The organism is Brevibacillus sp. BC25, from assembly GCF_000282075.1.
Classification (GTDB): domain Bacteria; phylum Bacillota; class Bacilli; order Brevibacillales; family Brevibacillaceae; genus Brevibacillus.
Window position 1 is genome coordinate 1 of sequence record NZ_AKIX01000049.1, and the last position, 84,134, is coordinate 84,134.

The window sequence follows — 84,134 nt, forward strand, 5'->3', positions numbered from 1 at the left end:
CGCAGCCGTTACCGTATATTTCATGTCTGGCGGGCGAAAAGGTTCGCCAGTGCGTGTGGCATTGTCCGGGATGATTGTCACCTTGGTGTACTCCTCCTTGACGAGTGCCATCATCTTGTTTAACGAAGAAACGACAAATGGCATTTTCCTCTGGGGCTCAGGCTCCTTGAAGCAAAATGACTGGTCGGGTGTAGAATTCAGTTGGCCTTGGATTGTAGTTGGGATTTTGGTCAGCTTTTTCATGGCCAGGCAGCTGGATGTACTTAGCTTTAATGAAGAAACGGCGAAATCATTGGGGCAAAAGGTGGCAAAAACACGGCTTTTCACCATGTTTATTGCGATCTTGATTACGTGCGTCAGTGTCAGTGTGGTCGGGCCAATCGGTTTCATCGGACTCGTGGCTCCGCATCTGGTGCGATTGTCCGGCATCACGCAGCATAGATGGCTGTTACCGCTCTGTGCCATCTGGGGGGCAGCGCTGCTTGTAGCTTCCGATACGATTGCACGTATGTTCATCAATCATTATGGTGAACTTCCGGCAGGAGCCATCACGGCAGCTATTGGCGGACCATGGTTGATTTGGCTGGCTTTGCGTGTCTCGCGCAGTATGAGTGCTGGGACTGGCGGCTCGATGAGCGTCGGAGGAGCACAACGTAAAGTTTCGTATCCGCTGATAGTGTGTACGCTTGCTGTGCTGCTCGTGGTCGTTTGGATGCTCAGCTTGTCTAGCGGAAACTTGTACTTGCCGTGGACAGAGATCATCGCCATTTTTATGGGACAAGGAAACGAGATGTACAGTCAATTGGTGTTTGAGCTTCGAATGCCGCGACTGTTAACAGCGATGTTGGCAGGTGTGGCACTCGCGATCAGCGGGAGTCTCATGCAGAGTGCAGTACGTAATCCGCTGGCTGATCCGCAGATTGTCGGTGTCACGAGCGGTGCGGGTGTAGGGGCGATTATCGTGCTCCTTGTGTTTCCTCAACTCTCGGCTTGGATGCCGCTTGGGGCCGTTGTAGGGGGCATCATCTCTGCTGCGATTGTGTACGCGGTCTCTTGGAGAAGAGGACTCAATCCAATCATCTTGACGCTAGTAGGTATTGCGGTTTCTGCCGCAGGTGCCGCCTTTATCAATATTTTGATCGTACATTCCATGATCTTGGCAGCCCCTGCACTCACTTGGCTAGCAGGAAGTACATACGGGCGGGGATGGATGGAAGTAGGTCGCCTGTTGCCTGCGATCCTCGTCTTAGCACCGATCGCGTGGTGGTTAGGACGTCGGGTGGACCTCTTGTCATTTAACGACGAGAGCTCGACGGGATTGGGGTTAAAGGTGCGGATAACGAGGTTGTCTGTGGCAGTCATTGCAGTGCTGCTCGCTTCAGCGGCAGTTGCCAGTGTCGGAGCCGTAGGATTTATCGGTCTTCTCGCTCCGCATGCGGCACGTATGCTGGTCGGACCTCATCATCGCCGTGCAGTTGTCGTCTCAGCCATGCTTGGAGCTGTATTGCTGGTTGCTTCTGATTTGCTGGGAAGGATCGTCATGATCCCGAAAGATATTCCGGCGGGGGTCGTGGTGGCGTTGCTAGGCGCGCCATATCTGTTCTTGCTGATGTTCCGTTCGACTCGTTCCTCACAATAGACAGGCAAGTACTTGCCAAATAGAAAGATCTCCAACATGATGAAAGTAGAACAGGCTGATTCTGGTAATCAGCTTGTCTACTTTTTCTTGCTATTTCCGGTGATAGAAGGATGTGAATCTGTTGACGATTAATCAAGATTATCCTGGCTTTTTGATGACCGCCTTTCGCAAACAGCGATTGAAAAATTTTCACCTGCGTCAGGTGGAGGTAAACACCCATGTCCTTTGCTATGTGGCAGAAGGAAGTGCAGAGATTACAGTTGATGGTCAAAAGCAGCTGCTCGACGCCGGAAAGCTCTTGTTGTTGCGCCAGACGACGAAGATAGAAGAATTGCGGTGCCAATCAGGACCGTTGCACATATACAGGCTACATTACGTGGAAGCGAGACACGATCAGCAAGAGAGCGCTCCCGAGAGGAAAGAAGTCAAGGTTTTGGCTGTCTCTACTCCCGCCTCATTTCTGACGGTATTGGATGAGCTCTCGCAATTGACACGGAAGCGGGACTACTCTTCTTTTTTGCAGAGCCAAGCGCTACTCTACGAGCTGCTTGGTGTTGTTCATGATGAACAGAAAAAGAAAGAGGAAAAGGGCATTGGATCGATTGAGGAGACTATCACCTACATGCAAAAACACTACCGCGAGTCACTGGAATTGGGAAGCTTGCCAAAACTGGCGGGGTTGACCCCCAGCTCATATTGCCGTGCTTTCAAACGTGCGACGGGAATGACACCCGGGGAGTATTTGACTGGGTTGCGGATGGAGCATGCCAAGGAGCTGCTTGCCCATTCTGGAGGAAGTGTGAAGGATGTGGCTCGTAACGTAGGGTATGCCGATGAGCTGTATTTTAGTAGGCTCTTTAAAAAACGAGAAGGATTGTCGCCGCAAATTTATATGAAGCAAAGTGAACAGCGGGTAGTCGTGGTCAGCAAGCTGTTTTTGCAGGATCATTTTCTTGCGATGGGAATTCAGCCGATTGCTGCCCCCTCCTTCCCGAACTACTTTGAAACGAGGACGGGCTTTCCTTCTTATTTGCAGCAAAAGCTGCGCGGGACAAAAGCACTGAATGCAGAACAGTTGATCGATCCGAAAGAGATTTTGACCTTGTCGCCTGATGTGATCGTCAGGATGAATTTTTTCCACAATCGGGAGGCAGGAGACTGGGAGAAAATAAAAGGAACGGTCACCTTTGACGGCTATCCGAACTGGATTGACTACCAAACCAAATTGGCGACGCTCTTCCAGAAAGAGAGTCAGGCAGAGAAAATTATCAAGCACATCGACAAAGTGGAAAAACAGGCAAGAGATGCACTATTGCCGGTTACACGCACGGGTGAATGGACGATGATTCGTGTGCTAAAGGATGAGGTGCGTTTGTACGGCGTAGAGGGGCACGCCCTCGCTGACTTGTTTTATCACAAGCTTGGATTTGCGCCTGACCCGAATGTGACACACGCAGCCTATAAACCGAATGCGCTCAACGATCTGATCGAATTGAACCCGGAGCGAATCATCGTGTTCTGGAGTGAACGGGAGCACGTGGCAGTATTGTGGAACAACCCAATGTGGAGAGACTTGCGCGCGGTACGGGAAAACAAAGTGTACCATCCCGCCAATCATGAATGGGACCCATGGGGACCGTTTGGCAGAGAGCATACGATTCAAAGGAGCACAGCGTACTTTCTCCAGGTCGGACAGGGGTAATCTGGTCCATGTCAATTAGACAATCATGTCCATAGAAAAGTAAGAGGAGTCTCTATATACTATCAATTGATAATTGTTATCACTAAGTTGATAAGCAGAAGTGGGGGCATTCTCGATATGAAAAGTAAGACCAGTTTACGTACCATGCGCCACATCATGACCAGCTTCTTCGCGCTGTGCTTGCTGGTTGTCCTTGCCGGTTGCGGAGGCAATGCCAATCAAGCTCAACAAGCGCCAGTTGCATCGGGCACGCCGACTGAGGCTACTCCAGCACCAGCCGATTCCAATGAAGTACGTGAAGTGAAACACGCAATGGGTACCACTCCGATTAAGGGAACACCAGAACGCGTGGTTATTTTAACAAATGAAGGTACCGAAGCCTTGCTTGCACTTGGCGTTAAGCCAATCGCTGCTGTACAGTCCTGGGATGAAGATCCTTGGTATCCTCACATCAAGGATGAGATGACAGGCGTAGAAGTGTTGGGCTTTGAAGACCAGCCGAATCTAGAAGCGATTGTAAGCCTGAGCCCTGATTTGATCATCGGAAACAAAGTACGTCATGAAAAGATTTACGATCAACTGTCCAAAATCGCTCCAACCGTATTCTCTGAAGAGCTGTCCGGTAGATGGAAAAGCAACTTCACGCTCTATGCAGAAGCACTGAACAAGAAGGCAGAAGGCGAGCAAGTCCTGAAAGAATTCGATGACCGTGTAGCTGCTGCGAAAGCAAAGCTGGGTCCAAAAGCTTCTACTAAAGTATCCGTAGCGAAGTTCTCCAAAAAAGGCGTACAAATCTATCAAAAAGATACCTTTAGCGGTGTGCTGCTCGATCAGCTCGGACTAGCACGTCCAGCTTCCCAGGACGTAAACAACTTTGCAGAAATGATCAGCGAAGAAGGTATGTCCGCTATGGACGGGGACATCCTGTTCTACTGGGTAACCGAGCCAACGAAAGAATCTAAAGACATTGAGAACAACGCGAAAAAATGGATGGAAAGCCCAGTCTTCAAATCTCTGAATGTGGCGAAGACCAATCAAGTTTACCAAGTAGACGAAACGGTTTGGAACAAAGCAGGCGGCATCAAGGCAGCGAATTTGCTGCTCGATGACATCGTGAAGCGCCTCGATGTGAAGTAAATCAAAAAGCGTCAAAGCGAGAGACCTCATCCGAAGCAAGGATGGGGTCTCTTCGCACTCCTGCGGGTCTGTGAAAATCAACGAGACTACCCTTGAAGAGATCATAGAAGCTTTTCAAGATTTCCAAACGGGGAAAATGGGAATACTAATTTTTAAGGAGCGGAGTTCAGCAATCCTTTATGCGCTGGATTCTTCCTTTTTGCTGTAGTTTACTCCCCCGTTAATTTTCCAGATATATATTCAACCATGACATTTGTCATGTCCACGACTTGACGTTTATGACTACAGCGGTTAGACGCTATTTCCTACAATGAAGATAGAATATTGCGTCCGGCGAATTCACATGTCCCTGTGCGCATCAATCGAGGAGGAAACAATTGATGCATCAAGCCAACATTGCCCAATTGAAAAAGAATGTTGCCCCCTTTGAAAAAGCAGACTTGAAAAAGAGTATCCGACAGCTAATCAATACGTTAGTTCCGCTGATTCTACTCTGGTACGGTGCTTATCTCAGTCTGTCTGTGTCCTATTGGCTCACGCTGCCTATCGTCATCGTCGCAGCCGGCTTTGTCATCCGTACATTCATCATTTGCCACGATTGCTGCCACCAATCCTTTTTCAAAAATCGTCTGGCGAATGACATCGTTGGTACGATTACCGGTGTGCTGACCCTCGTCCCTTATGAACAATGGAAAAACAGTCACAATATTCACCATGCAACGAGCAGCAACCTCGACAAACGAGGCGTAGGCGATTTGTGGATGATGACTGTCAATGAATATCTCGAAGCTTCTACTTGGCATAAAATCGCTTATCGGCTGTATCGCAATCCGATCGTGATGTTTGGTTTGGGACCTATTTTTGTCTTTTTGATTCAGTATCGTTTTAATGTGAAGCGAGCTCGCCGTAAAGAACGGTTGAATACGTATTTGACGAATGTGCTGTTGGTCGGTCTTTATGCGCTTTTGATCTGGGCGGTTGGCTGGCAAGCATTCCTGCTGATTCAAGGTCCGATCTTTTTCGTCTCTGGCTTGTTTGGGATTTGGCTGTTTTATGTGCAGCATACGTATGAGGATTCGTACTTTGAGAACGATGAAGAGTGGAGCTACGTGAAAGCGGCAGTAGAAGGAAGCTCCTACTACAAGCTACCGAAGGTTTTGCAATGGATCACAGGAAATATTGGCTTTCACCATGTCCATCACTTAAGCCCGCGCGTACCGAACTACAACCTGGAAAAAGCACATAACGACACACCGCCGCTTCAGATGGCGACGACGATTACACTGGCGTCCAGCGTGCAGTGCCTTCGTTTTCATTTGTGGGATGAGAGCAACAAGCGGTTTGTGAGCTTCAAAGGCTTCAAGCGTTTGGCTGCTGCTCAATCGGAAGCAATCATAGATGCACTCCAAGGCTCCAAACCGAGTTTGGAAGGAAAATAAGCCTGCCATAAACCTTTGAATTCCGATACACTTGAGAGAGTGGCGAAGAAAAGGTGGGCAAGCATGCAAAAGCAGAAGTGGTATCACATTCTACAAAAAAATACGGGCTTGAGCCCTTATGTGTGGGTTGTCTTCTACATCCTGCCATTCTATTTCATCTTCCGGTCCTCTTCGACGTACGAAGCGGTGATCGGAATCATCATGATCATTCTGTTTTTCATCTGCTATGTATTCTCCTTCCTGTCAAAGGGTTGGCTGATTTACTTTTGGACGAGTGTGCAGATTATCATATCCGTCGCCATGACCTTGATGTTCGGCTATGTGTATTTCTCGCTCTTCCTGGCGTTTTTTATCGGGAATATCGAGAACAAGATCGGTTTTGTTACGCTGTACACGGTTCATTTGATTAGCACCACCATATCGGTCAATATCGGCTTTTTCACCAAAAACGTGCAATTGATTGGCCAGCTTCCGTTTGTTTTGGTTAGCATGATAGCGGTCATTCTCTTGCCCGTGACCACGTACAACTGGAATAAGCGAGAGAAGCTGCAGGGAGAGCTGGAGCATGCGAACAAGCGAATATCGGAGCTGGTCAAGCTCGAGGAACGTCAACGCATTGCCCGCGACTTGCACGATACGTTGGGGCAGAAGCTCTCCTTGATTGGGTTGAAAAGTGATTTGGCGAACAAGCTGATTAACAAAAATCCTGCTTTGGCAAGAACAGAGCTGGAAGAAATCAGGCAAACGGCGCGAATCGCATTGAAAGAAGTACGGGAAATGGTCACGCAAATGCGTGGGACGCGGCTAGAAGATGAGACGTTTCGGATCAAGCAAATTTTCAAGGCGGCGGAAATTGAATTCGTGCTGGAAGGCGACACGAATCTAACCAATACTTCGCTGATGACAGAAAACGTGTTGTGCATGTGCCTGAAAGAAGCGGTCAACAATATTGTGAAACATAGCAATGCCAGCGCCTGCTCCATCGTCATCGAACCCACTCGTACCGATCTTGTCGTAAGCGTTACGGACAATGGGATTGGAATGGCGGAGGAATTGGTCTACCGAGGAAACGGTTTGCGTGGGATGAAGGAACGGCTGGAATTTGTCAACGGAAGTATGGAAATCCAGTCCTCGGTGTCTGGAACACAGCTAGTGATTCGGGTACCCAACGTCTTCAAACAACCGGAACAGGAGGCGGGAGGATGATTCGCATTGTCATTGCAGAGGATCAGCGGATGCTCTTGGGAGCCCTTGCTTCCCTGCTCGATTTGGAAGAGGATATGAAGGTCGTCGGAAGAGCAAGTAATGGTGAGGATGCCGTCAAGCTCGTGCATCAGCATCAACCCGACATTTGCATCATGGATATCGAAATGCCGGTCAAAAGCGGATTAGACGCTGCTGAGGAATTGAAAGGTAGCGGCTGCAAGGTGATGATTCTCACGACCTTTGCCCGCCCAGGCTACTTCGAACGAGCACTGAAGGCAGGTGCAAACGGCTACTTGCTCAAGGACAGCCCGAGCGAAGAACTGGCTAGTTCGATTCGCAGCATTATGGCAGGGCGGCGGATCTATGCTCCTGAGTTGGTCGATGAGGCATACGGGCAGGAGAATCCGCTGACGGAGCGGGAAAAGGAAGTTCTGGTCTTGATCGCTGACGGGAAGAACACCAAGGAGATTGCCAGCCAGCTGTACATTACGACAGGGACTGTGCGGAATTACATCTCCGTCATTCTCGACAAGCTCGGTGTGAGCAATCGGATCGAGGCGATTATGCATTCCAAGGAAAAAGGCTGGTTTAAGTAGCAGACCAGTTGGAGGAGACCCTTTCTGTTTTGGCAGGAAGGGTTTCTTTTTTATGTGGTATATTTAGTATGATTTCATCCACTATCGTATATGAAATGCTAATCGCCTATTTTTTATAGTTTCCATCGATATGGCAAAGGGAGGCTTAAAGTGAATCTAGAAACCGATGATCCCAAACAAGTTGTTTTACAGGTTGGAGGGGTATTAAAAAAAATTCGTAAAGAGAAACATTTGAGCCTTGAAGATTTATCAGAATTATCGGGTGTGAGCAAGCTGACACTTGGAAATATTGAACGTGGAGAAACTAACCCAACAATCGGGGTGTTGTGGAAAATTTCGAAATGCTTATCTATACCACTCTTGGCTTTATTCTCAACCGAAGACAGTGTGAATCTGTCCAGAGCTGGGCAGGGACTCAGAATTGCTGGGGATAATAAAGATTGGGTAATTGAGCCAATCTTTCAGAACGTAAGTAATGAAATGGAAACGTATAGAGCTTATTTACAACCGAATAGCTCATACTATCCAGAGAAGCATCACCACAATACAACGGAAATTGCGACGGTAATGTCAGGAACCCTTTCCATCAATGTAAATAATGAGTCATACACCTTGAATCAATATGATTCGATCAGTTTTTGTGCAGATGGTACGCATTCATATATAAATCAATCCGACGATCTTGTTGTGATCCATATTATATTGAAATACGGGGTCTAAAAATCGATTCCCTGTATTCTCATAGACTACGACGACTATGACCCTTTATCGACCGTATGGTTGCTAGAGGGTTATATTTTGTTGTGATTGATTAGAAATGATAGATATTGGACAATTTCTATCCGTTATATTATAGTGTGTTTTGTGGATTAAAAAGTATATTATAATATGCCGTTTTACTCCGGTTACGAATTAACTCCTGTATCCACTCTAATAGACTAGGAGGGAAAATGATGAGCACGGAAGATATAAAATCAAATCCAAGTGTTACTAGATCAGCGGTTTGGGTAGTTATTGTAGGGATAATATTTATTGCAGCTAATTTACGGGCTCCTTTAACCTCGGTGGGGCCTCTAGTTGGTCTTATTAGGGACGATGTTCATATTTCGAATACGCTGGCAGGTATGATTACCACGTTGCCCCTACTAGCTTTTGCACTTTTTTCTCCTTTTGTTCCTAAATTAGGGCGAAAGTTTGGAGTAGAAGTCATGATTCTAATTTCCATCATCCTTCTTACTTTTGGGGTTATTTTGCGTTCCCTCTCAGGAATCGCTACTTTATATATCGGTACTGCTGTTCTTGGATTGGCCATTTCCGTTTCTAATGTATTGTTGCCTAGCCTTATAAAGCGGGAGTTTCCTGGACGCATTGGTTTAATGACTGGTGTATATTCCGTTTCTATGAATTTATTGGGAGCAATAGCATCTGGTATTAGTGTTCCCATTGCAGTTGGAATAGGAATTGGATGGCAAGGGGCATTGGGTATATGGGGCATTCTTAGTATGGCTTCCGTATTATTTTGGTTACCTCAAATGAAACGCAGCAATAGGGAAACAGCCACCTTTAAAAATCAATCGGCTGATAGCAGTGTGAATTTATGGCGTTCCGCACTAGCGTGGCAAGTAACCTTGTTTATGGGACTCCAATCTACGTTTTTCTATGTACTGATCACATGGCTACCTGAAATCTTAAAACAGCAAGGATTAAGTTCAGATCAATCTGGTTGGTTACTTTCTATTATGCAGTTAGCCTTGCTGCCATTTACTTTTGTCGTTCCGATTATCGCAGGGCGTATGTCCAGTCAACGTTCATTAGTTACGATTACGACAATTTTGCTTTTAATGGGAACGCTTGGATTACTTTACGGAAGCGCGAATTTTATTGTTTGGTGGATCATCATGCTAGGAATTGGTGGAGGTTTTGCATTTAGTTTATCGATGATGTTTTTTGGTTTACGTACAGAGAATGCTCAACAGGCTGCAGAGCTGTCCGGTATGGCTCAATCAGTTGGATACCTACTTGCTGCAATAGGCCCGACACTTTTCGGATATCTACATGATGTAACGGATAGCTGGACTGTTCCACTTCTGCTTTTGGTTTGTGCGTCAATCTTACTCTTTATATTTGGTCTAGGTGCAGCTAGAAATCGTTCTATTGGTTCAAAGGCATCGATTCCACCGAGTACAATACCGCCAAAAGCGATGTAAGCAAACTCGGGAGTCCATCTTAGATCCGCTTACTTCTCCAACGAATAAAAGCAGTCATTCACTATCTTACCTGCAATTTCAGTGCTTTCGGGCACGATTTTATCCAGCTTCATTCCAGCCTTCTCCAAAACGCGTCGTGAAGCCACATGCTCTTCGGAACAAACAGCCGTAAATTTTTTGAATCCAAAAGTATCCACAGCAAAATCAAATACGCGTCTGATTGCTTCCGTTGCATAGCCCTTGCCCTTGAATCCGTCCAGTATGATGAAGCCTACTTCCGCAGTGAGAGTTTCTCGGTTACGGGTGCAGAAGCTAATCAAGCCAACGTCGTTACCTGAGTCGGTTTCACGTATGATCCAGGTTAGCCAGTGGGTCGATTCGAGGCTCCACGGAGCGAGTTCTTTCTCAAAGTTACGGCGGATATCTTCATCGCTCATGGTAGCTCCGATATGCTCCATCAGTGTCGGGTTGGAATAGATGGAGCGGATCAGATCCCAATCGGGTAATGCCACTTTGGTGAGAGTCAGGCGCGCACTGAGAATTTGATTGTTCATAGGGATTCTCCTTTAGGAATTGTAAGGAATATTTATAATAGTATGCGCAGATGAGTGAGAAGGAAAGGAGTCTATCACCAAGAGTGGGGCTGTTCATCAAAAAAGGCCGTCGACTTTCTCGACAGCCAAAAGAGGTCCTTGCATTGTCTTTTGTGTAGGCAATCAATGAGTTATCGACTATAGATGTTTCGAAGCTCATTGATGTCGTTTTGGGTAGGGGCAGTGATTCTCGTTAACCAAGAGTTATTCATGATCGAGTGATCCGATCTATGATTTAGTCGTAGTACATGTCCAATCTCATGAGTAGCCAAGGCTTCTAAATAAGCGGCGTTTCTGTTGCTCACTCTGTTCCATTGGATGACTGTGCCACCGGTTACTCTGGAACCATTCGATTGCCACCAACCAAATCCATCATACCCCCTCGCATAGCCTTCCCCCAAGGTAATGGGAGCATTTTGTGTTGGTGTTAATGAAACAATGCCTGTGTTGTTCCAATTTCGTATGGCATTTTCATAGGCTTGTCTGAGAGCAGGGATATTTGTCGTAATCGTTACCTGATACGAAACTAAGACCTTGTCTTGATCGGTTGCAGGTGGGTTTCCATTAATAAAAGCAGAAGCAACATAGTACTTCACGCCGTTTTTCTCGTAGAAGAACCATCTATTATCAGGGGCATTTGTCCAAAAGTCATTGAGCGAGGTACCTCGGGTCCAACCTGAAAATTGTACGCGGGTATTTGGTTGAAGCTTGTCGATGATAGTAGCAGAAGTAGTCGGTCCGGTACGGATATTGACAGGGATCGAGGCGGATACACCGCTAAAATCCACGCGATATTCGGATTGATCCTGTGCGTTTGTCGGCGTAACAAAATATCCATTTACAAGAGTGACAAGAGTAATAGTGAACAATAAAAGTTTACCCAAAATTCTTTCTAACATCATAAGGCTCCTTCCCAAGCAAGAGTTTTCGTGGTTCCCAGTACAGTTCTCTGCGGACCTCCTTTTCATATGTTTTTGATTACAAAAACAATTTCATTCCTACTAGTCCATCTCTTTTAAGTAGTTTGAAATTGTTTTTCTAATGGTAAAGTACATATCCAGTATTTTCAAGTTAAGCGCAAAGAATTTACAATATTGTCGTTTTTTACCGAATTTTTGATGAACGGTAGGAGTTGGAGTCCTCAGCCTGTGGCCAAAGAGAAAAGGAAACAAGCTGATGTCGATTGATTGTCGACATCAGCTTGTTGATGAGATGCATGCTATGTGCCTGCTATTGGGGGGGCGGTTATTTAATTATTCTGATTAGTCTATAGGCGCTTGATCAGGTTCATATTCCCCGAACTTCTGATCACAATCCAACCGTCAGGAATAGGCGAGCCTAGCATCACCCATACCTCCTGACCAGAAGAAACGTTGTTCAGATTTTTAATCAGGTTCATAGTCCCAGTACTTCTGATCACAACCCATCCGTCAGGCATAGGGGAGCCGAGCATGACCCAAACTTCCTGATTAGAAGAGGCGCTGTTCAGATTTTTAATCAGGTTCATAGTCCCAGTACTTCTGATCACAACCCATCCGTCAGGCATAGGGGAGCCGAGCATGACCCAAACTTCGTAACCAGCAGGAGCATTGTTGATATCCTTAATCAGGTTCATATTGCCAGAAGATCTGATTACGACCCAACCGTTTGGAATAGGGGAGCCGAGCATGACCCAGACTTCCTGACCAAATGCGGCATTTTTGATTATTGTTTTTGCGGAGGCTGGTGCCTTTTCCTGTAGAGGTAGAGATGCCCCTTGGGCTTGTGCGGCTACACTTGGTACAGCGACAACTGAGCTTAATGTCAGGATGATCAAGGCTTTTTTAAACATGAACATCAACCTTTCATGATAGTGGTAATGTAGCTCTGAAACGATCATCGAGTAGATGCCAGATGTTGCGGTACTCTATACAGAATAATGAGATGGATATCATCGCCCCTCCCTAAAAACACCTATATATACCATTTTATAGGATGTTTGTTCCTTTTACTTTAGGAGATATTGTCGAATGGTAGATAAAGTAGTAAAGATATTGGTTCACATAACCTTTTAAAAAGAAAAAGAAAGCACCCAAAGAGGGTGCTTTCACTTCACGGAAGATTTAACGCGGTCTGGATATTTTGCTGATCGAATTGAATCTGCTCGGTAACATTCCATGGATGGTACCAGCCACGCTCAATCATGTACAGGCTGATCTTTTCGTGCAAATCGATTGCTTCTTCCAATTGCTTGGTGAGTGTTGCCTTAATTTCTGGGGTGCCTGTTTCTGTCAGTGCCATCGCATAGTTTCGCACACCGCTCTTTGCGGAGATGAGAAAGTCCATGGCGATTACTTGATCGGTCAGGCCACCCATACCAGCTAAGCTTTGAAGAATGCCAGTCATGCGTTGTCCCCCTATGAATTTGCTTTTGCCAGTAGAGAGCTCAGCTCTTGAAGCTGTCTGGTGGATGCGAGAACATCGTCTGCCAAAATCTGTCTCAACGTCTCATCGGAAACCAGGGCTTGCATCGTCTTGGACTTGGTCATGCAAATGGTTTTAAAAGAAGCAATTTCATGCAGTTCAAGCTGTTCGTGCAATCCGTAATTCATCGTACCAGCATCCTCCTTCCCGTTATCTCATCAAGGCTTTAAAATGACTTTGATGCAATTGTCTGTTTTGGTATCAAATACTTCGTATCCACGCTTTGCTTCACTTAAGGGAATGACGTGTGTGATGATGTCGCCTGGATCGACTTTTCCGGTGGTAATGAGCTCATACATATATGGCATGTAGTGGATTACAGGTGCTTGTCCGGAACGTATGTTGACATTCCGTTGCATGATGTCTCCAAGAGGGAAGGCATTATAGCGTCCGCCATAAACACCAGTGATTTGGATCGTGCCGCCTTTACGGACTGCTTGAGAAGCGATGACGATTGCCCCCATGGCGCCTCCTTGCAGCTTCAATCCACTCGCCAGAAACTCCAGAGCGGACATTTTTCCATCCATACCAACAGCATCGATGACAACGTCAGCACCACCCTTCGTGATTTCTTTCAGGTAGTTGCCGATATTCTCCTTTTGCTCAAAGTTTACGATTTCAACGTTGTTCGTACGCTTTGCATGTTGTAGGCGGTAATCGATATAATCAACCGCAATCACACGTTTTGCACCCTTCAGCCAACAAAACTTTTGGGCAAGGAGGCCTACTGGTCCGCAGCCTAGAACGATCACGGTATCTCCGTTCTTCACACCTGCGTTATCAACGCTCCAGTATGCGGTTGGCATCGCATCGGCGATCAGGCATAGCTTCTCGTCTTCTACCTCGCAGTCTTCGGGAAGCTTGAAATGGGTAAAGTTCGCAAAGGGCACCCGCAAATACTCCGCCTGTCCTCCAGGATAACCACCCGTTGTACCGGAATATCCGAAAAAACCACCCATCTCGCCATTCTCGTTTGAATTGTCACATTGGCTCTCTAAATGGTTTTTGCAATAAAAGCATTCGCCGCAAGCAATCGTAAAAGGAATGATGACGCGGTCGCCCCTTTTCAGCTTGGTTACACCGGGGCCAACCTCTTCGACAATTCCCATTGGTTCGTGACCGATAATATAATCCTCTTGCAAATTGGGGATCATGCCATGAAGTAAATGGAGATCAGATCCGCATATGGCGGTGCTGGTCAATTTCACGATCATATCATCGGGCTTTTCAATCTTCGGATCGGGTACCTCTTTAACCACGACGTTTTTAATGCCTTGATATGTAACAGCTTTCATCAATAAGTTCCCCCATCACTGGTGTTCATCTGGTGTCCGATCGAACATGCCTTTTCGCGAGGTATCCTCAGGGAAGAAGTTCATTTGTCCGATTTGAATCGTTTCCAAGGCGGAGAGGTGGTCTAGTTGATACTGTTCATGGAGTTCGTAGGGATGGAACCATTTTTTACTGAGCATCAGCTCCGCGATTTCTTGATGGAGGGCAATTCCTTGGTGGAGTTGTTTCCGTAGTACGGCTCTTGCTTCGGGAGTAACTGTTTCAGTCAGAGCGATTGCCGTGTTTCGGACGCCTTCTTTGGCACGGATGAGAAAGTCCATGGCAAAAGTCATATCCGCTTTCTCCGGCATGTTTAGCGCATTAATGGGATCTTGATAATCGTTGTTCATCAGATTTTCACCTTCAGTTTATGATGGGGGTCGGACGAGTTTGCGGTATCGGTGCCTGGAAGGGTGCGTGCTTGTAAATAGCCTGAAGCTCCGCGATTGCTTGCAAGGTTTGCTCTACATCTTTTTGCATCAACGCTCGTAAATCCTGATCAAATACGATGCCTTGCATCAGCTTGGATTTGGAGAGGCAGAGTGTTTTGAAGTTAAGTACTTCATGAATATCCAGTGATTCATGGGCAGCCAGCGTCTGTTTATTCATAGTACAATTCTCCTTTTGGACGTTTTAACAGTTCTATTCTGTCCTATGTACTACTTGGTATTCGAAAGAACTCTGCCGATGAAATTAATTTTTCGAATAATCTGGACGAAAGGAGAGGGGTGTGCTACAAATAAAGCTAAGTTGAATTTATAAAGCCATTGGAGAAACTAATATCGAGTTTACGGTAAATAAAGGAGAGACGAGCATGGCAAAAGATGAATATGCGATTGGGCTGGACCTGGGTGGGACCAAAATCTTGGCTGGTTTGGTTGATCACGCAGGCAGGATAATCGCACAAAAGCAGCTGCCGACCTTAGCAGAGGAGGGAGAAAAAGCAGTGATCGAAAGGGTGCTGTCTGCTACTGATGATGTCCTATCAGAAAGCAGCATCGATCCCCAAAAAGTACGCGGCGTAGGAATTGCTTCCGCAGGAGTTATTAACAGCGCGAACGGTGAAGTAGTATTTGCGAGCAATCTAGGCTGGAGAAATGTACCGATTGGCACCCTGATCCAGCAGAGGTTCGGACTGCCCGTCCGGCTGTTCAATGATGCGAATGCAGCGGCAATCGCGGAGTGGCTATGGGGCGCAGGAGCTGGCACCCAAAATATGATCTATGTCACCGTCAGCACAGGTGTAGGGGCAGGAGTGATCAGCGACGGTCGATTGGTTTCAGGGCGGGATGGGAGTGCGGGTGAGTTCGGCCATATCTCGATCGATTGGAACGGACCGCCATGCCGCTGCGGCAATCGAGGCTGCCTGGAAAACTTCGCATCGGGTACTGCCATTGAAAACGCCGCTCGCCACAAGCTGGCAACCACAAATGAGCCAGTCACGGCCAAAGCGATCAGTGAGGCTGCGCTAGCAGGAGATCCTTTTTCCAAGCAACTCATCAAGCAAGCAGGGTTTTACTTAGGAGCCGGAGCAGCCAATCTGATCTATTTGTTTAACCCGGAGGTAATCGTCTTCGGAGGTGGAGTTATGAACGCTTCTACCATACTCATGCCGGAAATTGAGAAGAGCATGAGGGAGAGATGCATCCCTGGACTGGCGCAGGAGGTACGTGTCGTCCTTAGCCAGATCGGGGTAGAAGCTGGAGTGATGGGAGCGGCAGGGGGAGTTTTTGCGCTAGATCAACAAGGAGAGAAAACACCAAATTTTTAATCGAAAACTGTATTGCAAAAATTAAAACAATTATGTATCATCTTATTAATTACTCCACTGAAAAAACTAATTAACAGATGAGAAGCAAGGAGGAAGACAACATCATGGCAAAAGTGAGAATTGCGGTGATTGGTGCAGGATCAATTTCAGACATGCACTTGCAATCGTACCAGCAAAACGAGCGTACAGAAATTCGGGCCGTCGTCGACTTCAACGAGGAGCGCGCTCGGGAAAAAGCACAGAAGTACGGGGCCGAAACTTACTACAGCAAGCTTGAGGATGTTTTCTCAGATGAACAGGTAGACGCTGTGAGTATTTGTACGTGGAACAACACACACGCAGATATTGCCATCGCTGCCCTTGGAGCGGGTAAGCACGTGCTTTTGGAAAAGCCTTTAAGTACAACAGTTGAAAGCGCTCTCCTGATAGAGGAGGCCGTAAAAGAGAGTGGCAAGATGCTCCAAGTAGGTTTTGTGAGAAGGTACGATACGAATGCGCAATTGCTCAAGCAGTTCATCGATGCGGGCGAGCTGGGGGAGATTTATTACGCGAAGGCATCCTGTCTGCGCCGTTTGGGCAATCCGGGAGGCTGGTTCGCTGATAAGGACAGATCTGGCGGAGGTCCACTCATCGATCTTGGGGTGCATGTCATTGATCTGTGCTGGTACTTGATGGGCTGCCCAAAAGTAACGACAGTCAGCGGCAATACATACAACAAGCTGGGCAATCGCGCCAACGTCAAAAATCTCTCTTTTTACAAAGCAGCTGATTACGATCCTTCCCAAAACACTGTCGAGGATATGGCCAATGCACTCATTCGCTTTGAAAACGGAGCGTCCCTTTTCGTGGATGTGAGCTATACACTGCATGCGAAAAAAGACGAGTTGGCCGTCAAACTGTACGGAGACAAGGGAGGCGCAGAGGTGGAGCCAGAGCTGTCCATCATTGCAGAGAAGCATGACACGATCCTGAATGTCAGCCCGCAGATGGATAAATTATCATTTGATTTCAAGCGAGGCTTCCAAAATGAGATCGATCACTTCATCGCATGCATTTTGGGTGAAAAAGAAACACTTAGCCCAGTACAGGACGGCGTGGAGATGATGAAGATTCTGTGCGGCATATACGAATCAGCTGCGACCGGAAGAGAAATCGTATTTACCCGATAACCGGTAGGCTAGACCTATCCATGGACATCCAGATATCACCCATAGAGTAGATGAAGACAAGGGGGAAAAGAAATGAAAAAAGCTTCGTTTTTGCGAACCGCATCTGTCTTACTTTTTTCAGTGGCTTTACTTTTCGGATGTTCCAGTGGCAGTGGCAGTGGCGGTGGTAGCGGTAGTGGAACTCCGGCAGCTTCCAATGGGGGGACAACGACGGGAGCGCCGCAAAAGGATCAGATGGTCATCGCCGTAAACGAAAACTTTATCACGATGGACCCGCAAAATACAGGGGATGCACTTTCATCAGGTGTCCAAAGCGCGATGTTTGAAGGGCTTCTGATTTATGACAAGGATTTGAAGCTCATGCCGGGTCTGTCGACTGAATATTCCGTGAATGAAGACGCGACAGAGTACACCTTCAAGCTCCGGCAAAACGTGAAGTTCCATGATGGCACACCATTCAATGCCGAAGCGGTCAAAATCAATTTCGACCGGATGAGCAACAAAGACAACAACTTGAGAGCTTATCGAAACTACAAATACATCAAGTCCACAGAGGTTGTCGACGAGCACACAGTGAAAGTGACGCTGAACCAGCCGTTTTCCGCGATGATCAACAAGTTCACGACCGGAATCATCAGCCCGGCGGCTCTGGAAAAGTACGGCAAAGACATTACCAAAAATCCAGTCGGTACAGGTCCATATAAATTCGTGGAATGGGTACAGGGTGACCATTTGACGGTAGAGCTGAATCCAGATCACTGGAACAAGGGAGCAGCCAAGGTCGGTAAAATCGTCTACAAGCCCGTTCCTGAAAATGGCTCCCGCGTAGCCATGCTGAAGACGGGTGAAGCCGATGTCATCTATCCGTTACCTGAGCAGCAAGTAGAGACACTGAACGGAGCAGAGGGAGTAAAGGTAGAGCGCACACCTTCCACTATCACCCGCTATGTCTCGATCAATATGCTGAAAAAGCCGTTTGACGATCCGCGCGTTCGCCAAGCCATCAACCATGCAGTAGACAAGGACGCGTTCATTAAAGTCGTGAAGTCCGGGTATGGCGCACACCTGGAATCCGTGATGTCCCCAACGATTGCCCACTATGCGAAGCAAGGCGCCTATGAATACAACATCGAAAAAGCGAAGCAGCTTTTGAAAGAAGCAGGCTACGAAAATGGCTTCACAACGGACATCTGGGGCAATACGAACTCAGATACGATGAAGGGCATGCAATTCATTCAGCAGCAATTGCAAAAGGTCGGCATCACCGTTGAAGTGAAATCGATGGAAGAAGCGACGCTGTCCGATGAAATCTACGGCATCAAGTCTCCAGAAGAAGCAAAAATGAACATGTGGTACGTAAGCTGGTCCTCTGCTGATCCAGACAATGCGATGCGTTCGTTGTTTAGCAGCGAGAACTTCCCGCCAGCGGGAGCGAACACGGCTTTCTACAAAAATGACCTTGTCGACCAAAGCATCAAGGAAGCAACACAATCATCAGACCAAGATAAGCAAAAGCAGCTGTATGGCTTCGTGCAAGAAAATGTGTTTAAAGATGCACCATGGATTTTCCTCGCAGTCGATGAAATCTTGTACGGAAAACGCGCGAACGTGAACGGTGTTTATATCACACCAAGTGGCGGCATCTATGTAAGAGAAGCGACGTTCCAATAATACTTGAAGCAGCGTTCGGGCATTGTCTGCCGCTGGGCGCTGCTTTTCTTTTAGGAGGAACCGTACCATGTTCCGTTATATCGTGAAGAGACTCATCGAGATCATCCCGATTATTGTTGTCGTGTCGTTGCTCATTTTCTTCTTTATCCATCTGGTTCCGGGTGATCCTGTTCGCTTGGCGGCGGGAAAAGAAGCGACCTTGGAAGAGATCGAGCGGGTGCGTCAGGAGCTGGGCTTGGATAAGCCATTGCTTACCCAGTACGTCAACTACATGCAAAACCTGCTGACAGGAAATTTGGGACACTCCCTGAAGACGGGGCTTCCCATTAGCGATATGTTTGAAAACCGTTTTTCTATAACGATGACGTTGACATTTATGAGCCTGGGCTGGGCCTTGGTGCTCGGACTGCTGATTGGGACGATCTCTGCTGTTTTCCGCAATAAATGGCCGGATTACGTAGGGATGCTGACGGCGATTTCTGGTATTTCCTTACCTGGATTTTGGCTGGGGCTCATTCTCATACAGGTTTTTTCTGTCACGTTGGGCTGGTTTCCCACAGGTGGGGTCGAGAGCTGGAAAAGCTACGTGCTCCCCTCGTTAACCTTGGGAGCAGGAATCATGTCGATGCTGGCCCGATTTACACGGTCCTCCCTGCTCGAAACATTAAAGGAAGATTTCATCCGAACAGGTCGGGCAAAAGGGTTGAAGGAATCTGTAGTCGTTCGCAAGCACGCCTTGAAAAATTCGATGATTCCGGTCGTGACCATCGCCGGATTGCAATTCGGCTTTCTGTTGGGCGGATCGGTTGTCGTGGAGACGGTGTTTAGCATTCCGGGTATGGGGCGTCTGTTGATCGATTCCATTGCTTTTCGCGATTATCCGGTCGTACAGGCAGTCATCCTGTTGTTTTCACTGGAGTTCATTCTCGTGAATCTGCTGGTAGACATCTTGTACAAGGCACTGAATCCGAAAATCCGTTATGACAGCTAATGGCAAGGAGGTGACGTAAATGGAGGTAGTAAAAGAAATCGGGCATAACGTTGTAGTTCCCAAGGAAAAGAAATCCAGGGCCCGCGAATTTTGGAAGAAGTGGAAAAAGCAAAAGACAGCTTTCTGGGCTGGGTTTTTTATCTTGTTTTTGTTTGTGATAGCTCTGTTTGGCCCGTGGATCGCGCCGTATGATCCGTACGAGCCGAACTATGATGTGACGTTGCAGACTCCTTCCATGGAGCATTGGGCAGGGACAGATGAATACGGAAGAGATATTTTGAGCCGTATCATTGTAGGAACGGGTATCTCTCTTGGCGTCAGCTTTTCTTCTGTGGTAGTCGGTGCAGTGGTTGGAACGGTATTAGGTTTGATTAGCGGATATTACGGCGGGTGGCTGGATCGCCTCATCATGCGGTGGAGTGACGTCATGTTTGCTTTTCCCGATTTGCTGCTCGCAATCGCCATTGTTGCGATCCTCGGCCCGGGATTAACGAATGTCGTCGTAGCGGTCGCGGTGTTCAGTATCCCATCGTTTGCTCGTTTGATTCGCGGCAATACATTGGCTGCCAAGGAAGCGGTGTTTGTAGAAGCGGCGCGGTCCATGGGTGCCAAAAGCAGCCGAATTATTTTTCGACACATCTTTCCAGAGACCGTCTCCAGTATGATCGTCTTTTTTTCCATGCGGATCGGTACCTCGATCTTGGCAGCATCCAGTCTCAGCTTTCTCGGTCTAGGGGCAAAGCCGGAGAGTCCCGACTGGGGGGCGATGCTCAGTATGGGGCGTGATTATCTCGCCACTTCTCCTCATGTGGTCATCATTCCCGGGATTGCGATCTTTTTGACCGTGCTGGCGTTCAACCTGGTTGGGGATGGCTTGCGCGATATTTTGGACCCGAAAACGAAGAACTAAACGAGGGAGATGGGGCAGATGAGTGAGAACATCATTGAAGTAAAGCATCTGCAGACACAATTTACGAGAGACAACCAGAAGACAGTCGTCCTCGATCATGTGAGCTTTCATATAAAAAAAGGCGAGGTGCTTGGACTGGTTGGCGAATCGGGCTGTGGCAAGAGTGTGACCTCCTTGTCGATCATGCGCCTGTTCAAGGACACGACTGGTGAGATTACCAATGGCGAGATTGTTTACAACGGTACGAATTTGCTCTCGATTTCGGAGAGTGATATGCGCCGTATTCGCGGAAAAGAAATCTCGATGATTTTTCAGGAGCCGATGACCTCGCTCAACCCGGTGATGAAAATCGGAGAGCAATTGATGGAAGCCATTCGTTTGCATCTCGGCTACTCCGATCAAAAGGCGCGAGAACAAGCAGTGAACATGCTGACAAAGGTGGGCATTCCGCGACCAAGCGAAATTATGGGGGAGTATCCGCATCAGCTCTCTGGCGGTATGCGACAGCGCATCATGATTGCGATGGCGATGTCCTGCAATCCCAACCTGTTGATCGCCGATGAGCCAACGACTGCACTCGATGTCACGATTCAAGCACAAATCCTCGACGTCATGAAGCAGCTTCAGGCTGATGAGCATATGTCGATGTTGTTGATCACGCATGATCTCGGCGTCGTGGCAGAAATGTGCAACCGTGTCGTGGTCATGTACGCAGGGCGTGTCGTGGAGGAAGCATCTGTTTACGACTTGTTCGACGAACCCAAGCATCCATATACCAAAGGCTTGATCGGCTCTGTCCCCAAAATCGGGCAGAAGCGCGCGCGGCTGGATTCGGTTCCGGGGAACGTACCGACACCAAACAATATGCCGAAGGGCTGCAAATTCGCTCCGCGCTGCAAGGACGTCATGCCTGTTTGTTGGGAAAAGGAGCCTGCCATTACGATGGTGGGAGAGGAACGTTCTTGCCGCTGCTGGCTCTATCAAGAGGAAGGTAGGGATGTTCATGTCTAAATCACTGGTCGTGGTAGACGGTATCAAAAAAACGTTCCCGATTGATAGCGGTCTATTAAGCAGCAAAAAAAGCGTAAAAGCCGTAAATCACGTTTCGTTCGAGATCAAGGAAGGTGAGACGTTCAGTTTGGTCGGAGAGAGTGGCTGCGGCAAGTCGACGACAGGGCGCTTGGTCACAAGGCTTTTGATGCCAGATGAGGGTAAGATTTGGATCAATGGAGAAGAAATCTCCAAGATGAACGAAACGAAGCTGCGGGAAGTGCGCAAGCAGGTACAGATGGTTTTTCAGGACCCGTACGCCTCACTGAATCCGCGGATGAAAATTCGCGATGTGGTTGCAGAGCCTCTTCTCATTCATACGAAGCTGTCTACCCAAGAGCGGGATCGGATTGTCGCCGAAATGCTTGAGGTCGTCGGACTCTCCAGCTATCATGCGGAGAAATTCGCCCATGAATTCAGCGGAGGGCAACGGCAGCGCATCGGAATCGCTCGCGCCTTGATTTTGAAGCCGAAGCTGATCGTCGCGGATGAGCCAGTCTCTGCTCTCGATGTGTCGATTCAATCGCAAATCTTGAATTTGCTAAAAGATTTGCAGGAAGAATTTCATTTGACCTATTTGTTTATTTCTCACGATTTGAGCGTGGTCGAGCATATTAGCGACAAGATCGGCGTGATGTATTTGGGGAGTCTCGTAGAATCCGGCCCGAAGGAAACGATTTTTGCCAATCCCCGGCATCCGTATACAAAAGCGCTGCTCTCTTCAGTTCCGATCCCTGATCCACGGGCGAAGCGGGATCGGATCATTTTGCAGGGAGATGTGCCGAGCCCAGTGAATCCGCCGTCAGGCTGTCTGTTTCATACGCGCTGTCCGTTCGTGATGGACATATGCAAGACGACACCACCTGCATTGCGGGAAGCGGCAGACCGAGATCATTTTGTCGCCTGCCATTTGTGATTTGAATAAAAGGGATGGTTACATGCGTAGGACGGGTGATTTAAAGCTGATCCAAGAACTGAATCGTTCCATCATATTAGATACGATCCGTCATTACGGCCCCATTTCCCGGAGTGAAATAGCGAAGCGGAACAAACTGAGTCCTACTACCGTGACCTCGGCTGTCAGTGAGCTGATTCGTGACTCGTTCGTATGCGAGGTGGGAACAGGAGAGTCAAATGGCGGACGAAAACCGATATTGGTCCAGTTTTCTCCTGATAGTCGCTTTCTGATCGGCATTTCGATCTCTGGCTCGAAGATTACCATTGCCGAGATGAATCTGGAAGCTGTGGTCAAACGAAAGGAAGTTCACTCGATCAAGCCATACCAAGGGGAGAGCGTCCTCGCTTATTTGATGGACATCATTGAGCAATTTTTGCGTGGAGCCGCGAGTCTGGAGACATGCATGGGAATCTCGATTGTCACACAAGGCATCGTGGACTCGGTCCATGGGGTGATTCGCTACAATCCAAAGCTCCGCTTGCAGAACGCCGCTGTTAAAGAAATGATCGAGCAGCGTTTCCAGATGAAAACCTGGCTGGATAACGACACGAATGCGTATTTGCTCGCCGAGAAGACTATCGGGGATTTCAGTCATTATCAAAACATGCTGTACGTCACGATTGGGGATGGATTGGGAGCCAGTATTTTGATGAACGGTGCCATCTATAGGGGCTTTAAAGGCGGGGCCGGTGAGTTCGGTCATACCACGATTGATCGGGCAGGTGTGCGGTGCGATTGCGGAAATGTTGGCTGTCTGGAAAATTACGTGAGCTGGCCAACGATTTACTCCAAGCTGGTCTCCTCGCTTGCGAAAGGAAAGACGAGCCGCATCTCGGATTTGGTGGAGCAGGATGTTGGCCGGATTACTCCTGCGGTGTTTCGTCAGGCTTTGGCAGAGCAGGACTCGCTTGCGGTCAGCATTTTGGAGGAAACCGCTTCTTATTTGGCTTCAGGGCTGGTCAATCTGATTCATTTGTTCAATCCGGAGGTCATTATTCTGGGCGGCGAGATTGCCTTCGAAAATGAGCTGTTGATCGCTAAAGTAAAAGACTACGTAGGGGAATACGCGCATGGAATCCTGACGGAGGAACTGGAGATTCGACCGAATTCGTTGGGGGAAAATGTAGAGGTCGCAGGAGCTGCCGCTGTTTTATTGCAGGATACGTTTCAGTTTTCGCTATAAGAGGGGTGTGTCGAGCAGTCCACAAAGCTCGAGGAGAGGGGGAGAGGGATCATGGTAAAAGTTGTGGTCGCAGGGGAAGCGGGAACAAGCGTCAAAGAGTCGCAAGCTTGGTTTCGGATCACGGAGGCAGAGATTGTAGGTGTGGCGGACAGCTTGTCTTCTTTGCGCGAAATCTTGCAGGGAACAGAAGTGGATATCGTGGATATTGGCTCGCTTACGGACAGCGCTGATCCGTGGGTGACGCTTGCTACCCAGGCGGGAAAGCATATTTTATGCGCAGAAGGTTCTGTTTTAGGGCGTGAAGGAATCAGTTTGTGCGACCAGCATGATATCATGCTGCAATTCACAAATACGCTGCGTTTTGCTCCAGAATACGAGCAAGCGCACGAGCAAATAAAGAATGGGGCCATCGGAAAAGCAGGTGTCATTCGTATAAGAAGGGGAGCTCCAGCATCGTCTCAGAATGCCGACAAATGCATTTTTCAAGTGCTTGGAATGCGTGAATTCGATTGGCTACGCTGGACGTTCGGCGAGGTTGAGCGAGTGATGGCGCGAGAGGTCAAGCACACGAATGAGCCAGGAAAGATCGTCCATTATGCGTTGGTCATGCTCCGAATGGCAAACGGGGCAATTGCTCATGTAGAGCTATCTTGGGCGGAGGGGACAGAACATACTTCCTTTGAGCTTACTGGTGATCAAGGAATGATTGCGCATGATAGCCGGGAAAGCACCCCTATTCGCTGGAGTCGGGGAGAGCAGTTTCTTTCGACAACATTCCAAGGGATGGACCTGATGCAGCGACAGCGGGAGCATTTCATTCGCTGTGTACAGAAACAGGAAGGGTCACGTCTGCATTCTCGTGATCTGCTCGCTGCTCTCGATATCGCTTCGGCGGCGAGAGAATCGGTCAGGACGGGACAACCTGTGAAGCTCATGCACGGAGGTGACGAGGGATGAAGGTAGGAATCATCAGCTTCGCTCATATGCATGCGCATAGCTACGCTACTTATTTGCAAAAGCACCCCGATGCGCAGCTGATAGCAGTCTGGGATGATGACTCGCGCCGTGGAGAGGAAATGGCGACTGCCTACCAGCTCGATTTTTACGAAGATCTGCAAGCCTTTTTGCAATCCGGTATCGACGCGGTCATTATTTGCTCGGAAAATGCCAAGCACAAGAATCACGTGATTGCGGCAGCGCGAGCGAAAAAGCACATTCTGTGCGAGAAACCAATTGCCACCGAGATTGCGGATGCACGCGAAATGATTCAGGTTTGCAAAGAGGAAGGTGTCATGCTTCAGGTTGCCTACCCTGTCCGTTTTGCACCGGTGATGGAAAGTGTCAAACAGATCGTTCAGTCAGGTGCTCTCGGAGACATTCTCGCCATCGATGGCACGAACCACGGACAAATGCCAGGTGGCTGGTTCATTGAAAAAGAGCTGTCTGGCGGTGGGGCAGCGACGGATCACATCGTCCATCTGATGGACCTCGTACGCTGGATGCTCCAAGACGAAGTAAAAAGCGTCTACGCTGAGCTGGACACACGCTTTTACGAGATTGAGGTAGAGGATTGTGGCATAGTTTCTGTGGAAATGGAGTCTGGCGTGGTCGTCGGAATCGATCCGAGCTGGTCGCGGCCGAAGACGTTCCCGACGTGGGGAGATGTGACAATGCGGATTGTCGGCACCAAAGGCACGTTGGACATCGATGTGTTCAAGCAACACGCGCTCTATTACAATGACCGCGATTCGAAGCTGCAAAATTTACCTTGGGCTGTGGATATGGATGAGCGGCTTATCGCCGACTTTGTGCAAAATGTCATGGAAGGCCGGCCTCCGTCTATTACTGGAGAGGATGGACTGCGGACACTCGAAGTGGTGGAGGCAGCCTATGAATCCCATCGTCTCAAGCAAGTCGTGACTATCAACAAGGTGCATTTCTCATCATGATGAGCAGTAGCCTTTCTATACAATAAATCTAATGAGGTGGAACTAATGAAAATTGGATTGAGCACTTACAGTCTGCTAACAGCAATACGAGCTGGGGAAATGGATGTACTGGATGTCGTGCAATGGATCGCGGATAACGGCGGCGAGCACATGGAAATCGTGCCGTACGGTTTTACGCTGGTCGATAACTACGAATTGGCAGACTCTGTTCGGGATAAGGCAAAAGCGCTAGGGATTGAGCTGTCCAACTACTCGATGCCGACTAACTTTATTCAACCAGACGAAGAAGCCTTCGAAGCTGAAGTCGCACGTGTGAAAACACATGTCGATCTGCTGCACCGCATGGGTATCAAGCATATGCGCCACGATGTGTCCGCCTTTACTGTTCCCGTAGAGGAGACGACGATCGAGTACTTCGAAAAGCATTTGGCTGAGATGGTCGAGGGAAGCCGCCGAATCGCTGATTATGCCGCGCAATTCGGAATAACGACGACAATCGAGAATCACGGTTGGCTGGTCCAGGCAAGTGATCGCGTGCAGCGTGTCTTGCATGAGGTCAACTGCCCGAATTTCAAAACGACGCTGGATATCGGAAACTTCATGTGTGTAGACGAGGCTTCGTTGGTCGGTGTGCAAAAAAATCTGCCTTACGCTTCGCTCGTGCATTTCAAAGATTTCTACTTCCGTCCATCCTACCATGATCCAGGCGCAGGCAAATGGTTCAAGACCGTCAATGGCAACTTCCTGCGTGGAGCGATAGTTGGACAAGGCGACATCAACATTCGTGAGGTCGTCAAGTTGGTTAAGCAGTCCGGCTATGATGGCTATATCACGGTCGAGTTCGAAGGCATGGAGGATTGTCGAGAAGGTTCCAAGATTGGGATGGACAACCTGCGACGTTTTTGGGACGAGGCGTAAAACGGTAATGGATCAAACGGCATTTGGGGAGTCCCGAACTGCCGTTTTTTCTTTGGACCAAAAATAAAAAACCTCTCCCTTTGGGGAGAGGCGATGGAGACATTAGAAGGATTGCGAAGTTTTTGGATTCGCACCGTATTTGTTGTCTCCTTGGCTGTCTTGGCACAAGAATACGAGCAAGATAATTGCACCGATTAAAGGAATAAACGTGAGAAGGATCCACCAACCGCTTCTTCCAGTATCGTGCAATCGGCGTGCAGTTACGCTCAAACTAGGCAGTAAAACAGCTAATGAATAGATCATGCCCAAAATTGATCCTGTACCAATTAAATAATCTACGAGAGCAATTACCATAGATACGATGATGTTGAACAAAGTGAACATCCAATATTCTTGACGTCTAGCTCTTCCTTCAAATGCGACGTATTTCTTCAATACGCTTGTATACCAATGCATGATAATTTCCCCCTTTCTTCTAAAATTTGACACACTTCGATATTTTATCACTAAACCAAGGGGATTAGAACCATATTCTGTCAAGTTTCCCTAATGCTATTGAATCATTTTTAGGTAGGACAAAAGTAATGGGTATTTATGAACGAGGTGGAGGAAAAAGTAAGAGCAAACGAGTTTTGGATGCTATCACAGGGGGAAATGACGCTTGGAACAAAAAACAGAACAGAACGTTACGCTGCATGGCTTCAACAATTTGACCAAGTCACTCAGCTTCAACATGTACGACATCTGCTATACGAAAACAAAAGCGGAGCGGGAAGCGTATATCGAATACATAGATGAACAATACAATGCAGAGCGATTGACGAATATCCTGAAAAACGTGTCGGATATTATCGGCGCACATGTACTAAATGTCGCTCAACAAGATTATGTACCACAAGGTGCGAGCGTCACTTTTCTTGTATCCGAGGGACCAGTCGTAGAAGTCCCTACTGAATCTTATGAGGAATCCCCCGGACCTTTGCCTGAAAATGTGGTGCTACAATTGGACAAGAGCCATATTACGGTGCATACGTACCCAGAGTACCATCCAACGGAGGGCATCAGTACATTCCGGGCCGATATTGACGTGTCGACTTGTGGCGAAATTTCTCCGCTCAAAGCACTCAATTATTTAATTCGTTCGTTTGATACAGACTTGATGACAATTGATTACAAGGTGCGTGGTTTTACCCGGGATATCCATGGATACAAGCTGTTTATCGATCACGACATCAGTTCGATCCAAAATTATATTCCCGAGGAAATTAAGGAATTGTTCCACATGATTGATGTGAATGTGTACCAAGATAATATTTTCCATACAAAATGCAAACGCAGGCAATTTGATCTGAACAATTATTTGTTTGGATATACGAAGGATAAGCTGACACCGGAGGAGCAGGAGGATATTACGAAGCAATTGCAAATAGAGATGGACGAGATTTACTATGGGAAAAATTTTGTGAATTAGTAGCTGTAGTGGGGGAAAGAAGCGCATTTCCAGTCTACGCTTCGGAATGAATGGCGGGAGCGCTTCAAACGTAGACAGTTTCGAGGAAGTATCGCATAAGTGAAGCTGAAATTCCCCGCCATTCATTTCGAAGCTGGGTTGGGCTCCAGAGGCGCTTGGACTGGAAATGCGCTTCTTTCTACGTAGATTTTTGTGCTTCTAGAACACTGATCCAAGTTGTCTTTAAGCGAAATACTCCATGCAGATTACACAAGAAGATGAAATGAAGACCATCTCCCTCAAAAGACCTCTAGACATAACTGACAAAAAGGTCTAACTCCCCGAAATAATCCTATGCTGTTCGAAAGTCATGTCACATGTTTGGAAGGAGACCGCCCGAACGAAGAGAGGATATAGGCGACTGGAAAACATGTGGCATGGCTTTTCCCGACCTCAACAGTTGGAGGTGAACCTTTCATTTGCAGTAGGGTTAAGGTAGAATGCCCGAATCTCCTCCAGCGTTTTTCTAGCAGGCTGCACGAATTCGCGGTCCCAATCTTCCGGAGGAGAATCCAGCGAGATGCCCTTTTCCTGCAAGGTTCGAAACAGCTCCTTATCCGCTTGCGTAGGTATCCACCACGTGTAGACGGGATTCGTTTTGCCATTTAGAAACGATTCGAACATAAATTTCACATAGGTAGCTGTAGAGAGTTCGCCGTAATTGACATCGAATTCAGGCTCGGGTGCCGGATAATCCTCTGGATAGCGGAACGGGCCAAAGTGAATGGAAATACCCAGAAAGCCGACAGGTGGAATGTTGTTTCCATACCCCGGAAGAGAGAAAGGTAGATCGGCTGCGAAGTGCAGGCGAATCATGACAGAATTGATGAATTGCCGTTCGAAGAAACTTTCTTTTTGCCAAATGCCGAGTTCTCGTGAAAGAGTATCCCAGTGAATGATGGACGTATTGTGCGCGAGCCAGAAGGAGGACGACATCTGTTCAAACGTTTTGTAAAATTCCTCATCGTAATCATGGAACGGATCGAGCATGTCGAACAGGCTGAAGCACCCATGTTTTCTCCTCCATTTTTGCGCGATGATCAGAAAATCAATCAATCGTTGGATTCGTAGCTCCGGGCTGCTCTCATTATTGGCAAACAGATACGTAGCTTCTATCAAATCGGCAGTGAAGTTGCCGTTAACAAAATCCCAGTAATTGATTTCACCAGCTTCTACGCGTTCTTCATTAATCCGCTTCGTATCCGTTTCCCATCGCGCAAAGGTGGTGACATCAATGCCGAAATAAAGCTCAGGCAAGAGGTCGCCAAAAATATGGAAGCGATAAGGGCTGGACTGCTGGAACCAAGATTTGATGAAGTCCAGGCGAGAAGAGGGAGACACGACTGCGGCCCGCTCCACATAGTTCGTTTTGGCAACGGTTGACTCGAATTCTTCAACGGATGAGGCGATCGCTACGAAAGGGGCTGCTGATGTCAGGAAGTCCACGCCATCTTCGTCGTTGTCGTATTGGACAATGATGTGCTGGAAGGTTGCCTCAGCCAAGGGAGATAACACGAGCTGATTCCAACGGTGTGCGGTTGCATCGTCAATGGCGCCGATGACGACGATGGGTTTGTCTGATTCTCCGCGAAAAGAAATAGAGGCACCGTTTTGGACGACGATCTTGTTTTGGCAGCGTACGTTGATGGATGTGCCTGCTTCAAAGCTGATTGAAGTCCCAGCAGCTAAGATGACATCCTCTGGTCCGATCATGTACGGACCATTTTCTGCGGGAAATTCCTCCGATTGATTGATGATCCCCGATAGGCGCTTGTACTTATCCACGTGCAGTTGATAGGTGTGCTGCGGGTCTGGATCAGGCCCAATCGTCAGTTGCACGTAGTAAAGACCATCTTCCTCCGGAAAAAAGGGAAGGATGATGGGGGCGTTCGGACTATATTCAGCTTCTGCGAGTTTTGTTCGATGGATGTCATAGATTCTGATGGTAGTCAAAGGATGCGTCAGGTTATTCATGTGAATTTCAATAGCGTCTGTAGAAGCAAGAAAGAGCTTGTACATCTCCACCTTGGGTTCGAGGTTAGGAGAAGCTTTTCGGATTCGTTTGTCCGTTTCCAGAATAGATGTATACGAGCTGACCGTCATGTAAAACAGGCTCCTATCAAAATGGTGTAGGTATATTGGGATAGTCCATTAGTGATAGACGCCTGAATATAGAAAAAGTTTTGAGTTTTGCGGGGTCTTTTGATCTAGAAAATAAGAAAAAGGATAGGGGTCAGATGAGTTCTGACGATCCTATCCTTTGCTTCTTCAATTAGGTAGCTCAAACTTATTTACCGCCAGCCTGCGTGAGCATTTCAATCATTTCTTTGTAGCCATGTTTCTTCGCATGCCCGAGAGGCGTCACACCATCGTGATCAGCGAGATTGACATTGGCATTGTGCTCGATCAGGAGCTTCACGATTTCCTGATGCTTCTTGCCACCATCGCCCAAAATTACTGCTTCTAAGAGAGCGGTCCAGCCCAATCGGTTGACGTGATCAATATTGACATCAGAGCTGGTGAGCAGTTCCTTGACGATCTCGACATGTCCACGATCAGCCGCAGGAATCAAGGCCGTTCCGCCAAAACGGTTCGTAATGGTAGTGTCGGCACCTGCTGCTATCGAAGCTTTTACGAATGCGAGCTGGCCTGCTGCGCTTGCGAAGAGCAGGGGATTGTCTAAGTTGTTGTCTCGGATGTTGATGTTGGCTCCGCGTTCAACCAACAAGTTGAAAATGTCGAGTTGAGCAGAGTGGACCGCGATCATCGCAGAAGTGCGGCCTCTACTATCGGTAGCGTCAATATCCGCGCCTTCTGCAAGCAGCCTCTCAATCGCTGCTTTGTCTCCTTGACTGGTTGCTGTCAATAAGGCTTGATTCAGCTTATCCATTTCAACTTTTACCGCCTGGGTTGCTTGCTGCTCGCCACTCGTCAAGAGGGTATTCCAATTCATCTCACACCCAGTCAGAACGATGGCGATCGTCATAAGACCAATACGCAGTATAGCGAGCCCACACCTTTCTTTTGATTTGGATACCTGCATCACACAAAAGAGGTAGTTCATAAAGTCATCTTTTGATCACGAAGTAGTTTTGAGAGCAAACTCGGCATCGAAAGTAACGCTCACCTTCGAAGTCCGGTGCTCATGTAGGTTCCCTACACTCCGCTCCTCCTTCTACAGGTTCTCGTTACTTTCTCGGTGCTGAAAAGCCGACTTTTTGAACACTCATACAAAGACTACTCGACTGTCAGCTCGGCAGAAGATTTGCCAGCCCAATCGCCGACAGGTGTTACCGTGTATGTGGTACCTGCTTTCAGTTTACCATCTTGCTGGATGTCAAACACGCCTGTGGTACCTTTGCGGCTGGAATATTTGTACGTCGCCAGCAGCTTTTCTCCGTCTGCACTAGTAAGTTCTACGCTACGTCCGGAGAACAGCTCGTCTCCCGGGTCTTCTGTTAGAGTAACGGTGATAGAGGTTTCACTAGCTGCTTTGGCTTCGCTGATTTCGAGCGGAGCGATTTCTTTTGCGACGAAGGTAGGATTCGCGATATTCGCCCAGTCGGACGTAATGGTGTACGTAACGCCCGGAGTCAGGACTTGGCCTTCTGGGAGACGGAATTTAATTTCTTGCTTGCCGTCTGTTGATTGTGTGAAAGGCACGTATTTCGCTACGATTGGTTGTCCGCCTTCCGGTGTAATGGTCACTTGTCTTGCTTGCATGGAAGAAATGATTTGATACGTTTTGCCGTCTGCACTGTTGTTTTGATCCAGCACCAATGCATTTGCACCGCGCCCTCCGCTGTAGGCAGAGATGATATATCCGTAATCGATGACACCATTTGCTCGCAGGGACTCGACTTCAAACGTGTCGTTTGTTACTTGGCGCACTTCTGTCATGTTGATCTTGGTTGCATTGCCTGCGAATGTGCCTGCCTTTTTCCCTTTGTATGTCAGGGTGTAGGTGGTTCCTGGCTTTTGAACCGAGGTCGGTACGATGTAGGTATTGGTAGAACCTGTTTTCAGGCGTGGCATGTTGGTCAGTGTCAGTCCATCGCTAAAGACAAAGTCTTCTTTTGCTTTGGCAAATGCTTCGTTTTCTGCTGTCAATGGAGCGTCGAACGTCACAATCAATGTGATTTCGTTCAAGGATTGTACGTTCATGATGGTCGCTTTATCAGAAGGGATTGCCTGGCGAGCCACATTCAACAGATAAGCGGCTTCACCGCGAGTAACGTTGCTGTCTGCGGAGAAGAAGCGTTCCGCCCAGTAGTTAACCGACTTCACATCACGCTTGAGCGCTTTTGCGACGATTTGTGCGAATTCAGCATCTGTCACGGTTCCACGTGGATCAAATTGGCCATCCTTTGCTTGCATGATATCGAGGGATACCAGATCAACCGCGTATTTATAGAACCAGTCATTTGCTTTCACATCCGTAAACGTTACGGATTTATCTGTTTTGCCACCTTGTAGGCCAAAAGTATGTGCAACCATTTTTGCTAGCTCGGCACGCGTAACTTGATTGTGAATGTTACTGCCTTGCATGACTTTCAGCTTGGAGAGTTCAGTAACGGCTTGTTGAATTTCTTGAGCACTCAGAGGAGTGGAAGCTGCTTGCACGTTCAGTGTAGCGTAAGGAAGGGATGCTGTGCCCATAACAGTTGCAAGCATCATGATCGCGATTTTATTGGAAAACTTTTTCATCAGTTGGTCCTCCTTTAGATCAGTTGAGTGGGTGTTGCTTGACTACCTGTAGAATAGTCGAGAGACCTAAACTGCCAAGAAACAAGGGATTAATAGAATCTAAAAAAGTTCTTAAAAAAATATTAAAAAACCTCCAGCTTTGACGTGGAGCGGAAAATCCGTCCTCGTTCTCGCTGAAGGCTTTGTGATGGTCATGGTATTCACGCTTAGACAGTAAATCGGTAACCGGCACCCCAGACCGTCTCGATATACTGCGGATTGGAAGGATCGACTTCGATCTTTTCACGCAGCTTGCGAATGTGCACCGTAACGGTCGCGATATCTCCGCTGGAATCCATGCCCCAGATTCGTTCGAACAGCTCGTTTTTGTTAAAAACCCGATTCGGGTGAGTTGCTAAAAATTCAAGCAGATTGAATTCTCTTGTGGTGAAAATGACTTCCTGATTGCGTACGTAGACTCTTCGAGATACTTTGTCGATGACGAGACCGCGGATGTGAATCTCTGCGTTCGTTGGTTGAGGTTGTCGGGCTGTCAAACGCTCGTACCTTGTCAGATGGGCTTTGGCTCTGGCTACTAATTCGCTTGGGCTAAACGGCTTTGTAATATAGTCATCGGCACCGAGATTAAAGGCGCGAATTTTATCGATCTCTTCTTTTTTTGCGGAGACGATCAGGATTGGCACTTCTTTGGCTTGTCTGATCTGGCTGCACAATTCGAAGCCGTCCATGCCCGGAAGCTGCAAATCAACGATGATCAAACTGTAGTCGCCATTGATGGCAAGCGGCAAGCCTTCGCTGCCAGAGTGGCATAAATCGACCTGAAAGCCGTTCAGTTCAAAATAATCCCGCTCCAGCTGAGCGATGGTCGTCTCATCTTCAATGATGAGGATGCGTGAAGACATGGGAATGTGCACCTCCTATTGTTTGTGGGTACGTTTTAACGTAAAGAACAGACTCGTGCCTACGCCTTGCTTGCTCTCCACCCAGATTCTGCCGCCGTGACCCTCGACGATCTGGCGCGCGATGGACAGTCCCAGACCGCTACCGCCCGTGGAAGAATTACGGGATTGCTCCACCCGATAAAAGCGTTCGAACAGGTGAGGTATGGCTTCTTGAGGGATACCAATGCCGTTGTCTTTTATTTCAATGGTGGCCCAATGAGCGTCCGCTTGAACCGAGACGCAGATGATTTTCTCAGGTTTATCCATGTATTTTTGCGAGTTGCCGATGATGTTTAAGACGGTGCGCTTGATTTTTTCCAGATCGGCGATAACCAGGGTGCCTTCTGCTGTGCGCTGGTTCCACTGAATTGTGATGCCCTTCTTTTCCAGATCGTAGTGCAGCTCATCGATGCAGTCATCCAAAAACTGCACGATATCTACATGTTCAAACGTAAAGGGCACTTGCTTCAGATCGAGCTTGGAGTAGAGAAACAGCTCATCGACGAGCAAGTCGAGGTCTACTGCTTTGGAGTAAATGATGTTCACGTACTTGTCCATTTTCTCCGGGGTATCAGCTACGCCATCGCGGATTCCCTCGATGTATCCTTTGATATTGGTAATCGGTGTACGCAAATCATGCGAGATGTTGGAGATCAACTCTTTGCGACTTTCTTCGTCCTCAAGGCGAAGCCGCACTGATTCCTGCAATCGTTTGCGCATGTTTTCGAACGCTTCGTTCAGTTGTCCAATCTCGTCCTTTGTGTACAGATGGAGCTCAAAGTCCAAATTGCCTTCCTTGATGTTCTCAGCTGAATTGCGCAGTAAATCGAGCGGCTTGACGACGCTGCGAGTAATCCAGCGGTACAACAAGACGTTTGCGATGACAATGACGCCGAGGAGGAGGAACACGAGCATCGGCAGCAGTTTGCGGATAACCTCACCAAATGGACTGCGCTCGCGGATCACAAAGACACTGCCTTTTGCCCCATCTGAAAACTTGAAGTCAAACTTTGCATACGCATAAAATCTTTCGCCGATGTTGAACGTGTTGCGAATCTGGTTGTTGTTCAAGTCATAGGGCGGCAAGCTGTTTTCCAGCTCGGGCTGATTGATGGTTGGGGAGGTAAAGACTTGATTGCTCTCTCTGCGGACATACAGGCCGGCTCGTACCGTTTTGAGCTTGAAATCGTAATCGGCAAGCAGCTCCTGGTTTTGCAGTTGATCCGGCTCATTCTTGGCGAGATATTTCAATTCAAGGAAAATATTCTCTTCTTGTTCAGTCAGCGGATTGAGCTGATAATGCACTTTATAAAAGTCGCGAAAGCTGTTGAAATCGCCTGTCGCCGCAATCGTAAATAGACTGGCGGCTACGAAAAACGTCAGCAAGCTGATTACTAGCATCCCTGTGTAAGAGAGCAGCAGCTTAATACGGATGGACATGGACTCACCTACTTTCGATAGGGTGAAAATTTATATGCAAGATGACAAGTCCATTATATACAAGACGTCCAGCTGGTAAAGCATAATTACTTGGAACTCGGTCAAAATCAGTTATACTAGCAAGTAAGAAACCGAGAGCTTTGTATGAATGGGAAGGACGGGGATATTCATGAAAGTAGCCATTGCACAACTTACAGCGACGATGGATAAGACGCAAAATTTGCAAAAAGCAGCCGATTACATCGCAAAAGCAAAGGCAGCAGGGGCAGATTTTGTAATCTTGCCTGAAATGTACAGTGCACCTGCCACGCCAAAGTCGGGAGTAACGCCAGCAGAGGTAGCGGAAAAGCTGGATGGTCCATTTGTTTCCGGCTTGGCAGAGCTTGCTCGGGAGCATGGGGTTTATGTGGTTTGCGGTGTGTTTGAATCCATCGAGGGTGATGAAAACCGCGCATACAATACGACAGTTTTTCTAGGCCGTGAAGGACAGCTGCTGCATGCGTACCGCAAGACACATTTGTACGATGCCTTTTCCTACACAGAATCGGATTTCATCGCGCCTGGGGATAATCCGTATCAAGTGGTGGAAACGGAATTCGGCAAAATCGGGCTAATGGTTTGCTACGAGGTGCGCTTCCCGGAAATCGCGAGACAGTTTGCGCTCCAGGGTGCCGATATTTTGTTTGTCCCAGCAGGCTGGGTAGCCGGAGCGATGAAAGAGGATCACTGGGAGACACTGGTTCGTGCGCGTGCCATTGAAAACACCATGTTTGTATGTGCGGCTGATCAGGTCGGAAATATTTTTGCCGGACGCAGCATGTTCGTCGATCCGATGGGTGTCGTGATTGCAAGTGCAGGGGAAGAAGAAACGTTATTGATCACCGAACTGGATCTAAGTCGGATTGAACGAGTACGGGGCAAATTGCCAAGCGTAGCAAACCGCCGAGCAGAACTGTATACCAATTAAATGCCTATGCACACTTTCTCTTTTGTTCAATATGATGGTAACAGATTACCAGTCATTATTTTGGCCCTTATGTAAGCGTCGCCATCATGAGAGAGGGAGTGTGTACGAATGTTCTGGTTCGTATGGGCTGTCGTCGGTGTGGTCGTTTGGTGGGCAATGAGCTTGATCTGTACAGGAAAAGCGGCAGGATCAGGCTGGTGGGCTTCGCTCATTGCTGCTCTTTTGGGTAGCTGGCTGGGCGATTTGGTACTGGGTGATTGGCTGTGGATGTGGGCCGGCTTCAACGTCATTGCCGGAGCCATTGGTGCGGTCGTCCTCACCTGGCTGTGGTGTTTGGTGGTGAAGCAATTAAAATAAGCGAAATAATTTGTATTACAAACAAACCAGGGATCGTCCAAATGACGGTTCCTGGTTTTCTTATGTTGAGCTGTAGTGGAGAGAAGAATATTTCCAGTCTAGGCTCCAGGCTCCGTCCTGCTGAGGGTTAAAACTGCCCGCTCCGAAGGGATTCGCGGGGAAACGCAAAAGTGGTAGCCGCTTCGTAGCACGGGCACGGTTGCGTTTCTGTTGCCCGCGAATCCCTTCTCCGCTAGGTAGGACTCCACAAGTCGCTACGTCTGGAAATATTCTTCTCTGGCGTAACTGATTGCGTTCTTCATTAATTAAAAATCTTTAGGAATCGGATAACACGAAAAGCTCGTAGAGGAAACAGGAGAAAAAAGCGAAGATCTTAGGGACCGACCGAGACGCAATGCAAAAAGAGAAACATGCACTTAAGCGTCCACCTCTGAAACACATCCTGAAGAGACCACTTTGGACGCGGTTTCGCTTTTTGCATGGAGTCGTGCAGTCAATCCCGCAGGGGGTGGCCCTAGAAGCTGAGCGTTTTCTCCTGTTTCCTCCACACCGCAACAGCAACGTACAAGTCATTTTTTATTAGAAGTAATTGCAACTTAGTGAGGAGAGAAAAAAGATGAGTGATTGTCTGGTAGTGGGTGGAGGAATTATCGGATTGAGCTTGGCATATGAGCTGTCACGGCGCGGGGTGAGCGTTACTTTGGTCGAGCAGGGCGAATGGGGAGGTCAGGCATCTTCTGCTGCGGCCGGAATGCTTGCTCCTTTGAAGGAATTCACGGCACCTGGACCGATGCTCGATCTGGGTATGGAGTCACTTGCGCTATACCCGGAATGGGCAGCAGAGCTGGAGGAATTGACTGGGGGAGACGTACAGCTAAGCTTGGATGGTTTGCTGACCGTCGCGTTAAATGAGGAGGAAGTCCAACAGCTCGCGGACAAGTACCGTTGGCAAAAAGAAACGGGACATGCTGTACACTGGCTCTCGAATACAGCGCAAGTGAAAGCGGTAGAGCCGCTTCTGACCGATCAAGTGCAAGCGGCCATCTATTCGCCGTACGAGGGACACATCAACAATCGAATGCTTCTTCGCGCCTTGGCTACTGCTTGCCAATTGCAAGGAGTCAAGATGTTATCAGGCTGCGTGGTGAGCGGTATTGCGGTAAAAGGAGGAAAAGTGATCGGGATCGAGACCTCTGCAGGGTCACTGCGTGCCACACAGACGGTGATTTCCTCAGGAGCGTGGGTTGGAATGATGCTGGAGATGCTTGGTGTCACCGTGCCGATTCGCCCTGTACGCGGACAGATTGCGGCCGTCTCGTCCGTGGGCATTCCATTGCGAACAGTGATTTTCGGAACGACAGGCTACATCACTCCGAAAAAGGATGGAAAAATTGTCATTGGCGCGACTGAGGATGAGAGTGGCTTCCAGCGTGACGTTACCATGGCGGGATTAGCCAGTATCCTGCAAGGGACCATGCCGTATGTTCCTGCGCTACACTCCGCTACCTTTCTGGAGGCTTGGGGTGGACTTCGACCTGCGACCCAAGATGGCAAGCCGCTCTTGGGCCCCGTTCCTGGCTGGGAAGGTCTGTCGATCGCAGGTGGACACTTTCGCAATGGTATCCTGCTTTCCCCCGTCACGGCTAAATCGATGGCGGACTTTGTGGAAAAAGGGGAGACGGAGCGCCTTTTGCCATTTTTACCTGCCCGCTTTCTGTAAATTGGGCTAGTCTCGCCTAGATTCCGGTAACCTCCCCATGGGCACTTGTATATGGTAATAAAGAAACACCAGAAGGGGAGGAGTTTCCATGCAGTCTGATTCTGAAAAAAACCTGTATCAGGCTGACATTCAGTTTGTCAGCCTGTTAAAGGATATGCGAGAAAATGTGCACAACATCTGCAAGGAGCACGTGGAGAAAAAAGTGCGCATCGAAGCACTTGACGGGCAAGTGTTTGAAGGCGTCATTGTCGATTATGATGATCAAAACGTATACGTAGAAGTTGTAGACCAGGATGCTGAGGAAGAAGAAGTTTTCGAAGAGTATGATTATGAGAACTATGAGAACTATGAGGACTACAATCCTTATCAAGTAATGGAAGTGGCCAATCGGCAGCCGTATGGAGGATGGGGGCAATATCCTGATTATTACTTTCAGTATGTGAGCTATAATCCGTATGCAGGTTATCCTCCCTATGGCGATCTCAGTCCTTATGGAGGTAATCCATACTATCCGCAGGTAAGTCCTTACGGCGATGAGTTCAATCCATACAGTCAGGTCAGTCCTTTCGGCAGTTCCAACAACTCACGGGTCAGCCCATTTAGCAGCAGCAATCGTCCCGCCCAAGTCAGCCCGTATAGCAGCAGTAACCGTCCCGCTCCCCAAGTCAGTCCGTATAGCGAGCAGAAGCCGCAGGTAAGCCCTTGGGAGCAAAATCTATCGCCATTTCCACCATTCCCGCCGTATCCGCCATTTTTTTGTCCGCCGCCACCACCCCCACCGCCATATGTTTTGCCAAAAGTTCAAGGAAGAAGACGTAAAAGATGCCGGAACGGACGTAAAATCATTCCATTGGCGCTCTTTACGCTCCTGACAATTGTCTTGATTTAATGGTGGGGAATTTACAAGCCTCTCAAGGCCATCACGGCTTAGGAGGCTTGCTGCTTTTTGTAGATGTGAGAGTACAACCTCGCCTTTTGTCATACACTACGAACAAAACGGTGGACGTTTCTCATAGAATAAATAAAGGCAGGGATGGACGATGAAACAAATAAACAGCAGCTTGCCAGGCACGCGGGCGACATTTGGCTATTTTCGTGAGGCGCTTCAGCCGCATTTTACATTATCCAACTGGGATTATGAGCAAGGGTATTTCGACCGGGCGCTGGATGACAAAAACACAGTCTTTTTGCGCTTGCCTGTAAAAGTATTGCAAGGCGAGCTCGATAGCCCGGATGCATGGCTGGAACTCGGGCGGCCGTTTGTGCTCCGGCATGTGTACCAGACTGGGGTAGAAGAAGATATCGGCTATACGGAGGCGCTTGCTTCGGGTTTGATGAATCAGTTTCAAGAGCCGGTAGACAAGGACGCACAGATTGATTCGAGATGGATTCGAAAAGCAGAGGCGGTTGTCAAAGAGCTGGAGAATCGCCTCGCGTGAGACAGGCCGCCGATAGGCCTGTTTTTTCTTGTTTATGGCAGGGAAAATATAGGTGGCTAAAGAATGGTAGCACATGGAAAAAGTGAGGTGGAAATATGGCCTGGTACCATGCAGTGGCGAAATGGTATTGGAAAATCCGCAAGCCTCTCACCTTGGGTGTCCGTGTCATTGTAACGGATGAAGAAAAGGGAGTCTTGTTAATTCGGCATACGTATGTTCATGGCTGGTATTTGCCGGGAGGAGGGGTAGAGCGAGGAGAGTCGTTTGGGGATGCTGCTTGCAGGGAATTGTGGGAGGAGTGCGGAATACGAGCGGACGGACTTACCCTCTGCCATCTGTTTTACAGTGAGCGGGAAGGGAAACGAGACCACATTGCCTTGTATCATGTCGACCTCACACCTGGCCAAGAGTTGCATAAGGATGACAAAGAAGTAGCGGAAATGCGCTTTTTTGCTTGGGATGAGCTTCCTGAGGAAATATCACCAGCTACAGAGAGGCGTTTATCTCAATTTCGCAAGCAGTCTTTTAAGAGTGACCGCTGGTGACAAGTGGGATTTTATGCAAGTCGATTTTTCCTATGGTATAGTGAAGACAAACAACAGAGCGTACATGACCGCTTGTAAGGATAAAAGTGAGGGCAGACCAGCATGAAGATTGCGACTGTACTGCGAAATGACGATTATACACGAGAAGTGGAACAAGCATTAAAAGAAAAGCTGCATGCAGCCAATAGCTCGTTTACCTTTGTAAAGGGACCAAGTGAGCAACCGGATATGGTGTTGTCCATCGGGGGAGACGGGACACTTTTGGAGGCCGTCCATCAATACGGGATTGAGCCGTCTTATGTGGGGATTCATACGGGACATCTTGGCTTCTATGCGGACTGGCGTCCCGAGGAGTTGGACGAATTCGTTGAGCGTCTGATGAACGATGAGCCTCTGATTGCGGAATACCCGACGGTCCAATGCAGGATTAGCACCAGAGATGGAAAGCAGTACGAAAAGTGGGCGTTGAATGAAATGGTTTTGCGTAACGCGAATCTGTCTACCTTGGTGTCATGCGTCTATATAAATGGCGAAGAGCTGGAGACGTTTCGCGGTGACGGCTTGATCGTTTCATCACCGTCAGGAAGTACAGCCTACAACAAGGCGGTGGATGGAGCGATTGTTCATCCGTCCATTGAGGCAATTCAGTTGTCCGAGATTGCTTCGATCAATAACCAAGCGTATCGGACGATCAACAGCTCGCTCGTATTGCCGAAGCATCATGAAGTAGAGCTGATCGTCATGAATCCTGAGATTATGATCGGCTTGGACCGTGAGCAGGCAGTATGGAAAGATGTGTGTTCCATTCGTTGCCGAGTGGGACCTGACAAAGTGAAATTCGCCCGCTACAAGCGACTGACGTTTTGGGGGCGGGTTCGCAATTCGTTTATATCCGGATAGAGAAAGCTGTTGGGGGAGGGGAACCAAATGAAAAAAGTAGGAACACTGCAGACCATTTTCCGTCATCCTGTCAAAGGAATGCGAGGGGAAGAGCTATCATCAAGTACGGTCGATGAATTTGGCTTGTATGGAGACCGTGCCTATTATTTTTGGGATAATGCCCGTCAAGGTAAGTATCTCAGTGCGGATGTTGTGCCCGCTCTTATCGGGTATCATGCCAGCATGAGCGAAGGGACAGGAAAAGAAGCGTACCCGCCGATTCGGATTGAAGCCCGAGATGGCAGTGTACATACTTGGGATGATGCTTTATTTGCTCATGTCGCGGAGACGGCGAAGCGCTCCATTACGCCTATGATTAGTAGTCCGCAAGACGGCGGCGTGAACTGGGAAGACCATATTCTGCTGGTCACGGATGCATCTCTTAGAGAGATCGCGCGGCAGATTGACGCAGAACAGGTAGATCCACGACGCTTTCGCGGGAATTTGGTGGTTGTCCTGGAGGATGATGAGCCGTTCGCGGAAGACAAATGGCTGGGCAAACAAATCAAAATCAATGATGTGACCTTGCAAGTCAACAAACACTGCGAGCGCTGTGTATATGTCAATATCGATCCGGATACCTTGGCGATGACTCCTGCCGTATTGAAGGCATGCGTCAAGCGTCACAACAATCACTTCGGCGTTTATGCTTCGGTCGTCACGACAGGCAGTGTGTCGCAAGGCGATGACGTTTTTTTAGTGGAGATTGGGAGTGACGGGGAATGATCGCAAGCCCGTTGGAAAAGGTTCGCAGCTTCGTACAACGCTATGACTCGAGCATCGAGCCGATTTTGTTTGAACAGCCGTTACCTACGTCCGAAGTGGCTGCACAGGCATTAGGTGTCGAGATCGGCCAAATCGCAAAGTCGATCTTGTTTCGGGTAGATGAGCAGTTCGCCTTGTTTGTGGCAGCAGGCGATGTACGTGTCCATCCCAAGCAAGTGAAGGCAGCTTTTGGACAAGGAAAGCCGAAGATGGCTTCGCCGGAAGAGGTAGAAAAAATGACAGGCTTCCGTGTTGGAGCTGTTTGTCCATTTGCATTGCAGGAAGAAGTGCCTGTATTTGTGGATCGCTCCTTGCAGCGATTCCCGGTGGTTTATACGGCTGCTGGTATAGCAGAATCACTTTTACCCGTCTCTTATGAAGCCTTGTTGGAGATGACAGGGGCGAAAGAAATCGATGCCGCTTCGACAGAAGGGAACCCATTATGAAAAAATACGTAGTCTCCGTCTTCGTACTAGCTTTAGTCGCGGGTCTTGCCATGCTCGGAATGTCTAACCAAACGACTGCAATTGAAAACAGCATCTCTCATTCTGCTTCCTCATTTAAACAGATGACAACAGACACGTACCTGAGTCATTACAACAAAATCAAAGAAGATTTAGCTGTGAAAGGAATTCATACCCTGCCTTTTCAGCTTGAGCTAGACAAGCAAACGAATTACTACCGCTTTTATTATCCAAAACAAGAAAATGCGGCAAACGAAAAAGCGATATGGGTTAGCGTTATGCTGAGCGGTGATCAAAAAACAATAGACGGAATCATGTATGAAGGGGTTCCTGACGTTCATACAGTGAAGGCGATGATCCAAGCTACTGGACTTACCTGGACTCCGGAGCTGGATCAGTTCATTGCGGTTACCAACGTTGCAAAAACGCCAAAAGAATTGGTTGTTTCCGATGTGAAAGTAACGATCGAAGGAACGCCATCACAAATAAAAGTAATGGTTGACCCCGTGAAATTAGAGGCTCCGAAAAAATTATAATGCTGAAAATGAAAAAGTGGTTGGCAGGAGGTTATCGCTGCGCAACCACTTTTTGTTTTCTGTTGTAGTTTAGCTGTAAGGAGTGGACTCGCGTTTCTGAACGATTTGGAATAGCTTCACATAAAGAACGGCACTCAACAGAGAGCAGAACAAGATAAATCCAAAAACGCCAATCGGCATGACCCACTCCGAAAGAATGACGGTCACGGGAGCGAGGAAGCGACCGAGCGAGTACTGCAGGTTAGCGGCACCCATGTACTGTCCTCGTGCATGTACTGGTGCGTATTTGCTGACGAAGCTCTGCTCGACCGGAGTTCGCATCACTTCCCCTACTGTAAAAATGACCACGCATCCGAACAACAGCCATGCATTCGTCGTGAATCCCACCAAAAACATGCCCACACCAAACAGCAAGGAGGACAAGAGGAAGACATTCCGGTCGCTCCAGTTCTCAAACCATTTGGTAACAGGCAGGGCGCACAGAACAAACAGAAGGCCGCTTATGCCCAGCATCCATCCGAAAATCTCCGTACTGCTAAGCGAGAGTGACCAGGCATTCCACGAGAGCAGCGTCTGGGCTGGGACGAATTCTTTTACATAGACTGCCAAAAATAAATCGAGCTGCACGATTGCGATTGTAATCAGCATGCCTGCGAAAATATAGATAGCAAAAGCTTTGTCGCGTAGAATGACCGTGTAGCTCTGCCATTGCTCCTTCATAACGGTAGGGAAATGGATAGAGGCGACAGAGCTTTTTACGGATTGTGGCAGTGTCTCTCGCACATTGATCCAGATCGCAATCGAATACAAAAAAGTGACAAGCGCACAAGTCCACAGCAGCCCACTGCGGTATTGAAAGAAAAAGATGGCCCCCAGAGCGGGTCCCAATACGGCGCCTATGTTCATGGCTGTAACGAAGGTAGCGAAGACTCTGCGTCTGTCTTTGTCTGAGGTGAGATCAGCGACCATCGCAGAACTCGCCGGGCTGTATACTGCTTTGCCTAGCCCGATTCCAATAAACGCAAGATAATCGATCCAAGAAGAGAGGGAGAAGGCAAACAGGACAAACATGCCTGCCTGCAAAAACGCTCCTGACAGCATGACATATCGACGACCAAATCGATCAGCCAGATAGCCGCCAAAAAGATTGCCGATCATACTCATAATCGGTGGCACTGTCATGAGTAACCCGGCAACATTTTTGCCAAAGGTATCACTAAAGTGGAGAGTAAGAAAGGGAAAGTACATCCAAAACAATAGGTTGAAAAGCGTCTCGCCGATCAATCTGGTCTTCAGGTTCAGATCCCATGACAGCCATTGCACAGCAGGCTTACCTCCTGTTTTTGATTCCCTGGCCAGGTATACCTACTTTAGTGCAAATTTTCAAAAAGATATAGACTTATAATCATCCGTCGGTTACACTAATATCATAAGGGCTAAGGGATTAGACCCTGGCTTAAGATGTGCCACTTTTAGGTATTCGCTTCCTACATAACTAATAAGCCGACACTTCCTTGTGGAAAGGGGTGTCGGCTTTTCGCATGCTGTTACTTAACCATCCACTGATAAAAATGAACGTCGTGCCACTCTTCGAATTTGAAACCCACCTCTTGAAACTTCCCTGCCAATGTAAAACCGAACTTCTCGTGCAGCTTCACGCTGGCGTCATTGCCCCCTACGATTCCGCTCACGATCGTGTGGTATTCGAGTTGTCTGGCACGCTCCAGAATCGCATTCATTAAGGTAGTGCCAACACCTTTCCCACTTTGATCAGGGGCGATATAAATAGACAGTTCCGTAGACTTTTGATAGGCGGGCTTCTCACGGAAAACGGACAGGCTGCAATATCCGATCACTTTCCCTTCGTATTCGGCGACGATGATCGGATGTCTGTCACCGTGCTTGTGAAACCACACTTCGCGCTGGGCAAGCGTCTGTGGCTCCAAGTCAAATGTCGCAACCAGATTTTCTACCGCGTAGTTGTAAATAGCGAGCATAGCGGGCAGGTCGCCCAGAACTGCGTCTCTGATCTGTAGCATGATATTTTCTCCCCTATGTTGGTTGGTAGGACTTGTTGAACAATTCGAATTAATTCTAGCGTACGGCCTCGTAAACCTGCCGCAGGTTTGTAAAGCCTTGGGATTGTGCTTTCACCAAATACTTCGCCCAGAGCGTACCAGCGGCAACAGCGTCACAGTAAGCGTGATGCCTGCGTGAGATCGGGATGTCGTGTGCCGCACAGAGGGCGTCCAGCGAGCCGTTGCCAATCGGATTGCTCAACAATCGGATGAGCAGCATCGTATCCAGCATGCGATGGGTAAACGGACGCCGACTTGTTTTCCAAAGACCAGATCGTAAAAATTCACGCTCATGTCGAGAGTGATGGGCAACGAGCGGACGATCTCCAACGAATTGAAAAAAACGGGACAAAGCCTCTAATAGCGGAGGGGCATCGGCAACCATATCATCGGTAATCCCGGTGAGAGAGCGGATGTGTGAAGGAATCGCCCGACCGGGATTGACCAGCGTATAAAAAGAATCGCCGAGGAGGAGGTGCTCTCCTCTCATGGCGACTGCTCCCATCGATATAATCGCGTCTCCGTGATCGGGATAAAAACCGGTCGTTTCCAGATCGACGACGACAACTTCCAGATCGTGTAGAGGAATATCGGCACTGGAATCGACTGGTTTATTCGTTTTGGAGATGGAGCGCAAATAGGCGATGTGGTGCTTGTCATCTGCTATATCAGGCATAGCCCGGTTCATATGCCAAATGCGACCGAATAAGTCCCATTTTGCCACGCAATCTCCTCCTATCCCCCAAAAACGGACGGGAGCTTTTCTGTCATTTTTTGCAGGCGGATCGCCAGCTTCATCGACTGTCGTACCAATACTTGGGTGTCAGGAGATAGTTCCCCTAGTTTGATATAGCTATTGCTCGTGTATTGCCCATCTTCCCAATGGAGGGGAGCGATCAGTCGTAGACCTTGAATTTGCCGGAAGTATGCGGCTACCTCATCACAAAAGCTTTTGCTCCAGACTCCTTTTTCACCGAGTAGATCCAATCGTTCCAAGGTAGAGCTGGCAAAGATGCCATGTGCCAAGGCGAAATGCCGTACGCAATTCACCAGTGGCAAATAAATACCATACTTCACATTGATGGCGCCGCGGAAGCGTCCATGGACCTCAGGTAAAACTCTACCGAAGATTCCGAGCGGCACCCGATAATGCAACGTATTGCTCACCAGTCGATTCAGCAAGAAGACATTCCCTGCAAGCAGTTGACGGAAGCGGTCATGGACGGGGGTAAAAATGGCCGATTCGCCCCATAAGACACGCACATCACTTGTGAGCAGTAAATAACGAGCGTTCTCCCAGATGGGGTGAGAGACCCATCTGTCTATTTGGTCCAGCCATTGCTCGGTGCTGCCTCGCCATTTTGGGGAGAGGCAAGTGACATTCCCTTGGCAGGGAGGATAGCCGGCTACCTCTAGACCAGCAACAATCGTCGCCCCCAGCAACTGAAAGTAGCCATGTATCTTTTCTGTGTCCTGTTCGCCCAGATGATCTGGGAGTTGATAGACGAGGCCGTTATCCTGATCGCTGATGAGTGCTTGCTCTGACCGGCCGCCACTTCCGAATTGCAAAAAGGCAAAGGGGACGGGAGGGGTGCCCAAGCCCCTTTTGGCAAGGTCATTCACTGCGAGGAGCACCCCTTGTCGGATCAGATTGTCGTGAATCAGATTGACGACGATGGAAAAGGGGGCCAATTCCCCTGCGCGATTCAATGGACGTAACGGAGAAGGGTCCAACAATTCTTTACGCAATAAGGCCAGCTCGCCAAAGGAGTCAACATTCCGTATTTTTTCCACTTGTTCAGGTGAGAGAGTGAGAAGTGCTGCTTTGGTTAGATGCAGCCGGTCGTACGCGTTCAGGCTGGAGTAGTTCGGGATAGCCGTATCCCCCGTGTTCGCTAAGGTCAAGACCAACCACCTCTTCCTCTTCAGTGACTCGCAGGCCAATGGTTACTTTTAACACATACAAAATGATGAAGGCTACTACGAAAACGTAGAGCGCAGAGCCAGCCAAGCCCAACGCCTGAACCCCTAACTGATGCAGGCCACCGCCATAAAACAGCCCAGGACCGCCTACGCCGACCTTTTCGGCCAGCTCCGGGGTAGCGAATAAACCCGTGGACAACGTTCCCCAAATACCAGCCACCCCATGCACGGAAAAAGCGAAGACAGGATCATCAATCCCCATGCGATCAAACCAAATGGATGTATAAAATGTAAGAATACCTGACACTGCACCAATCACGACAGCTGCCCACGGATCGACGAAGGCGCATGCTGCTGTAATTGCGACGAGAGCAGCGAGGACGCCGTTGAGCATGCTTGGGATATCTGCTTTTCCCATGACGATCCAGGAGATAGTAAGAGCGGCGACAGCGCCTGCTGCAGTAGCGAGATTGGTAGTAACGGCGATATAGCCGAAAAATCCAGATGTACTGCCGAGTGTGGAGCCAGCGTTAAAGCCGAACCAGCCGATCCAAAGAAACAGGACACCTAAGACAGAGTAGACCTGGTTGTGACCAGGAATCAGATTGGAGCTGCCATCGCGATTGTATTTTCCGATGCGAGGCTTCAAAAGGATAGTGGCGACGAGTGCGACGATGGCGCCTTGGAGATGGACAACCGTAGAACCAGCGAAGTCTTGCATTCCGAGCTGTGCCAACCAACCGCCGCCCCATACCCAGTGACCGACGACAGGATAGATGAGGACAGTAAACAGTACGCTGAAAATAAAATAAATGGACAGCTTGGCACGTTCAGCAAAACCGCCCCAGGCGATCGCGAGTGAAACGGCTGCAAAAGCGAGCTGAAAGAGGAAGAGAATCGAGATAGGAACAGTTGTAGCGGAAAAAGCGGAGAAAGCGTCTTTTTGCATGCCGTCAAAAAAGAATCCGGAAAGTCCGATGAAAGAGTTGCCGTCTCCAAACGTCAGACCAAAGCCAAACGCCCAAAAGGCAATCGAGCAGATGCCGAAGGTAAGGACCGTTTTGCCTGCGACGTGACCGGCGTTTTTCATGCGAGTAGAACCAGCTTCCAGCAGGGCGAATCCAACCTGCATGAGAATGACCAGAATCGCTGAGACCATGACCCATGTGGCGTCAATGGCAGACGAGAGACTTGCGACAGTAGGTTCCATCCATCCACCTCTTTTCTGTGTCATATAACCTGACACCGATTTATTTATGTCAGATTATATGACATGAAAATTCCGGTTGCAATTGTTTTTTTGCAAATAATGAGAAAACACCGATTGAAGGCATCGGGAGGACTTCGATACGGAATGATATAATTGCCTCTGATACCATCACAGAAGGCAAGGGAGAAATATGTACACAATCAGCAGATTTTCTCAGCTTTGCAAAATGAGTCCGCGCATGTTGCGACATTATGACAAGGAAGAACTTTTGAAGCCCGTACATGTAGATACAACAAATGGGTACAGATATTATGAAAAGAGTCAATTAGAAACAGCTTTATTGATCAAGAAGCTGAAAGAATACAAATTTTCCCTGCCAGAAATTAAAGCGATCCTTCAGACATCAGATAGGAAATTATTTATTGGATTGATCCACTCGAAAATAAATGAATTATCCAATGAGATGAATCGATATAGACAAATCATTACAGAAATGCAAGAGATGATTGAAAAAAAAGCAGATATCATTCGTGGGGAAAGAAGATCGTACGATATTTTGCTGGGAATGAGAAACGAAGTAAGTGTCATCAGTCAAAGATTACAGATTCGTATTGCGGATATGGACAAGTACATTGATTCTATGTACGCAAAGGCGGAAGAAAATCAAGTTCAGTTACTGGGTGCTCCGTCTGTTGTGTTTTTCGATGAAGAATTCGCCCCTGACCACAGCGATATGGAGTTGATGATCCCGATCATGAATGGGAACAAGGTTGATTCATCAAGCGAATGGCAAATCAAACAACTCCCCGAACAGTTTGTTGCGACTACTTTGCATTTCGGAAGTTATGACGATATCGGATACGCCCATATGGCACTTGAAGAGTGGACAGATAGCAACGGCTACTGCTTGGAAGGTCCGCCTTACGAAACCTACTTGAAAGGCACAGAATGTGACTGTCCTGTCGAAGAATATGTGACGCAAATCTCCTTTCCGGTCATGAAAAAAGCCAAATAGTAACAGCTTGACCTTGACACTATGTCAAAGCTTATTCTACTTCTGCAAGATAGCTTTCAGGACATGAGGGGATGATGAAATGAATAAGGTAATGGTACTGTGCTCAGGGGTTGTATTAACGGCTGGGATTTTAATAGGGTGTATGCCAAGTAAAGCGGAGGAGAGTCAAGGTGTGGAAAAACAATTCGTAGGCAAGTACACCATGCCTGATGAAAAAAGCAAGCATGAAGGTACGTGGTTACTATGGCCGCATAACTTTACGTATGGGAAAGGTTATCAAGAAGAGGTTGAGTCCATTTGGATCGAGATGACAGATGCCTTAAGTGAAGGGGAAAATGTCCATATTGTCGCCTATGATCAATACGAAAAGGACTATATTTATGACCTTCTGTACGAGGAAGGTATCCATATGGATAACATTGACTTCTATATTGCTCCTACGGACGATGTTTGGGCAAGAGATACTGCCCCCATCTTTGTATACGACAAGGATAAGAACTTGAAAATGATGGACTGGGGATTTAATGGATGGGGGAAGAAAACGCCGTATAAAAAAGATGCATTACTTTCAAGCAAGCTAAGCAAGCAATCAGGAATGGAAAGAATTGATTTGAATGATCTTGTACTTGAAGGTGGAGCATTTGAACTGGATGGGAATGGTACATTTTTATCGACACGCAGTGCTGTCACGAATAAGAATAGAAATCCCCAATTTTCAGAGGCAGAAGTTGAGGAATATATAAAAGAGTATCTTGGTGCTACGAACTTTATTTGGTTAGATGGTGTGCCTGGTCAGGACATTACAGATTTTCACATTGATGGTATTGCAAAATTTTATGATAAGTCAACCATCATTACGATGAATGAACATGATTTGGAAGAATGGGGTGTCCCGAATAAGGATAGAAAAACATTACTGCATGCAAAGAATGCCTTTGGAAAGGCGTATCAGTATGAGTATTTACCAATAACGAAACACAATGTCGTTTTAGAGAATGGAAAGGACCTGGGATACAAAGGTTCCTATATCAATTTTTATATTGGGAATACCGTTGTATTAGTTCCGAATTATGATGATCCGAATGACAAAGTCGCAAACGATATCATCCAAAAACTATACCCTGACCGTAAAGTGATTGGCATTGATGTAAGAGAGCTTTATAAATATGGCGGGATGATTCATTGTGTGACACAACAACAGCCAGTTGAAATACCTTAAATCCGTACTGAAAAAGCCGGTGATTCCTAAGGAGGAAAAACCGGCTTTTTTGGCAGTAAAAAGTTACTTAAACAGAGGAGGATTGATGTTGTGCGGTTGTTTTTCGTTTTTCTATCAGGAAGCCTGCGAAGCTCATGGCAGCGAGGAATAATCCACTGACGAGGAAAAGCTGCTCGACAGGCCATTTGCCCATCCAGATTGCACCGAGGCTGCTGGACAATGTGCAAAAGAAGGTGAACATGAGCATATTGATCGCAAAAATTTTGCCTGTACTGTTGCTGGACGCTTTAATTTGAATGGCAGTCACGGTCGGGATACCAATGAGCGGCCCGCCGATCCCTGCCACGGCTGCTCCGAGGAAGGCAATCCAGTGAGCGGTACCTCCTGCCGTAAGCAACAGGAATCCGACTGCCTGAAAAGCCCATCCAACCATAATCACAAACAAATAGCGAGTGTAGAACGATCGAGCCATGTACAGGCTTCCTAGCAAGTTCCCGATCCCGTAAAAGCCCAACAAGACAGCTAATGTACTTCCGTTTCCTTGCTGCATGCGTTCGGCTATAAACGGGAAGCCGACTGTGTAAGTGACCTGCCAAACGAGAAAGCCCATATTGCTAAAGAGAAGAATCAAGAACAAAGCACGATTTTGTTTTAGCTCCTGTAAACCTGAGGTAATATCCCGGGCGTACTGGCTGGGTGTCATTTTCGTAGTAGATACGCGTTGTTGATCGGTCAACGAAATACGAATGGCATAAAGAAACAAGACGGAAATGAAATAGCTGCCTGCGTTCACAAAAAACAAAGTAGACAGAGGTATGATGGAAGCGACCAGTCCAATTGACATTGGCGCAATAATCCGAATCGTTCGGAAAGTTGTGTCCAAGATGGCATTTGCTCGCGCTAGTTGCTCTTGGGGGACCACTGATTTGAGTGCAACGGTTCGCGCTGGCTGAAATAGACTGGAGAACAACCCCAACAAGAATTGGGCTGCCAGAAAAAAAGCAAACTCTTCCACGCCCATATAGACCAGGATGCCAACCATGATTGCGACAAGAATTCGTGCAACATCCGCTCCCACCATGAGCATTCGTGGGCTGTACCGGTCAGCCATGACTCCGCCGACGAGGTAAAACATGAGACCCGCCACCATTTCCGGGATTGCGAGCAGGCTGAGCGCCGTACCCGATTTGGTTGCTTGCAGCAAATACCAGAGTAATGCGAAGCTGTAGCATTGATCACCGATGCTTGCCGTCATTTGCGCAAGCCAAAGTTTGAGGAACGAACTGTTTTTCCATAAAGATGGGGATGAATCCACGTTGACCCTCTCCGTCCTGCTGACTGCGATAAAATGAATTTGACCATAGCGTAGCAAGGCGAAGAGGGAAAGTAAAGATGACAATCGGTTGCCTTACTGCTGGTTGCGCATGTCTTGATTATTTTGGTGTTGCTGCTGGGATGAACCTTGGTTGTTTTCGGTATGTGTATCATCCGCAACCGTACTGCTGGTAAGCCCTGCAACAGCCAAGCCTTTTTGATTCAAGTTTTTGGCGCTTTTGAATTTGGACATGGTACGACCCCCTGTTTGTGATGGATGCTTCCTTAAGATGTCTTGTTTCGATTGGGAGTAGTCATCCTCATTTTCCTAGCTGGATGTTGAGGTATACTATAAAAAACACGCGTGCGTCAGAGAGGGTGGGAGCGGATGGCAGGGTGTGTCATGATCGTGGAGGGAAAGACAGACAAAGAACGCTTGCTTCGTGTGCTGGCTGAGCCTGTCACCATTCTTTGTACATACGGTTCCTACAGCTTGGAAAAAGGGGAGAAGTTGCTCGCCCAAACGGAAGATGCAGATGAGGTATACCTATTTACCGATGAAGATGACAGCGGGAAAAAATTGCGAACGCATCTAAGTGAAGACTTTCCTGATGCGATCCATCTGCATACGCCGAAAATGTACAGAGAGGTTGCCGACACGCCTCTTTCAGTACTGGCAGAAATTTTGGAGCGAGCAGGCTTTGCGGTTATTGTGCCTCATCCTGATCTTGGAGAGCGGTAAGGGGATAAAACACCGTTTCATCGGCTATAACAGTAGTAAATGGAATGGTGGAGGTGCGAGGCAATTGCGTAGTTTGATGACGTTTTTTAATCGAATGAACATTATGGTGTGGCTGGTAGGTATCTTTGTAGCTCATGCTGCGCTCTATCTGGTGCTGGGGACGGCAACATGGCTAGCTACCTCGCTTTTGGCAACAGCGTTCTACGGCATTATTTTATTGGTAGGCAAATTAATTGCCAGCCGTTATCCAGACAAGGAAGAAAGCAGATGAAAGCCGGCGAGCAAGCAGCCGGCTTTTTTCGCATTACCAACCCAAGAGTTGCATGAGTAATATTAACCCACCCAATACCCAGACGTAGATGGCGAAGCCCTTCATCGAGCCTGTACTGATGATTGTAAGCATCCAGCGAATGGCTACATATCCAGCTAGCCCGGCAAACATAGTGCCCACGAACATTGGGATTAATAAAGCTGTTTCAAGCGGTGTTTCTACGAGCTTGGCTGTTTGCAAGACACAAGCACCGAGAATTGCGGGCAAGGATATTAAAAACGAAAAGCGCGCAGCATCAGCACGGTCTATTCCACGCATGAGAGCGCCAGCAATCGTCAGTCCTGAGCGGGAAATAGCAGGCAGGATCGCAGCACCTTGCAGTGTCCCGATGATGAGGGCGTCCGTGTAGTTGATTTCTTCGAATCTCCGATTTCCACGGCGCATGGACTCCACGGCCCAGAGGATTGCTCCTGTCGCAAGAAATTCCCACCCGATTGTAATGCCTGTCTGCGAGATTTCTTCAAAATAATCTTCAAAGGCGAGTCCGATCACTGCTGTAGGGATCGTACCTACGACTAACAGTTTTGTCAGCTTGCTCATTGGATTCATGATGATATAACGAACCTGTGGCCAAAAGACGATAACGACAGCGATCAGCGTACCGAAATGAAGCATCGTGTCAAATAAAAGCCCGACCTCCTGCATACCAAACATTTTGCGAAACAGGACGAGATGACCCGTGCTTGATATCGGTAAAAATTCAGTCAAGCCTTGTACAATGCCGAGAAAAATATGTTCAAGCAACAACAGCATAGGCAAGAGTCACTCCAGTCTTGAAAAGGTAGGGCCAAGCCAGTCTTACTGTCATATGTATGTCGGTGAAAGGAAGACTTTCCTATTTCGTTGCGCATCGTTATTTTGTTAGAAAAAAGTTGTGGTATTTTCTTGCGGGGGATGGGTATAGTTAGTGTGCACAATGGTAGAGAGCGAGGAAAAAATACATATGTACAAAAAACAAATGCGTGAAAAGCGTGAGCCCCAAATCATTCAGAACAGCAATTTGGCGGCAGGTATGACGCTTACCATGACGGTAGCGCGAAAAACGGAAATCGGCTATTTTTTGAGCGATGGCAAAGATGAAGTGTTTCTTCATGCCAATGAAGCGCACGAACGTTTACATATCGATGATGAGGTCGAAGTATTTTTGTACCATGATCACGAGAACCGACTGGCTGCGACCATGGACATGCCTCATGTCGGCATGGGTGAGTACGGCTGGCTGGAAGTAGTGGACATTTCTCCGCGCATGGGTGTATTCCTGGACAACGGTATTAACAAGGATCTGCTCTTGTTCATCGATGACCTGCCCAAGCATAGCGATGAATGGCCGCGTCCCAAGGATCAAATGCTAGTAGCGCTGAAACAAGACAAGCTCGGCAGACTCTTGGCCAAGCCGGTCACTGAAAACGAAATCGTCAAGATCGCAGCTATGGCAGATGAGAGTATGAAAAACAAATCTGTCGAGGGTACGGTCTACAAAGTGATTCAAGCAGGTGCATTCCTGTTGACGGAGGACGAGCATATCCTTTTCATTCATCGTGATGAAATGGTGGGGCGTCTGCGCCTCGGACAAACGGTGCGCTGCCGCATTAGCTTTGTACGTGAGGATGGTCGTCTGAACGGTTCCATGAAAGAGCGCAAGGAAGTACAGTATGGCGAAGATGCGGACAAGCTGTTGCGCTATTTGATCAATCGTGACGGGGCTATGCCTTATACCGATTCGACGGAAGCGGATGTCATCCGAGAAAAATTCCAAATGAGCAAGTCCAGCTTCAAGCGAGCACTTGGCAAGCTGATGAAGGAACGCCGCGTGGAGCAAGTAGACGGCTGGACCAAAATCATTCGAGACGGACAAGAAGAATAAACGAAGAAAACCCTCCTAGGCAAGAGTGCTTCCTGGTAACAGGAAACGAATGCTTGGGAGGGTTTTTACTTGTTTTCTTACATCGTCGTTTGTACAGATTGTTTTTGCTTACGTGCTTTGTAATACGACAAGGAAAAAACGAGCCCCAGCAAAATAAAACCAGCGATATCCGTTTCGATTCCAGGGATGACCGCAAGAACACCACCTGCAACCGCGAGGATACGCTCCAAAACGTTTAGTTTGGACATCCAGAAGCCGATTAACCCTGCTCCCACTCCGATCATCCCAAGCGTTGAAGTAAGCATGACCCAAAACGATTCCAGCAAGGTGGTATTAATCAGCAGCAAGGCTGGTGAGATGACGAAAATATAGGGAGCCATAAAAGCCGCGATTGATAGCCGTGTTGATTCTACGCCTGTCCGGATTGGTTTTGACTTGGCAATGCCTGATGCGGCGAAGGCAGCAAGCGCAACCGGTGGCGTGATGTCTGCAACGATTCCGAAGTAGAACGTAAACATGTGCGCAGCGATATCTGGTACCCCCAATTGAATGAGTGCCGGGGCAGCGATGGTAGAAGTGATAATGTAGTTCGCTGTCGTAGGTGTTCCCATGCCCAAGATAAGCGATGCGATCATCGTGAAGAACAGCGTAAGGAAAAGCTGACCGCCAGCCAGGTCAATCAAACCGTTTGCCAGCTTCAATCCGATCCCAGTCAACGTAATCGTACCGACGATGATTCCGGCACACGCAGTTGCGGCCACGACACCGAGAGCCATTCTGGCACCTGAGGCAAGTGCTTCTAAAATATCAGCAATAGACATGCGGGTTTCTTTGCGGAAGGCGCCCACGATAATGGTGGAGACGATGCCGATAATCGCGGCGCGCTCGGCCGATATGTTCATCATCAAGGCTGTAATAATGATCACGATGGGGAGGAGCAAGTACATTTTTTTCAAAACTTCTTTTTTGTTCGGCAATTCTTCCTTCGAGAGTCCGCGCAACCCGAGTCGTTTTGCTTCGAAATGCGTCATAATCCAGATGCCTACGAAAAATAAAATCGCAGGAAGAATCGCAGATTTGGCGATTTCCAAGTAAGGAACGCCGATGAACTCCGCCATCAAAAAGGCAGCAGCCCCCATGACAGGCGGCATGATTTGTCCACCAGTAGAGGACGAGGCCTCCACCGCCGCGGCAAATTCGGAACGATAGCCGAGCCGTTTCATCATCGGGATGGTAAAAGCACCGGAGGTAACTACATTGGCAACAGAGCTGCCGCTAATCGTCCCTTGCAGGGCGCTGGAAAAAACGGCCACCTTCGCAGGACCACCGATTCGTCTACCTGCAATGACCAGCGACAAATCGTTAAAATAATCACCGACCCCTGTTTTTTCGAGAAAGGCGCCAAACAGCACAAACAAAAAGATAAAGGTAGAGGAAACAGCGAGCGGAGTACCGAGAATACCCTCAAGTGTGTAATAGCTGTGCCCGATAATCCGCTCGACATCACTGCCGCGATGCTCCAAAAAGCCCGGCATGTAAGGTCCGAAGTAGGTGTATAAAAGAAAAATAGTGGCGATTAGAGCGATTGGGATTCCGACGACTCGACGTGCAGCCTCTAGGACGAGCACGGTGGCAATACCTCCGACCACCATATCCATCGTCGTATAGTTACCTGTTCGGATCACGAGTCCTTCGTAGTCAATGACCCAATACAATGATACGAAGACACCTAACAAGGCGAGAATCATGTTCACGATTCCGATTTTGTTATGGTTGCCTTTGGATGTCCCCGCATATAACAGATAAACAAGTGCCAGTCCGAAGGCCAAGTGGATCGGACGATGAATCTGGGGAGGCAGCGTGAAGAAAAGCGTGCTGGATAACTGGTACAGGGAGAAGAGGACAAGTAGACCAAAAGAGATCCACTTCATGGGACCCGCGAGTTGGCGTGTGGCTGATTCCTTGTCGTATTGCGCGATCAGCTTATCCATCTCTTGCTGGTTCATATTCGTTGTTGTACTCATCTAGTAACCTCCTAACTCGCTCAGAATGGATCGCTTTTCTGCCTGAATCGTGATGGCTTCTCCCGGCTTGTCGATCAAGCTCAACGGAATGTCCTGTCCAGCGAAAAGCAACGTATGATTAGCCCGTACTTGCCCGATAAATAGCCGTAGGGCAGGAAAAGAGCGCTGCATATTGCGAATGTGGAATTGTCCATCGGCCAGAATCAGCTCCTCGCCAGGAGCCAATTCATTTTCCATGCCGATACCGTAGTCGTGAAAGCTCATCTCTGACAAAATAATTTGACCATCTACAATCCGGTATTGCTCCTCGATTGTGGAGAGATGAATGGAATGAGTCCAGCGGATGCCAAAGGCTGCTTCATCCTGGATATTGGCACTCCAAACTACTTGATTCGAGCGTGTATCCCGGATAACCAGTGCGGGAATCAGCGGAGTGGAGATACCTGCATAAATGACAATGACGAGAAGAGAGAAGGAGAAAAGGCGGAACAACGTCCGCCCTTTTCCCTTTGTTACTGCCTGGATAAAAACCATCTGGCTTTACTTCACGCCTTTTTCGTCAAAGTACTTTTGGGCACCCGGGTGAACAGGGATGCTGACGCCGTTCTTCACGTTCTCCAGCTTGATTTCCTTGGCTTTGGCGTGACCGAGCTTGTCGCTATTCTCAAAGATCGCCTTTGTTACTTTGTACACGAGGTCTTCACTGAGATCAGAGCGAATCAAAAGCATTGATTTGACGGAGACGGTTGTCACTTCTTCCGGAACGGTTTGGTACGTATTGGCAGGGACCGTTGTTTTCACGTAGTAAGGGTATTTGGCGATGATTGCATCGATTTTGTCCGCCTCAATTGGAATGATTTTAACGCCAGTTGTCGCTGCCAACTCCGTGATTGCCGCGGTAGGCGTACCTGCAGTTTGGAAGGCAGCATCCAAGTTACCGTCCTGAATGGCTTTGGCGGAGTCAGCAAACGAGAGGCGCTGGAGCTTGGTATCTTCAAAGGTCATCCCATATGCTTCTAAGATTTGCTGAGCGTTCACTTCTGTGCCGCTTCCCGGAGCGCCTACGGATACGCGCTTATCTTTCAAATCGGCAACGCTTTTAATATTGCTGTCAGCAGAGACGACGATTTGGATGGTCTCATCATAGAGAGCGCCCAATGCTTGGAAGGAATCAATTTTACCGTCTTGTTGGAACATGTTCGCTCCCTTAGACGCATACTCGGCAATGTCGTTTTGCGTGAAGGCGATGTCTGCCTTTTTATCGCGAATGAGGCGAATATTTTCAGCTGAAGCGCCTGTGGCTTGTGCTGTAGCAGTGATGCCAGCGTTTTTCGTGATATGGTCAGCCATTCCACCACCGAGTGGGAAATAAGTGCCGCCTGTACCGCCTGTTGCAATAATTAGTTGGGAGGGATCGGCGCTTCCTCCTGAACTGGAGCTGCCTGCACCTCCTTGTGTAGAGTTGCCGCCACCACATGCTGTCATGAGAGACATGGACAGAAGCAGTGTGAGCGAGAGAAGAAAATGACGCTTACTCAATATAATTCCCCCTATTCTAAATGTTCTGTTTATACGACTTTCTTTGGCATTGTAAGGGGAGGTCTATAAAAAACTACAAAATCCTATAGAAAAATATAGTAAACTAAGAAATAAACGTTAACGATTTTTTTAACAATTTCATATGAGGAAGTGCGGGCAACATTTTATGAGAGAGACCATTTCGATCCTGCTGCTTATGCTCATTGCTGTCCCGATTGCCGGGGAGCTCAAATTTCACCCGTTTCAAGATGATTTTCGCATTAGCTTTGGTACAACAGCTTTTTTCTTTTTTTTATTGTGGCTACGTCCTTCTTTTTTGGCAGGGATAGTAACAGGGTTAATTGTTGTTCTATTTCGAATAGTCTTGGATTTCTTGCATGAAGATGTCTTTTCGTTTCTGTCTTCTCTTCAGATGCACTTCCCCGCATTTTACTATTACGCTACCTTTGCTTGTCTTTTCTCACTCTTTCGCGTTAATACACTACATCATCGACCGCTTTTGGTGGGAATGTTGGGGACAGGCGCAGAAATAGCAGCCAATTTGGTAGAGCTGTCCTTTCGTGCTGTGTCCTGGGAGGGAGTCTTTCAGCTGGAGGTAGTAGGGCCGATTGCTGTCATTGCATTGATACGCAGTTTTTTTGTCCTTAGTTTTTTCAATATGATTCAGCTGCGTCAGGCGAAATGGATGGAAAAGCAACAGCGCAATCGAAACGAGCAGATGTTGATGCTCATCTCCAATTTGTATGAGGAATCTGTTCTTCTAAAAAAGACATTGCATCAGGTTGAGGATATCACGCGCAGCTGCTATGAGCTGTATCGCGAGATGGACGAGGTGGAACACCAGGATGGGAAGAGCAAGCGATACGCGAAGCGGCTGCTGTCCCTTGCCGGACAAGTGCATGAAGTGAAAAAGGACAATCAACGCATATATGCAGGCCTCTCCAAGCTGATTTCTGACGAGAAAGAGCGAGACTATATGCCATTGGGCGAATTGATAGCGATCATTGTTCAGGGCCAACGAAAGTACGCGAGACTGTTGGAGAAGGACATTCAGTTTGAAACGAATGTGGAGGTGCCGTATCTCGCTTGCCACATTTACACGACACTCTCACTCATCAACAATCTGGTCGGTAACAGTGTCGAAGCCATCCGCGACCGGGGGATGGTATCGATCGTTGCTTCGATTGACGAGAGTCGGGAGTGGATTCATTTTGTTGTAACCGATGATGGGCCAGGTATTGTGGTAAAGGACAAGGAGCTCTTGTTCATGCCTGGATTCACTACCAAATACGACGTATCAGGCAGGCCTTCCACGGGGATTGGGCTATCATACGTCAAGGAAGTGACAGACAGTCTCCAAGGAATGATTGATTTAGCCGAGGACTCATGTGGACAAACAACACAATTTTGCATTCGCCTGCCAATCGCAACTCTGATTCTGAAAGGGTGACCTAATGCGCTACTTCATCGTGGACGACGATCCTGGGATTCGATTCATGCTCGGCCAAATGATTGAGGATGCTGATTTGGGAGAGGTATGTGGGGAAGCAGAGGATGGCTCACAAATTGACCACGATTTTTTGAATTGGAAGCAAGTAGACATCTTGTTGATTGATCTTTTGATGCCGAATCGAGATGGTATTGAAACAGTGCGCCAGTTGAGGCGTTTTACAGGCAAAATTGTCATGATCTCGCAAATCGAAACGAAGGAGATGATCGCTGAGGCGTATGCGACAGGGATCGAATACTACGTGACCAAACCAGTGAATCGACTGGAGGTCATCAGTGTTCTGCAAAAGGTACGGGAACGCGTTTTGCTGCAGCAATCCATCGAGGGTATTCAGCGGTCACTTTCCGTCTTGTCCGGCAGTATGAACGTGACAGCAGCTCTTGCCAAAGAAGCATCGTATCCTGAAAAGGGCATCTTGTCTTCCGCACGGTTTCTCTTAACTGAACTGGGGATGATTAGCCAAAAAGGCAGCAAAGATTTACTCGACATGATGGAGTGGCTGTATCGCTGGGAGAAGGAAAGGGATGGGGAAGTGAATCTCCCACCTTTACGCGATATTTTTTGGGCGATTGCTGCCCGCAAGCTGGGAAAGGGAGTGACTGTCCTGATCCAAAAGGAAACAAAGGCCGCTGAGCAGCGAGTTCGCAGAGCCATCTATCAGGCATTAACCCATCTGGCTTCTCTGGGGCTAACCGATTACAGTAATCCCAAATTCGAGAGCTACGCGACCACGCTCTTCGATTTTACTGAGGTGCGAAAACGCATGCTGGAGCTGGAGAGTCAGATGGAAATGACGATCTCTTCTACTCGTATCAATACGAAAAAGTTTATTTTTGTACTCTATATGGAGTCAAAAAGGCGAATTGGTGTATTTCAGGGCTGACTTTTGGAGTGGGCATCCAAATGTGATAAGATATTTCTATTGGTCATGAGCGAGGGCTTCGATGTAAGCTGGTAAAAGCTTGGGAACGCCTCCGTTTTACATTTGTTTTGGGAGGGAAATAAGTGAGCGAACTACGTAATCCATGGCAGCTACTTTACCGAGTCTATCGTCATGTACAACCTGTTCTGGAGCGAGAGTTTGCGGCCTGGTACAAAAGAGCACAGGCGATTCCTAATCCCGAGCTGAGAAAACAGGCACAAGACAGCATGAACTCCAAAAAGTTTCACTGCCAAGGGGGATGTGTTTATGCAGCACAGGTCATCCCGTATGTGGAGACAATTGTTCCGCTGATTGTCGCCTACCAAACAATCAGTGACTACTTAGATAATCTGTGTGATCGCAGCACGTCACTAGACCCGCAAGACTTCCGTCAGCTTCACGTGTCGATGCAGGATGCACTGACACCAGGCGCGCCCTTGCGAGATTATTATTTGTACCGTGAGGATAAGGATGACGGCGGCTTTTTGGCTGGGCTGGTTCAGACCTGTCAACAGCATGTCGCACAATTGCCAGCCTATGAAAAAATCCAGACAAAGATACTCGAGTTTTCTTGTTTGTATAGTGATTTACAAGTATACAAGCACATTGCTCCCCATTTGCGCGAGGATCACTTGTTGACGTGGTGGGATCAGTACAAAGAACGCTATCACGATTTGCACTGGCAAGAATTTGCGGCTGTTACAGGCTCGACCATCGGGATATTCGCTCTTTTTTGCTTGGCGACTGATCCAGATGTAGGGGAAGAACAAATTCAAACGGTAAGTGAAGCTTACTTTCCGTGGCTGTGCGGGTTACATATTTTATTAGACTATTTAATTGACCTGGAAGAAGATAAAATGGGTGGAGATTTAAACTTCGTGAGCTATTACGATTCGGAACGGATAGCGACTGAACGCTTAAAGCTTTTCATAGAACAAGCAAAGGCAAGCGTTAAACGCTTGCCAAATCCTGCATTTCACCGTATGATCGTGGACGGGCTAGTCGCGTTTTATCTCGCGGATCGCAAGGTAAATCGGAGCCAGCCACACATTTATACTATCGCTAGACAACTGCTGAAGCAGGCTAAGGGCTTGCCCTCTGTCCTATTTTATGTGAACAGTTTGCTTGTACGGCGATAACGGAGAAGAGGTTAGCGCATATGCTTGCGCTTGTACGAAAAGCCAAATCCCATCAACGAGAAGGCAACAACGATACAGCCAAGGATACCGAGGGGGCTTTTTTCCCCAATGGCAATGCCAACTCCGATGAGACAGGCGGTTACCAAAAATGCCAAAGCCAGTGTTACCAATTGATAACGATTCATCGGTCTGTAACCTCCTATCTGTCAATGTTCCCATTATACCTTATTTTCCGCGAAAAGCATCCAGGTAAAGATTTCGGAAATCCCGGTAATATATTTGTGCGAAGTGGTGGAGAACGCAGATGGAAAGCATAATACAAATTAGAAAAGGGAATCGAGTGATAGAAGGTCATGTTACCTATGAAGAAGGGGACTTGATCGAAGCCGTATTTCCCAGCCCATTTGATGTCACTGTAGGGGATCAGATCCCTTGTCTATTGACGGCTGATTATGAAACGATCAATACGTTTGAAGCCGTAGTCGTGGCTAAAGACAAAAATCGCTTGTTTTTGTTCCACTCTCCAACAGCTACTGAGTTTCGGGAACAGCGCAGACGCTATCCCCGTTTCGACATGGAGGTTAAGGGATGGATCCAGTATCCGACGCAGGAGCCAGACTCATTTTTTTCCGTTTATAGTCAAATGGTATACTTGGTGAATTTGAGTCTGGGAGGCTTGGCATTCCGCTCAGACAAACAGATTCCTGCGGATCAGCAAATTGTCTTTTCCTTCGAATTGTATGGTCGCAATCGCCCGGATGGGGTAGTGAAAACAGACCTGGTTATCATTCATGAACGAATAGAGGGTCCGAACTGTTTTTACGGCTGTACGATCAAAGGAATCAATGCACGTCATTTTCACAATTTGCGAAAGTACATTTTGCATCGGCAAATCGAGGAACGAAGACAAGTGAATATCGAGTAGGTCTTTTCGTGAATTGGTTCAATGGGGACCAATTTTTTTTTTGCCTTTTGAGGGGCTGTTGTGAGCGGAAGAAGCGGATTTCCAGCCTACGCTTCGGCCTACGCCCTGCCGGGAGGCGGGGGCTGTCCGCTACGGAATGAATGTCGGGAGCGCCTCAAAAGTAGAGGTTCGAGGATGAATTTTCAGAGGTTGAGGCTGAAAACCCCCGTCATTCATTCCTTCGCTAAGTAGGGCTCCAGAGGCGCTAGGGCTGGAAATCCGCTTCTTCCTACGCGGCTTAAGTCGCATTTGAAAAGGCATCAAAGAGATGAACTTGCAAAGAAAAAGCGGACAAGACTTCATGGCTAACCAAGCAAACGATCTAAAAACTGGACGTCCACCTCAGCTGTGGGAGCACGGTGATATGTTTGGAAGGAGACCGCCCGAACGAAGAGAGGATACAGGCGACTGGAAAACATGTCACCGGGCTTCTGCCCCGGCACAACTGCTGGGGGGAATCCAAGATTTTTTGCACTGCGAAAAAGGAACATAAGCGTACATTAGCGAAACTTTGTCTAAAATGCTTCCTGGTTCCTACTGGACAAATCGCACAGGGAGGAAACGTGAGATGTGGAAAAAATGGATGGTGTGTGTGCTTACCTTGATCTTGAGTATGCCGGTTGTGGCTTGTGAAGCGAATCCTGCAACAGAATCGCAGCCAACTCAACAGTCTCTTCCATATCGGATGGAGGTATTCGCTGATCAATTGGATGTGCCTTGGGCTATGGATATAGCCGCGGATGGTCGGATCTTTTTCACAGAGCGACCAGGAAGAGTGCGAGTGATTCAGTCGGGCAAGCTGCTTCCGGAACCGCTCATCTCATTTCCTGCCCCGTTCATAAGCGAGGGAGAAGGCGGGCTGTTGGGCCTTGTGCTCGATCCCGATTTTGTGAATAACCACTACTTGTACGTTTACCATACTTACAAAGAGGGAGAGGCTACTTTCAATCGTGTCCTGCGACTGCGAGAAGTAAACTATGCAGCACAGATTGATAAGGTACTCCTCGACAAAATCCCGGGAAGCTCGATCCACAACGGAGGACGGATCAAAATTGGTCCGGATCAGCGTCTCTATATTACGACAGGCGATTCGCATGAGCCGATGCTTGCGCAAGATCGGGCAAGTCTCGCCGGAAAAATTTTGCGCATCAATCTGGATGGAACCATTCCTGTCGACAATCCTTTTTCCGGCTCACCTGTATACAGCTATGGACATCGCAACCCGCAAGGCATCGCATGGTATCCGGATACCGGAATACTCTACAGCTCGGAGCACGGCCAGATTGCACATGATGAGATCAATCGGATCGAGCCGGGCGCAAATTACGGCTGGCCGGTCATTTTCGGTGAACAGCAAAAAGAGGGGATGAAAACCCCCCTCCTGCAAAGCGGTGATACGACATGGGCTCCTTCTGGCATGACGTTTGTATCTAAAGGGCCGTGGAAAGGACAACTACTGGTAGCGAACCTCAGGGGTAAGCAGCTTCAAAAAATTAGCTTAGACGCTACTCGACCTGATACGGTATTGGAGACTGCTACTTTGTTCCAAGACGAGTTCGGACGATTACGCGATGTGGTCGAAGGAAAAGATGGCACACTCTATTTGTTGACCAACAACCGCGATGGTCGTGGAGATCCGAGAGAAGGGGACGATAAAATTATCCGACTCGTTCCGATCCAGCCGTAGCGGTAGCGACAGCCACGTCTTTTGTTCGTTTCCCCCAAATCCAACGTTGTAAGAGGACAGCGCCTCCGCCAATTGCAGCGATTAACACTCCGACCCATAAAAAAGCAGTATTTGGACCCCAGATGGTCATAATGACGCCACCGAGCAACGGAGCAATAATGAAAGTGGCACTCGTCAATGAATCGATAATTCCCCTCACGCGGCCCAGTGCTTGCGGGGGGCTTTCTTTTTGTACCAGATAATTGGCGCCGACTGAAGTCAGACCTGTTCCGACTCCAGCCAATATAGCGGGAATCAGCAGCCAATACATGCCATCACCCGGCTGGAATAATCCAATCCACGAAAAACTAATTCCAATGAGCAAAACGCCACCGCCCAGCACCCACCCATAGGAACGAATCTCTTTTAAGCGATGTAGTAAGGTGACGGTGACAAGTGCGCCTAATCCAATGACACTGACTGTAAACCCGAGCATTTCCGGATTGTCGGGCAGCTTCTCGCGGAAGATCACGGGAAACTGTGTATCTGCCAACTGAATCGCCAACGAGGTAATGGTTGCGAAGATCGTGCTGAACAACAGGACACGGTTTTGCAAAAAGATCCGCCATCCCTCTTGCCATGCTTGACGGTAAGGGAGAGTCTGTTCTTCTGCGGATGTAGTAGGCAACGTATCCTCCACTTTACGAATCGCGAACAGAAATCCAGTAGAGAGAAGGAATGTCGAAGCATTAATCATCAGACAAATGGCGGGTGCAAAAACGGCCGCTACCAATCCTCCGGCAAGTGGACCGATCAATTTCCCCATCTGGTATACGGCTCCATTCAAAGCAGAGGCTTGTAACAACTGATTCTCAGGTACGATTTGACGCGTCAAGGTCTGCTGCGCTGGATCATTGAAGACAGAGGCACCTGAACGCAGGGCAATGACCAATAGGAACCAGAACGGAGTAGGCATGGCAAGCAGGAGTAGAGTAAGAGCAGCCTGAATGATATTCATCGTCATGATCATACGTACCTTGTTCACGCGGTCTGCAAGCACCCCGGCAAACTGCCCGAGCAAAATGCTTGGAGCTGCATAGGCAACGGGCAGGAGGGCCATCGTCATCGGATCAACCTTCCATACAAACCCCAACAGGATGGATACCGCAATAAAATCAAACCAATCGCCAAGCGTAGACAGTCCGTAAGAGATGAACAGCGTGCGAAACGTTCTATTTTCTTTTAACAAAAAAATCCCTCCATCGATCTGTTAACTCGATGATAAAAGGGATTTGTCAGAGGAATATCAGATAGTTGATGAGATGATGGCACGAATCTTTTTCTGCAAGTAGTCGAACTTGTACTCTTCGGATAATTCCGTCCAGATTTTCTGGTATTTGCGCTCCCATTCTGCATCATAGCCGAAGTTCCTGAAGAACAACAAAATACTTTGTATGGCATAAATCAGGTGAGGGACGAACTTGGTGGCACGGACGACTTCAATGCCTTCGTCGACCACGCGACGCGCTTTGGTGATCTCCTGTCGATGGTACAAGCAAAGCCCGCGAGCAATGGTGAAGCTTCCGAGCTCACGCTGCATGGGGAGTGTCTGCAAGATGTCATTTGAGCGTTGAATCACTTCCTCCGCTTTATTCACCTGACCCATCAGTAGATACAGGAAGGCTTCTTCCGATTGAAGAAAGAGTTGGAAGCCGGGTGAATTGACTCGTTCGACAACCTCTCTTGCGGGTAACAGCTGTTTTTTGGCTCGCTCCCATTGCTTCGCATGAGCGTATACGCCGACTGCATTGATTTTCATTTCATCCTGAAAAGTAGCAGGCATGCTTTCCAGATTTCTCATTGCCCATTCAAAAACTTCTATTGTCTTTTGTGAGTCCAATTTTGTCATATGGTGCAAATGGAACCAATAAAACAGTTTCTCTGACTTAGGTGAAGCTTGATCCTCGACAAACCAGTTGAAGTCACCGACAACAAACCGCAAATAGGTAGCGTAAAAAGAGTCCATTTGGAAGCCAAGCACTTGTTGATTGGCATAGAGCGTCTGCAAGGCGGCCCCCATACCCATGCCGTGGTAAGTGGTTAGCATCTTCTGGATGTTCTCGGAGAAACCGCTGTTTAATGCTGATGGACTAGGCGATTGCTGCTCTTTTAGAGTAAGCCGATAGCCGACTCCTCGGACCGTATCAATCGTGAGCAGATGCGACCACTTTTGTAGTTTTTTCCGCAAGCGGTAAATGTGATCGTCGACAGTACGGTCTGTCGGTTCTTCCAGCGGCCAGACGCGATCCAGCAGATCACTTCTTGAAAAGGCCCGGTTTTTCCATGTGTACAGAAATTGAAACAAGGCGTATTCCTTCGGCAAAAGGACAATCGTTTCCCCAGCATAATGGATTTGATACGTATCATCGGACCATGTTATCAATCCCATTTGAAAGACTCCTCGTTTATATTGAACTTCTTCATTTTATTGTAAAGGGTGCCGCGAGATACGCCGAGTAGCTCGGCTGCTGCCTTTTTGTTACCGTAGGTGCGCTCCAACGCTGCCAGAATGCGCTCCTTTTCGTTCACAGGTTGAGAAGAGTACGCAATAGACGGACGTATGATAGACGGCGGTGTCGGAGTCGGCGGCGCATACGTTCCCCCAATCGGAGTGTGCACAGAGACGTGTGTGGGTTCTGCGTGACTGCGAATGACAGACGGCAGATGCTCAGGCAAAATAACGCCGTTTTCTTGCAGGATCGACAGACGTTCGATGACGTTGCGAAGCTGTCGGATGTTCCCCGGCCAATTGTACTCGAACAACGCTTGCATGACCTCGGGAGAGATGCGTGGTACGGAGTGATCATGGGCGACCGAATACTCATGAATGAAAATTTGCACGAGCTCTGGCAAATCCTCGCGTCGTTCGCGAAGCGGTGGGATTTCCAGAGAAAAGACGTTCAGCCGATAATACAAGTCCTCGCGAAAACGACCGTCTGCAACCATTTGCTCCAGCTGTCTGTTTGTCGCCGCTACGATCCGTGTGTTGACGGTGATTGGCTCCGTTCCGCCTACGCGGTAAAACTGTCGTTCCTGTAAGGCGCGAAGCAGCTTGCCCTGCAACTCTAGCGGCAGCTCCCCAATTTCATCTAGGAAAAGTGTCCCGCCATGCGCTAGCTCCAGCTTGCCAGGCTTGCCTTTTTTCTCGGCTCCAGTAAAAGCACCGCCCTGATAACCAAACAGCTCACTTTCGAACAGAGCGGCAGGAATGGCACCGCAGTTGATCGCGATAAAAGGCTTCTCATGTCGGCGACTTGCCTGATGAATTGCTTTGGCAAACAGCTCTTTCCCCACGCCGCTTTCTCCATAAATCAGCACAGTCGCATCCGTCTGCGCCACTTTTTTTGCGGAACCAATAGCGGATTGAATCGAGGCGGAATGCCCCTTGATCGCATAAAAAGGATCGTCTGCTGCCTGAAACCGACTCATCTCTTGCTGTAAATTGTGGAGATGGGCCGTCGTATGTGCTAATTCTTCATTGAGACGAACCAACTCGGTAATATCCTGTTCAATAGAAATCGCACCGATAATTTCACCCTCGCGGCGAATCGGTGCCGCATTAATGAGTACATGACTATCAGGACGAGGAATATGATAGACACGTTGAACGGATGTCCCTTGACGCAGCGCATCGAGCAGGCGGATCGATTCACTCGCGAAGTGCTCATCGAGAGAAGTTCCGACGACTTGCTCGCGATCGATTTCATAAATAGTTTCTGCTGCCCGATTCCAGTGTTGGACAACGTTGCGGGAGTCCACGATAGTGACGGCCTCACTCATCGTATCCATCAAGGTACTGAGCAGGGCAGACTGGTTTTGGGTCAACACGACAAAGGCATTCATGAGCTGGTATGGCTCGACCATTCCTGTCGGCGTCCCTTGTTCATCCACGATGACGAGTGTCGGCAGATTGGAAACGCTTGGGCCAGCGAGAATGTGGCTGATAGATTGTTCGAGCGTGGTTGTAGAAGAGACGATGACGACTCTGCCCTTTCGTTCTTTATCAACCCATTCACCTATAGTTTCACCTGCGCGTATTTTGACAAGATCAGGTGGAAGCGGAATCGCAAAGGAAGAGAGCGTACTATCCAGCGAAAATAACGGTTTCAAATCGTCACCTCTTATCCAAACTAACAGGAAAACGGCTCGTCCCTGTTGTACATCTAATCAGAAGTGTACAAGAATAGACACGCAATGTACATATGTGTTGAAAATGTCGTATAGACATCACGATAGCGCTTACGAGAATAAGTTGGCACGATTCATGCTAGTAGAAGTGGACAGAGTACGTTGAGGAGGAGACAGTCAACGATGGAACAAGCTATGAAGGATTTCTTTCTATTTTTATCCAAAAACAAAACCTTAAATTCTGCCGCGAAAAAGTGGGGTCTACGCTTTGGAGCGAGTCGCTTTGTATCCGGTCAAACCATTGCGGAGGCAATCAGCGCCGTTCGCAAACTGAACCAGCAAGGTCTCGTTTGCACACTGGACCATCTAGGCGAATTCGTGTTCAGCGTAGAGGAAGCAAACGAGTCTGCTGACTATTGCATCAAAACGCTGGAAGCGATCCACCAATCCGGTGTCGATTGCAATCTTTCGTTGAAAATGACTTCGCTCGGTCTGGATATCAGCCGTGAGCTTTGCATGGACAACATGAGACGCATTTTGGATTCGGCTAAGAAAAACGGAAACATTTTCGTTCGTATCGACATGGAGGACTACGCACACAATCACGTGACCATGGAGATTCTGAACGAATTACTGCAAGAGTACGACAACGTCGGAACCGTTATTCAGGCATATCTCTACAAAGCATCGGACGATATCGACAGCCTGAAGGACAAAAAAGTGAACTTCCGTCTCGTAAAAGGAGCTTACAAGGAGTCTCCTGAAGTCGCTTACCCGAACAAGCCAGATGTAGATGAGAACTACAAAAAAATCATCAAGCAGCATCTGTTGAACGGCGGGTACGCTGCTGTGGCAACTCATGATGACAACATCATTGATTTTGTGAAAAAGCTGGAAAAGGAACACAGCATCCCGCGCACACAGTTTGAATTCCAAATGTTGTTTGGTATTCGTACGCAGTCCCAAATTGACTTGGCTCGCGAAGGATATAAAATGCGTGTTTATGTACCGTACGGAAACGACTGGTATGGATATTTCATGCGTCGTTTGGCAGAAAGTCCGGCAAACGTAAAATTTGTTCTCAAAGGAATGTTTACGAAATAAGTTTTGCGAAGTATACTTGACACCTTCGGAGGATTCTCCGGAGGTTTTTATTTTATCTGGAAAGGTGAGAGTCTTGTGAATTATTCGATTATTTCGCTTACTCCTCCATATTCTTTTGACCGGTTGCTTCGGCGTCTTGAGACACATCCAGATACGCAGATACGTGTAAATAAAGAAAAAAATAGCCTACAGCGCGTCTTTCGTATCGGCTTACGGCCTGTTCTGGTCCATATGCAATTTGTGGGCAGTTTGGAAGAACCCACATTGCGCTACGAGACACAGGCGATTTTGTCCACGACAGAACAACAGCTGCTAGAAAAAATGATCCGCCGTACTTTTAGTGCCGATTTGGATCTATCCGTTATTTACGAGCAGATGAGGGAGGAAAAGGAACTCGCCATCCTGACCGAGCGGTTTCGAGGTCTTCGTCCTATGCTGGATACTGATTTGTTTCAATGCATGGTCAAGACGATTATCGGACAGCAGATCAATCTGACCTTTGCAGCCAATTTGACCGAGAGGCTGGTTACACTGGCAGGCGACCCAGTAGAAAACCCAAACGGCGAGGGCATCATCGCTTTTCCGACTCCTGATGCGGTAGCGAGATTGACTGTGGAGGATTTGCGTACTCTGCAATTTAGTCAGCGAAAAGCAGAGTATATTATCGATTTCGCCCGTGCCATTGTGAATGAAACGGTAGATTTGGAAAGACTATGGACAATGAAGGACGAGGAAATCATTACGTACCTCACTTCGCTGCGAGGAATAGGACGGTGGACAGTGGAGTGCCTGCTCATGTTTGGGATGGGGCGTCCAGACTTGTTGCCAGCTGCTGACATCGGTTTGCGAAATGGAATGGTTCACCTCTATGGATTGAATTCGAAGCCAAATGAAAACGATATTCGCAAGCTAGGAGAAAAGTGGGCTCCATGGCGCAGTATCTATTGTCTGTACGTATGGGAAGCAGTAGGAGCGATAAAGAGAAAAGAGGTATTTGACCTATAAAAACTTTCATTTTTAACAAAAGTTCAATAATTTTAAAAAATTAAAGGTTGAATAGTGAGTTAATTTCAAGTTATACTAATGAAAATTTTATTTCACTAAATAATATTGAGAGGATTCATATGAAAGAACTTTCAACGAAAGAAACAATTACAATTGGTTTGATGCTGTTTGCCCTATTCTTTGGAGCAGGGAACATGATTTTTCCGCCAGCTCTAGGACAAGCTGCAGGAGATAATGTTTGGATCGCGATGCTCGGCTTTTTGATTACCGGTGTAGGTCTGCCTTTACTGGGAATCATTGCGGTAGGCTTGGCTGGTGGTAATTTGCAGACGATGGCGTCAAGAGTCCATCCGATGTTTGCAGTCGTGTTTACCTTTATTGTTTATCTGTCGATTGGTCCATTCATGGCGATTCCGCGGACAGGTACAGTAACCTTTGAGATGGGCGTGTTGCCGTATTTGCCTGAATCCATGAAAGGCAGTTGGGTACCGCTTTTTGTGACCACGATCGTCTATTTTGCCATCACCTTCTGGTTGAGTCTGAACCCGAGCAAGCTGGTGGATCGAATCGGTAAAATCTTGACACCTGCTCTTTTGATCATCATTGGTCTGATGTTTGTCAAATCACTCATTTCTCCTTTGGGTGAGGTGGGACAACCGACAGGCGCCTATCAGGATACAGCATTCTTCAAAGGATTTATCGAAGGCTATCTGACACTAGATGCGTTGGCTGCGATGGTATTTGGTCTGGTAGTAACATCGGCTGTTCAGGATAGAGGCATCATCGATCGCAAAAAAGTGATGTGGTCCACGATCAAAGCCGGTATCCTCGCCGCTACGGGACTCGGACTCGTATACCTTGCCCTCAGCTATTTAGGAGCGACGAGTGTTTCGTTTGCGAAATCGGAAAACGGCGGTCAGATCCTAACCGGGGTTGTGCATCAACTGTTCGGTCCTTTAGGCTCACTCCTGCTGGGAGCAGCTGTTACGCTTGCTTGCCTTACGACTTCTGTTGGGCTCGTCACAGCGTGCAGTCAATTTTTCTCGAGTCGTATTCCTAGCATCTCCTACAAGAAAATGGCCGTGATCCTGTGTGCGTTCAGTGCTGCGGTAGCAAACGTAGGCTTGACGCAGTTGATTACCTTCTCTGTGCCTGTCTTGATGGCGATTTATCCGCTGGCGATCGTGCTGATGCTGCTGACGTTTTGTGATCGGATGTTCAAAGGACATCGTGCCGTATACGTAGGCGCGATTACGGCAACGGCTGTCATCAGTCTGTTGGATGGAGCTTCCCAGCTTGGATTGTCTATCGACTCGCTGACACCAATTCTGGAACAATTGCCACTGTACAAAGTAGGAATTGGATGGCTGGTGCCAGCTTTTGCAGGCGCACTGTTAGGGTTGTTGTGGGCTAGCCTCACACGCAGTGTCCCGATTGTAAGAGAAACGAAGTAAAGAATAAGAGCGAGTGGGCTTTAGGTCCACTCGCTTTTTTATTTTCGCAAACAATTTCTGTCCTGCTTTTACCAGCTGGATAGGACTTCTATCCGTCCACAACACGGGTGATGTATGTTACCATGGAAAAACGTAAATTGTCTGAACGGCATGTTTCATTTTATGTCGTTTGGAAAGAAGGGAGGTTATTGGCTATGTCCACGATGAAAGTCTTGGTTGCCGATGACGATCCAAACGTACGCGAAATTATTCGCCTTTATTTTGAAAAACAACAAATCGAGCTCATCGCAGCAACAGATGGACGAGAAGCTCTTGAGATGATGGAAAAGGAACAGCCGGATGTGGTCATTCTCGATGTCATGATGCCGCAGTTGGACGGCTTTGAAGCATGCCGGGAAATCCGTAAGAAGTGGGATACGCCGATTATTATGCTGACGGCAAAGGATGAGGAGTTTGATCGTGTGCTCGGCTTGGAGCTCGGAGCGGATGATTACGTAACGAAGCCGTTTAGTCCACGTGAGATCGTTGCTCGTATCCGCGCGATTATGCGCAGATTGCAGCCAAAGCCAAAAGTAGAAGATGAGGCAGTGCTTCGGACCTTTGCTTTTGATCAATTGACGATTGATCTGGATAAACGGGAAGTGATCGTTGCCGGGGAAAAGGTGAGCTTTCGCCCGAAGGAGTTTGATCTGCTTGTTCAACTCGTCAAATCTCCGGGAAGTGTATGGTCGCGGGAGCAATTGCTGGAACAAGTGTGGGGCTTTGATTATTTTGGCGATGTTCGAACGATCGATGTTCATATTAAAAAGATCAGACAGCGTTTAGATAAGCTCCCTTATGAATGCATTCAAACGGTTTGGGGGATCGGCTACAAGTTTGGGGTGGATAACTGATGCTAGGCATGTCGAAAAGTATCTACCGCAGACTGCTGGTCAGCTTTTTGGCTACCGTTTTGGTGGGGCTAGGGATTACAGGGATCGTTCTCTCCTTTTTTACGAAAGAGTATATTTACAACGCTAAAGAAGAAGAGCTTTTGCGGATGGCCAAAAAAGTGAATGCCGCTATCCATAACAGCAATGAAGTAAACAAACGGCTCTTGGACAAGCTGGCGATGCTGGACGAGTCATTTGATACCCGCATCTGGTTATTTGATACGGAAGGAAAAATTGTCGCGACTTCGATGAAGGATGAGATGCTTACAGGCAAGTCCGTGGCAGTTTCCATCGCGGGTAACGTGCTGAACGGAAAAAGTGCGGTGACCGAGCTGCAAATCGAAGGTATGGATGACCCGATGTTGTCAGTCTCCGTCCCGTGGGGCGAGGGCGAAAACGTCTATGGTGGAATTATTTTGCACGCGCCGATTGAAGGAATTGAGAAAACCTTTGGTCAAATGCGCGAGTCGATTCTGTGGGCGACATTGTTTGGGGTGCTTCTTTCTACGATCATGGTTTCGTATTTGTCATGGTCAATCTCCCGCCCATTGCGAACCATTGAGAGAACAGCGGCTGAAATTGGTCGAGGGAATTACGCAGAGCGCGTCCAGGTCGATACGTCTGACGAGATCAACGACTTGGCGCAAACGATCAATACGATGGCACAGAAGCTGGAAAAGGTAGAGCAGGAGCGTCATCATCTGGAGCAAGTGCGCAATGATTTTTTGGCGAATGTCTCTCATGAATTGCGTACGCCTCTCACCGCGATCCAAGGTTTTCTTGAGGCGTTGCAAGACGGCTTGGTAGAGGAAGAAGAGGCGCGACAGAAGTATTACGCTGTGATGTACACCGAAACGATGCAAGTGAACCGTTTGGTGGATGACCTGATGGACTTGATGAAGCTGGAGAACAACGAAGTAAATCTGGCCAAGTTCCCTGTCGATGTGGCAGATGTCATGAATCGGGTTGCTTTTTCCTTCCATCAAGAAGCAGAGGAAAAAGGGATTCGCATGGGAGTAGAGGTAGAGGACGAGCTGCCGAGAATTTATGCCGATAAGGACCGGATCGCGCAAATTCTGAAAAATCTGGTGAAGAATGCACTCAAGTTTACAGCTGCGGGTGAAATTCGCATGCGTGCTTCGCTGGAAGAGGAATACGTACAGATTCAAGTGATCGATACAGGGATGGGAATTGCAGCAGATGACCTGGATCGTATCTGGGAACGTTTTTTCAAAGTGGATCGGGGACGTTCCAAGAACAATAAAGGGACAGGGCTTGGACTCGCTATTGTAAAAGAGCTGGTAGAGCTGCATGATGGCAAATGCAGAGTGGAGAGCACGCCTGGGAAGGGCAGTACTTTTACGATTTGGCTTCCAAGGATTAAACCGGAGAACTAAGATCATGATCCGAACAAAATGATCATGGTCATACTTTTTTCATATTTTGATCATCGTTTTTTCCCACTTTCCTTACAGAATGGTTATCTTTGTCCGTTACGATATAAGTGTGACAGCGAGAAGGTCACGAAGCCAAGGAATGAAAGGGGAATGAACATGAACAAAAAATGGTTCTCCATTGCCACTGTCGCATTACTCCTGTCTGGCAGCTTGGTTGCCTGCTCTAACACAACAGGAACTCCTGAACCGGCAACACAACCAGAGGGCACGACAAGCGAAACCGCTCCGGGGTCCTCCACTACTGATAGCGGACAATCGACCGATAGCTCGGTTTCGCAAGATCAGTCTACAACGGACGCTTCTGCGGACAGCTCTAATGCTTCGACGGACACAGGTTCGTCTACGGAAGCACCTGCGACAGATGCCAATTCTGATGCAGGTACCAGCACTGGATCGCCTAGTGCTACGGGAACCGAAAGCAGCGGTTCCACTGGACAGTCTACAACGACTGACGCCAGCAAGAAGTAATCATTCACGAACTGGAAACACGTTTGTTTGAACTCCTCTACTTCCCTCCCGTTTTATATACCTTGATGACGGCTATAGGCCGTCTTTTTTTTTGTCTAAGAAAAGTAGACGTAGTGATGAGAAGTGCATTTCCAGGTTTCTAAAACCAGTATGTTCAAAATCAATAGTGATACAGAAAGCCTGAAAAATGCTTTGGTGGTATGTGGTATGATTATCCAAAATCATACATAGCGAGCGGGAGGGAGAAGCATGATCACGTATCCATCGTTAAAAAAGGGCGCTACTATAGGTGTAACTGCGCCATCATCTGGTGTACCAGAGTATTTACATGAACTAATTAGGCTGGCATGCAGTCGCATGGAGAGCAGGGGGTATTCCATCGTTTGCAAAGATACAGTCTGGACACAGGAAAAAGCCAAGTCAGCTCCTGCCACAAACCGCGCAGCCGAATTCAACTCCCTGATGCAAGATGAAGACGTCGATATCATCATTCCTCCCTGGGGTGGCGAGCTGCTGATTGAGATTTTAGACAAGCTTGATTTTCAGTCCATGCAACCAAAATGGGTGTTAGGCTATTCAGATGTGAGTGTACTGTTGCTCGCGATTACATTAAAAACGGGGATGGCTACGGCCCATGGGACGAATCTGATAGATTTGCGTGGAGCAGATATGGATGCGACGACCGCTATGTGGGAAACGGTTCTGTCAACGCAAAAGGGAGAATCAGTCTTGCAGTACTCTTCCCTGATGTATCAAAAGGAATGGCAGCATACGAATCCTTCGCCGCATATCTTTCACCTAACGGAACCGACTCTATGGAAAACCACAGAGACTACTCCCCACGTAAACATGCAGGGGCGGCTACTTGGCGGCTGTATCGATATCATTCGGCATGTGATCGGCACACCGTATGGGGACGTACAAGCGTTTCAAAAAGAACAGATCGGGAATGAAGCGATCATCTGGTATTTGGAAAACTGTGAGCTTTCTACGACTGATCTACGCAGATCTTTGGTACAAATGAAGCTGGCCGGATGGTTCGATCATTGTGCGGGGATCATGTTTGGGCGCAGTCCAGCGAATCAGGCGGTCGAAGGTTATAGGGTGGAAGACGTCTATCAGGAGCTGGCTACTGAGTTGCAAGTCCCTGTTCTTTACGATGTAGATTGTGGGCATATGCCGCCGCAAATCACGTTTATTAATGGAGCATTTGCTGAAGTGGAGCTGACTTTTGAAAAAGGAAGCGTACGTCAATATTTTCGTCCATAAGCATATGAAAACGAGGGCTTCCCAACGAATGGGAAGTCCTCGTAGCATGTAATCATACATGATTTTTAGCCTTGCTTCTCGTTGTAATGGGGGAGAGGATGTTCCTCCATCGTTTCACGTTTATTTTTGGCCGATTCACGTGTACGCAGGGTGGACAAGGCGACACCGAGGAAAATAAATGCGCCGCCAGCGAAAAAGCCGACACTCAAATGCTCATGCAGCAACAGCCAGCCTAAAAATGCACCGACAATGGGCTGAACAAAAAAGAATCCGGCCCCACTCCCTGCGGGCATCAACTCGAAGCCTTTGTTCCACAAATAAAAAGCACCTGCGGTAGAAATCATCCCGATATAGAGGACGCCTGCCCAGATGTCCCAACCAAATTGCCAGGAGACAGGCGTGACAGACAGTTCCCAAAACATGAGCGGACTTGTAAAGATGATGCCAAACAATGCTACGTAGGTAGTGACTAGCAGGGACGAATAGCGCTGCGTTGCCTTTTTGCTGAGAACGGTATACAATCCCCAGCTAATCGCTGCTACGAATAAAATCAGGTTGCCTGTCAGGGAAGACTGGGCGTCAGCTTGATCTGGAACACCGATGACGATAATCACACCAATCGTCGCTAACAAAATACCCGATGCCTGCTTTAGATGGATCCGTTCCTTTAATAGCCAGACCGCAAAAATGGCAATAAAGGCAGGGGATGCTGAGGTAATCAATGCACCCATGTGGGCAGTAGACAGCTTGGTACCAAGAAATTGCGCGGCGATTGAGATCGTGACCCCGACGAAGGCGATGGCCATCAGAAGAGGATAATCCTTTTTCGCGACACGCTCCTTGCGAGCAACGGTAAATGCCCCCAACACGACTAAAGCAATGCAAAAGCGCAAAATCAATAGCGTGAACGGTGGAATCACTTCCAACACGACCTTGCTGACGACATAAACACCGCCCCAGATCGCTGCGGCGAGAGTTAGGCAGACAGCCCCCAAAAACATTTGCTTCCATTGTGATTGTGACATAACAAGTCCCTCCCGGAATAATGAATCAATCATTCGAGCGTTATTCCGTAGCCGGGAGGCAGTAAGAGAACCTCTTCCTCACCGACTAGGAGAGGAGGGTGGGCACATCATTTTCAAAAAGGCGACGGTTCATATAGTTCACCTCCTTAATTTGTAGGGGTTAGCCACTTGGCTACCAGCAGCACCGGTTGTGTCAGCCGACCGACTGGTGCCTCCACCTGACGATACTGCTCATAGCCAAGCCGCCCCCAGAAAAGAAGAGCGTGTTCATTATGCGCAATGACACCGTGATGAACATGCTGACTGCCATGCTGGATGCAGTAGGATTCCATGAGTATCACTGCCTCTTTTCCAAAGCCCTGCTGCTGATAATCGGCATGCAGAAGCAAGAGACTAATCCAGCTTTTTGGATCGTTTTCACTGGAGAGGACGATATGGATGACTCCGATGATCGTACCTTCACGAGTAATGGCGAGCCAATGCCCGGAAGGTATGCTTATCGTGGCGTCATATTCGGCTTGTAGTTCAGCAAGACTTACTGTGTTCGTGCCGTTTCGAAGCTGATTGTACTTTGGGTTACTGTTGTAGGTGGCGAGTAAGTCGGGTAAGTCCTCACGCAGCAATTCGCGAATGATGAGCCGCTCACCTGTCAGAATGAGACTCATTGAGGTCCTCCGTACTTACGGATAAGTCCAATCTGCCCGCCGTGGTAGCCCATATGATAGATCAGACGACCAAGTGCCTGACGGGGAGTCAACGTGGCAATCGGTGCTTCACAGGGGATGTCCCACGCGTCTTTTGGCAGGGCAGCCAGAGAATCCAGCAAGTAATAGTAGGCAGCATCTTTGAAAGCAAGCAAGGCAGACAAGTCGGTAAAGTTCCCTTCATCCTTTACAGGTCCAATTGTAGTGAGGGTGATTTCGGACGGGATTGCTCTTCCGAAAAACATCATACAAAATCGATATTCGACTTCCGCGATGTGATGAATCAAAAATCCGATGGAATTGGAGCCCAGAGCCAGCTTCCAGCCAAGCTCGGCTTCTTTCAAATGGACGAGTGCATCCTGATACCGGGAGCGAGCTGTTTGCAAGGTCGGCAATAGTTCTTGTTCGAACATCCAATCTTCCTTTCTGGCGTTTATTTTTATTATAGGAAAAAGTTCAGGAAAGAACAGCATGATCATTCGGAATATTTTGAATGAATGTTCACTCAGCTACCTGAATTCGTTATACTGAAGAAAAACAAGGAGTGAGGACGATGGCTCATCGCTATCATCTAACTGTTCGTTCTACTGATATTGACGTAATCGGACATGTGAACAATGCCAAGTATTTAGAGTACATGGAATGGGCGCGTTTTGAGTGGATATGGGAGCAAGGATTTACGCTGGATGAATTAAGGAGACGGGCCATCATGCCGGTAGTGGTCAATATTAACATTAACTACCGCAAAGAGTTGAAGATGCGTGAAGAGGTAACGGCGATTACTACAGTGGTCAAGGTGGGTGAAAAAAGCTTCGTCATCCGCCAGGAGCTGTACAACGCTGCAGATGTATTAGTGGCGGACGCCGATGTGACAATGGTCATGATCGATGCGAATACACGCCAATCTATTTCTTTGCCAGTTGAGTTGAAAGAGACACTGCTTGTGGAATTGCCTAAAGGCTAAAGGTCTCAGGAAGATTTGCGAATGAAATCGAGGCGGAAATTATTCCATTCGAGAGCGCGCAGCGCCAATGTCTCCAAGATACGCTCATGGCGATCTTGCCCTTCCTTTAACTCAGCAACATCCTGCTTTAGTTCGGCAACATCGTTTTTTAACTGGTGAACGTCCATAGTCAAAGCTTCCATCTTGGCATCCAATTCGTCCTGCCGGTCCATAAGAGCATGAGCAACCAAACGCAACTCATTCATACCCTCTATTAAAATATCCAGTTTTTCGTTAGACATGTTTCCACCTCCTTTTTCCGTTACAATGATCATAACAAAAGACAGAGTCATATGCACAATGAAAACAGCAAGAAAAAGGGAAGGGGACGCAACTCAGCCATGTCCAAATTTACAACAATCCTATTTGATCTCGACGACACTCTCTTCGATTTTTCAGCTTGCTGGGAGAAAGGGATGCAGCAGACGATTGCGACCCATGCACTTACAGCAGAACTAGACCAAGAGAAATTTCTTGAGGCTCTGCGGCGCCACGGAGATGATTTGTGGGTCGATGTCATTGCCAAACGCTACGATTTTACGCAATACAGAAGGTTGCGTTTTCAGCGAGCCATGGCTGATTGTAACCGACAGATTGAAGCGGAGCAGGTCGACGATTTTCAACGCGCCTATCAGGCTGCATGTATGGATGCAGTTCAGCCAGATGCCACTGTTCAGTCTACCATTGCGAGGTTGGCAGAAGAGCATACACTAGGGATTGTCACCAATGGTCCTGTCGATATGGCATTTATCAAGCTAGAGCGGTTGGGATTGTCTGCGTATTTTCCTAGGGAGCGGGTGTTTCTCTCCGAAATCATCGGACATCATAAGCCTGATCTACGCATATATGAACATGTTCGTGAAAAGCTTGGTGTTGAGAGCAAGCAGGTGCTTTTCGTTGGAGATACGTGGGAGGCAGATGTAGCAGGCGCGATGGACGCAGGCTTCTCAGCAGTCTGGATCAATCCACGAGGGAAGAAGCCTACTTCCGAGCATCAGCCACTCGCTGTCATTGAACGACTGGATCAGCTTCTCGAAATCTTGTAGAAAAAAGCAGCTCATTGCCCCATAGCCGCATAACTTGCGAGCTGTTTTTCGGTGGCAATCAAGCTGCTTTTTTCTAAGTATTTTCTTCCTTCTTTTGTTCCTCGCGTTTTGCGTACTGCTTTCTCATGAAAAGGATGAGAGTAACAAAAATCAGCCCAATTAATATCCCGATTGCTCCTGGTGTAAGATCTCCCCAAAAGATTTTATACAGCAAAATCCCTGTCAGGATAACGGCAAACTCCAGATACCTACTGGCCATGCGAATCTTCCCCCATTTACATGGGCCTGATTATCGTTCGTATCTACTAACCTGATCCTTCATTTTTTCATGCTGACTCTTCCTGTACTTTGTGATGAAAAAGATGAGATTGAGGACAATCAGGCCAATTGTGATTGCCATACTTCCGGTGGTCATGCTTTTTCCTATCGAGATGTTGAAAAGCAGCATCCCGGATAGGAGCAGGGCAAAAACGAGATTAAGCATCATGAGACTCTTCCCCCATAAAAATTCGTTCGAGAGAAGGTACTTCAACGTTCACGCCATATATATCCACGCGTGCCTGAACAAGAGCACGAACGAGGGTTGCCACTTTTTGATCATCATCGACCTGGATCGAGAGACGTCCGTCTCCCCAAATCGTATTGCGCCCGAGGGACTCAATAAAGGTGCGCAGGTTTCCAGAATCCTCCGTAGCAAAAGCCGAGTGACGCACATGCACAGATCGCCATGCCTGATGGGCAGCTTGCAGCTCATCGAGAGTGCCGAGTGAACTGATTTTTCCGCTTTTCATGATGGCGATGCGGGTACAGATTTTCTCGACTTCATTCAAATTGTGCGAGGTCATGAAGATCGTTTTTCCTTGTTGATGGAGCTTGCGTAGCAAATTTTGAATATGCAGGCCTGATTCGACGTCTACGCCAGAAGTAGGTTCATCAAGGAAGATGAGCTCCGGGTCTCCGACTAATGCTTGGGCAATACCCAGCTTCTTTTTCATCCCGAAGGAAAAGGTTTTGGCTTTGCGGGATGCATGCTCCTCAAGCTCCACGTCTGTCAGGATGCGCATGCATTCTTCTTTTGTCAGTGTGACGCCTTTTACCTGAGCGAAATAGTGCAGGTGCTCCGCAGGAGATAAATGGTCGTAGAAGGTGGAGTAATCCGGCAGTACGCCAATTCGTTTTTTCCATCCCTCTGTATGGGCATCTTCTCCAAACATGCGAATGGTGCCGGCAGTCGGAATCAGAATGCCTGTCAGCATATTGATAAAGGTCGATTTTCCTGCGCCGTTTCGACCGAGGAATCCGAAAATCTCCCCGCTGTGCACAGTAAGACTGACGTCATTCACGACCGTGCGATTGCCAAAGTGCTTGTTCAACTGTATGGTCTCGATCATTGCCATTAACAATCCCTCCGTCGGAATAGGTACATAGAAGCGATCAGAAAAGCTGCCGCATAGAGCCAAATGAAGCCGGTCCAGGCGCCGCCTTTTTCCATAAATGAAAAGGGTGTCAAATATTTAATCCATGGTGCTGCTGGGTGACTGGAGAAGGTGCTCCACAGTCCGAGACCTGGCATGATCAGTGCGATCACAATTCCCAAAAACATCGTGTAGCTGGGGCGAGGTATTACGAGCGAGAGCAGCAGTGCCAGCGAGATGCAATAGATAAGCAGGGATACGCAGAGGTAAAAGGTCTTCGCGTCAAACGTTTGCACGGTGGCGAAAACTACGCCAAACGTAATAATCATGCAGGTTAACCAGAAGAACGCCACTCCGAGAAATTTCCCTAGAATGATCTGATTGCGTGAAGTCCGGGTGACGAGAAAGCGAATCGTCCTGCCCGCTAGCTCACGGTTTATGACATCATGAGACAGGCTGAATACAAACAAGGGCCCGAAAAGCATGATGAGTACAAAGATACCAAGCGCGTGTCCCTGCGCCAGCTCCTGTTGTGGGAGAAAGCTTGCTGCCTGATTGACGAGGTCAGAAACCAAGTACGAGATGCCGACGATAAAGGCAACGGTAATTAACGATTTGATACTTTTAAACAACCGAAAAAATTCGTGTTGGCAGATAGCCCACATAGGTGAATCCGCTCCTTTCTCCTTCATCATAATGGCCAGACCTTTCCCCTACTAAAACGCTACCTTACCATTTCCTTATCTTTTTTGTTGGCGTCGTTTCTCATGGTAGAATGAATGACAGCAAGGGAGGGAACGGATATGGAGAAAGAAGCAAGAATCTTGCTGGTAGATGATGAAGAAGCGATTTTGCAGATGCTCCAAACAGTGCTGAAAAAGGAAGGCTTTGTCCAGATCGATACATGTACGACAGCAGCAGAGGCGATTCGTCTCGTGGAGGAGAAGACATACGACTTATTGATTCTGGATGTCATGCTGCCTGATAAAAATGGATTTGAGCTGTGCGTAGCCGTGCGCCAACGAACGAAGGCACCGATCTTTTTTCTGACAGCAAAGGGCACGGATTTTGATAAATTAAGCGGATTTGCTTATGGAGCGGATGACTACATAACGAAGCCATTTCATCCACTAGAGGTCGTTGCCCGGATGAAGGCTCATCTGCGCAGAACCTTGGGGGGATCTGCTCCAGCGCAGGAAGAAAAGCGCTTTGATTTTGGACGTTTTCAAGTAAATGTGGAGGCAGCCGAGCTGTTCGTGAACGGAGAACGAGTGGACTGCCCGGCGCAAGTATTTTCATTGCTCGTCTTTTTCTGCCAGAATCCGAACCGGGTATTTACGAAAGAACAAATTTACGATCATGTATGGAAAGATGAGTACGGGATGTTTGATGAAAATACAGTCATGGTGCACATTCACAAGCTGCGCCAGCGCATAGAAGAAAATCCGGGACAGCCAAAGCTCCTGGTTACGGTGAGAGGGCTGGGTTACAAGATGGTTAGTCCGGCAAGACAGTCATGAATTTGCGGAACAAGCTGATCTTTCAATATGTCCGACAACTGTTCGGGTTTCTCCTCGTCTTGCTGCTATTTCTGATTATCGCGATGCTGGGGTTAGGCTGGCGGATTATGAACGAACAATTGTCCGTCGATTTGTCCAGGCTGAATGCATCTGATTTGACGTTGAAGATTGATTATGAGGCGGAGCGTATTCACGTCAATCCGGAAATCGAGAAGAGTGTGGCGAGACATCAAGGCTGGTTGCAGATCATCGACAAGCACGGCAAAATTCTGTACAACTATCGGACACCTGCTGATGTTCCCAGTCAATTTGGGCCAGGGGAGTGGATCGCTTATGTAGAAAATCGTGATGCTTCTCGTTACCACATCACACATTGGGTCATTAACCAATCTGACGAGAACATTATCATCCTTTATGGAACACCCGCTCCCGAAAAAGAAATGATAAAGCGCCTGATCGCAGCAAAAACGGGGACGAGCAAGGAGACATGGGATGAGTTGAACAAAAGCTTTTCCCGGGAAAAGGCATGGTACTTGGTATATGATCGTGAGGGGAAACTCATCCATCAATGGAATCACCCGAACGCTTCCGCCCAGTTAGATATGACGGAAGTTCTACAGAATGGTGAGGCAGCCAAAAATGTTCCTGTTCATATCACTAGCAGATATGAGAAAAATAGCGATTTGACATACGTAGTGGGCATTCCAAATCCAACCTATCAGTCTGGTGTCCAAGAGACGTCTGAGGATGTCATGGTCAAGGAAACATTCCTCCAGATCGGTATTCTTTTGATCCTGGTCGTTTTATTCGCAGGCAGCTGGTATGCGTGGCGGGTAGGCAAGCCGCTCTTGCACATGGTGAATTGGCTGG

87 protein-coding genes and 1 pseudogene are annotated in these 84,134 nt (G+C 48.0%); 51 read left to right on the top strand and 37 right to left on the bottom strand.

The features are described 5' to 3' along the window. The 8 genes from PMI05_RS14105 to PMI05_RS14140 all read left to right on the top strand — a co-directional run. Window positions 1–1,639, top strand: a 1,639-nt coding sequence (locus PMI05_RS14105) for an iron ABC transporter permease (RefSeq protein ID WP_007722585.1), incomplete at its 5' end; no start/stop codon positions are given. A 112-nt stretch (window positions 1,640–1,751) separates the two neighbouring features. Continuing rightward, window positions 1,752–3,341 (top strand): AraC family transcriptional regulator, encoded by a 1,590-nt coding sequence (locus PMI05_RS14110; protein ID WP_238543302.1) that lies wholly within the window; start codon window positions 1,752–1,754, stop codon window positions 3,339–3,341. A 117-nt stretch (window positions 3,342–3,458) separates the two neighbouring features. Further along, complete coding sequence (locus PMI05_RS14115) at window positions 3,459–4,478, top strand: ABC transporter substrate-binding protein (RefSeq protein ID WP_007722589.1); 1,020 nt, start codon at window positions 3,459–3,461, stop codon at window positions 4,476–4,478. Window positions 4,479–4,858: 380 nt separating this feature from the next. Then, window positions 4,859–5,917, top strand: coding sequence for a fatty acid desaturase (locus PMI05_RS14120; RefSeq protein WP_007722591.1), 1,059 nt, complete (start codon window positions 4,859–4,861; stop codon window positions 5,915–5,917). Window positions 5,918–5,980: 63 nt separating this feature from the next. Next, the gene (locus tag PMI05_RS14125) at window positions 5,981–7,123 is read left to right on the top strand and encodes a sensor histidine kinase (RefSeq protein WP_007722593.1); all 1,143 of its coding nucleotides are present in this window, start codon (window positions 5,981–5,983) and stop codon (window positions 7,121–7,123) included. Continuing rightward, complete coding sequence (locus PMI05_RS14130; RefSeq protein ID WP_007722595.1) at window positions 7,120–7,719, top strand: response regulator transcription factor; 600 nt, start codon at window positions 7,120–7,122, stop codon at window positions 7,717–7,719. Before PMI05_RS14125 ends, PMI05_RS14130 begins: the two co-directional genes overlap by 4 nt. Before the next feature lie 150 nt (window positions 7,720–7,869). Further along, window positions 7,870–8,439 (top strand): helix-turn-helix domain-containing protein, encoded by a 570-nt coding sequence (locus PMI05_RS14135; RefSeq protein ID WP_007722596.1) that lies wholly within the window; start codon window positions 7,870–7,872, stop codon window positions 8,437–8,439. Window positions 8,440–8,672: 233 nt separating this feature from the next. Further along, entirely contained in the window at window positions 8,673–9,926 is a 1,254-nt protein-coding gene (locus PMI05_RS14140) for an MFS transporter (RefSeq protein ID WP_007722597.1), read from the top strand. A 29-nt stretch (window positions 9,927–9,955) separates the two neighbouring features. On the opposite strand, the gene PMI05_RS14145 is transcribed toward PMI05_RS14140, so the two are convergent. From PMI05_RS14145 to PMI05_RS14180, 8 genes are all read right to left on the bottom strand, one after another. Next, window positions 9,956–10,480 carry a GNAT family N-acetyltransferase gene (locus PMI05_RS14145; RefSeq protein ID WP_007722598.1) on the bottom strand — a complete coding sequence of 175 codons (525 nt, stop codon included), beginning with the start codon at window positions 10,478–10,480 and terminating at the stop codon, window positions 9,956–9,958. A gap of 170 nt (window positions 10,481–10,650) precedes the next feature. Further along, a complete protein-coding gene (locus tag PMI05_RS14150) occupies window positions 10,651–11,421 on the bottom strand; it encodes a matrixin family metalloprotease (RefSeq protein WP_238543303.1) in 771 nt (256 codons plus the stop codon). 365 nt (window positions 11,422–11,786) lie between these two features. Then, window positions 11,787–12,350: a hypothetical protein gene (locus PMI05_RS14155; RefSeq protein WP_007722602.1), complete on the bottom strand. Its 564-nt coding sequence runs from the start codon at window positions 12,348–12,350 to the stop codon at window positions 11,787–11,789. Window positions 12,351–12,610: 260 nt separating this feature from the next. Next, window positions 12,611–12,904: a spore coat protein gene (locus tag PMI05_RS14160; protein ID WP_007722604.1), complete on the bottom strand. Its 294-nt coding sequence runs from the start codon at window positions 12,902–12,904 to the stop codon at window positions 12,611–12,613. A gap of 11 nt (window positions 12,905–12,915) precedes the next feature. Next, window positions 12,916–13,110, bottom strand: coding sequence for a hypothetical protein (locus PMI05_RS14165; RefSeq protein ID WP_007722609.1), 195 nt, complete (start codon window positions 13,108–13,110; stop codon window positions 12,916–12,918). Between the two features lie 30 nt (window positions 13,111–13,140). Continuing rightward, window positions 13,141–14,277, bottom strand: coding sequence for a zinc-dependent alcohol dehydrogenase (locus tag PMI05_RS14170; protein WP_007722610.1), 1,137 nt, complete (start codon window positions 14,275–14,277; stop codon window positions 13,141–13,143). Between the two features lie 15 nt (window positions 14,278–14,292). After that, window positions 14,293–14,664: a spore coat protein gene (locus PMI05_RS14175; RefSeq protein ID WP_007722611.1), complete on the bottom strand. Its 372-nt coding sequence runs from the start codon at window positions 14,662–14,664 to the stop codon at window positions 14,293–14,295. Window positions 14,665–14,677: 13 nt separating this feature from the next. Continuing rightward, window positions 14,678–14,923, bottom strand: a complete 246-nt coding sequence (locus PMI05_RS14180) for a hypothetical protein (protein WP_007722613.1) — start codon at window positions 14,921–14,923, stop codon at window positions 14,678–14,680. A gap of 205 nt (window positions 14,924–15,128) precedes the next feature. On the opposite strand from PMI05_RS14180, the gene PMI05_RS14185 reads away from it, so the two are divergent. The 11 genes from PMI05_RS14185 (at window position 15,129) to PMI05_RS14235 (ending at window position 26,884) form a co-directional block, all read left to right on the top strand. Next, window positions 15,129–16,085 carry an ROK family protein gene (locus tag PMI05_RS14185; RefSeq protein WP_007722619.1) on the top strand — a complete coding sequence of 319 codons (957 nt, stop codon included), beginning with the start codon at window positions 15,129–15,131 and terminating at the stop codon, window positions 16,083–16,085. Between the two features lie 104 nt (window positions 16,086–16,189). After that, window positions 16,190–17,254 (top strand): Gfo/Idh/MocA family protein, encoded by a 1,065-nt coding sequence (locus PMI05_RS14190; protein ID WP_007722621.1) that lies wholly within the window; start codon window positions 16,190–16,192, stop codon window positions 17,252–17,254. A 72-nt stretch (window positions 17,255–17,326) separates the two neighbouring features. Continuing rightward, complete coding sequence (locus tag PMI05_RS14195) at window positions 17,327–18,925, top strand: glutathione ABC transporter substrate-binding protein (protein WP_007722623.1); 1,599 nt, start codon at window positions 17,327–17,329, stop codon at window positions 18,923–18,925. A 67-nt stretch (window positions 18,926–18,992) separates the two neighbouring features. After that, a complete protein-coding gene (gene nikB, locus PMI05_RS14200; protein WP_007722625.1) occupies window positions 18,993–19,916 on the top strand; it encodes a nickel ABC transporter permease in 924 nt (307 codons plus the stop codon). Between the two features lie 19 nt (window positions 19,917–19,935). Continuing rightward, window positions 19,936–20,826 (top strand): ABC transporter permease subunit, encoded by an 891-nt coding sequence (locus PMI05_RS14205; RefSeq protein WP_007722627.1) that lies wholly within the window; start codon window positions 19,936–19,938, stop codon window positions 20,824–20,826. Between the two features lie 18 nt (window positions 20,827–20,844). Then, the gene (locus PMI05_RS14210) at window positions 20,845–21,837 is read left to right on the top strand and encodes an ABC transporter ATP-binding protein (RefSeq protein WP_007722629.1); all 993 of its coding nucleotides are present in this window, start codon (window positions 20,845–20,847) and stop codon (window positions 21,835–21,837) included. Beyond that, window positions 21,830–22,792 (top strand): ABC transporter ATP-binding protein, encoded by a 963-nt coding sequence (locus PMI05_RS14215; protein ID WP_085972483.1) that lies wholly within the window; start codon window positions 21,830–21,832, stop codon window positions 22,790–22,792. Before PMI05_RS14210 ends, PMI05_RS14215 begins: the two co-directional genes overlap by 8 nt. A gap of 22 nt (window positions 22,793–22,814) precedes the next feature. Then, on the top strand, window positions 22,815–24,017 hold the full coding sequence (locus PMI05_RS14220) for an ROK family transcriptional regulator (RefSeq protein ID WP_007722633.1): 1,203 nt from the start codon (window positions 22,815–22,817) through the stop codon (window positions 24,015–24,017). A 51-nt stretch (window positions 24,018–24,068) separates the two neighbouring features. Beyond that, the gene (locus tag PMI05_RS14225; RefSeq protein ID WP_007722635.1) at window positions 24,069–24,974 is read left to right on the top strand and encodes a Gfo/Idh/MocA family protein; all 906 of its coding nucleotides are present in this window, start codon (window positions 24,069–24,071) and stop codon (window positions 24,972–24,974) included. After that, window positions 24,971–25,966 (top strand): Gfo/Idh/MocA family protein, encoded by a 996-nt coding sequence (locus PMI05_RS14230; RefSeq protein ID WP_007722637.1) that lies wholly within the window; start codon window positions 24,971–24,973, stop codon window positions 25,964–25,966. The genes PMI05_RS14225 and PMI05_RS14230 overlap by 4 nt, the downstream gene beginning before the upstream one ends. Window positions 25,967–26,011: 45 nt before the next feature. After that, window positions 26,012–26,884: a sugar phosphate isomerase/epimerase gene (locus PMI05_RS14235; RefSeq protein WP_007722639.1), complete on the top strand. Its 873-nt coding sequence runs from the start codon at window positions 26,012–26,014 to the stop codon at window positions 26,882–26,884. Window positions 26,885–26,986: 102 nt separating this feature from the next. Here PMI05_RS14235 and PMI05_RS14240 read toward each other — a convergent pair whose 3' ends face one another. Continuing rightward, entirely contained in the window at window positions 26,987–27,340 is a 354-nt protein-coding gene (locus tag PMI05_RS14240; protein WP_007722641.1) for a DUF805 domain-containing protein, read from the bottom strand. Window positions 27,341–27,545: 205 nt separating this feature from the next. Here PMI05_RS14240 and speD point away from each other — a divergent pair, with 205 nt between their 5' ends. After that, complete coding sequence (speD, locus tag PMI05_RS14245; protein ID WP_007722643.1) at window positions 27,546–28,355, top strand: adenosylmethionine decarboxylase; 810 nt, start codon at window positions 27,546–27,548, stop codon at window positions 28,353–28,355. 432 nt (window positions 28,356–28,787) lie between these two features. Here the strand turns inward: speD and PMI05_RS14250 are convergent, their stop codons facing one another. The 5 genes from PMI05_RS14250 to PMI05_RS14270 all read right to left on the bottom strand — a co-directional run bounded on the left by PMI05_RS14250 (window position 28,788) and on the right by PMI05_RS14270 (window position 35,482). Then, entirely contained in the window at window positions 28,788–30,497 is a 1,710-nt protein-coding gene (locus PMI05_RS14250) for a hypothetical protein (protein ID WP_007722644.1), read from the bottom strand. 184 nt (window positions 30,498–30,681) lie between these two features. Beyond that, window positions 30,682–31,347: an ankyrin repeat domain-containing protein gene (locus PMI05_RS14255; protein WP_039960805.1), complete on the bottom strand. Its 666-nt coding sequence runs from the start codon at window positions 31,345–31,347 to the stop codon at window positions 30,682–30,684. Window positions 31,348–31,631: 284 nt separating this feature from the next. After that, window positions 31,632–33,101, bottom strand: a complete 1,470-nt coding sequence (locus PMI05_RS14260; protein WP_007722648.1) for an S-layer homology domain-containing protein — start codon at window positions 33,099–33,101, stop codon at window positions 31,632–31,634. 206 nt (window positions 33,102–33,307) lie between these two features. Continuing rightward, window positions 33,308–34,003, bottom strand: a complete 696-nt coding sequence (locus tag PMI05_RS14265) for a response regulator transcription factor (RefSeq protein ID WP_007722650.1) — start codon at window positions 34,001–34,003, stop codon at window positions 33,308–33,310. Between the two features lie 15 nt (window positions 34,004–34,018). Continuing rightward, window positions 34,019–35,482 carry a HAMP domain-containing sensor histidine kinase gene (locus PMI05_RS14270; RefSeq protein WP_007722652.1) on the bottom strand — a complete coding sequence of 488 codons (1,464 nt, stop codon included), beginning with the start codon at window positions 35,480–35,482 and terminating at the stop codon, window positions 34,019–34,021. A gap of 169 nt (window positions 35,483–35,651) precedes the next feature. Here PMI05_RS14270 and PMI05_RS14275 point away from each other — a divergent pair, with 169 nt between their 5' ends. From PMI05_RS14275 to PMI05_RS14320, 10 genes are all read left to right on the top strand, one after another. Beyond that, entirely contained in the window at window positions 35,652–36,449 is a 798-nt protein-coding gene (locus PMI05_RS14275; RefSeq protein WP_007722653.1) for a carbon-nitrogen hydrolase family protein, read from the top strand. A gap of 108 nt (window positions 36,450–36,557) precedes the next feature. Continuing rightward, the gene (locus PMI05_RS14280; protein ID WP_007722655.1) at window positions 36,558–36,806 is read left to right on the top strand and encodes a hypothetical protein; all 249 of its coding nucleotides are present in this window, start codon (window positions 36,558–36,560) and stop codon (window positions 36,804–36,806) included. Between the two features lie 616 nt (window positions 36,807–37,422). Next, the gene (gene thiO / locus PMI05_RS14285; RefSeq protein WP_007722660.1) at window positions 37,423–38,526 is read left to right on the top strand and encodes a glycine oxidase ThiO; all 1,104 of its coding nucleotides are present in this window, start codon (window positions 37,423–37,425) and stop codon (window positions 38,524–38,526) included. Between the two features lie 88 nt (window positions 38,527–38,614). Continuing rightward, entirely contained in the window at window positions 38,615–39,415 is an 801-nt protein-coding gene (locus PMI05_RS14290; protein WP_007722664.1) for a hypothetical protein, read from the top strand. A 151-nt stretch (window positions 39,416–39,566) separates the two neighbouring features. Further along, window positions 39,567–39,965 carry a YugN-like family protein gene (locus PMI05_RS14295; protein ID WP_007722666.1) on the top strand — a complete coding sequence of 133 codons (399 nt, stop codon included), beginning with the start codon at window positions 39,567–39,569 and terminating at the stop codon, window positions 39,963–39,965. Between the two features lie 95 nt (window positions 39,966–40,060). After that, window positions 40,061–40,510 (top strand): NUDIX domain-containing protein, encoded by a 450-nt coding sequence (locus tag PMI05_RS14300; protein WP_007722667.1) that lies wholly within the window; start codon window positions 40,061–40,063, stop codon window positions 40,508–40,510. Window positions 40,511–40,612: 102 nt separating this feature from the next. Further along, a complete protein-coding gene (locus PMI05_RS14305) occupies window positions 40,613–41,410 on the top strand; it encodes an NAD kinase (RefSeq protein WP_007722668.1) in 798 nt (265 codons plus the stop codon). 27 nt (window positions 41,411–41,437) lie between these two features. Continuing rightward, a complete protein-coding gene (locus PMI05_RS14310) occupies window positions 41,438–42,175 on the top strand; it encodes an MOSC domain-containing protein (protein ID WP_007722669.1) in 738 nt (245 codons plus the stop codon). Continuing rightward, on the top strand, window positions 42,172–42,660 hold the full coding sequence (locus tag PMI05_RS14315) for a YbaK/EbsC family protein (protein WP_007722671.1): 489 nt from the start codon (window positions 42,172–42,174) through the stop codon (window positions 42,658–42,660). Before PMI05_RS14310 ends, PMI05_RS14315 begins: the two co-directional genes overlap by 4 nt. Next, window positions 42,657–43,214 (top strand): hypothetical protein, encoded by a 558-nt coding sequence (locus PMI05_RS14320; RefSeq protein WP_007722672.1) that lies wholly within the window; start codon window positions 42,657–42,659, stop codon window positions 43,212–43,214. Before PMI05_RS14315 ends, PMI05_RS14320 begins: the two co-directional genes overlap by 4 nt. Window positions 43,215–43,283: 69 nt before the next feature. Here the strand turns inward: PMI05_RS14320 and PMI05_RS14325 are convergent, their stop codons facing one another. The 5 genes from PMI05_RS14325 to PMI05_RS14345 form a co-directional block, all read right to left on the bottom strand. Continuing rightward, window positions 43,284–44,537, bottom strand: a complete 1,254-nt coding sequence (locus PMI05_RS14325; protein WP_007722676.1) for an MFS transporter — start codon at window positions 44,535–44,537, stop codon at window positions 43,284–43,286. Window positions 44,538–44,761: 224 nt separating this feature from the next. Continuing rightward, window positions 44,762–45,253 (bottom strand): GNAT family N-acetyltransferase, encoded by a 492-nt coding sequence (locus tag PMI05_RS14330; protein WP_007722678.1) that lies wholly within the window; start codon window positions 45,251–45,253, stop codon window positions 44,762–44,764. A 55-nt stretch (window positions 45,254–45,308) separates the two neighbouring features. Next, a complete protein-coding gene (locus PMI05_RS14335; RefSeq protein WP_007722680.1) occupies window positions 45,309–46,016 on the bottom strand; it encodes a 3'-5' exonuclease in 708 nt (235 codons plus the stop codon). A gap of 11 nt (window positions 46,017–46,027) precedes the next feature. Further along, entirely contained in the window at window positions 46,028–47,041 is a 1,014-nt protein-coding gene (locus tag PMI05_RS14340; protein WP_007722682.1) for a DUF294 nucleotidyltransferase-like domain-containing protein, read from the bottom strand. Between the two features lie 49 nt (window positions 47,042–47,090). After that, a complete protein-coding gene (locus PMI05_RS14345; RefSeq protein ID WP_007722684.1) occupies window positions 47,091–48,425 on the bottom strand; it encodes an ammonium transporter in 1,335 nt (444 codons plus the stop codon). A 190-nt stretch (window positions 48,426–48,615) separates the two neighbouring features. Here PMI05_RS14345 and PMI05_RS14350 point away from each other — a divergent pair, with 190 nt between their 5' ends. Together PMI05_RS14350 and PMI05_RS14355 are read left to right on the top strand one after the other, a co-directional pair. Then, the gene (locus PMI05_RS14350; protein ID WP_007722686.1) at window positions 48,616–49,440 is read left to right on the top strand and encodes a MerR family transcriptional regulator; all 825 of its coding nucleotides are present in this window, start codon (window positions 48,616–48,618) and stop codon (window positions 49,438–49,440) included. A 79-nt stretch (window positions 49,441–49,519) separates the two neighbouring features. Further along, entirely contained in the window at window positions 49,520–50,659 is a 1,140-nt protein-coding gene (locus PMI05_RS14355) for an agmatine/peptidylarginine deiminase (protein WP_007722688.1), read from the top strand. A 67-nt stretch (window positions 50,660–50,726) separates the two neighbouring features. Here the strand turns inward: PMI05_RS14355 and PMI05_RS14360 are convergent, their stop codons facing one another. Further along, entirely contained in the window at window positions 50,727–51,974 is a 1,248-nt protein-coding gene (locus PMI05_RS14360; RefSeq protein WP_007722690.1) for an MFS transporter, read from the bottom strand. Window positions 51,975–52,067: 93 nt separating this feature from the next. Continuing rightward, a complete protein-coding gene (locus tag PMI05_RS31085) occupies window positions 52,068–52,226 on the bottom strand; it encodes a hypothetical protein (protein ID WP_007722692.1) in 159 nt (52 codons plus the stop codon). A 135-nt stretch (window positions 52,227–52,361) separates the two neighbouring features. Here PMI05_RS31085 and PMI05_RS14365 point away from each other — a divergent pair, with 135 nt between their 5' ends. Next, window positions 52,362–52,715, top strand: a complete 354-nt coding sequence (locus PMI05_RS14365; protein WP_007722693.1) for a toprim domain-containing protein — start codon at window positions 52,362–52,364, stop codon at window positions 52,713–52,715. A gap of 64 nt (window positions 52,716–52,779) precedes the next feature. Beyond that, complete coding sequence (locus PMI05_RS14370; protein ID WP_017250027.1) at window positions 52,780–52,986, top strand: hypothetical protein; 207 nt, start codon at window positions 52,780–52,782, stop codon at window positions 52,984–52,986. Window positions 52,987–53,019: 33 nt separating this feature from the next. On the opposite strand, the gene PMI05_RS14375 is transcribed toward PMI05_RS14370, so the two are convergent. Beyond that, window positions 53,020–53,799: an undecaprenyl-diphosphate phosphatase gene (locus PMI05_RS14375; protein WP_007722700.1), complete on the bottom strand. Its 780-nt coding sequence runs from the start codon at window positions 53,797–53,799 to the stop codon at window positions 53,020–53,022. A 190-nt stretch (window positions 53,800–53,989) separates the two neighbouring features. Between PMI05_RS14375 and PMI05_RS14380 the strand changes: the two genes are divergently transcribed. Then, window positions 53,990–54,910, top strand: a complete 921-nt coding sequence (locus PMI05_RS14380; RefSeq protein ID WP_007722703.1) for a S1 RNA-binding domain-containing protein — start codon at window positions 53,990–53,992, stop codon at window positions 54,908–54,910. Between the two features lie 77 nt (window positions 54,911–54,987). Here the strand turns inward: PMI05_RS14380 and PMI05_RS14385 are convergent, their stop codons facing one another. From PMI05_RS14385 to PMI05_RS14395, 3 genes are read right to left on the bottom strand one after another with little or no spacing between them, the layout of a single operon-like run. Then, the gene (locus PMI05_RS14385; protein WP_007722705.1) at window positions 54,988–56,934 is read right to left on the bottom strand and encodes a TRAP transporter permease; all 1,947 of its coding nucleotides are present in this window, start codon (window positions 56,932–56,934) and stop codon (window positions 54,988–54,990) included. Further along, on the bottom strand, window positions 56,935–57,468 hold the full coding sequence (locus PMI05_RS14390; RefSeq protein ID WP_007722708.1) for a DUF1850 domain-containing protein: 534 nt from the start codon (window positions 57,466–57,468) through the stop codon (window positions 56,935–56,937). Window positions 57,469–57,474: 6 nt separating this feature from the next. Continuing rightward, window positions 57,475–58,473 carry a TAXI family TRAP transporter solute-binding subunit gene (locus PMI05_RS14395; RefSeq protein WP_007722711.1) on the bottom strand — a complete coding sequence of 333 codons (999 nt, stop codon included), beginning with the start codon at window positions 58,471–58,473 and terminating at the stop codon, window positions 57,475–57,477. A gap of 166 nt (window positions 58,474–58,639) precedes the next feature. Here PMI05_RS14395 and PMI05_RS14400 point away from each other — a divergent pair, with 166 nt between their 5' ends. From PMI05_RS14400 to PMI05_RS14410, 3 genes are all read left to right on the top strand, one after another. Then, entirely contained in the window at window positions 58,640–59,923 is a 1,284-nt protein-coding gene (locus tag PMI05_RS14400) for a sensor histidine kinase (protein ID WP_007722714.1), read from the top strand. A gap of 4 nt (window positions 59,924–59,927) precedes the next feature. Next, a complete protein-coding gene (locus PMI05_RS14405) occupies window positions 59,928–60,866 on the top strand; it encodes a response regulator (RefSeq protein WP_007722717.1) in 939 nt (312 codons plus the stop codon). Between the two features lie 122 nt (window positions 60,867–60,988). Next, a complete protein-coding gene (locus PMI05_RS14410) occupies window positions 60,989–62,044 on the top strand; it encodes a tetraprenyl-beta-curcumene synthase family protein (protein WP_007722720.1) in 1,056 nt (351 codons plus the stop codon). A gap of 11 nt (window positions 62,045–62,055) precedes the next feature. Here PMI05_RS14410 and PMI05_RS30880 read toward each other — a convergent pair whose 3' ends face one another. Beyond that, window positions 62,056–62,229 carry a YlaF family protein gene (locus tag PMI05_RS30880; protein WP_007722723.1) on the bottom strand — a complete coding sequence of 58 codons (174 nt, stop codon included), beginning with the start codon at window positions 62,227–62,229 and terminating at the stop codon, window positions 62,056–62,058. Window positions 62,230–62,348: 119 nt separating this feature from the next. Here PMI05_RS30880 and PMI05_RS14420 point away from each other — a divergent pair, with 119 nt between their 5' ends. Beyond that, the gene (locus PMI05_RS14420; RefSeq protein ID WP_007722725.1) at window positions 62,349–62,969 is read left to right on the top strand and encodes a PilZ domain-containing protein; all 621 of its coding nucleotides are present in this window, start codon (window positions 62,349–62,351) and stop codon (window positions 62,967–62,969) included. A gap of 607 nt (window positions 62,970–63,576) precedes the next feature. Continuing rightward, a complete protein-coding gene (locus PMI05_RS14430; protein WP_007722730.1) occupies window positions 63,577–64,695 on the top strand; it encodes a sorbosone dehydrogenase family protein in 1,119 nt (372 codons plus the stop codon). Here the strand turns inward: PMI05_RS14430 and PMI05_RS14435 are convergent. Genes PMI05_RS14435 through PMI05_RS14445 form a run of 3 tightly spaced genes read right to left on the bottom strand, consistent with a single transcriptional unit; the run spans window position 64,667 to window position 68,844 of the window. Continuing rightward, a complete protein-coding gene (locus tag PMI05_RS14435; protein WP_007722733.1) occupies window positions 64,667–65,923 on the bottom strand; it encodes an MFS transporter in 1,257 nt (418 codons plus the stop codon). The two genes, PMI05_RS14430 and PMI05_RS14435, sit on opposite strands and share 29 nt — an antisense overlap. Before the next feature lie 57 nt (window positions 65,924–65,980). Next, the gene (locus tag PMI05_RS14440) at window positions 65,981–67,123 is read right to left on the bottom strand and encodes a winged helix-turn-helix domain-containing protein (protein WP_007722735.1); all 1,143 of its coding nucleotides are present in this window, start codon (window positions 67,121–67,123) and stop codon (window positions 65,981–65,983) included. Next, window positions 67,114–68,844, bottom strand: a complete 1,731-nt coding sequence (locus tag PMI05_RS14445; protein ID WP_007722737.1) for a sigma-54-dependent Fis family transcriptional regulator — start codon at window positions 68,842–68,844, stop codon at window positions 67,114–67,116. The genes PMI05_RS14440 and PMI05_RS14445 overlap by 10 nt, the downstream gene beginning before the upstream one ends. Before the next feature lie 201 nt (window positions 68,845–69,045). On the opposite strand from PMI05_RS14445, the gene PMI05_RS14450 reads away from it, so the two are divergent. The 7 genes from PMI05_RS14450 (at window position 69,046) to PMI05_RS14480 (ending at window position 76,551) form a co-directional block, all read left to right on the top strand. Then, window positions 69,046–69,966, top strand: a complete 921-nt coding sequence (locus tag PMI05_RS14450) for a proline dehydrogenase family protein (RefSeq protein ID WP_007722740.1) — start codon at window positions 69,046–69,048, stop codon at window positions 69,964–69,966. A 75-nt stretch (window positions 69,967–70,041) separates the two neighbouring features. Next, on the top strand, window positions 70,042–70,971 hold the full coding sequence (locus tag PMI05_RS14455; protein ID WP_007722743.1) for a DNA-3-methyladenine glycosylase: 930 nt from the start codon (window positions 70,042–70,044) through the stop codon (window positions 70,969–70,971). Window positions 70,972–71,090: 119 nt separating this feature from the next. Further along, a complete protein-coding gene (brnQ, locus tag PMI05_RS14460; RefSeq protein ID WP_007722747.1) occupies window positions 71,091–72,425 on the top strand; it encodes a branched-chain amino acid transport system II carrier protein in 1,335 nt (444 codons plus the stop codon). Window positions 72,426–72,619: 194 nt separating this feature from the next. Next, a complete protein-coding gene (locus PMI05_RS14465) occupies window positions 72,620–73,318 on the top strand; it encodes a response regulator transcription factor (protein ID WP_007722748.1) in 699 nt (232 codons plus the stop codon). Next, window positions 73,318–74,754 (top strand): ATP-binding protein, encoded by a 1,437-nt coding sequence (locus tag PMI05_RS14470; protein ID WP_007722752.1) that lies wholly within the window; start codon window positions 73,318–73,320, stop codon window positions 74,752–74,754. Before PMI05_RS14465 ends, PMI05_RS14470 begins: the two co-directional genes overlap by 1 nt. 156 nt (window positions 74,755–74,910) lie before the next feature. Beyond that, window positions 74,911–75,282: a hypothetical protein gene (locus PMI05_RS30055; RefSeq protein WP_081496828.1), complete on the top strand. Its 372-nt coding sequence runs from the start codon at window positions 74,911–74,913 to the stop codon at window positions 75,280–75,282. A 249-nt stretch (window positions 75,283–75,531) separates the two neighbouring features. Continuing rightward, window positions 75,532–76,551 carry a S66 peptidase family protein gene (locus tag PMI05_RS14480; protein WP_007722761.1) on the top strand — a complete coding sequence of 340 codons (1,020 nt, stop codon included), beginning with the start codon at window positions 75,532–75,534 and terminating at the stop codon, window positions 76,549–76,551. Between the two features lie 65 nt (window positions 76,552–76,616). On the opposite strand, the gene PMI05_RS14485 is transcribed toward PMI05_RS14480, so the two are convergent. The 3 genes from PMI05_RS14485 to PMI05_RS14495 form a co-directional block, all read right to left on the bottom strand. After that, complete coding sequence (locus tag PMI05_RS14485) at window positions 76,617–77,576, bottom strand: DMT family transporter (protein WP_007722764.1); 960 nt, start codon at window positions 77,574–77,576, stop codon at window positions 76,617–76,619. A 146-nt stretch (window positions 77,577–77,722) separates the two neighbouring features. Next, window positions 77,723–78,241, bottom strand: coding sequence for a GNAT family N-acetyltransferase (locus PMI05_RS14490; protein ID WP_007722766.1), 519 nt, complete (start codon window positions 78,239–78,241; stop codon window positions 77,723–77,725). After that, window positions 78,238–78,693 (bottom strand): DinB family protein, encoded by a 456-nt coding sequence (locus tag PMI05_RS14495; protein ID WP_007722769.1) that lies wholly within the window; start codon window positions 78,691–78,693, stop codon window positions 78,238–78,240. Before PMI05_RS14495 ends, PMI05_RS14490 begins: the two co-directional genes overlap by 4 nt. A 140-nt stretch (window positions 78,694–78,833) precedes the next feature. Here PMI05_RS14495 and PMI05_RS14500 point away from each other — a divergent pair, with 140 nt between their 5' ends. Next, the gene (locus PMI05_RS14500) at window positions 78,834–79,244 is read left to right on the top strand and encodes a thioesterase family protein (protein WP_007722773.1); all 411 of its coding nucleotides are present in this window, start codon (window positions 78,834–78,836) and stop codon (window positions 79,242–79,244) included. Window positions 79,245–79,249: 5 nt separating this feature from the next. Here the strand turns inward: PMI05_RS14500 and PMI05_RS14505 are convergent, their stop codons facing one another. After that, window positions 79,250–79,525 (bottom strand): hypothetical protein, encoded by a 276-nt coding sequence (locus tag PMI05_RS14505; protein ID WP_007722776.1) that lies wholly within the window; start codon window positions 79,523–79,525, stop codon window positions 79,250–79,252. Between the two features lie 99 nt (window positions 79,526–79,624). Here PMI05_RS14505 and PMI05_RS14510 point away from each other — a divergent pair, with 99 nt between their 5' ends. Next, window positions 79,625–80,329 carry an HAD family hydrolase gene (locus PMI05_RS14510; RefSeq protein WP_007722779.1) on the top strand — a complete coding sequence of 235 codons (705 nt, stop codon included), beginning with the start codon at window positions 79,625–79,627 and terminating at the stop codon, window positions 80,327–80,329. A gap of 73 nt (window positions 80,330–80,402) precedes the next feature. Here PMI05_RS14510 and PMI05_RS14515 read toward each other — a convergent pair whose 3' ends face one another. The 4 genes from PMI05_RS14515 to PMI05_RS14530 are packed head-to-tail and all read right to left on the bottom strand — an operon-like array spanning window position 80,403 to window position 82,439. Then, window positions 80,403–80,588, bottom strand: a complete 186-nt coding sequence (locus PMI05_RS14515) for a hypothetical protein (RefSeq protein WP_007722782.1) — start codon at window positions 80,586–80,588, stop codon at window positions 80,403–80,405. 30 nt (window positions 80,589–80,618) lie between these two features. Beyond that, on the bottom strand, window positions 80,619–80,816 hold the full coding sequence (locus PMI05_RS14520; protein WP_007722785.1) for a hypothetical protein: 198 nt from the start codon (window positions 80,814–80,816) through the stop codon (window positions 80,619–80,621). Next, window positions 80,806–81,726: an ABC transporter ATP-binding protein gene (locus PMI05_RS14525; RefSeq protein WP_007722789.1), complete on the bottom strand. Its 921-nt coding sequence runs from the start codon at window positions 81,724–81,726 to the stop codon at window positions 80,806–80,808. The genes PMI05_RS14520 and PMI05_RS14525 overlap by 11 nt, the downstream gene beginning before the upstream one ends. Next, a complete protein-coding gene (locus PMI05_RS14530) occupies window positions 81,726–82,439 on the bottom strand; it encodes an ABC transporter permease (RefSeq protein WP_052006432.1) in 714 nt (237 codons plus the stop codon). The genes PMI05_RS14525 and PMI05_RS14530 overlap by 1 nt, the downstream gene beginning before the upstream one ends. A gap of 108 nt (window positions 82,440–82,547) precedes the next feature. Between PMI05_RS14530 and PMI05_RS14535 the strand changes: the two genes are divergently transcribed. After that, window positions 82,548–83,264, top strand: a complete 717-nt coding sequence (locus PMI05_RS14535) for a response regulator transcription factor (protein WP_007722795.1) — start codon at window positions 82,548–82,550, stop codon at window positions 83,262–83,264. Then, a pseudogene (locus PMI05_RS14540) lies at window positions 83,261–84,134 on the top strand (sensor histidine kinase); the annotation flags it as partial. The gene PMI05_RS14535 and the pseudogene PMI05_RS14540, both read left to right, overlap by 4 nt.

What these genes read in the sequence shown, in the direction of transcription:
- PMI05_RS14115 (WP_007722589.1), top strand. Translation starts at nt 3,459, where the DNA reads ATGAAAAGTAAGACCAGTTTACGTACCATGCGCCACATCATGACCAGC.
- PMI05_RS14120 (WP_007722591.1), top strand. Translation starts at nt 4,859, where the DNA reads ATGCATCAAGCCAACATTGCCCAATTGAAAAAGAATGTTGCCCCCTTT.
- PMI05_RS14125 (WP_007722593.1), top strand. Translation starts at nt 5,981, where the DNA reads ATGCAAAAGCAGAAGTGGTATCACATTCTACAAAAAAATACGGGCTTG.
- PMI05_RS14130 (WP_007722595.1), top strand. Translation starts at nt 7,120, where the DNA reads ATGATTCGCATTGTCATTGCAGAGGATCAGCGGATGCTCTTGGGAGCC.
- PMI05_RS14140 (WP_007722597.1), top strand. Translation starts at nt 8,673, where the DNA reads ATGAGCACGGAAGATATAAAATCAAATCCAAGTGTTACTAGATCAGCG.
- PMI05_RS14145 (WP_007722598.1), bottom strand. Translation starts at nt 10,480, where the DNA reads ATGAACAATCAAATTCTCAGTGCGCGCCTGACTCTCACCAAAGTGGCA.
- PMI05_RS14150 (WP_238543303.1), bottom strand. Translation starts at nt 11,421, where the DNA reads ATGATGTTAGAAAGAATTTTGGGTAAACTTTTATTGTTCACTATTACT.
- PMI05_RS14155 (WP_007722602.1), bottom strand. Translation starts at nt 12,350, where the DNA reads ATGTTTAAAAAAGCCTTGATCATCCTGACATTAAGCTCAGTTGTCGCT.
- PMI05_RS14160 (WP_007722604.1), bottom strand. Translation starts at nt 12,904, where the DNA reads ATGACTGGCATTCTTCAAAGCTTAGCTGGTATGGGTGGCCTGACCGAT.
- PMI05_RS14165 (WP_007722609.1), bottom strand. Translation starts at nt 13,110, where the DNA reads ATGAATTACGGATTGCACGAACAGCTTGAACTGCATGAAATTGCTTCT.
- PMI05_RS14170 (WP_007722610.1), bottom strand. Translation starts at nt 14,277, where the DNA reads ATGAAAGCTGTTACATATCAAGGCATTAAAAACGTCGTGGTTAAAGAG.
- PMI05_RS14175 (WP_007722611.1), bottom strand. Translation starts at nt 14,664, where the DNA reads ATGAACAACGATTATCAAGATCCCATTAATGCGCTAAACATGCCGGAG.
- PMI05_RS14180 (WP_007722613.1), bottom strand. Translation starts at nt 14,923, where the DNA reads ATGAATAAACAGACGCTGGCTGCCCATGAATCACTGGATATTCATGAA.
- PMI05_RS14185 (WP_007722619.1), top strand. Translation starts at nt 15,129, where the DNA reads ATGGCAAAAGATGAATATGCGATTGGGCTGGACCTGGGTGGGACCAAA.
- PMI05_RS14190 (WP_007722621.1), top strand. Translation starts at nt 16,190, where the DNA reads ATGGCAAAAGTGAGAATTGCGGTGATTGGTGCAGGATCAATTTCAGAC.
- PMI05_RS14195 (WP_007722623.1), top strand. Translation starts at nt 17,327, where the DNA reads ATGAAAAAAGCTTCGTTTTTGCGAACCGCATCTGTCTTACTTTTTTCA.
- nikB (WP_007722625.1), top strand. Translation starts at nt 18,993, where the DNA reads ATGTTCCGTTATATCGTGAAGAGACTCATCGAGATCATCCCGATTATT.
- PMI05_RS14205 (WP_007722627.1), top strand. Translation starts at nt 19,936, where the DNA reads ATGGAGGTAGTAAAAGAAATCGGGCATAACGTTGTAGTTCCCAAGGAA.
- PMI05_RS14210 (WP_007722629.1), top strand. Translation starts at nt 20,845, where the DNA reads ATGAGTGAGAACATCATTGAAGTAAAGCATCTGCAGACACAATTTACG.
- PMI05_RS14215 (WP_085972483.1), top strand. Translation starts at nt 21,830, where the DNA reads ATGTCTAAATCACTGGTCGTGGTAGACGGTATCAAAAAAACGTTCCCG.
- PMI05_RS14220 (WP_007722633.1), top strand. Translation starts at nt 22,815, where the DNA reads ATGCGTAGGACGGGTGATTTAAAGCTGATCCAAGAACTGAATCGTTCC.
- PMI05_RS14225 (WP_007722635.1), top strand. Translation starts at nt 24,069, where the DNA reads ATGGTAAAAGTTGTGGTCGCAGGGGAAGCGGGAACAAGCGTCAAAGAG.
- PMI05_RS14230 (WP_007722637.1), top strand. Translation starts at nt 24,971, where the DNA reads ATGAAGGTAGGAATCATCAGCTTCGCTCATATGCATGCGCATAGCTAC.
- PMI05_RS14235 (WP_007722639.1), top strand. Translation starts at nt 26,012, where the DNA reads ATGAAAATTGGATTGAGCACTTACAGTCTGCTAACAGCAATACGAGCT.
- PMI05_RS14240 (WP_007722641.1), bottom strand. Translation starts at nt 27,340, where the DNA reads ATGCATTGGTATACAAGCGTATTGAAGAAATACGTCGCATTTGAAGGA.
- PMI05_RS14250 (WP_007722644.1), bottom strand. Translation starts at nt 30,497, where the DNA reads ATGACGGTCAGCTCGTATACATCTATTCTGGAAACGGACAAACGAATC.
- PMI05_RS14255 (WP_039960805.1), bottom strand. Translation starts at nt 31,347, where the DNA reads ATGAATTGGAATACCCTCTTGACGAGTGGCGAGCAGCAAGCAACCCAG.
- PMI05_RS14260 (WP_007722648.1), bottom strand. Translation starts at nt 33,101, where the DNA reads ATGAAAAAGTTTTCCAATAAAATCGCGATCATGATGCTTGCAACTGTT.
- PMI05_RS14265 (WP_007722650.1), bottom strand. Translation starts at nt 34,003, where the DNA reads ATGTCTTCACGCATCCTCATCATTGAAGATGAGACGACCATCGCTCAG.
- PMI05_RS14270 (WP_007722652.1), bottom strand. Translation starts at nt 35,482, where the DNA reads ATGTCCATCCGTATTAAGCTGCTGCTCTCTTACACAGGGATGCTAGTA.
- PMI05_RS14275 (WP_007722653.1), top strand. Translation starts at nt 35,652, where the DNA reads ATGAAAGTAGCCATTGCACAACTTACAGCGACGATGGATAAGACGCAA.
- PMI05_RS14280 (WP_007722655.1), top strand. Translation starts at nt 36,558, where the DNA reads ATGTTCTGGTTCGTATGGGCTGTCGTCGGTGTGGTCGTTTGGTGGGCA.
- thiO (WP_007722660.1), top strand. Translation starts at nt 37,423, where the DNA reads ATGAGTGATTGTCTGGTAGTGGGTGGAGGAATTATCGGATTGAGCTTG.
- PMI05_RS14290 (WP_007722664.1), top strand. Translation starts at nt 38,615, where the DNA reads ATGCAGTCTGATTCTGAAAAAAACCTGTATCAGGCTGACATTCAGTTT.
- PMI05_RS14295 (WP_007722666.1), top strand. Translation starts at nt 39,567, where the DNA reads ATGAAACAAATAAACAGCAGCTTGCCAGGCACGCGGGCGACATTTGGC.
- PMI05_RS14300 (WP_007722667.1), top strand. Translation starts at nt 40,061, where the DNA reads ATGGCCTGGTACCATGCAGTGGCGAAATGGTATTGGAAAATCCGCAAG.
- PMI05_RS14305 (WP_007722668.1), top strand. Translation starts at nt 40,613, where the DNA reads ATGAAGATTGCGACTGTACTGCGAAATGACGATTATACACGAGAAGTG.
- PMI05_RS14310 (WP_007722669.1), top strand. Translation starts at nt 41,438, where the DNA reads ATGAAAAAAGTAGGAACACTGCAGACCATTTTCCGTCATCCTGTCAAA.
- PMI05_RS14315 (WP_007722671.1), top strand. Translation starts at nt 42,172, where the DNA reads ATGATCGCAAGCCCGTTGGAAAAGGTTCGCAGCTTCGTACAACGCTAT.
- PMI05_RS14320 (WP_007722672.1), top strand. Translation starts at nt 42,657, where the DNA reads ATGAAAAAATACGTAGTCTCCGTCTTCGTACTAGCTTTAGTCGCGGGT.
- PMI05_RS14330 (WP_007722678.1), bottom strand. Translation starts at nt 45,253, where the DNA reads ATGCTACAGATCAGAGACGCAGTTCTGGGCGACCTGCCCGCTATGCTC.
- PMI05_RS14345 (WP_007722684.1), bottom strand. Translation starts at nt 48,425, where the DNA reads ATGGAACCTACTGTCGCAAGTCTCTCGTCTGCCATTGACGCCACATGG.
- PMI05_RS14350 (WP_007722686.1), top strand. Translation starts at nt 48,616, where the DNA reads ATGTACACAATCAGCAGATTTTCTCAGCTTTGCAAAATGAGTCCGCGC.
- PMI05_RS14355 (WP_007722688.1), top strand. Translation starts at nt 49,520, where the DNA reads ATGAATAAGGTAATGGTACTGTGCTCAGGGGTTGTATTAACGGCTGGG.
- PMI05_RS31085 (WP_007722692.1), bottom strand. Translation starts at nt 52,226, where the DNA reads ATGTCCAAATTCAAAAGCGCCAAAAACTTGAATCAAAAAGGCTTGGCT.
- PMI05_RS14365 (WP_007722693.1), top strand. Translation starts at nt 52,362, where the DNA reads ATGGCAGGGTGTGTCATGATCGTGGAGGGAAAGACAGACAAAGAACGC.
- PMI05_RS14375 (WP_007722700.1), bottom strand. Translation starts at nt 53,799, where the DNA reads ATGCTGTTGTTGCTTGAACATATTTTTCTCGGCATTGTACAAGGCTTG.
- PMI05_RS14380 (WP_007722703.1), top strand. Translation starts at nt 53,990, where the DNA reads ATGTACAAAAAACAAATGCGTGAAAAGCGTGAGCCCCAAATCATTCAG.
- PMI05_RS14385 (WP_007722705.1), bottom strand. Translation starts at nt 56,934, where the DNA reads ATGAGTACAACAACGAATATGAACCAGCAAGAGATGGATAAGCTGATC.
- PMI05_RS14390 (WP_007722708.1), bottom strand. Translation starts at nt 57,468, where the DNA reads ATGGTTTTTATCCAGGCAGTAACAAAGGGAAAAGGGCGGACGTTGTTC.
- PMI05_RS14400 (WP_007722714.1), top strand. Translation starts at nt 58,640, where the DNA reads ATGAGAGAGACCATTTCGATCCTGCTGCTTATGCTCATTGCTGTCCCG.
- PMI05_RS14405 (WP_007722717.1), top strand. Translation starts at nt 59,928, where the DNA reads ATGCGCTACTTCATCGTGGACGACGATCCTGGGATTCGATTCATGCTC.
- PMI05_RS30880 (WP_007722723.1), bottom strand. Translation starts at nt 62,229, where the DNA reads ATGAATCGTTATCAATTGGTAACACTGGCTTTGGCATTTTTGGTAACC.
- PMI05_RS14420 (WP_007722725.1), top strand. Translation starts at nt 62,349, where the DNA reads ATGGAAAGCATAATACAAATTAGAAAAGGGAATCGAGTGATAGAAGGT.
- PMI05_RS14430 (WP_007722730.1), top strand. Translation starts at nt 63,577, where the DNA reads ATGTGGAAAAAATGGATGGTGTGTGTGCTTACCTTGATCTTGAGTATG.
- PMI05_RS14440 (WP_007722735.1), bottom strand. Translation starts at nt 67,123, where the DNA reads ATGGGATTGATAACATGGTCCGATGATACGTATCAAATCCATTATGCT.
- PMI05_RS14450 (WP_007722740.1), top strand. Translation starts at nt 69,046, where the DNA reads ATGGAACAAGCTATGAAGGATTTCTTTCTATTTTTATCCAAAAACAAA.
- brnQ (WP_007722747.1), top strand. Translation starts at nt 71,091, where the DNA reads ATGAAAGAACTTTCAACGAAAGAAACAATTACAATTGGTTTGATGCTG.
- PMI05_RS14465 (WP_007722748.1), top strand. Translation starts at nt 72,620, where the DNA reads ATGTCCACGATGAAAGTCTTGGTTGCCGATGACGATCCAAACGTACGC.
- PMI05_RS14470 (WP_007722752.1), top strand. Translation starts at nt 73,318, where the DNA reads ATGCTAGGCATGTCGAAAAGTATCTACCGCAGACTGCTGGTCAGCTTT.
- PMI05_RS30055 (WP_081496828.1), top strand. Translation starts at nt 74,911, where the DNA reads ATGAACAAAAAATGGTTCTCCATTGCCACTGTCGCATTACTCCTGTCT.
- PMI05_RS14480 (WP_007722761.1), top strand. Translation starts at nt 75,532, where the DNA reads ATGATCACGTATCCATCGTTAAAAAAGGGCGCTACTATAGGTGTAACT.
- PMI05_RS14485 (WP_007722764.1), bottom strand. Translation starts at nt 77,576, where the DNA reads ATGTCACAATCACAATGGAAGCAAATGTTTTTGGGGGCTGTCTGCCTA.
- PMI05_RS14490 (WP_007722766.1), bottom strand. Translation starts at nt 78,241, where the DNA reads ATGAGTCTCATTCTGACAGGTGAGCGGCTCATCATTCGCGAATTGCTG.
- PMI05_RS14495 (WP_007722769.1), bottom strand. Translation starts at nt 78,693, where the DNA reads ATGTTCGAACAAGAACTATTGCCGACCTTGCAAACAGCTCGCTCCCGG.
- PMI05_RS14500 (WP_007722773.1), top strand. Translation starts at nt 78,834, where the DNA reads ATGGCTCATCGCTATCATCTAACTGTTCGTTCTACTGATATTGACGTA.
- PMI05_RS14505 (WP_007722776.1), bottom strand. Translation starts at nt 79,525, where the DNA reads ATGTCTAACGAAAAACTGGATATTTTAATAGAGGGTATGAATGAGTTG.
- PMI05_RS14510 (WP_007722779.1), top strand. Translation starts at nt 79,625, where the DNA reads ATGTCCAAATTTACAACAATCCTATTTGATCTCGACGACACTCTCTTC.
- PMI05_RS14515 (WP_007722782.1), bottom strand. Translation starts at nt 80,588, where the DNA reads ATGGCCAGTAGGTATCTGGAGTTTGCCGTTATCCTGACAGGGATTTTG.
- PMI05_RS14520 (WP_007722785.1), bottom strand. Translation starts at nt 80,816, where the DNA reads ATGATGCTTAATCTCGTTTTTGCCCTGCTCCTATCCGGGATGCTGCTT.
- PMI05_RS14525 (WP_007722789.1), bottom strand. Translation starts at nt 81,726, where the DNA reads ATGGCAATGATCGAGACCATACAGTTGAACAAGCACTTTGGCAATCGC.
- PMI05_RS14530 (WP_052006432.1), bottom strand. Translation starts at nt 82,439, where the DNA reads ATGATGAAGGAGAAAGGAGCGGATTCACCTATGTGGGCTATCTGCCAA.
- PMI05_RS14535 (WP_007722795.1), top strand. Translation starts at nt 82,548, where the DNA reads ATGGAGAAAGAAGCAAGAATCTTGCTGGTAGATGATGAAGAAGCGATT.